The organism is Corynebacterium sp. HMSC064H12, assembly GCF_001809925.1.
In the GTDB taxonomy this organism is placed as follows: domain Bacteria; phylum Actinomycetota; class Actinomycetes; order Mycobacteriales; family Mycobacteriaceae; genus Corynebacterium; species Corynebacterium jeikeium_D.
The window spans coordinates 1-109,234 of record NZ_KV799360.1; the positions used below are offsets into that span (position 1 = coordinate 1).

The following is a 109,234-nucleotide window of genomic DNA, read 5'->3' on the forward strand; positions in this document are numbered from 1 at the left end:
CGCCGAGCGGACACACTTTTTGCTACTTAACCCCCAATTTCATCGAGTCCTACCGCTCCCCCGGGTTAAGCAGGAAAAATATTGTCCGGCGGGCGTCTCGGCTGGCAGGTTTTCCAATTCGGCGAGCTTTGCTGAGCAGCTCGCTCGTCTAAATGCTATGGACGGTCAGCCCATGACAGCTCCCCGAATTTCGGTTTGGCTGGACGCCAAGCCCATCAATTGATACCCCAGCTAAATAGAAATGACCGCCCTAGGCAGTTAGCCCCAGGGCGGTCATTTCTATCCAAACTGCGAACCGAGCTCGATATTAAGCTGCGTCGCGAGCGCCAAGCTCCCGGTCGATACGCAGCAGGCCAGCACCGTTGTCGCCAACGATCTCCAGGCGACCGATGATGCCACGCACGGTGTCCTCTTCCTCAATCTGCTCAACCACGAAGCTGTCCAGCAGCGGGCGGGAGTCGAGATCACCCTCGCTATCAGCAAGCTTGCGGAGGTTACGGATAGATGCCGAAACCTTCTCTTCATGCTCGAGAGCAATGCGGAATGCATCGATTGCGGAAGTGACCTTCACCTCCGGTGCGTCGACAGCACCAATCTGCGGGTGGTTGTCGCGAGCATCGAGGTGTGCGATGAACTGATTCGCGTGATCAACTTCCTCATCCGCCTGTGCACGCATCCACTCTGCCATGCCGGAGAAATCCAGCAGGTCCAGTTCGATTGCCAGCTGGCGGTAGACGTGGGAAGCGGTGAGCTCCATAGTGATCTGGTCGTTGAATGCCTTCTCAAGAGTATCTGTTAGTCGCATGCCCCTACTATAAGTCCAATCCTTATAAATGACAACGATTATAACACTTCCCTTATAAGCCAGGCCTTGCCTATTCTGCAATCGTCGGCTTAACCTCGGCGGTATGGCTACACTCACCTCCGTAAGCCCATCGACCGACGAAATTCTGCAGTTTCTTTCTCGACCTGCGCAAACGACACATGATACAGCGGCGGCGTCTCACAACACCTCCACCGTCACGGCCATCGCCGTCACCAGCTTGGACGGACGCGGCGCCGTCGAAGGCACCTCGGGCCAGCTTGGCAACGACACCGATGCCACGGTTTTCAACACGCTTCGCGCGCTTGCCGACGTCGTTTTCGTTGGTACAGGCACCATTGCGTCCGAGGGGTACGGGCCAGTTGAGATACCGGAGTACCTAGAGGCCGTTCGACAGAAGCTAGGTCGCTCCGAGCACGTGGCGATGTCCACACTTTCGCGCTCGTTGGATCTAGATATAGAATCCGACTTTTTCGCGAATGCAGAAGTCAATCCTCCGATAATCTTCACCCCGACTGAGGACGCTTTTAATGATGAAGGAGCAAAGACCGCTCACAAGAACAAAGCTAAAAAGATGGAGTCGGCCGGGGCTCGCGTCGTTAAGCTCCCTAACCCCTCGGTAAAAGCGGCGTTAACCTGGCTGGCTGAACATGGGTATCGGGACATTGTCGTAGAGGGTGGACCGACGATGTATCGAGAAGCATTCAAAAAGGGGTGCGTCGACGAACTGTTCCTGACGTTGTCGCCGATGTGGGTGGGTAACGGTCCCCTGGCTTTCGGCGAGAACGACCCTGATGATGACGGGAACTCGACGAACCCGCAGGCTTTTGAAGTGCGGGATATCCTACGTTCCGACTCACACATCTTCCTACGCTATTCCCGCAGCTTCACCCAGTAGGGTGGAGTATTGTGAGTAAACCAAAAATCGACGTGAGCGCAAGCGCAACGGCATTAACGCAAACGTCCAAGGACACGCCAGAGACAAATTCGGTGGCTCCACGCCCTCTGTCTCGGCACGTGTCGCGAGGACTCAGCGCTTTCTTGTGGCCTATCGCAGCTGTGGTGATTTTTCACCGCACCTGGGTTTTGCCGAAAGACGTTTCTGGCACAGATGACTTTACGACCGTCTGGTCGGCAATTAATCGATTCGTATCGCAGGTACCCGTTTATTCGGAAGACTACGTAACAGCCGATCCGCACTATCTGTATTCCCCAGGCGCTACCCTACTTTTAGCCCCGATTGATTTGTTCGGCTCGCTTGAATCGGGCCGAATCTGGTTTGCGGTGTTTCAGTCAGCTGCAATCATTGCGGCAATTGTATTGCTGCTGAGGTGGCTTGGTATTGCGCGCTCTGGCCCCATCATTCCAGCGTCGATAGCACTGCTCTACCTCACGGAACCCGTTACCAACACCCTTGATTTTACGAACGTCAACGGTTCACTCTTCCTTGCATTAGTGCTGTTTTTTATTGCTCTGACCGAGCGGCGCAATATCCTGGCCGGCCTGATCATCGGTATCGCAATCACCATTAAACCTGTTTTCTTGCCAATGCTGTTCCTACCGTTCATGCGCAGGCAGTTCTCTACGGTACTGACCAGTATCGGAGTGGTAATTGCAGCCAATGTCATTGCGTGGCCGCTCATGGTCCAACCACGTGACTACCTAGATATCACCGTCCCCTACCTGGGAGTTGTCCGTGACTTTGCAAATGCTTCACTGACTGGACAGCTTGTTTGGCTAGGTGCCCATCCGACCCTGATTTTGCTGTGGCAGATCTTTTTCGGCATTTTCGTCTTGGTATCCGTCGTGCTCCTTCTTCGCTGGCTCGAAAGGGATGAGATATTCTGGATTGCTACGACTTCCGGAGTTCTCTTCACCGGCGCGTTCTTCCTTTCCAGCCTGGGCCAGCAGTACTACTCGATGACGCTCTTGCCAATGGTTCTCACCGTGCTTCGCCCATTGGTTTTGGCTCGCGACAATGAAGGAAAAATTGGTTCGACAGTCATGTTGAATTGGGGCGCAGGACTCGGAGTCGTACTCTGTTTCTTCTACGCCAATTGGTGGATTGATGAAGATGACCTCTTTTTCCCGTGGTTCACGGTTGCAATCGGCGGTATTGGATGGGCCGTTCTTATTCTCTCCATCACGGCAGCACTCATTCGAATGACGATTGTGGATGCCGTCAATGGGCGTAGCTTTGCATCCGGCTTCAGCTGGCTGAGCGACTGGAAGATAGCAGGCAGGAAGTCTAATCAGGAATCTGATCTCAAGTCTGAGGAGGCTATTCAGAATGGTTGATTCGCATAGCGAAGACTGGAATCTGAGCGAAGAAGAATGGCGCGAACGCCTCAGTGCCGCGGAGTACCAGGTTTTGCGTCAGGCAGGTACTGAACGCGCCTTCACCGGTGAGTACACCGATACCAAGACTCAAGGTGTCTACCGCTGCCGGGCCTGTGGTTACGAGCTGTTTCGGTCGAACGAGAAGTTCGACTCTCACTGCGGTTGGCCATCCTTCTTCTCTCCACTAGCTGGAGACCGGATTATTGAGCGCCGAGACACCAGCCTCGGTATGGTCCGTACCGAAGTGCTGTGCAGTCGTTGCAAGTCTCACCTCGGCCACGTCTTTGAGGGTGAGGGATACAATACTCCGACCGACCTGCGTTATTGCATCAATTCAATTTCACTCACGCTCGAACCGGACAAGACGGCTGAATAACTAGATAGAGAAGCAGCGCCGCTGGTCAAAATCCCGTCAGTTAACGGGGCTTGACCAGCGGCGCTGCTGATTCTCTCGTTGATTGCGTGAGCTACGGCAGAACGTTGATGATCTCTGCGATGTCATCGACGCGACGTCCCGTGTGGAACGGAATCTCTTCGCGGACGTGCAGACGAGCCTCGGTGTAACGCATCTTCCACATCAAGTCCACAATGCGGTCGAGCTCCGGCCCCTCGAATGCAAGGATCCACTCGTAGTCACCGAGTGCGAACGCCGGGACAGTATTGGCGCGCACATCCGGGTAGTCACGACCGGCCATACCGTGTTCAGCAAGGATGCGGCGTCGCTCGGTCGGCTCCAGCAGGTACCAGTCGTAGGAACGAACGAAGGGGTAAACCGCAATCCATCGTCCCGGCTCTTCACCCATGATGAACGACGGCAGGTGCGACTTGTTGAACTCAGCTGGACGGTGCAGCGCAGCGTTCGACCAGTGCGGAGTGGATGCCTTGCCCAGCGGAGTCTCGCGCAGGAAGGCGTTGTAGAACGCCTGCAGGTCTTCCAGCTTCTCTGCGTGGATCCAGAACATGAAGTCGGCTTCAGCACGCATGGCCGAAACATCGTAGAAACCACGGATGATCAGATCAGTGTCTTCGTAACGAGCCAGGAATTCCTTGGTCTTAGCCACTGCCTCTTCGCGGTTATCACCGAGTGCACCTGGGGTCACCTTGAAGGCAGACCACATGGTGTAGCGGATGGTGTCGTTGAGCTTCTTGAAATCGAGCTTGGTCATTAGTTGTCTCCTAGTTCGGTTGAAAGGTTTGTTTAAAAACGATGGGTCAGCGCCAGTTTCGTACTCAGCACCAATCTCGCAGCTTTATGCCAGCTCCGCAGCAATCTTGCTGGCCGCAGCCTTGGCGTTGGAGATACATTCCGGAATGCCCGGGCCACTGAGCCACGCCCCTGTTGCTGCAAGCTTAGGCACCTCGGCCAAATCCTGGCGAGCAAAATCCATCAGGCCTCCATGCCCCATATCGAAGCGTGGAATCCCCGCCCACCAACGCTGGACGAAAACCGCTGTCGGTTCGGCATCAAAGCCAGTCGCCTTAGCCAAATCTGCTTTTGCCCTGGCGATGAGGTCCTCGTCGCTACGATGCACGTGCGAGTCATCATCAAAACGGCCGAAGCTTGCCCTCACAACGGCACCGTAGCGCTCACCAATATGTGGCCACTTCCGGGACGACACTGTAAAAGCTTTCGCGGACAGGTCAGCACCAATCTCGCACAACACGCCGTTGATCTCCGGCAGTCCTTCCGACGAGTCGAAACACATACCGACCACCGCCGAGTTCGACGTGTCTACCCCACCAATGAGCTCGGCCGCCTCTGGCGCAAGATTGCTCAACAGCTCCGATGTGGTTGCAGAAGGTGCCGCCACGACAACACCGTCGACGTCGATAGTGCTAATGCTCGTGCCGCTTTCCGACGGCAGTTCCACTGTCACCTCAAAGCCGTTGTCATGCTGGCGCAGACCAGTAGCCTTCGTCGACAAGAGGAGTTCGGCTCCCGATTCGTCGACAAGCGTGTTGTAGAGAACCTCGAAGCCGTCGCGGAACGTTTGGAAGACCACCGGTCGCTTCGTCTTCGTCGAATCTGTCGCAGCCTCACTACTCAGACGCGCCTGCTGCGCCTCCTTACGTGCTTCCAGAACGCGCTGGACAGCGCCGGTGAGGCTGACATGGTCACCGACACTAGCCATTTCATCAAGCGCTGCCGCCAGCTGTGGGATGGTCGCACGCAGACCCAGATCGTATGCGGTGGTTGAGTAGACGCCCCCGAGCAGCGGGGAGACGATGCGGTCAACGACTTCCTCACCGAGCCGCGCCGCGACCAGCTGGCCGACATTCATGTCGTCACCCAGTACCCAGTGCAAGGCTGGAGTGAGCTCGGGGTTCGACTCGGCATCAATCTTGGCGAGGGTGGCCTCGCTGAGGAGGTAGCCCAACCCTTCTGAACTTCCTGGAATACCGGTGACCGTGTTACGCGGAAGGTCCTTGAGTTCACCGCCAATGTAGAGCTTGGAAGGCAGCCCCGAAGGGGCGACTAGCTGATCTGCCAACCCGAGTTCCTTGAAAAAATCGGTGGCATCGTGACGGAACGCCAGGTACGCCTCAGCGCCCGCCTCAAGAGGGCCGTTAGCTCCTGGTCGAGTCTTCAGCTTGCCGCCGACCTGTGCACTGGACTCGATGACAATTATTCTTGCGGCGGGTCCGAGCTTTTTACGCAACTCATACGCTGCGCTCAGGCCGGAGATACCGCCACCTATGACGGCAATGGTAGAAGGTTGTGCAACCACGGTATTTCGTACGCTTTCTCTATGCCCGCGCCTCGAGCGGGCACGGTCGATAAGACTTGTAGGAAATTAGCTAGTGCGTGTTTTACACGCCTGTTGCGTCGGCTTTTACGTTGCGTGAATGATCTCAACGGCGCGCGTAATCGCGTCGGCATCGGTATTCGGTAGCACCCCGTGACCCAAGTTGAAGATATGTCCACGGGCGTCACCACGCTTAATTGCACGGTCCGCCTCAGAGCAGATGCGCTGAATCTCTTGGGTCATTGCATCTTCACTGGCAAAGAGAATCGCCGGGTCAAGGTTGCCCTGCAATGCAAGGCTGTTTTCCGCCGGGTCTGCGCCTCGGTGAACGTCGGAAAGCGTGGCACGAATGCGGTTGGCAGCAACGTCCAGTGGCACGCGCCAGTCGACGCCCATGACTTCTGGGCCGGCTTCAGCCATCGCACCGAGAAGCTCGCCGGTGCCCACACCGAAGTGGATGCGCGGAATGCCGGCGTCGGCGACAGCCTGGAAGATTTCCTTCGAGTACGGCAACACAAAGCGGCGGTAATCACGCTCGGTGAGATAGCCAGCCCAGGAGTCGAAGAGCTGAATAGCGTCCACACCAGCGCCAATCTGCGCGCGCAGGAAAGCAATCACCATCGGAGTGATTTTCTGCATCAGGTGATCCCACAATTCAGGGTCCGAGTGCATCAGCGCCTTAGTGCGCTCGTGATTGCGGGATGGACCGCCTTCAATCAGGTACGACGCCAAGGTGAACGGTGCACCGGCGAAACCAATGAGTGCCTGGGTATCATTCAGCTCTTGCAGAATGAGGCCGATACCCTCGGCCACCGGAGCGAGTTGCTCTTCCGTGACTTCCGGTAGAGCCTTGATGTCTGCTTCCGAGCGCACCGGAGTATCCATTACTGGACCGCGGCCAGGAACAATATCCAGGTTGACACCCGCAGCCTTCAGCGGCACGACGATATCGGAAAAAAGAATCGCAGCATCAACGTCGTGCCTACGTACCGGCTGCATAGTAATCTCAGCGAGCAGTTCCGGGCGGAAGCAAGAGTCCAACATACCGATGTCCTTGCGCACCTCACGGTACTCAGGCAGTGAACGACCAGCTTGCCGCATAAACCACACCGGGCGGCGCGAAGGAGTTCGACCGTAAGCTGCATCAAGAATCGGGGCATCAGTCAAAGTGCGACGATTGTTCATACGGACAATCATGCCCCACTTACCTTAGAAATTGATATGTGGGGTACTAAGAACAGGAAATTCTCTCGCCCTGCTGTGCGTTTTCGACGAACCGCTTGGTCGCTTCCCACTCTTTTCGGCGCGCCTCCCACTAACGCAAGCGTCATATGGCTAAGTTCAGGCGCGTGAATGGAACCGATTCAATGCCACAGAACTTCCGCGCCGCGGTCCAGTCAATGCACTCTGCTGAACTGCGACCTGAGATTGCTCTGGGCACCGTTCGGCCACCGCAGAAGCTGGCACCGTTTAGCCACGCTGTCTCGCTTGAGGTCACGCAGCCCGAAGCTGATATCGTCCCCGAGTCCTCGGACGACGATGCCTTTGGTCGTTTAATTTTGCTCCATGACCCCCGCAGTGAGGAAACCTGGGACGGTGACATGCGCTTGGTTGCATACATCCAGGCGGATATGGATGCCTCCCTCGCGGAAGATCCGTTGCTTCCCCAGGTTGCCTGGCAATGGCTCACTGAGGCTCTGGCTGAGAACAACGCCGAACTGTCGAACTTGGGTGGCACGGTGACTACTACGAACTCTGTCCGCTATGGCGAGATCGGCGGCAAGCCACAGGCCTTTCAATTAGAAATGCGCGCATCGTGGACTGCTCGTGGCACCGACCTGCGCACCCACGTTGAATCCTTCGCTCAGGTACTAGCGAACGTCGCTGGTCTGCCACCCGTCGGCGTTTCCCTGCTGGGCTGATACCGGCGACTGCTGATACCGACGACCGAAGAGGCGTGCGATGAGCTCCGACGTGGAAACTAGTCCCGACGTAGAAGTAAGACTTGCCCCAGCCGAGGGAACTCCACGCGTGCTTTCTGCCATCGACGACATTATTGACGCCGGTGAGCAGCTGGCCAAAGGACACGGTTGGCTCGCAGTCGATACTGAACGAGCTTCGGCATATCGCTACGACGACCGCGCCTTCTTGCTTCAATTTCGCCGCCGTGGAGCGGGCACCTTTCTCATCGATCCCGAAGATGGTCGCAAGGCGATGGCCGTTTTCGGTTCCTCAGTCAACGACCTGACCTGGATTATTCACGCCGCTCATTCTGACCTTCCCTGCCTCGCAGCTCTGGGTCTCTACCCCACCAAAGTCATTGACACTGAGCTGGCCGGCCGCCTTCTCGGCCTGGAGCGAGTCAACTTAGCAGCTCTGACAGAGCGACTCCTCGGAGTTGGACTTGCCAAGGGGCACGGTCGAGAGGATTGGTCTACTCGTCCACTGCCAGCAGATTGGCTGGACTACGCAGCCTTGGATGTCGAGCTGCTCATCGAACTCGCCGAGGTTCTTTGTCAGGCGCTGACTGAGCTCGACCGTTTGGAATGGCTGGAACAGGAATGCGAACGCGAACTCGCTCTAAACCGTAAATACCTCGATGGTCTGCACGTCGTACACTCGTGGCAGGGGCTCAAAGGGATTGGGAAGCTGCGCACTCCCGAACAACTTAACGTCGCCCGTGCACTGTGGACTGAGCGTGACGAAATCGCGCAGCGCCGTGATGTCTCCCCAACACACGTCATGGGTCACAGCGTTCTACGTACAATCGCAGAACAACTCCCCGGTACGCAGCGTGAACTAACTGCAATCCGTGGATTTCCACGTCGCCGTCGCGGTGCCGCGGACGCTTGGTTGAAGGTCGTTAATGAAGCCCGTCAGGAACCCAGGTCGTCATGGCCGAAGCCCCAGAAGCAGGCTCCCAACCAGATGCCCCACTTTCGACGTTGGGCTGAGCATGCCCCACAAGCCGCCGAAATTTTCGAAACCACGCGAGACTGCATCGACAACGTCTGTGCCCAAATCCACCTGCGCAAAGACACACTCATTACCTCCGCGCAGACACGTGAACTGGTGTGGTGGATTCACAGCCGCGCAGTCGGCTCATTCGTTTTCCGCCACCACGACAACTACGCTGGCGGCCTGCCAGCCGTTACCGAAATCTCCGCTCACCTCAGCGAACAGGGTTTCCGCCCATGGCAGGCACATTTGCTTGCCGACGTGATCGGCGCCAACGTTCTTGCGCCCATGCGGCAGCCACTCTAGCTACAGCTGCTCCAGCACTGCGATGGTTTCAAAGTGATGCGTTAGACCAAATGCGTCCACGACCTCGAGGTGTTTGAACGCGTAGCCGTAGTCAGCCCAGTACCGGGCATCGCGGGCAAAAGTCGCCGGATCGCAACCGAAATGTACAACCACGCGTGGCTTTGCCTCAGCAATAGCGGCAATGGCATCCTTACCAGCACCGGAGCGCGGAGGGTCGAGAACAACGATATCCGGGTTTGGAGTTTCCTCATTAGCAACTTCGCGGCGCACTACTTCGGCGACATCCCCAGTAACGAACCGGACTGGTGCCGCAGGCGACGCATTCGCACTGTGGTCAGCTGCAGTGAAGGCCTTGCGCCCCGCCGTCGCTGCCGCTGCAAAACCCTCGACAGAGAGAATTGAGCCCTCTGCGTCAACAAGCTTGCGAAGTGCCGCCGACAGAACGCCTGCGCCACCGTAAAGATCCCAACCACAGGAGAAAGACTGACCGGCCAACAGGTCAATGATGCGCGATCCATAGAACTCAGGGGCATGGCAATGGGCTTGCCAAAAACCGGTAGTCGGCACATCGAAAGTGATTCCGTGAACAGTGTGCTGTGTGGTTGGCTCGCCTTCAATCACCGTTTGCTTGCGGTTCCTGCCGCTGCCGGAAACGTACACAGCACTTCGGTTACCCTCCGTGTCCATGGCCACATGGAGTTCTCCTGGCTTCGGCTTCTTGCTCCCGCGACCGCGAGCAGGCTTAGCGGCGGGGATGGTTCCGGCCGTCGAAAAGCCAGCGATGAGATTGGGAACTGTTTGGACGCACTCGGAGCCGATGACGAGCTCGTGGGAACGGGAACGCCGTAATCCCGCTCGTCCCTGGGAATCCACACCCAGCCGCACGCGCGTGCGCCAACGGGAGGTCGGAGCCAGTGGAAGAACATCGATAGCTGGCAGCTCGTCGGCGGTGAAACGTCCAAGACGGCGCAGGCAATCGGTCAAGACATCAGCCTTGAGACGCGCCGCGTGCTCAGGATCAATAAAACCCCAGTCGCAACAGCCCGCGCCCTGCTGAGCTGCTTCGCAACGCTGCGTAATTCGATGCTCTGAGGCATCCAGAACCTCAACGACATTGCCGCGCCACAGCTTGGCATCAGGTTTGGCAATTTCGACAACAACGCGTTCGCCGGGGATACCGCCGGTGACGAAACCGATTCGTCCGTCGTAGCTGGCAATGAATTCTCCGCCGGCAGCGGGACGGTCAATAGTCACTTCGATGTTCACGCAGTGTGATACTACCCGCTGACAAGAGAAAAGCCGCTGTCGGGTGACGGCGGCGGGCAGTGCACAGTCGCGCCTGCAGATCCTTTTCTAACTGGTCAAGCAGCTAGCTTCTCTCTGCTGGCGGGTTGACCAAACTAATTGGTGGAGCCATCTGGGTTGATACCAGTAGCGCCTGGCACCTGCCCGGGTTCACCTTCAGCTTGGGCAGCCTGGGTCTGCTGCTGGTATGCCTGACGAATCTGCTCGGCCATCTGGGACGGCAGCGTAACCGGAAGCGGCTGACCTGCTGGCATCGGGTTCTCACCGCGAGAGACGAAGCTACGGGCAAGGAGACCGCGGGCGAGGTCCGCGAGTTCCTCCGCCCGATTAGCTGGACCGGAGGCCGTCATGCGAAGCATCCAACGCGGGCCGTCGGCGCCGATGATTCGCATTTCCATGTCGGAGGTGCGACCTACGACCTCAGAACCCCACGGCCCCTGCTCGACATGGACATCGAGGCCATCGGACTCAAGACCGTCCTTGATTTCCTGAGCGGACTCCTCCCAGAGACCGCCCGACGTCGGAGCAGCGAATGCTACAGGAGTTACGCGGCCATTCTCAGTGGCGACGTGCAGCATGGTTGGACCTGTCGGCCCCATCTCCACCTGAATATCACCAACGTGAGGAATAGGCAGCAGCATCGAACCGAGGTTCAGGCTGGCCTTCGCGAAGTCCGAAAAATCAAACTGCGTCGGGCTAGCGCTGTTGATATCGAAGGGGCCGTTTGCTGGTGCGTTCTCCGCGGCGGTTTCCGACGCGTCGTCATGCACGGTTGCGGTAGCCTCCTCAGAAGCTGGCGCCGCAGAGTCGGTGGTAACGGCCTCTGCCTCAGCAGCTGGTTCTTCTGGCTGGTTCTTCTTTCCAAATGGCCACATGGTGGTTTATTGACACCTCGCTAAAACGAAATCTTTGTATACGCCTTTGTAAACACTTTATTGAGCTCTTCACGCATTGAACCACACTTAGTAGGATCCCCGCGCTATCAGAGGTGTTTTAAAGCGTCGTGGACACTCCGGTTGACCCGTGACCGCCCGCACCGCGTTCAGTTTCATCGAGTTCATCGACTTCCACCATCGGGCTGAGCTCGACCTTCTGCACAACCAATTGGGCAATTCGATCGCCCTTGGCGATCTCCACCGCATTGGTCGGGTCCAAGTTGATCAGGCAGACTTTAAGCTCACCACGGTAACCGGCATCGATAGTGCCGGGTGCGTTGACGATGGACAGCCCCTTTTTGAAAGCCAATCCGGAGCGAGGATGAACCAATCCCACTGTGCCCGCCGGCAAAGCAATGGCAATACCGGTTCCCACGAGCGCCCGCTGCCCTGGTGCTAGGATGACATCCTCCACTGAGCTCAAATCCACACCGGCATCATCGGCATGCGCACGCTGGGGAATCACAGCGTCTTTAGCGAGCTTTTTCACTTGCACCGGGGCATAAGTCATCTCTTTGTATATCCTTCGCTGTCGCGTCTTTTAAGAACCGCACTTCGGCCTTGTCAGTACCGAGCATAGCCGTGCCCTAGAATGGATAACCGTGAGTGGAAAAGATAACCTGCAGCCTCGTCGCGACGACAGCTCAGCATCCGTCTCTGAAGGTGCGGCAATAGCAATGAGCTCGAGCGGAGATTCATCGATTGTCTATTCCGAAAAGCTCTGGGTTCCCTGGTGGTTCTGGGTACTCGGCGCTGCTGCCGTTTTTGTATGCACGGCCCAGATTGGCTTTAACCGTTCACCGATTTGGCTTGTCATCGGCGGCATTATTTGTCTGGCCGTGGGCGTGTGGGTGCTGTTGACTATGTCGAAGACCACGGTGTCCGTGGAAGTGGACAGCACTGGTGAACGCTGGCTTCACGCTGGCACGGCAGTTTTGCCAGCATCGGTTGTTGCCAAATCCCTGGTGGTCCCGAAGTCCGCGCAGCGCAATGCGTTGGGCCGTCAGCTCGATCCAGCAGCGTTCCTGGTTACACACACGTGGATTCCCACGATGGTGCTGCTAGTCCTCGACGATCCGGACGACCCCACCCCCTATTGGCTGGTCTCCACCCGCCACCCCGAGGCACTGCTTGACAGTCTCTTCGACCGCTAGGTCAAATCTCTCACCGCCGCTACACGCTTGCCGACGGCCCCAGCGCCGCCAGAACCGTGGTAGTGGCGGTTTTCCTTTTTCCTAGGAAGCTATCCCGGCTGTGCGGGGATTAGGCACAGTCCTGACAGATGGGGAATCCATCGCCGTTATCGATTGCGATCATTGAGCGGTGCATCACCATGAAGCAGGAGCCACAGGTGAATTCATCCTCCCCCTTCGGGGCAACATCCATATCGAATTCTTCACCCGCGATGTCGGCAACCGGCAACTCGAACGGCTCAACAATTTCGCCGTCGTCAGTGTCGTCGATTTCCTTCTCAGCAGATGCAGCCTGAAGGCCCTCGAGGGAATCGGTCTCCAGCTCTTCGGTTTCACGAGTACGCGGGGCATCGTAGTTTACAGCCATGTCCCAAACCTTCTTTCTGGACCTTTGCTAGACATTGTGAACTGACTTTTTCTCGGAGAATACAACGCGTTGAGACGATTGACACCCTGTACTCTCCAGCGCCTTTCTCAGCGGATATTAAGGCAATTCACGCAATCTGTCATCTCTGCAGGTCAAAATAGGTTTCTATGCCAATAAGCCGAGGAGAGGATAACATGATGGCTATGAGTTCAGGCCCCGCGAGCACTTCGAGCACGTCACATCGACGAAAAATTGTTCCCTACGTGGTGGTTTCCGTCGTTGCTGTAGTGATTGCCGCTACGTTGTGGGTGTTGGCATTCCGCAGCCAACCGGCAAGTTATCCGGTGTCCTGTTCCCTCCCCGCGGCTGGGCCCCCTGTTTCCTCCACCACGCTAATCGGAGAGCACGTCGTTCCACCGTCGGATGTTCATGTGCGCGTTTATAATGCCAACGGCAAAGTCGGCCAGGCTACAACCGTCGCCGAGCAATTGCGGCAGCTCGATTTTGTCCTCGATGAGCAGGTTCCCTACGGCAACGACCCTATTGTGGAAAACCAAGACCTCGGTTGCTTCGGCCAGCTGCGTTATGGCGAGGACTTCAATGGCCACGCCGCAGCGCTTCACGCTCTTTTCCCCTGCTTTGAGCTCATCCACGATGGTCGGCCGGATGCAACCGTCGATGTGTCCTTGGGTAAGGGGTTTAAGGATCTCGAAGTAGCCAGCCAGGTTGAGGAAACGATGTCCGCATTGAACCGTGGCGAACAAGCCGACCTAGAGGGGTTGAGCTCGTTAGGCTCGAGCACCTGCTCCTAGACCGACGCACTAATTCCTAGCCTGCGCGACAGCACCATCCAATGCCTCGAAGAACGCATCGGCAACTTCAGAGTTCGCCGCACCGACACCAAAGTCGAGCGGGTCTCCCTCCGGCCGGCCAGTAACGTTGGCACACTGAGTGAATTCCGGGACCCTAATCCTTGCGCCTGCTTCAGCCGCAATCAGAGCACCAGCTGCATAATCCCAAATCTTGATGTCGTGTTCGTAATACGCATCAACACGGCCGTGCGCCACCATGCACAAATCCAGCGCCGCCGATCCCATGCGCCGAATATCTCGACACTCCCCCAGCAACTGCGACGCTATCCGGCCCTGCACCTGCCGGAGACTAGCGGAATAGCTGAATCCCGTTGCCACAAGTGTCTTTTCCAGCTCGGCCGTTGGGGAACAACTAAGCGTCTGCACAGTGCCGTCCCGCCGAGAAACCTGAGCGCCCTCTCCCTTAGCTGCACTGTAAATCTCTCCCGAGGACACATTTGCCACTGCACCCGCCACTACCTCATCGCCTACGGCGCAAGCGATACTCACGGCACAATTGGGCAGGCCGTAAAGGAAATTCACCGTGCCATCAATGGGGTCTACAATCCAGGTCACCGCTTCGCCCTCGTTGGCAGCCTGCGCTGGGGAACTCGCGCCGTCGTCAAGCCCGCCTTCTTCGCCCAAAATGCGGTCAGAGCTGCTAAACGTCTTGATAAGCGAACGAATGAGCTCCTCAGATTCACGGTCGACGACGGTGACGGGGTCAACAGCTGAGGACTTCGTTTCGGAACTTGCTAAAACGCCATCGGAGCCGAGTTCGACCCGACGACTGGCGATGTGCGCCGCGGCTGCGCGGGCGATAAGTACCGCGCGGTCACGCAATTCCCCGACGCTGGGCCGCACGGACCCGGGGCTATTCGGTGCAGCAGACCCCCTATTATCCGCGCTGTTAGCGAGTTGTTCGGTGCCATGCGAGTTATTGCTCATGCCCCCATTGTGTCTGTTTCGTACAATTTGAGCTATGGGACAACGAATTGGATTTGGCATCGACGTGGGAGGCTCTGGAATCAAGGGTGGCCGCGTAGACCTTGAAACTGGGCAGCTTATTGGCGACCGCATTAAAATTTTCACGCCACAGCCGGCAACTCCGGAAGCGGTTGCGGAGACCATTGCAGAAATTGTGGACATTGCGAAGTGGGATTCCGATGTCGGCATCACGATTCCGTCCGTCGTACAGAATCAGATTGCCTTGCTGGCCGCCAATATTGACGGTTCTTGGGTTAATACGAACTGCCAAGAGCTCTTCGCTAAATACCTGCCCAACAACAAGGCACACGTGCTTAACGACGCTGACGCTGCCGGCCTCGCTGAAGTCCAGTTTGGCGATCCGGGCAATAAGACAGGCGCCGTGTTGTTGCTAACTTTTGGTACAGGCATCGGCTCGGCGCTTATTCATGACGGACTGCTCTACCCCAATTCGGAGTTAGGCCACCTCATCATTGATGGCATGGAGGCCGAACACTTTGCATCCGCGAGAGTTAAGGATGTGGAGGGGCTCGGCTTCGAAGAGTGGGCTGAGCGCGTGAGCAAGGTGCTTAAGACCTACGAGGCGCTGTTTTGGCCGTCACGGATCATCGTCGGCGGCGGAATCAGTCGCGAACACGAAAAGTGGATTCCGCTGTTGACATGTAAGACTCCAGTTGTCCCCGCAAGTTTGGATAATAATGCGGGTATTGCTGGCGCCGCCTTTGCAGCTGACCAGGGACTTTACCCTTAACCACTTTCATTTCTTATATGGGGATTGGTAGCTACGTGTCGGGCGTGACACGTGCTTGAAGCCATGCCCCGTGGCGGCGATTTTAAGAATTGGTTTACAATAAGAAGTTGACTCACGGCAAGGTTGAATAATCAACAGGCTCGAGGAGGATTGGGAAAATCGAATTCCAGCGCACTGCTTCGATGAGGATTTTCACCGATTACTTCTTCGCTAGGAGCCAGAAAGCAACACTGATGACCGTGGCACGAAAAGGTCAGCTCTGAATGTTTTCCATTCGGCTAGTTGGCTATAGACGAAGTAAAGGCGCACCACTGGCGCGTTGAGCTTCTCTTCGACCGAGAGAAGCTGGCGGCGGCTTTGGCGGCGCACACAACGTACATCGTGAAAGGGCGTTCGTGGCAGGCAACGAACTGGGGCAAGTTCAGGACCAATCCACCGGGAGTGGCACCGGTTCAGCTACTCCTGCAAAGAAGGCTGTAAAGAAGGCCATCAAGAAGGCAGTGAAGAAGACCGTGGCAAAGAAGACTGCCGCGAAGAAGACTGCTGCCAAAAAGACGGCTGCTACCAAAACTGCGGCGAAGAAGACGACCGCTAAGAAGGCAGCGGCCAAGAAGACCGTGAAGAAGGCGGCCAAGAAGTCCGTCGCTAAGAAAACCACGCGTAAGGCCGCCGCCAAGAAGGCAACTAAGCGGACAACGGCTGCGAAGGCCACCGCGGCCAAGGCTGCTGCAGCGAAGGCGAAGGACGCGCAAGCTCTCGACGCAACTGAGAACGAAGAGCTCGAGGACGAGGAACTCGACCACGACTTGGAGCAGGAGCAGGACTACGACCCGGATCTGGATGATGATCTCGAAGACGATGATCTTCACGACGATCTGGATGATGACGACCTCGAAGACGACGACCTCGACGATGATGAAGAAGAGGACGACGAGGACGAAGACGAGGATGAAGAGGACGAGGGCGACGAGGTCTGGAACGAGGACGAGTCCGCTCGTCTGCGTCAGGCCCGCAAAGATGCTGCCCTCACCGCCTCCGCCGACTCTGTCCGCGCCTACCTCAAGCAGATTGGTAAGGTCGCGCTGCTGACTGCCGAGGAAGAAGTCAGTCTGGCAAAGCGCATCGAGGCCGGTCTGTATGCGCAGTACAAGATTGACGAGGCCAAGGAAGCCGGCGAGCGCATCGCTTACGCTCAAAAGCGCGACTTGCGCGAGATTTCTCGTGACGGTCAGCGCGCCAAGAATCACCTGCTCGAAGCCAACCTCCGTCTTGTGGTGTCCCTGGCAAAGCGCTACACCGGCCGTGGCATGGCTTTCCTCGACTTGATTCAGGAGGGCAACCTCGGCCTGATTCGCGCCGTCGAGAAGTTCGACTACACCAAGGGCTACAAGTTCTCCACGTACGCAACCTGGTGGATTCGCCAGGCAATTACTCGTGCAATGGCCGACCAGGCTCGAACCATTCGTATTCCGGTTCACATGGTTGAGGTCATTAATAAGCTCGGCCGTATCCAGCGCGAGTTGCTCCAGGATTTGGGCCGCGAGCCCACTCCGGAAGAGCTCGCTAAGGAGATGGACATCACCGAGGAAAAGGTTCTCGAGATTCAGCAGTACGCTCGTGAACCCATTTCGCTGGACCAGACCATCGGTGACGAGGGCGACTCCCAGCTCGGTGACTTCATTGAGGACTCAGAGGCAGTCATCGCTGTGGACGCCGTCAGCTTCACGCTCCTCCAGGACCAGCTTGGCGACGTTCTGGAGACTCTCTCCGAACGTGAAGCCGGTGTCGTCCGCCTGCGCTTCGGCCTTACCGACGGCATGCCGCGTACGCTTGACGAGATTGGCCAGGTCTACGGTGTGACACGCGAGCGCATCCGTCAGATCGAGTCCAAGACGATGTCCAAGCTGCGTCACCCATCGCGTTCGCAGGTGCTGCGCGACTACTTGGAGTAAAGCTTTAACCTGGAGTTGTTCAGGGGCTAACTGCTTGACTAGAAAAATCGGGCTTGAATGAGGTTTCACACCTTATTCAAGCCCGATTCTTCTTTTGGTGTCAGCGCTAGTGAGTTACTGACTGCGTTTATGTCAAAAATAGCCTGAAAAATGGCCTGAAAGCGTCATAAACTCACACAGTTTCACATTTGCAGCCAAAAGCCCCGGACCACCGAAGTGGAACGGGGCGAAGGAGTATCTGAGCAACGCTAGGCGAAGCAGTCCGGTGGCGGTTCAGCGCGCTGCCCCACCATCCACTACGGGCTACTACATACCCAGCTAGTACACGACGCCGAATACCCACTGCAGCAGCGTCAGCGATGCCACAGAAATCACGATCAGTGCGACGACGTTCAGCCAAACACCGGCCTTGACCATGTTGTCCATGCTGACGTAGCCGGAGCCGTAGGCGATGGCGTTCGGCGGTGTTGCAACCGGCATCATGAAGGCCGAAGTAGCTGCCAGTGCAACTGGAACGGCGAAAATCATCTGGTCGTGGCCCAGACCGATTGCCATCGCACCAACCAGCGGCAGGAAGGTCGCGGCCGTCGCGGTGTTAGAGGTGAACTCGGTCAGGAACAGCACAACGGCGCCGACGACAACCACGAGTGCAGCCACTGGCATCCAGCCGAGAGTAGACAGCTGCTCGCCAATCCAGTCCGACAGCCCAGAGGCACCGAACTGCGAGGACAGTGCGAGGCCACCACCGAACAGCAGCAGCACGCCCCACGGCAGCTCTAACGCATTTTCCCAACGCATAAGCTTAACGCCATCAGGACCGCCCGGAATAATGAACAGCGCAATACCCACGGTCATTGCGATAACCGCATCGGCAATCTTGGTGTCGGGCAGCAGCACCGGAACAAAGACCCACGCCAGTGCCGCCGCGATAAACACCAGGAGCACCCGGCGCTCTCCAGTCGACATACGGCCAAGGCGCTTCAACTCGTCACGCATGAGTTCGCGCCCACCTGGAATATGCGTAATCTCCGGCTTAAACAGAACATTTGTCAGCAGGAACCATGCACAGAGCATGAGCACAACCGCCACCGGGACACCGAGCAGCATCCACTGGCCAAACCCAATATTGACTCCCTGCTCCGCCATGTAGGCCGCCAGCATAGCGTTCGGAGGAGTACCAATAATGGTGCCCAGCGAACCAATCGATGCCGCGTAAGCGATACCCAGCATCAGCGCGATACCGAAGTTTGACTTTGGCATCGGGTCATAGCTTGACGACGACTCCTCGGCCTCCTCCAGCGCATCCCCACCGGGGGTTTCAGCGACGGATTCACTCGCAGAGCCCGTATCCTCTGCAGCAACCTTTTCATCGTGCAGCATTCGGACAATGAGGCTCAGGACGGACACACCGATTGGCAGCATCATCACGGCCGTGGCCGTGTTGGAGACCCACATCGACAGGAAGCCAGTAGCCACCATGAAGCCGAGAATCAGCATCTTTGGTGACGACCCCATGAGCACCAGAACCCACAATGCGACGCGCTTGTGGAGGTTCCAACGCTGCATCGCCAGCGCCAACAGGAAGCCGCCCATAAAGAGGAAGATGGTCGGGTCTGTGTACTTGCCCGAGAAATCCTTAATCTCCGCGAGGTTGAGAATCGGGAATAGAGCCAGCGGCAGCAGAGCCGTAACGGCAATCGGGATAGCCTCGGACATCCACCACACGGCCATAAGCACTGCTACACCTGCGGTTGCACGCAGGTTGTGATCGAGCTCAGCCGGCATAAAGAAGTACACGAGCAGGGCCAGGATGATACCGAGTCCTAGACCGGTGCGCTTACGGAAAAGCTCTCGGCTGAGGTATCCACGGTCTTGTTGGCCAGGTGACAGTTCCGGGGAGTTATCGCGCGTAGATGTCGCTGCCACGATTCACGCTCCTATTTAATAATCAGCAGACATCCTGTATTGCACGCATGTTCAAACGTTTACCGCATGTAGGGGATGCCAAATGTGGGTACTTTCTGACACCAATATCATTACCAACACTCGGCCAAATATGAGATTTCACTAAGAAACCCCCGGCCGAAACTGCAGGCAGTTGGGCTTCGGGGGTGGATTACGGGGTTAGCTCATTTCCTGATTGCGTATCTGGCGTTGACCGAAAACTCCGGGCACAAAGTAAGACCGCCATTGATGTCGCTTCCGAACTCACTCCGATTGCTTCTTTGGCTGATCAGTACCCATCTGCTTAGAGATGCACTCGGCATACTCTCCAGAGGTGCGCTCGAACTTCTCGCACTTCGACATCGCATCTGATGTCGACGAATACAGCATCAGCGACACCACGGCGGCTGCAATACCCGTCACAATGCCGACCACGCCCAATCCGAACGAACCGCTGATGACCGCGTCTCCCCCGGCTGCCTGCACGCGTTTCTTGGCACTCATTGCCTTCGCCATCGCGATGATGCCCAGAACAATGCCAAAGACACCGAGGATGCCACCAACAATCATCCAGGACATCAAGAGTCCGCCGACGCCAAAGATCAGTGCCAGCACGCCAATAGTCCGACCGTCATTGCCTGGTACAGCTGACAAACCACCGCCGGTCAATTCTGACGGCCTCGACTTATCACTGCTTGCCGACATTCTTCTCTCCACCATAGATTGCTCAGTTCGTTTGAAACCCTACCAATTACGCAGGTAGCTGATGCGATCACGCAACTGTTCCTCCGTACATAGCGCAGTCGGCGGGCCACCACAGGCGCGCCGAACCTCGTTATGCACTTGACCATGTGGCTTACCGGTTCGCGCCGCTGTCATCGACACCAGCGTATTGAGCTCCTTCCGCAACTTCGGCAACACCTCACTGGCCACCTTCTGCGGCCTTGGGTACGCCGATCCCTCAATCCGGTGCACCGCGCCCCCTTCGCCCCCGCTTGACGACGATTCCCTCGCCTCCTCGCGGGCTTCCTTCTCTCGGGCACTGGCGGCTTTAAGCTGTTCATCCTGCCGCTGACGCAGCAAGAGTCGCATCTGATCGGCGTCGAGAAGCCCTGGCAAACCCAGATAATCGGCCTCTTCGGCGGAACCGGCAACGGTTGCGGTGCCGTAGGAGGAGCCGTCGTAGATGAGGTAGTCAAGTTCAGCATCCGCGCCAATGGATTCGTAGGCCGGCAGCAATTCGTCGGGCTCATCCTTGCGGCGATTGGCCTCAGCGACCAAGTCATCTTCCCAGCCTTCCGAAGGCCGATCCGGCTTGCCGAGCACGTGGTTGCGCTGCACCTCCATCTGCGAGGCCAAGTCGAGCAGCACCGGGATCGACGGCAAGAAGACCGAAGCAGTCTCCCCTGGCATGCGGCTTCGCACGAATCGTCCGATAGCCTGCGCGAAGAATAGTGGAGTCGAGGAACTGGTCGCGTACACGCCGACCGCCAGCCTCGGCACGTCCACGCCTTCGGAGACCATGCGCACGGCCACCATCCACTCATCGGTGGACTCGGAGAAAGTCTTGATTCGTTCCGACGAGCCCGGTTCATCCGAGAGCACCAACGCCACCGGCGTAGAGGCAATCTGCTCGAGAATGCGTTTGTACGCACGAGCAGTTGCCGCATCGGAGGCGATGACCAGACCACCCGCGTCCGGGATATGCTGCCTCATCTGCGAGAGACGGGTGTGCGCTGCCCGCAGCACAGATGGCATCCACTCGCCCTTTGGGTCAAGCGCGGTGCGCCAAGCACGCGTGGTCTCCTCTGGGCTCATCACGGTGCCCAGTCGCGCAGCGAACTCATCACCCGCGCTATCACGCCAGCGAGCTTCACCGGAATAAGCCAAAAAGACCACTGGGCGCACGACGCCGTCGGCAAGCGCATTGGAATAGCCGTACGTGTAATCGGCGACGGAACGCGAGTAACCATCGCCGTCCGGCGAGTAGCGAACAAACGGAATCGCCGCGTCATCGGAGCGGAACGGCGTACCAGTTAGGCACAGGCGGCGTTCGACATCGCCGTAAGCTTCGGAAATACCGTCGCCCCAGCTCTTGGCATCGCCGCCATGGTGCACCTCGTCCAGAATCACCAATGTCGGCCGAGCGGTGGCTACGGCATGGTGCTTAAACGGATGCACTGCGACTTGGGCGTAGGTCACAACAATTCCCTGGTAGGAGGGGTTTACCACACCCTTGGCGTTGGTGAATTTGGGATCCAACGCAATCCCCGAACGAGCAGCGGAAGCAGCCCACTGCACTTTCAGGTGCTCAGTGGGAACCACGACGATGATGCGCTCGACGATCCGGCGCGACAGCAACTCACTGGCGATACGCAAGGCGAAGGTCGTCTTACCTGCGCCCGGTGTCGCCACTGCAAGGAAGTCCTTGGGGTTAGTCGCCAGGTATTTGTCGAGGGCCTCCTGCTGCCATTTACGAAGCCCGCTCACTTGCGACGCAGGGACTTGTAAATCCGCTCGCAGTCAGGGCATACCGGTGAACCCGGCTTCGCTGACTTCTTCACAGGGAAGGTTTCACCGCACAGAGCAACGACGTAGGAGCCGTTGACCGCGGAGTTCACGATCTGGTCCTTCTTGACGTAATGGAAGAACTTCGGGGTATCGTCCCTCGTCGACTCATCGACGCGGGTATCGGTGCGTTCAATCGTCTTTGTCGTCTTCAATGGAGTGCTCACAGATTCCAATTGTGCCCCATCGGTCAAATTATGCCCAGTGCCCCAGGTGCTGGCCGCTGCTGACTGCTGCCTTCCACAGCCATCCACAACATCGCTACGACTACGCGAGCATGCGGCTGCAACGGACATAGCTAGTTGAGACGACCCCACGCCACAGGCGTATGCTAGACAACCATGGCGCGAATCAATGACCGTCGCGACTCCGCGCTGCCGAAACGCGGAAGTTCCCGGCGACGCAAGAAAGACGCGGCGTTGATTACCGACGCCCGCGGCTCTCGGATTCGCAACTATGACCACCGCCGCCACGTCTACGCGGCTCTGCAATGGTCTCGCATTCCGCTGCTGCTTCTTTCCGGCGCTTTTTATCTGTGGTGGGATGTGCCGTGGATTGCAGCGATTCTCATGGTCGTCTCCGTACCCATGCCGTGGATCGCGGTTGTTATCGCCAATGGCGTTGGAGAACCCGCTGACAAGCGTAAGCCGCGCGTCTACAAGCCTGGAGTTGTACGCGAGCAAAACCGCAAATGGGAGGAGCAGCAACGCCAGCGCGCCCTCAAGGAAGCAGAGATGCGCGCGCTCGGTTCTGCCGCCAGTACCGAAGACACCGACGCACCGACGCAGTCCGGTAACGAGACCACCTCAAATCCCTTCGATGACGCAAATGTCATCGATATGCCGGAAGACGACGATTCGTCGTCAAGCTCCCCTAACTAGCCCCTCCGCCCCGCTTTACGACGAAGGTAGTGCCTACGATGACCTTTTCCCCCTCCACCTTCACCCCACCGACTGATCAGCAGCTTCGTGATTTTGTCGACTGTGCGGAGGAATTTGCCACCGCGCTCAGGCGCCTTGAGTTTTCCAGCGAGTCACTGCGTCGAGTCCTAGGCGCCGAGGGACTGGCCGCGCTGGACCGCGGTGAGCCCGGCGTTGTCGATGTTCTACTTACCGAAACTGAGGGCGTTTCTGCGGACACTGTGACCGCGTTGCGTCTTTTCATCCTGGGCGATTTCGCCGACGCACAGCAGCTATTTGGGGCTGAGCTGACAGCCAAGTTACTGGGCAGCGGCATACTTGCCGGCACCGCCACCAACGCACAGGTGTGTATCGATGTGCGCCCGGTCGAGATTGCGGGAGTCGACCGTATTGTCTTTTCCGACCGCGATGCCTCTATGAGCGATCACGTTCCTGGACCCAATCATGTCTTGGGCGTAGGGCGGGCTTCCCGCTCCCTCCTCGATATTTCGCCGACCTCGGCGGTGGAATCCGTACTCGACCTCGGTGCCGGTTGTGGCGTCCAGAGCCTTGCCCAGCCTGATGCAAAGTCGATTGTCGCGACGGACATTCACCCCCGGGCGCTGTTTTTTGCCCGCGCTACTTTCGCAGCAAATGGCTTCGCCCAGGCGCAGGCCGTCGAAGGCTCGTGGTTTGAACCGGTTGCAGGCAAGAAGTTTGACCGCATTGTGGCGAACCCGCCGTTCGTCGTAGGGCTGCCAAGTGTGGAACATGTTTACCGTGACTCAGGATTGAATCTGGACGGTGCCACCGAACTTATGATCCGCGGTCTGGCCGACCATCTCACCGACGGCGGCACGGCGCATCTGCTCGGTGCTTGGGCCCATATCGAAGGCGAAAGTTGGCAACAGCGCATCGCCTCTTGGCTCCCTGCTGAAGGCCTAGAAGTGTGGGTAACACAACGAGATGTCGCCACGCCGGCGGAATACATCGGCACCTGGCTTCGAGACGAGTCCATCGACCCCCGCAGCCCAGAAGGCTGCGAGCGCTCCCGTGCCTGGCTGGAGCACTTCCGCAACAGCGGCGTGACAGGCATCGGGTTCGGCTACATCACGGTTCAGCGCATCGACGGCCCGACTTCCGCTGTGTGTGAAGAAATGCCTCAGCCTTTGGCCGCTCCCTTCGCCGCCGAAGCCGAGGAGTATCTCGGCCGCGCCGAATGGCTTCGTACACAAACTGCTGACACCATCCTCGAAGCTGCCTTTACTGTGCGACCCGGCGTCGCCTTAGAACGCGTTTCGCTTGCCGACGTCGACAGCGGCCAGGGCTTCACTGAGTTCGATACGCGCATCTCACGCACCGACGGCCCCGCCTGGACACACTCAATCGATGAGTCCGTCGCAACCATCCTGGGTGCACTGCATCCCGAAGCTGCCCTGGGCTCCGTCATCGACATCATGGCAATGTTTGGAGCCTTTGATGAGTCCGAAGTCCCTGCAATCAAGGACGCCCTAGTTCCCATCGTCGTTGACCTGGTTCGCCATGGTCTGATTCTCCCCACCGAGCTCTTGGAGGATAAACAGTAAATGAAAGCCGTTCTCACCCGAGTTAAATCCGCGTCAGTCACTGTCGACGGCTCCGTTGTTGGCCACGTTGACGGAGGCGATACCGGCGCCATTTTGGCGCTCGTAGGTGTTGGCCGCGAGGACACTGCCGATGCTTGGGAAACGATGGCCCGCAAGATCGCGGAGCTGCGCATTCTGGATGGCGAGCTCAGCGCTGTCGACGCTGGCGCCCCGGTGCTCGTTGTTAGCCAATTCACGTTGATGGGGGCGACAAAGAAGGGACGGCGGCCGTCGTGGGTAGACGCGGCTCCGGGCCCAGAGGCCGAACCCGTCATAGAAAAAATTGTCGAGAACTTGCGCAATCGTGGCTTGACGGTCGCAACGGGACAATTTGGAGCGATGATGGAGGTCACATCCGTCAATGATGGCCCCTTTACAGTTCTCGTAGAATGCTAGTCGCGGCAGTTTTTCTTAACATTATATTTGCATGGCAAAATTACCCTATTGACATTCATCAACTTTCACGGGAACATTTCCGTAACTCCGTGCGTTGTAGTTATTGAGTCCACTCAAAAATCCAGGAGGCAGATTCATGAAGAGTGCCGATATTCAAAATGACGAACTGGAAGGTCAGCCACGGGACAAGGGGCGCCGCACTGGCAATAACTCCAATCCGTCCGCCGATTTGGTTCGTGTGTATTTGAACGGCATCGGAAAGACTGCTCTTCTCAGCGCTGAAGAAGAGGTGGAACTTTCTAAGCGCATTGAAGCCGGTGTATACGCCGAGCATTTGCTGCAGACCGGCGCGAAAATGACCCGCGCAAAGAAGCGTGATGTCAAGATTTTGGCAAAGGAAGGTAAGGCTGCACGCGCCCACCTACTCGAAGCCAATCTCCGTCTTGTGGTCTCGCTGGCGAAGCGCTACACCAACCGCGGTATGCCTCTGCTGGATCTAATCCAGGAGGGCAACTTGGGCCTCATCCGCGCCATGGAAAAGTTCGACTACACCAAGGGCTTCAAGTTCTCCACTTACGCAACGTGGTGGATTCGCCAAGCTATTACCCGCGGTATGGCTGATCAGTCGCGCACCATTCGCCTCCCTGTTCATTTGGTTGAGCAGGTCAACAAGATTTCTCGTATCAAGCGTGAGCTCTACCAGCAGCTCGGCCGTGAGGCTACGAATGAGGAATTGGCAGAGGAATCCGGCATTCCAGAGGCCAAGATTGAGATGCTGCTGCGTCAGTCCCGCGACCCGGTGAGCTTGGACATGCCGGTGGGCACTGATGAGGAAGCTCCTCTGGGAGACTTCATTGAGGATTCAGAGGCAACTGATGCCGAGGAGGCAGTTGTCGCTTCCCTGCGTCACCACGATGTCCGCAAGGTTCTGTCCACTCTCGAGATTCGAGAGCAGGAAGTTATTAAGCTCCGCTACGGTCTCGACGATGGCCTGCCCCGCACGCTGGATCAGATTGGCCGCCACTTTGGCCTGTCTCGAGAGCGCGTCCGCCAGATTGAGCGGGAAGTTATGTCCAAGCTCCGCGAGGGTGACCGTGCTGACAAGCTGCGTGAGTACGCAAACTAACGCCACATGGCGGTGACATCGATAGGGTTCCTAATTTCAGCCCTGAGATAGAGCTGGACTTCAATGCCGACCCCGTGCCGGAGTTTCATCCACACTGGCGGTCGGCGTTTTCGTCTGCACGTCGAACTTTCGACATCGCGTACGCTCCCTTCCGTCTCAGCAGCGCCCACCGAACCAAGCTTTTCGCTGCCTAATCAGCACCAAAGCCACTAGATTTGCGAGCCCTAACATCTTTCTTGCGCAAGTGTGGTTATCCTAATACTTGAGTGAAAACTTTTAAGACTGTGTTATCGGAGGAAAACCGTGAGGGATTTGGTTGACACCACGGAAATGTACTTACGTACGATTTTCGAACTCGAAGAAGAGGGCATCATTCCTTTGCGTGCTCGCATTGCCGAACGCCTTGAGCAGTCGGGGCCGACCGTTAGCCAAACCGTTGCGCGCATGGAGCGCGATGGCCTTCTCGTAGTTGCCCCAGATCGCAGCTTGCAGCTTTCCGACGAGGGCCGCAGGCTGGCCACGGCTGTCATGCGTAAGCACCGCCTAGCTGAGCGCCTACTTACGGATGTCATTGGCCTCGAATGGGACAAGGTTCACGACGAAGCCTGCCGCTGGGAGCACGTAATGAGTGACGAGGTCGAGCGCAAACTTCTCGACGTGCTTGACTCTTACACACGCTCCCCATTCGGCAATCCGATTCCCGGTTTGGGAGACCTCGGTGGGACTCAGTCACCAGAGTCGTTAGAGAACGTTCGCCGACTGTCCGATCTAAACCCCGGCGAGTACACCGTTGAGATCGTCCAGATTAACGAAATCCTGCAGGTCGAGCAGAGCTACATGAAGCGTCTCCACAAGGCTGGAATTATGCCGGGTACTGAGGCACTTGCCGAGGTTGCCGCCGGCCGCGTGACTCTCGCCCGTGGTGATCATTCTCTTGACATTCCGGATACTCTGTCTCACGCAATCATGGTGATTATCAAATGAAACTCCTCGTCACTGGTGGTGCCGGCTACGTCGGTAGCGTGTGCTCGGCAGTATTGATTTCTCTTGGCCACGACGTCACCATTCTGGACAACTTCTCTGTTGGCAACCGTGATGCGGTGCCAGAGGGCGCGACCCTAGTCGAAGGCGATGTGGCGGACAAGGCCTACGAGGTTCTGTCCTCCGACAGCTTCGACGGCGTCGTTCATTTCGCTGCGAAATCGCTTGTTGGCGAGTCTGTCGAAGTTCCTTCCGACTACTGGCACAACAATGTGGGCCAAACCCTGAAGCTACTCGACGCGATGCGTGATACCGGTACGAATAACCTGGTGTTCTCTTCGACAGCTGCAACCTACGGCGAGCCAGAGAAGACACCAATTACCGAAGACATGCCAACCGCGCCGACCAACCCTTACGGTGCCACCAAGCTGGCCATGGACTACGCCATCGCCTCTTACGCCAAGGCATACAACATCGGCGCTACCAGCTTGCGTTATTTCAATGTGGCGGGTGCCTGGGGCGGTTTTGGAGAAAACCGTGAGGTGGAAACTCACCTCATCCCACTGGTACTGCAGGTTGCGCTCGGTCACCGCGACAAGATTATGGTCTTTGGCAATGACTGGCCGACTCCGGACGGCACCGCGGTGCGTGACTACATCCACATCAAAGACCTCGCCGATGCGCATGTCTTGGCACTAGAGTCCAACACGCCGGGAACCCACCGTATCTTTAACCTCGGTTCCGGCGACGGCTTTTCAGTTCGCCAGGTCATTGAAACCTGCCGTAAGGTCACCGGTCACCCGATTCCCGCTGAGGATGCACCGCGTAGAGCCGGTGATCCGGCAACCCTTATTGCCTCTTCTCAGCGTGCCATGGACGAGCTCGGATGGAAGCCCAACCAGACGGAGCTTGAAACCATCGTCGCCGATGCATGGGAGTACACCAAGAACCTCGGCGACCGAGCCCACTCGGCGCACCGCTAGGTACTGCAGTACAGCTTGCAGGGTCGCTAATCAATACGCGGCATTTTCACCTTGTATACCCTGCGCAGTACCTCTTGTGCTGCTCCAAGAATTGTGCCGACGCACCTCGGCACAATTTGATTGGCGACCGCAATTTCCAGCAACTGAGTCAGTGAATGATTCGGTTGCTCCCCCGCTGCCTCATCGAGAGCTGTTTGCGCAAAGTTCTCCAGCCCAGCCGCGAACTTTGCGATGGCAAAACACGCTAAAGCGTTAGCACGCAGGCTGCCGCGGTGGACGATTGCGGCCTCGCGCCAGATTTCTCCCATTGATTGCGCCAACTGCGTAGTAATGAAAATCATGGACATATCGCGCAAGGTGACGTTGGTCAGTGCTGCTGCAATGGCATATCCTGCGTTTTCATCGCGCACCGCCTCATGTGCATCCATCACACCATCGGCCACGTTTTCCACGGCGGTTTTGAGCATGTCGAAGTGCTCAATGAGCGCGGGATTGTCCGAACCAATTTTGAGCTTCCTCGGCTGCTCAACGGCTGTCGCTCGTTCCCGGAGGCGTTCAATCAGAGCCCTGTCTTTACTGTCGTGGAATTGGCCACCTCGAAAATAGCTGCGGTACTCCTCATAGTTTTTGAAAATCTGCTCTCCCTGCCGGGAGATTAGATTTGCATTGTCGGTCATCAGACTGTCACCGACAATGCCGACGATCTCTCCCTGCTCGTCCGTGACAACTTCCCCCGCAGCAATAGTGGCAACGCCCGCCAAACGCACCTCATGCAGGCCGCCTTCTCGCAGCCAGCCTGTAATAGGTGTGGAGTCCTTTTCAATCCCCCAGGATTCGTCGATGATAAACACATCTGCGTGAGTGCATCCTTCATCGAGCAGGAAGTCCGCGGCTGCCCGCACCAAGTCAGGATTGTTCTCCATCGAGGCCACATCCTTAATCAGCATCGGGCCAGCATGCGCTGTCGGATCAAACTCGACCTTGCCATCGATGAGATCTTCGACCTGCTGACGATACAACGCCGCAATCACTACCTGCCCCCGCGGATAGAATCCAACGATTCCCGGCAGGTTCGTCAGAAAAACACTCGGCTCAATTTCAGGCTTTTGTCCTGCACCGAAGTTCTGTTTGTTTCCCATTAATTCCTTACCCCTTTTCCCCCATTGGAATAGCTCGACAGCGGACAATCCTCTCGCCATCTGGTGGCTCTCATTGTTATCGAATCCGCAACAGCCTTGCTTGTGCGCGACCGGAAAAATCGGCCCATCTGTGGACTACTTTCTACTTGTGGATAACTGGAATAGTTTCTGCGGTATCGTGGTTGTTTACTTCAAATGACGAAAAATGTGATGCAGGAGGTAGTCGTACGTGAGTGATCCGACCGACAAGCCTCAGGGCAATATGTACGAGGTAGTTTTTCCGGTTCCTGACGTAACGGGAAGCGAGGGCCATCTGACCCTGGTCATTGCACTTAGCGGTTATGCGGATGCCGGTAATGCCGTCTCGGAATCAGCTAGTTTCCTCTTGGATGCTCTCGAGCACCGTCCATTGGTGAACTTTTCTATCGACGAGCTGATTGATTATCGTTCTCGCCGTCCCTCTGTGACGATGAACCACGACCAGATTGTGGATGTATCCGATTTGAACCTGTCACTCAATGTGGTTCGCGACAACGTCGGTAAGCCGTTCTTGCTGCTTTCTGGCCCTGAGCCAGACATGCGGTGGGAGGCTTTCTCGACTGCCGTTGCAGAGTTGGCGGAGCGCTACGATGTCGGTCGGACTGTGTCGCTGTACTCGGCTCCGATGACGGTTCCGCACACCCGACCACTGGGCATCATCGCCCATGGCACAGATAAGCGGAAACTCGGTGATATGCATACCTGGGGAAACCGCGTCACAGTTCCGGGTGCTGCGAGCCTGAACATTGAGTACGAGCTCGCAAGCCGCGGTTGTGATGCCTTTGGTTTCACCGCACAGGTGCCACACTATGTCGCGGCCTCTGAGTATCCGCTGGCGTCACTGCGGCTGTTGCAGGAGGTAGCAAAACTAGCCAAGCTCGAGCTCCCGCTTGAGGCGTTGGAGAAGGAATCCGCGCGGGTGGCGGAGCTGCTCAATACGCAGACGAATGATTCCGGCGAGGTCTCTCAGCTGGTCAATCTTCTCGAGGAACAGTACGACCAGGAAGTTCAACGTCGTCAAGAGCTGGAGACTTCTCCCCTGCTTGGACCTAACGGCGAGATGCCTTCGGCCGACGAGATTGGCGCTGAGTTCGAAAGGTTCCTCGCTTCTCAACCGCTGCGCCCAGTAGAGGATTCTTCCTCGCTTGACGACGAGGCGGAGACCCCGGCCAGCTCGGATTCCTCGGCAACTACATCAGAGGACACTGACGCACACTCGGAAGAATCCGAGTCGGCCTCGGCGGATGATAGGTCTGCGGAGTTTTCTGCAGACGGCACTGCCGAACAGCCTGAGTCAGAACAGCCTCGGGAAGAGCAGGCGGAAAGCGAAGAATCCGGTGAACCGGAACAACCTCGCCGTCGGCGCGGCTGGAAGCCCTGGTTCCGCTTCTAATCCGGGGTTACCGCTAGGGTGGGAAGCGTGTCACTATCTGAAATGCTTCCCGACCTAGCTGAGGTTCCAGAGTCCCTTTTCGACGATGCGATTATGGACTCGTTCATTGCCTGGACCAGGGATCAGGGCATCACGCTCTACCCGGCCCAGGAGGAGGCCGCTATTGGTCTCGCTGGTGGCGACCACGTCATCCTTGCCACTCCGACAGGTTCGGGCAAGTCCATGGTGGCTATTGCTGCCCACTTCTGCGCCCTCGCTCGTGGCCAGCGCAGCTTTTACACAGCGCCTATTAAGGCCTTGGTCAGCGAGAAGTTCTTTGCCCTCTGCGAGGTCTTTGGCGCTGAGAACGTCGGTATGATGACCGGCGATGCCACCGTCAACGGTGGTGCACCCATCATCTGCGCAACTGCGGAAATTGTCGCCAATATCGCCCTGCGCGACGGGGCCGACGCCGATATTGACCAGGTGGTAATGGATGAATTCCACTTCTATGCGGATCCCGATCGCGGGTGGGCATGGCAAGTGCCCTTGCTCGAGCTTTCCCGTTGCCAATTCCTGTTGATGTCCGCCACTCTCGGCGATACTCAAAAGTTTGAGACGGATTTGAAGGAACGCACGGGACTCGACGTCAACCTCGTTACAGGTACGACGCGCCCGGTACCGCTGGATTTCCACTATGTCTACACACCAGTTCATGACACGCTGGCGGAGTTGCTGGAATCCGGCAAAGCCCCAATCTACATCGTCTTTTTCTCCCAGCGCCAAGCAGCTGAACAGGCTCAGGCACTGACCGGTCTGAAGCTGCTGACGAAGGAGGAGAAGGAGCGGATTCGCGAAGAGATTGGCGATTTCCGGTTTACCACGGCCTTTGGTCGAGTTCTTTCCAAGTTGGTGCGCCAGGGCATTGGCGTCCACCATGCGGGAATGCTGCCGAAGTACCGTCGTTTGGTTGAGCGTCTCTCTCAGACTGGTCTGCTGAAGGTCATCTGTGGCACGGATACCCTCGGCGTCGGCATTAACGTGCCTATTCGCACGGTGCTGATTACCGGTTTGGCCAAGTTCGATGGCCGTCGTAGCCGTATTCTCAAGTCACGCGAGTTCCACCAGATCGCTGGACGCGCCGGCCGTGCTGGCTACGACACCGAGGGCACCGTAGTTGTCGAAGCACCTGAACACGAAATCGAAAACGCCAAGCTGCGGCGCCGTGCCGGCCAGGATGAGGCCAAACTGAAGAAGTTGCGGCTGAAGTCCGTTCCCAAGGGCGAAGTGACATGGTCGGAGAAGACCTTCGACAAAATCGTTTCTCAGCCACCGGAGCCGCTGACCAGCCGCTTTGCAGTTACCAACGGTATGTTGCTCAACGTCATTGCACGTGGTGGCGATACCTACGAACACATGCGTCATCTGCTGCGCACCAATCACGACACCCGCCACCAGCAAAACGAGGCTATTCTGACCGCAATTGAGCTCTACCGCGGTCTGGTCAACGCGGGAATCGTCGTCACGCATGGCGAGGGCGATGACTGCCGCCCCGAGCTGACAATGGAGCTGCAGCGTGACTTCGCGCTCAACCAACCACTGTCGCCTTTCGCCATCGCCGCGCTCGAACTGCTGGATAAGGACAGCCCGAACTACGCACTCGATGTCATCAGTGTGTTTGAGTCAATTCTGGAAGACCCTCGCCCGCTGCTCATCGCGCAGCAGAAAAAGGCACGCGGTGAAGAAATTGCCGCGCTCAAGGCCGAAGGCGTTGATTACACCGAACGTATGAACATCGTCGAAGACATCACATGGCCGATGCCGCTTGCCGACGAGCTGGAGGGCGCATTCGACACCTATGCCCAAGGTCACCCGTGGGTGCGTGAGTTTTCGCTGTCGCCCAAATCTGTGGTGCGCGAGATGGTGGAAAAGGCCATGACTTTTTCGGACGTGGTATCTGAGTACGGAATCGCCCGCTCCGAAGGTATTTTCTTGCGCTACCTCACCGATGCCTGGCGCACTTTGCGACACACTCTCCCACCGGAAGCTGCTAACGAGGAGCTCCGGGACATTGTGGAATGGCTCGGCGAGCTCGTTGTGCAGGTGGATAACTCCCTGGTAGATGAATGGGCGCAGATGGCCGATCCGGACAAGCCATTGGACGAAGAAACTCTCAAGGAAGCGGCTTTTGGCACCGACGAGTCTCGGCCTCTTACCGGCAATGAGCGTGCATTTACCCGTATGGTGCGCAATCTCATGTTCCGCCACGTGCAGCTCTTTGCCTTTGAAAAGGAGGAGGAGCTGGCCGACCTGGACAACTACCTCGACGACGCACCAGATTGGCCTGCCGCGATGGATGACTACTTCGATGAATACGATGACCTAGGCATCGATGCAAAGGCACGCGGCGGCGATATGATTTCGATTGACCGCAAGGCTGGTGAGGGCCTATGGCATGTGATCCAGATACTCGATGATCCTGAGGGTGACCACGGTTGGCGCTTTGAAGCGAACGTTGATTTGGCTGCATCTGATGAATACGGCGAAGTCAGGTTGGCATCGCTGCGAATTATTCAGGGATAAACGCCAAACCGGGCTGGAACTGCCAGCCCGGTTTGGCTTACTTCGTACGCTACTGCAACATAAGCCAAGAGAGCTTTAGGCAATAGCGTCTATGTATGCCTGCCGTACCAGTTCGGCAATTCGATTGAACTCGCCGCCGCGTACCGATGATGCGCGGTGAACCAGCCCAATGGTGCGTCCCGGCCGTGCCGGACCTTCGAATCGCGCAACAGCCAGGCCGGGACGGTCCGCCTCAATCTTGACAGCCGATTCCGGCACAAGCGACTGCCCCAACCCACCGGCAACACACTGCACGACGGTCGATAGAGAAGCCGCCCGTGTTTCCAAGCTGGAGGTCTCGCCGTGAACAGCATCGACCTTGCGACAGATATCCAACACCTGGTCGCGCAGGCAATGACCGTCGTCAAGCAGGAGCAAGTCCATGTCCCTGATTGCCTCAAGCTTTACGTCTTCCTTACCTGCCAGCGGATGATCGTCTGGCACGACGATGTAGAACTCTTCGTCGTAGAGGTAAATCTCTTCAAAGGAAGGCACATCGGACGGCAGTGCCATGATGGCTGCATCAATAGTGCCAGAACGAAGTGATTCGATGAGACGCTCGGTCGGCTCCTCGACGATCCTAGGCTTTAGATCTGGCAGCTCGTCACGAACCAACTGGAGGAAGTTGGGCAGCACGTATGGAGCAACCGTAGGGATAACACCAATGGATAGTGGTCCGGACAAATCATCTGTACGGCCAGATGCGCGAGCAACGATCTCGTCAACGATTTCAGATGCTTGGCGTGCATAAGGAATCAGACCGCGACCGAGTGGCGTCACCAGCACTCGGCGAGTCGAACGCTCTACAAGCTGCGCCCCCAGTCCCTGCTCAAGGGTGGAAAGCGCTTGTGACAGGCTGGGCTGTGAAATGCCGAGGCGGGCAGCGGCTTGACCGAAGTGACCGGTATCGGCAATCGCGACAAAGGCACGTAACTGAGGCAAAGTGGGCCGATAATCTCTATTACGCATACCTATAAGCCTACACGAGCTTATTAACTTTTTCCTCTTGACGGTTTGGGAATCCATAGGCATAATGGCGTGTGACCCCAGAAGGAATACATTCAGGAGGATTCCATGGCAATTTTGACTGTTGGCGACAAGTTCCCCGAGTTTTCTCTAACCGCTCTCAAGGGCGGCAACCTGCGTGATGCAAACGCTTCTTCTCCGGATGACTACTTCGAGCAGGTAACCAATGAGTCCTACGAGGGTAAGTGGAAAGTCGTCTTCTTCTACCCGAAGGACTTCACCTTTGTCTGCCCGACTGAGATTGCTGCATTCGGCAAGCTGAACGAGGAATTCGAAGACCGCGACACCGTTATTCTCGGCGGCTCTGGCGACAACGAGTTCTCCCACTTCAACTGGCGTGCAACCCACGAGGAACTGCTGGACATCCCGTTCCCGATGTTCTCCGACATCCGCCACGACCTGATGCGTGCACTCGGCGTCGAGAACGCTGACGGTGTTGCAGACCGCGCAACCTTCATCATTGACCCGGACGGCATCATTCAGTTCGTCTCCGTTACCCCGGACGCTGTCGGTCGTAACGTTGACGAAGTTCTGCGTGTTCTCGACGCTCTTCAGTCTGAAGAGGTCTGCGCATGTAACTGGCAGAAGAATGACCCGACCAAGAACATCGACAAGATGGATGTTCTGAAGCAGGAGCTGAAGTAACTCATATGAGCATCGATAACCTTCGTTCCGGCCTACCGGAGTACGCCAAGGACATGAAGCTGAACCTTGGCACTCTCACCCGTTCTACGGAACTCTCCGAGCAGCAGCTGTGGGGTACCCTGCTTGCATCTGCTGCTGCCACCCGCAACGAGACCGTTTTCTCCGAGATTGCTGAGGAAGCCAAGGAGCACCTGTCTGACGAGGCTTTCGAGTCTGCGCTTGGTGCGGCCACCGTTATGGGCATGAACAACGTCGCTTACCGCACTCGCCACATGCTCGGTGATGACTACGCGCAGGTCAAGTTCGGTCTGCGCATGAACATCATCTCCAATCCGGGTGCCGAGAAGGAAGACTTCGAGCTGTGGTCTCTGGCAGTTTCTGCCATCAACGGCTGTGAAGCATGCGTGACCTCCCACGCAAAGGTCGTCCGCGATGCTGGTCTGACCAAGGAGCAGGTCTGGGAAGCTGTGAAGATTGCAGGCACCGTCTCTGGTATTGCACAGGCTGTCTTCGCTGAGGCTACCCGCTAAATATTAGGAGGATACGTTCGGCTTTGATAGTCGAACGCTCCCCCGCAGGATTTCCTGCTGATCAAATAACGCCCAAGGAACCAGTTTGTACCGGTTCCTTGGGCGCTTTTTCTTATTCGTTTCGGCTACTGTTCATTTCGGCTAGTGCTGCGGAGGGTAATAGCCCGGATTTTCCTGCGCGTCATTAATAACTCGCCGGCCACCGATGAGCTGGCGGTAGATGTGCACCTGAACCAGCATAGCCAGCGGCATTGTGTACAGGATGCCAATATAGAAGAGCATCGCACCTGCGGAAGAAACAATCGACGTCAGAATGAATGCAACAAGCATCGTCCAATATTGGGGCTTTACCAGGCGCCAAGCGACAACCGGCGCCTCAAGCGCAGTTGCTCGACCATCGAAAACAAGTAGTGGCATAGTCGCTGTAATTGGCATGATGAAAATCGACGTCAACAACAAAACCAAGTAGCCCAGTGGAATCATCGCCGCGGCAGCTTCACTGCCATTGGCGGACAGGGATGCTCCAGCGATGAAGAGCACCATCCCCGGCAGCATGGCGAGCAGTCCCACCAGGAACGTGACAATGTAGACACCGATAAGAGACCCCCACCTGTTTACACGGAAGAAAGTACCGTAGTTCGGCACTCGCCCATCGACAGCGTCGAATGCACCGCGCAACATAAATGCCTGCATCGCGAACATGCCCACGGCAAATAGGAGTGCCATCGCGCCGACAGTCGCGAACATTGACCCTAGATCCTCAAACGGAACATCGCCTGGATAGTTCGGCTCAAATTCCGGATCGAAGTCACCAGAGGCAAAGAGAATTGCCGCTGCGCCAACAATCAGGGCGACTAGTACGGCGAAGAACGTCAGCATGACGCCAAGCCAAGAAGCAAAATTGCTATTTAGACTACGAAACGCCGCGGAAAAGGCACTTCCAATGTCGACCTTCGTCGGCCCTTGTGCCACAGGCTTCACCGGTGGCTCATTGCCACCTGGCATGTTGACTCCGGGAGCAAGTGCACCGGCTGCAGGATTCCCCCCTGCCGGTTGCTGCCAGTAGCTTGATCCCGCACCATAGGGCTGGCCACCATAGTTCTCGCTTGGCTCACCAGTTCCGTAGGACGGAATATCGCCATAGGCCTGTTCCCTACCGTAAGCCTGATTCCACTGTGGCGAATCCTCTGGTCCACGCGAGCCATGTTGTGCGTCCGAATCGAACCCGTAAGGGTTGTAGTCCTGCGAACCATTGTTGGGAAAACCGTGGCTCTGGGAGTCATAGTTACTGGACTCATTGTCCCGGCTGCCGTCACCGTAAGGATCGTTGTTGCTGTATGGATTGTTTGGGGTATTCATGAAGCAAATTGCTCCTGCCAAATTGACGGATACATACAAATAACGCGCACAACGGACTATACGTGAGACAAGCCCTTGATGAGTTTTTAAAGGCCGAAGTATAAGTCACATTGTGCGCATGGACGTATTTAATTGGACGTTCTTACACGAGCTCCACCGCGGCGACTCCCTCGAACTCGTTCAGCGAATCACCGGCACCCAACGCGCTACCACGCACGATGATGTCATACTTGCCCGGCGCGACTCCTCCGGTCTCCCAAGTGACCTTGGCGGTGGTGTAATTACCGTCCTTGGCAAATTCAATGACAGTTGCCTGGTCCCAGTCGTCAGAAACGATCTCACCGCGGTCATTCTTGATGAGTAGGTAGCCGTCTTCCAGTCGCAAGTCGTTATTCGGGTTTGCCGCGACGAATTGGGCAACGGCCTGCTGCCCTACCGTGACGCTTGCAGTCGATTCGAGCACGTCACCAAAATTCTTGCCCATTGGTACGGAATCGATAGTCTTTCCTCCTGCTGGCGACGGCGGGATGATGCCAGTGAGATCACCTGCAGCACTGCCCGGGTCGACAGCCATGCCGTCGGCAAGCGCGTGGGCGAGATCGTGATAGATGGAGATCATCGCACTGAGCGTGTACTTGCCGAAAGCCGTTGCGCCGCCCTCGTAGTCCTGCTGATCGTATTCCTCTGGGGTAACGACGTAGTGTCCATAGCTGTTGGTGTAGCCCTGGCAGATGACAGTGTCGATTGGAACGCCGAGGACATCGGCGACGTGCTGACGCATGCGGTAACCCGACATCGTGGTGGGTTCAAGGCCGTTGGTAATCAAGGTGAAGCCACCGATGCGGGTGATGGAGAACATGTGGGTCTGCTGGAGAAGACCATCGATGTAGCCCACTGGCAGCAGGCATTCTTTCTCGCCCTGAATCTCCCCGATATTTTTCGGGAGTACGACGTTATTGAGCTGACGTACCCACGGTGTGCCTCCACGCTGGCCCTCGTTGAAACCTAGGGCTGGTTCGCCGCCGCCGTCCTCCTGGCTACTGGCTGCGAAGGCCGCACCGAGGATTGCAGGTCCAGTGCGGTGCGGCTGGCCGTCGGGCGTGAATTGGCCGTCAATGTCGACATCGCCGAGGTTGACCCACTTGTGGACGGTAGAGATTCCGCCTCCTGGCAGTGCAATGGTCTGACCCTGGGTAGCGTCAATCTGACGCTGACCGAGAATGCGGGCGGACTCTGCTTCGTCTCCGTTGCCGGGACCCGAATTTGGCACGAGCCCCATGTTCGGGCTGATGTCACCCGGGCACGACATGGTAAATGCGGCGACAAAGGGGGCATCGGCCGGCTCACGGTGGGTAACCCCGCGGTCGACCTCAACCTTCCATGCTGCATAGCCCTTGTTGTCGCCGTCGATGATGGTGTGCTCGGGGCCGAAGGTGGTCGGATGAATTCCATACCAGTTAATGAATCCGACTTCGCGACCACCGCGACTCACGTGCAGTGTATGGCTTTCCGGGTTGACTCCGTCGGGGAAAAGACGCTGTTCTTCCTCGGGGTTACGCCTGAATGCCTCCAGGGAGCGGTTAACACCCGCATCCTTGGCAATCCCCTTGGTCAGGTGGATAGTCGACGGCTGGTAATCAGCGTGTGCACGTTCAATAGCCTTGACCACACCGACGACCACAGCTTCGAAAGTGACGGGACGGAAACCGAGAGTAGTCAGGTCGACCATAAGATGGCCCGATGTACCACCCGGCGCGACATGCGTATGAGATGCGCAGATAAGCACGTTGCCCTCGTGGTAGAGGTCTCCGAAGAGAGCTCGCAGTCGCCGCAGAACTTCCATCTGGATGGACTGGAACATGAGCCCCATATCTGCGGTGACGTGGACGACACGGTTGTCGTTGTCATCACCGAAGATGAATGCACGCGCCATCTGGCGAAGACGCAGACCCGAGGTGGTCTGGTCCATGACCGCATACCCGTTCATGCCAGCGCCGAGTGGCTCGCCTGTCATGTCAGCCATTCCTCGACCGACATTCAAAGTGGTGGTCGAATTCCCCGCGGCGGCAGAAGCCCCGTTTGCAGGAGCGGCGTTTGCCTTTGATGCACCATTTACGGCAGGCATCATACTCGCAGCTGACACGGCAGTTGCTCCGACGAGGAAGCCTCGCCTGCCCACTTGGTACGGGGCGCGTGCGGTTGGTTCTGCCGAATTCGACGATGATGCCATCTGGGGATCGAGCATGTCACATCCTCTTCATATTTCTTTTTGAATATCAATATGTTGGACTTTAATCAGACAATCCCCTACGCGTGGCCTAATAAGCCAAAGTTCCCAAAATTCCCCCCGCGACAGCAGTAACCGATACGACATTCGCAAGGCAGTATCACTACCATGGACACAGTAGAATTTCGCAAGCTTTAGCGCGCTCCTCGCAGACACAACTTCAGAAAGGGCACCATGGCTCAGGCTGTCGGTTTTAACCGCGAAAAGTACATCGAAATGCAATCCGCTCATATTAAGAAGCGGCGCGCAGACATCGCAGGTGAAGGCGGCAAGCTCTATCTCGAAATGGGCGGCAAGCTATTTGATGACATGCATGCCTCGCGCGTGCTCCCCGGCTTCACGCCTGACAATAAAATCGCTATGCTCGATCGCCTCAAAGACGATCTGGAAATCATGGTGTGCATCAATGCCAAGGATTTGGAGCGCCACAAGGTCCGCGCTGACCTCGACATCACTTACGAAGACGATGTGCTGCGCCTCGTCGATGTCTTTCGTGAACGCGGGTTTCTAGTCGACAGCGTCGTCGTCACGCAGCTTTCCGACGACAACACCCTGGCAAAGAACTTCATTGAGCGCCTGCAGCGACTCGGATTGAGCGTAATCCGCCATCGCAATATCGAGGGCTACCCGACAAACACGGAGAAAATTGTCAGTGAAGCCGGCTTCGGGCTGAATGAATGGGCGCAAACGTCGCGGGACTTGGTCGTTGTTACAGCGCCGGGCCCGGGCTCTGGAAAGCTGGCGACCTGTCTATCGCAGATTTATCACGATCACAAACACGGAATTCGTTCCGGTTACGCAAAGTTTGAGACCTTCCCTATCTGGAACCTGGCACTCGAACACCCGGTAAATCTGGCCTACGAGGCGGCAACAGCTGATCTCGATGACATCAATCTCATCGACCCTTTTCATTTGGCCGCCTATGACACCAAGGTCACCAGCTATAACCGTGATGTCGAGGTCTTCCCACTGCTGCGCACTCTGTTGGAGAAGCTCGCGGGCGAGTCGCCGTACAAGTCACCGACCGACATGGGCGTCAATATGGCCGGTTACTGTATCGACGATGACGAAGTGTGCCGAGAGGCATCCAACCAGGAAATCGTTCGCCGTTACTACAAGGCTCTTGTCGACGAACACAAGAACAGCGCAGACGACGAAGTCTCACAGCGCATTGCCATGATTATGAGCAAGGCCAACGTGTCGACAGCCGCCCGCCGAGTCGTCGCACCAGCACTTGAAGTTGAGAAATCTACCGGGGCACCGGGTAGCGCAATCGAATTGCACGACGGCACAATCATCACGGGCAAGACTTCTGAACTACTCGGATGCTCAGCAGCAATGCTCCTCAACGCTCTCAAGAAGCTCGCCAATATCGACCCGGACTTGCACTTGCTCTCCCCAGCTGCCATTGAGCCAATTCAAACGCTTAAGACGCATCACCTGGGCAGCCGCAACCCCCGCTTACATACCGACGAGGTTCTTATCGCCCTTTCCGTGTCGGCGGCCACCAGCGACGATGCCCGTGCAGCCCTCGCCGAGCTGAAGAACCTTCGAAACTGCGATGTCCACACCACCACCATTCTGGGCAGCGTGGACGAAACAATTTTCCGCAACCTCGGTGTGCTAGTGACTTCGGAGCCTAAGTACCAGAAGAAGGCTCTCTATCAGAAGCACTAAGCCATACCAGCAGCTCACGCCGAAAATAGGATAACTGAGAGAGCAGACTAGAATAGTCCCCGTGAGCATCAGCAAGATTCTTCTGTACTACCAGTTCGCCCCACTGTCCGATCCGCGTGCCATCATGCTATGGCAGCGCGATCTTTGCGAGTCGTTAGGGCTCAAGGGCCGCATTCTGGTGTCCGAGCACGGCATCAATGGCACCGTCGGCGGTGATCTCGATGCCTGCAAGAAGTACATCAAGAAAACCAAGCAGTACCCCGCTTTTCACTCCATGCAGTTCAAGTGGAGCGAAGGCGGCGCTGATGACTTTCCAAAACTCTCCGTCAGGGTTCGCGACGAAATCGTCGCTTTCGGTGCTCCGGGTGAGCTGAAAGTCGATGTCGATGGTGTCATTGGCGGCGGCACACATTTGAAGCCGGAAGAGGTCAATAAACTGGTCGAGGAACGCGGCGACGATGTCATCTTCTTCGATGGCCGCAACGCAATGGAAGCCGAGATTGGCAAGTTTAAAAACGCTGTCGTCCCGGACGTAAAGACCACGCACGACTTCATCGACGAACTGGAATCCGGTAAGTACGACTGGATGAAGGACAAGCCGGTTATCTCCTACTGCACCGGCGGCATCCGCTGCGAGATCCTCTCCGCACTTATGAAGAACCGCGGTTTCGAAGAGGTCTACCAAATCGACGGCGGTATTGTGCGCTACGGCGAAAAGTTTGGCAATAAGGGGCTGTGGGAAGGCTCCCTATATGTCTTCGACAAGCGCATGCATATGGAGTTTGGCGATGGCATCGAAGACGAGGACTACGTACAGCTCGGGCACTGCGTCCACTGCGGCAAGCCCACAAACACCTTCCAGAACTGCATCAACGAAGATACCTGCCGTCGTCAGGTGCTTATTTGCGATGATTGCTGGGAGCACACCGAGACACAGCACTGTGGGCGCGAGGACTGCAAGGAAGTTGCCGAAGAGCTAGCAGCCGCAAAGTAGGACGCTCCCTGCTGCCATCGGACTATCTCGAGCACCTCTTAATCAGCACAGATGTGGGTTGTCTCCCCAGACGCGGCTAATCTAGTAGGCAACCATGAGTACTCCTAGCCGTTCTGATAAACCAGCTCCACGTGCCCAGTCGGGAAACCACCACTCCGGCCACCGCAATTCCGCCAGGCCACAGCGCTCTGGCAAACCTGCTAAGGACACGCGTAAAAAGGAGCTCTACCAGCTCGCTGATCAATTGCCGATTCGGGAGGCTCAGTCCTTCCGACGCCGGCTAAAGCGAGCATCCGCGCCGAAGGCGCTGTCTGCAATCTCTGCAGACCTCGACTTTGCGCTGGAGCGGTTAGAAGATCGTCGTAAAGCGATTCCTCGCATCACCTACCCTGCCCAGTTGCCGGTGTCCGCGCGCCGCGACGACATTGCAGAGGCAATTGAAAACAACCAGGTCGTCATTATTGCTGGTGAGACTGGCTCTGGTAAGACTACGCAGATCCCGAAGATATGCCTCGAACTGGGACGCGGCGTGCGGGGCAAGATTGGTCACACTCAGCCACGTCGTATTGCGGCGCGTTCCGTCGCGGAGCGCATCGCTCATGAGCTGGGCGAAAAGATTGGACAGCACGTCGGCTATGCAGTGCGTTTTGACGATCGCGTGGGCAAGGATACCTGCATCAAACTGATGACCGACGGTATTCTGCTGGCCGAAATTGGCCGCGACCGCCTGCTACGTGAGTACGACACCATCATCATCGACGAGGCGCACGAACGCAGCCTCAACATCGACTTCCTGCTGGGATATTTAAAGCATATTCTGCCGCAGCGCCCAGATCTGAAGATCATTATCACTTCGGCGACGATTGATCCGGAACGGTTCGCTCGTCATTTCGCGCCTGACGACGAGCACCCTGCGCCCATCATCGAGGTGTCAGGGCGCACCTACCCGGTAGAAATCCGCTATCGCCCTCTGGTGCGGACTGTTGTTGCGAAAAATGGGCAAGAAAAGGAAGTCGCCATTGAGCAGATCGATGGTGTTATCGCTGCGTGCGAGGAGCTCATGCGGCTTGGCGATGGCGATATCCTGGTGTTCTTTTCGGGTGAGCGCGAGATCCGAGAAGCAGCCGAGGCCATCGAGGGCAAGCACTGGAAGGGGGTAGAAGCCGTTCCACTATTCGGACGGTTATCTAATGCAGAGCAGCATCGGATCTTCACCCCGCATTCCGGGCGTCGCATTGTGCTGGCGACCAACATTGCGGAAACGTCGCTGACAGTACCGGGTATCGAGTACGTCGTCGATACTGGTACCGCACGCATTTCTCGCTACTCCACCCGCACGAAGGTCCAACGTCTACCAGTCGAGGACATCAGCCAGGCATCCGCGAATCAGCGCTCTGGACGCTGTGGTCGTGTAGCTGATGGCGTGGCGATTCGTCTCTACAGCGAGGAGGATTTTCTCTCGCGCCCCGAGTTTACGGATCCGGAGATTCTGCGCACCAATCTCGCTTCGGTTGTACTGCAAATGATTTCGCTGCGGCTTGGCGCGATTGAGGCCTTCCCCTTTGTCCAGCCACCAGAGCAGAAGGCAGTGCGCGATGGCATTAACCTCCTCACAGAGCTTCAGGCTATTACCACAACGTCGGGGTCTGGGAGAGGCCGTGAATCTGGCTCCGGCTCCAGTGCCGACGCCCCCGAGCTGACGGACATCGGCCGACAAATTGCCCGTATCCCAGTCGACCCGCGTCTTGCCCGCATGCTGGTCGAAGGGTACGAGAACACCACTCTTGGGGCGGTAACCGTCATTGTCGCCGCTTTGTCTCTGCAGGATGTTCGCGAACGTCCACTGGAGTTCCAAGCTCAGGCAGATCAGCTACATGCCCGTTTTAAGGACACCACCAGCGACTTCAACTCCCTACTGAAGCTCTGGGAGTACCTGGAGGAAAAGCGTCGCGAGCTTAGCGGTAACCAATTCCGCAAGATGTGCAAGCGCGAGTACCTCCACTATCTGCGCGTTCGCGAGTGGCAGGACTTGGTGCGTCAGCTCCACCAGGCAACGGCCGAGCTGGGCTGGCATCTTTCGGCCCGCAGCTCAACCAACGGTGTCGACAATCCCGACGAGGTGGCAAAGTCACTGTTACCGGGTCTGTTATCGATGATTGGTACGCGCGAGGGCGAGGGCAAGGAATTTACTGGCACCCGCAACACTAAGTTCCTCATTCACCCCTCGTCCGCGTTGGCAAAGAAGCCGCCTCGCTGGGTGATGGCTGCGGAAATCGTCGAGACCTCGCGCACTTTTGCGCGCAACGTCGGCACGATTCAGCCGCAGTGGCTAGAGAAGGTAGCCCCTCATCTGCTCAAGCACCAGTACTCAAAGCCTCACTGGTCTACTAAGCGCGGTGCAGCGATGGCTTACCAGAAGTCGACGCTCTACGGCGTGCCCGTGGTGGTTGACCGTTTGATGCCTTATCACCGAGTCAATGCCGACGCCGCCCGCTCGATCTTCATTCGCTCTGCGCTTGTCGACGGCGAATGGAACACACATCACGAGTTCTTTAAGAACAATCAAGACAAACTTGCCGAAGCCGAGAAGATCGAGGAAAAGCAGCGTTCCCGCGGCATTGTCGTCGATGACGACGTGCTCTACGCGTTCTACGACTCCAAGCTGCCCGCCTCTATCACCACGGCCACCAATTTTGACCGCTGGTGGAAGAAAACTAAGCCCAAGCAGCCAAATCTACTGGACTTTGATCCCAATAAGCTGCTCAACCCCGAAGCCGGCGACATCGACGACAACGCCTTCCCCGAAATGTGGCAGCAGGGCTCGGTCGATTTCTCTCTGTCCTATAAATTCGAACCGGGCGCCCCTGATGACGGTGTGACTCTCCGTGTCCCCGTGCCTCTTCTTGCAGGTCTGCGTGAAGATGGCTTCGACTGGCAGGTACCAGGTCTTCGCGCTGAGCTCGCGGAAGCCTACATTCGCACTCTGCCGAAGGCACTGCGGAAGTCCGTTGTCCCCGCCCCGGATTTCGCACGCCGCGCGCTGGAGACGATGACTCCGTACTCAGGCCGCTTCGTCGATGTTTTTGCCGATGCTTTACGACGACTCGGAGGCTCGGGCATCAATGGTGCAGACTTTGCCCCTTCGAAGCTGCCAGCACACTTGCGCTTTAACTACGCAGTGGTCGACCGCCATGGAAAGATCGTCGATCAGAGCCGAGATCTTGCTGCGCTTCGAGACAAGCATGCCTCGACGGTCTCAACTGCTGTGTCGAAACGTTCGAAGTCTGCAGCACGCGAAGCTGTGAAAAAGTGGACTTCAGAGAACTTGGGCGCCGTCTCATTAACGGTCAAAAGTAATGTCGACGGTCAGTCCGTCACGATGTATCCGACGCTGGTGACCACCAAGGATGGCGTGGCCATTGAGGTCAAACCAACTAAGGCTCAGGCTGAGGCGACGTTGGCGACCACAAACTTGACAATGCTATTGCGGGATTGCCCAGTAAATGGTGCACAAATGACTAAGGGGCTTCCACTCCAGCAACGTGTTGGCGTGGACGCATGGCCACATGGGGGCGCCGATGGGCTTGTCGAGGACTGCCGTGTCGCAGTGATTCGCGACCGTATGATGGCTGCCGGCGGCCCGGTCCGCGATCCGAAGGAATTCGACAAACTACTCGAACACGTTCGTTCTGGAGTCGCCTCAGAGGTGCGCCAATTGGTCGTCGGCGTTGCCCAGGCAATGCCTCGTTATGTCTCGGTGGTAAATCAGCTAAACAAGTGGGAAGGCGATGCTATTGACGATATGCGTCGCCAGCTGGAGTTCATGTTCCCTAAGGGCGCTGTGGCAAGGCACGGTTGGCAGCACCTACGACATTTGCCACGTTATCTCCAAGCGATGGAGATTCGGCTTGAGGAAATGAACCGTGACCCGGACCGTGATGCCGAACGTGAAGATGAGGTGACTGAGGCCCGCGAATACTTGGCGGCAAAGCTTCAGCAGCTGCCTAAGGCACGTTCGAATTCCGCGGAGGTACGGGATATTCAGTGGCTCATTCAAGAGCTGCGCGTCAGCCTTTTCGCACAACGGCTGGGTACCGCCCAGAGCGTATCCCTGACTCGAATAAAGAAACGTGTGGATAAACTGCGTTAGTTCTTTTTAACCTCGTTGCCATTAGCCTGCGGTCCTTTCCCCTTGCGCATGCTGGCAATCTCTTGCGCGAAATCGTCCGCGGAGGAAAAGGACTTGTACACCGAAGCGAAGCGGAGATAGCCAACTTCGTCCAGTTCTTTGAGCGGCTCAAGGATGGCAAGGCCGATATCGTTTGAGTCCACCCGGGGCGTGCCTTTCTCGCGGAGGCTCTCCTCCACTTTTTGTGCAAGTTTCTTCAGCTGAGACTCTGATACTTCGCGCCCCTGGCACGCACGTCGAACACCCTGGATAACCTTTTCGCGGTTGAATTCCTCAGGGATTCCATCCCGTTTAACGACCATCAGCTGCGAGCGTTCAATCGTAGAAAAACGTTTGCCGCAATTCAGGCATTCCCTTCGGCGACGAATCCCCATACCGTTATCTATCAACCGTGAGTCCAAGACTCGTGTCTGATCATGATGACAAAACTGGCAATACACGGTCTCCAGTCTACGTCCCACCCCAACACCGGAAACTGGAATGATTATTGCGCGGAGTAGGAAGCGTACGTAGACGTAAAGGTGCTTTCGACCGCCTCACTTTGTCCCTGTTCAAAGACCATGCTGCCGAAAACTCCGAAGAAAGCACCAAGCCCTAGAGCCCATACCGCCATCAGGCGAGTCAGGTTAGTGCCTGCGGATACATCACTACGATTGGACTGCTGCGCCCTGCTAACGGATAGAGACGGACGCCCGTAGTTGACCGAGACATGACTGGGCCGCGACCTGTCCCTCCGCATTCGCGCCGATGAAGCCCCATTTCGATTGCGCTGTGCAATACGTGCACGCTGACCGGGCCGAACGATGTGCTGTGTGCAAGACGCACTACGTTCACCCCACACCAACGGGGCTTTCCGTGTCGTCCGAGCAGGGAGCTCGGAAACTTGAGAAAAGTCAATATCAGATGTGCTGCTAACACCAAGTGCGGTTGAAACCGTAGACATCATGTTTTCTCCCTTTCCAACGTTGACTCTCCCACCGTTGCCGGCCTGGAGAGAATAAGAGTTGTACGACCGTTTCCCGACGCTGTGGAGACTATGTCCAAGGGCGGATGCGGAGAATCCGTCTAGACCCTTTCATCAAACGACTGTTCGAGTAACTTGTCATGTTCGATTTATAACACCATGTTCGAATATTGTCTACTGCTATCCGGATTTATTTTCGATTTTCGACATCATCACCGCCTCCGAGCACGGATAATGTACACGTTTTCTAAAGAATTCAAGGGCGCACAGTGTTCGATGCTCGACGATTCGAACAGTTTTGAGTTATGATTCATTCGAAAGAGTTTGAGAAGGGATGTTCCATGGCTCAAAAGAAGAAAGCGAACCCTAAAACACTCACCGATCGGCAGCGTCGGATTCTTGACGTCATTTCGGATGCCGTCGTACTTCGCGGATACCCACCGAGCATTCGAGAAATTGGGGATGCTGTGGGCTTGAATTCCACCTCGTCGGTGGCATACCAACTCAAGGAGTTGGAGAAGAAGGGCTTTCTCCGCCGCGACCCACACAAACCCCGCGCGGTAAACGTAAGGGATTCGAAGTCCTCCGCTGGCACTTTCACTCCGGTAAAGCCTGGGCCAAAGGCTACTGGCACCACCCAAACTCCCGAGATGCCAGAGGACATGCCAGAGCCAATCTTCGTTCCTATCGTTGGACAGATTGCGGCTGGCAACCCTATTTTGGCGGAGCAGCATGTGGAAAGTCACATGGCACTTCCGATGGAGATTACGGGCTCTGGTCAGCTATACCTACTCAAGGTCGTGGGTGATTCCATGGTTGACGCGGGCATTCTCGACGGAGACTGGGTGGTAGTCCGTTCCCAAGACGTGGTCGAACAGGGAGATTTCGTTGCAGCCCTGTTTGAAGATGAAGCAACAGTCAAGGAATGGCACGAAGACGCTGCTGGCAAGTGGCTCATGCCCCATAATCGCGCCTTTGACCCACTCCCCGCGGAGCACGCCAAAATCCTCGGCAAGATTGTCAGCGTCCTACGCAGCCTCTAATTTCCCACATTTTCGTTGCCCGAAACAGACATAAACGGGCATACTGGGAACAGATAGTAAAGCTGAAATTTCTTAACAGCTAAGGAGCGGGGAATGTACGCAGAGGAACGCCGCCGGAAGATTGCGTCTTTGACAGCAGTCGAAGGGCGCGTGACGGTCGCTGATCTTGCGGAAGCTTTCGATGTCACAGCAGAGACGATTCGCCGTGACCTAGCTCAGTTGGATGCAGAGGGCGCAGTTCACCGCGTACACGGTGGCGCTGTGGCTACTCGTTCTTTTCAGACTGTTGAGTTTTCAGTTGCCGCTCGAAAGAACGCGCAAAAGGACGCGAAGCTCTCTATTGCCCGCTGTGCTGCGGATTTTCTGCCTGACTCTGGTGGTGGAATTTTTCTCGATGCTGGAACTACCACCGAGGCTCTTGCAGAGCTGATGGTCCACTCCCCTGATAACCGCCGTTGGTCGGTTGTCACAAACTCTCTTCCCAACGCCATCACACTCGCAGGATCGAACCGCATTGAGCTTCAACTCCTTGGCGGCCAAGTTCGCGTCATTACTCAGGCGGTTGCTGGCGATACGGCACTCCGCACTCTCGCGGTTATGCGTGCCGATGTCGCTTTCATTGGTTCTAATGCCTTGACAATTGACCACGGTCTTTCTACTGCTGATCCGCAGGAAGCGGCGGTAAAGCGCGCGATGATTACGAATGCGCGCAAGGTCATCGTTATGGCGGACTCGACGAAACTTGGCCGCGACTTTCTCGTCAGCTTTGCAGCATTGGAAGATATCGACGTCGTGATTACAGATTCCTCTGCCCCGGAACAGTTCGTCAACGATCTCAGGGAGCAAGGTGTCGAGGTTGTGGTTGCTTCATGATCCTGACCTTGACTGTAAATCCGTCAATCGATCGACTTGCTCGACTCGATACGGAGCTCAAGCGAGGTGGCGTGTTCCGCCTACCAATGGCTGAGGACATGGCTGGTGGCAAGGGAATTAATGTGTCCAAGGCGTTGCACTACGCCGGAGAAAAGACGCTCGCGCTCTACCCGGCATCGGACTCCGGAAAATTCACGCGCCTGTTGGAAGTCTCTGGCATACCCCATGAAGCCATCAACACGACTAACGAAGCCCGCGTTAATCTCACACTCGCAGAGCCAGATGGGACGACCACCAAGCTCAATTCCCCTGGCATGACATTGACGAAAGCGCACCGTAGGCGTGTCCTGGAGAAACTTATCCACCATGCTAAACACGCCACGTGGGTAGTTTTCGCAGGTTCATTGCCCCCTGGTGTCCCCAGGGATTTTTACGTTCAATGCACCGAGGCGGTGTATTCGGTCAACCCGAATATTCGTGTTGCTATGGATACGAGCGACGGCCCACTGACTGAGGTCGTTCGCGCATTTCCAAAGGTGCGACCTTTTTTGATGAAGCCGAACGCCTACGAACTTGGTCAAATCATTGATCAGGACGGCGAAGAACTTGAGGCCGCTGCAGCCGAAGGGAACTATCTTCCCGTAGCGCAGGCTGCTCGTGCGCTGAACGAGCTTGGCGTTTCCGAAGTCCTGGCCACTCTCGGCGAAGCAGGGGCGGTGCTTTCAGTGAAGTCAGGCGGTTGTTTCGCTGCTACCTCCCCCTCGATAGTCGCTCAGTCGACGGTCGGTGCTGGAGACTGTGCTTTGGCCGGCTACGTTATGTCCCGCGAACGCGGTGATAGCTACCAAGATGCACTAACCACCGCCGTAGCTTATGGGGCGGCGGCAACCAGTCTTCCCGGTACGACCATCCCCTATCCAGAACAGGTTCACCCCGAGGCCGGCCGGTTATGGCAGCTCGACACTTAGCTTTTCGATGCCTAGATAAGGAGCATTAGAAAACCATGTCTTCTTCGGCAGATTTTTCCGCTATTGCATCAGACCTAGCCGATGAGTCGACAGTGTTCCTTGACCTAGATATCGGTCCGCAAAAGGAGAAGATCCTTAACTATCTCATCGCTAAAGCTGTAGAGACCGGCCGCGCCACCGACAGCAACGGCATCGTCGCAGCAGCCCTCGAACGCGAAGAGAAGGCCCCGACAGGTCTGTCGGGAGGGATAGCCATCCCCCACTGCCGCCATGAGGACTGGTCGAAGCCGACCCTGATGTTTGCCCGCTTAACCAGCGCTACAGAATTCACCACACCAGATGGGCCGGCGGACCTGCTCTTTTTCATTGGTGTCCCATCTAGTAACAGCGATGTCCACGTCGATATTCTGGCCGCACTCGCAAAAGCACTTCGCGATAAGGGGTTTCGCGCAGCTCTTCGCGGTGCTGAAAGCGATGAAGAGACTGCCCGGATCATTAGCGAGCACGTCACCAAAGCGCCTCGTCGGAAAGCGAAAAAACCTCCGGCGAAGACCAATATCGTCGCCATCACGGCCTGCCCCACGGGCATCGCACACACTTATTTGGCAGCCGAAGCGCTTACTGGCGCGGCAGAAAGCATGTCTGATGTCACACTAACTGTAGAGACGCAGGGCTCGGCAGGAACCCAGGAAGCCCCCGCAGAGGCAATTGTCCGGGCCGACGTGCTAGTAATCGCAGCCGATATTGGGGTTACGGGGCTTAAGCGCTTCAGCGATAAACCACAGGTCAAAGTGCCAATTCGTAAGGCAGTCAATGAACCTACTGCGGTTATTAAACAAGCGAAGGCAAAAGCAGAACAATCACGGGTTCGCGCCTACGACCGAAAGGCGCCGCAACCTAAGGATGACCACGACAAGGAGGCCGGTTCGCAAACCGGTACTACAGGCGCAGACCCTTCATCTGAGAGGGTACAAGCAACTACGAAGGTGGGGGCACATAAATCATCGTTAGGCGGTGACAAAGCCTTCGGACACTGGGTTCGTGATGCCATTATGACCGGTGTCAGCTATATGGTGCCGTTCGTGGCCGCATCGGGGTTGTTGATTGCGCTGGGATTCCTCGTCGGCGGTCATCAGGTTGGTGTAGTAGCTGACGCCGTGACTAGGGATTTGCGGCTGCCGGAGATTATCGGACTCGATGCCCCGATTGCTGTGCCGACAGAAGATCTCGGCACCGTGCTAATTGATCGTAGTGGGCTGTGGCTGTATCTCGGCTCGGCGCTTTTTGCCATTGGCAACCACGGCATGCAGGTCATTGTGGCTGTAATGAGTGCTTATATCGCCTTTGGCATGGCTGGCAGAGCCGGCATTGCACCAGGCTTTATTGGCGGTGCCATCGCGGTCACGGTTGGCGCCGGCTTCCTTGGGGGCCTGGTGACAGGCATCCTGGCGGGACTAGTTGTAGCCCTACTGTTGAGGATGAAAGTCCCGGACTGGCTGCGACCGCTGATGCCGGTTGTCGTGATTCCTATGCTCGGCGCTATGTCCGTTGGGCTCACCATGTACCTGCTGCTCGGGATGCCGCTGGCGTGGCTGATGACGGCTCTGCAGCAGTGGCTGCAATCACTGGATACGACGGCGGCGTTCCTGTTCGGTGGTCTTCTCGGCGCAATGATGTGCGTGGATATGGGCGGAATGATCAACAAGGCTGCTTATCTTTTTGCCGTCGCAAACATCGCCTCAGCAGATCCCGCATCATGGAAGGTCATGGCCGCTGTGATGGCGGCGGGCATGGTACCTCCATTGGCTACATCTCTGGCAGTTGTGCTCCGACCAAAGCTGTTCAGTTCGGCGGAGCGTCAAAACGGCAAAGCGGGCTGGGTGCTCGGTGCGGCCTTCATTTCAGAGGGAGTAATTCCCTTCGCCGCCGCAGATCCGCTACGTGTGATTCCGTCGATTGTGATTGGCGGTGCCGTCACCGGTGGCACCTCAATGGCTTTGGGTGCGGCCACACGTGTTCCGCACGGAGGTATTTTTGTGCTGTTTGCAATCGACAACCCTGTCGCATGGCTTACTGCAATCGTCTTGGGCAGCATAGTGGCAGCAATTCTCGTTGTGGCAGCTAAAAGCCTGTGGCCGCGGCAAGTCAGCACCGATAATCAAAACCTAGAAGCAGACGTTTCAGCGGAAGCGTAGTTTTTACCGCACCGGCTGGTTTATCCCAACGAGCATTTCTACGATTTTCAGCAAACATTCCCCAACCCATCCGGGCAACCTATTAAGCTCAGAAATGGCATCGAGGAAATCGAGAAGCAGAAAGGCAGGATGCCGCTCGCATGGTTACTCAACATGTCCACGTCGGCTCCAAGGTGGGTATTCATGCCCGCCCTGCAACGGTCATCGCTGAGCGTGCCTCCCGTTTTCAGGAAGAAATTCTGGTCGAGCTCCTTGACTCAGACGAGCCCGACAACGAACCGGCCGATGCTTCATCCTCGTTGATGCTCATGGCACTCGGTGCCGAATTCGGCGATGAAGTCACTGTGACCAGTAGTAACGCGGTTGCGGTAGAGAAAATCGCCGAACTCATCGCCCAAGACCTGAGCGATTAAAAAGCAAAAGAGCTTAACGACGAAACATCGTGGCAACGGTCACGGGGTCCGTCGTTAAGCATTCGTGCGAGATTCTGCCCTGGACGGGTGGCCTACGAGCGGTTCTCGCCGATGCGATTGTAGAGCCAGTTCAAAATTGGATAGCCGATAATAATGCCGACCGACCCCCAAGCAATACCCTCCAGCGTCAGCGAACCAATGTCGAGGGTGAGGTTACCGATACCCGCGATCAGCGCGGTGGCGGCAGCGGTGAGATTAACCGGGTTGTTGAAGTCGACCTTTTCGTCCATCCAGATGCGCACACCGAGCAAACCGATCAGGCCGTAGAGCACCATCGTTGCCCCACCGAGCACGCCGGTAGGAATGGTCAAGATGAGTGCGCCGAACTTTGGAATGAAAGCCAGTGCAATGGCGGTGAAAGCTGCCACCCAGTAAGCTGCGGTCGAATAGACACGGGTAGCGGCCATAACACCGATATTTTCAGCGTAGGTAGTGGTACCAGAACCACCAGCTGAACCGGCGATGGTGGTGGCTAGACCGTCTGCAATAAGAGCATCGCCAGCGATGTCATCGAGGTTTCGGCCGGTCATGGCAGCAACAGCCTTGACGTGACCGACATTCTCTGCGATGAGTACTACGATGACGGGCAGACCAATCAGCATCGCATTGAAGTGGAACTCCGGCGCGTGGAATGCGGGCAGACCAATCCAGGCGGCATTGCCGACAGTTTCTGTAGCCTCGGGCGAGAGATTTCCAGTGGCAGCGGCGAAGACCCAGCCGATTAGTACGCCGATAAGGACACCCAGACGGCTGACCATACCGCGGCCAGCGACGGTTGCGAAGACAATGGATGCCATCGTGACAAATGCGACCAACGGCTGAGTGGCGAAGTTCTCCGTGGCGGCAGGCGCCAGGTTAAGTCCGATGAGAGCGACGATGGCACCGGTTACTGCAGGTGGCATCACTGCATCGAGGACACGCTTGCCGGCGAACTTTACAACGCAGCCAACGAGCATGAGCGCGATGCCGGCGCAGAGCACGACACCGAGCTGAACACCAATACCCTGCGCCTGTGTCGCGGTCAGTGGTGCGATGAAGGCAAACGACGAGCCCAGGTAAGAGGGCAAGCGGTTTCGGGTGATTAGCAGGAAGACAATCGTGCCGATACCCGAGAACAGCAGTGTGGTATTGACTGGGAAACCAGTCAACAGCGGCACCAGAAGAGTTGCACCAAACATGGCAATGACGTGCTGTGCGCCAATGCCAATTGTACGAGGCCAATCGAGGCGTTCGTTGGGAGCCACCACGGCTCCCGGTGCAATCTTTCGACCGTCACCGTGAATATCCCAACCGAAAAGACGGCCACGTTCGGCGTTTTCAGCAGGCGGATTTGCGGAGGTTCCCTGTTGGGTCTCCGCGTCAGAAGTAGAATTCATGGTTGTAATGCTAGTGGATGCCCACCGCAGATCACGCCACGGATACCGCATTAAACCCAGGACTGCCGGAGCTCTTTGTCGCTCTCCCTATTCCAACTCCGCTCTCCCTTTTCCGACTAGGCGTCGTTGCTACTATCCTCATTCGCATCCGCCGTGAAGTGAGGATCCGCTGCAGGTTCGATGCGGTATGCCGACAGTTCATCCGCGAGGCTAGTGGGCAAACGCACATCCATCTGGGTGCCTTGCTCTGTCCATGTCTCCGACAGCACGGTCGCATCTTCGTGGAGCATGGAGACAATATTGCCCTTGTCATAGGGGATCAACATGTGGACGTGAGACTCCAGCTCATTGAGTGCAAGCTCGAGTCGGGTCTCCAGTTCACCGATCCCCTCACCCGTTCGCGCAGAGACAAAGACCGCATCATCGAGCTGGTGGCGCAGTTGCGCCAGAGTGATGCCATCGGCCTTGTCCACCTTGTTGACTACCAACAGCTCGGGCGGAATCTCGGCCTTTTCTTCCTCCGCGATTTCGTTGATGACTTTGTTGACAGCCTTAATCTGCTCCAGCGGGAATGGGTCAGAGGAGTCTACGACGTGCATGATGACGTCGGCTTCGAGCACCTCTTCCAAGGTCGAGCGAAAAGCTTCAATGAGCTGCGTCGGCAAGTGGCGAACAAATCCGACCGTATCGGTCATAATCACCGTGCGACCGTCGCGAAGCTTGGTGCGACGAGTCGTCGGATCCAGCGTCGCAAACAGCGCGTCTTCCACCAGCACACCAGCGCCTGTCAGTGCGTTGAGCAACGAAGATTTACCCGCGTTGGTGTAGCCGACAATTGCCACGCGCGGCAGGTGTCCAGCCTTACGACGTGCGCGTTTAATCTCACGCGCAGTCTTCATGCCAGCTAATTCCTTGCGGATTCGCGCCATATCTTGGCGTAGGCGCTGACGATCGGTTTCGATCTTAGTTTCACCCGGACCACGCAGACCCACGCCGCCGTTGGAGCCCGCGCGACCACCAGCCTGACGCGATAGGTTGCCGCCCCAGCCGCGCAGACGCGTGTACAGGTACTGCATTTGTGCCAGCGAGACCTGCGCCTTGCCCTCCTTGGACTTCGCGTGCTGAGCAAAGATATCCAGAATCAGCATGGTGCGGTCAATAACCTTGGCGTCAAGGCGATCCTCCAGCGCCACCAATTGACCGGGAGACAGTTCACCGTCGCAAATAACTGTATCTGCGCCGGTAGAGGCGACAATATCGCGAAGCTCGTTGAGCTTGCCGGATCCCACGTAAGTACCAGGGTCCGGCTTATCACGACGCTGCAGCACCATCTCTAAAACTTCCGAACCTGCAGTCTCTGCCAGTGCGGCGAGCTCCTCCATCGCCACTTCGGCTTCCTGAAGGGTCCCGGATGTCCAGACACCGAGCAGCACCACGCGCTCCAGTCGGAGCTGACGGTACTCGACCATCACCTCTTCGGATTCAGTATGTGCTACTGACCTGGTCAGCCGGCGCAGTGAGGAACGCGCCTCCAAATCCAAATCACCGACGGTAGGTTCCCTTTGCGTGCCGACGTTCGTTGCGAACGCATCCCCGGAGGCACTATCGGCGTTCTCGCCAGGATCATTAGCGTCGATGAAAAAATCGTCCATCTCGTGCGAGGTGCGAGCTTGCTGCGACGTTTCGTCGCTGACCTCATCAAAGTTGTTGGAAAAATTCGTCATACTAGCTGCTATTGTCACATGACAAGCCAAATTCTCCGCATTGTGTGCGGAGAATACCGAGCCGAAGCTCAAGACTTAGGCTGCAGAAGGTGGCCTGCGTGTCAGAACCAGTGCGACCGGACCACTCTTAGAACTACCACCAGTACACGTACCGCTGTCGGACATTCCGCAGTTGGAACAACCTCCGCCTGGGCACATGCCACCGAGGGATTCCCGGCGCAGTTGGCCGGTGTGTTCCATGCGGTCAAGGATGAGGTCTACCGTTGCTCGCTGCAATCCGGTGATTTCGCAAATCTTGCGTCGGGAGCTAATGCCCTGCGCAATTGCATCCTGAACGGCTTCTGAAGGCCGACGAGTAACCGTCGTATTCTTCCTGGCTCTAAAGAGTCCCACGGCGATAGCTCCTTTCCGTATCGCGATTCTTGTTGGATCTGATTTCTAGTTCGCAAGTGTGACTTAGTAGCTTTGCCGAAGCTACTAGGAATCAACGAGGCTTTACAGGAACAGCTTCAACCCTTGGAAAACAATCACGGCCAGTGCCCATGCAACGACCAGCTGCGCTAGCAAACCGAAGCCCGTCCACTTCAAGCCGATCTCTCGACGTTGTGCCGCGAGCGTAGCCACGCACGGTGTGTAAGCCAGCAGGAAGATCATGTAGGCCCAGACTGCTGCCAATCCATGTCCATCGGATGCATTGTCAAAGTCACGTCGAATATTCTCCGCGAGCGGGCTGGAGGCCTGTTCGCTCGAATCGGAGTCGGTGACGTCCTCCACTGCATAGGTCTGTGCCCAGGTAGAAATGACGGCTTCCTTGGCCACAAAGCCCGTCACCAACGGACCTGTCAGAGACCATGTACCGAAACCTGCCGGGTTAAACACAGGAGCAATAGTTTCGCTGACTGCACCGTATGCGGAGTCCTGCGGTGCCAGGTCTTCATCGGCAAAGGAGTGCCCGGAGACAACCGGGATAGACATCAGAAGCCATACGACGATGACGGTGCTGACGATGATTCCACTAGCGGTCTGCAGGAAGCCCTTCAGACGCATCCACATCACAGATAGTGCCAGCCGTGCGGTCGGAAGCTGGTAGGTTGGCAGGTCAATGACCAGCGGTTCCGACGGCATGGTGCGCCACAAGGTCTTACGCAGTGCAAGGCCGGTCAGAACGATCAGCAGAATCGAGATCACGTACATAGCGAAGACGACTGTGCCCGCGTGTTCCGGGAAGAACACCGCACCCAACATGACATACACGGTTAGACGCGCCGAGCAGGAGGTAAACGGAACCAGTAGTGCCGTCAAAATGCGGTGGCGCGGATTACTCAGCACACGTGTTGCCGAAATCGCTGGCACGTTACAACCAAAGCCAACAATCAGCGGAATAAATGCCTTACCCGGAAGACCAATTGCACGCATGACACGGTCAGCCACCACGGCTGCACGCGCCATATACCCTGAATCCTCGAGTACTGCGAGGCACAGGAACATGAGTGCCATCAGCGGAACGAAGGTCAGCACCATGCCGACACCACCGATGATGCCGTTTACAAGCAGCCCGGTGACAATCGGATGGTCCCATCCCACCGCTTCTAATCCACGAGTAACCAAATCTGCGAAATTACCGGTAATAAGGGTTTCCAAACCGTCCTGCAACGGTGCTGCTACCGTCGTCGTGATTTGGAAGACTGCCCACATAACTGCCAGGAACACAATCGGTCCGAGCACCGGGTGAAGAACCACGTTATCAATGCGGTCGGAGAAAGTCTGGCGATCTTCCACCCCGCCCGTAGATGCCGCAACCGCCGCATCAATCGCGGCAAAGCGTGCGTCGTCCAGGCGTTCAATCGATTCACCATCGACCTGGCGAATCGGTGACGACACCGAACTACATCCGTCCAGAGCCGCTGCTACCGCGTCGGCCAACCGCGCCATTCCCGCTTTACGACGGGGATCCAGCGCCACCACCGGCATCCCCATAGCTGACTGCAATGCGTCCGGATTCACATCGATGCCCTTGGCCTTGGCAACATCTAGTTTGGTCAGAGCCAGAACGATGCGCTGGGGCTGTTCCGCCAATTCCGCGGCCATGTAGAGACCACGGCCCAGTGCCGTGGCGTCGACAACGACAACGACGAGATCCGGGCGTTCTTCTTCCGGTTTCTCGATGAGCATCTCGCGAGTGAGCTCTTCGTCCGGACTCATGGCATCCAGCGAGTAGGCACCCGGGAAATCGATGACATCGTACTCAGCGGCATCGGTCTTCCACGCGCCGCGGCTGACCTCTACGGTCGTACCAGGCCAATTGCCCATCTGCGCTTTCGCACCAGTCAAACTATTGAACAGTGTTGACTTACCGGAGTTCGGTGCGCCGACTACTGCGACAACAGGTGCACCATCCTTTGCTGGTGCTCCGCCACTGCATGCATGGCAGCTGGGCGTGGATGCGAATTTTCGCGTTGAGGAATCCGTAGGTGTTGTCATTGTTTACTTTCAGGAGGGAGGTGAGAAAAGAGATGTAGGGGACCTAACCCACGACGGACATCTTGTGCAGCGTGCTGGCATCGATGGCGTAGCGCGTTGCGCCAGCATGGACGATTCGCCCACCGCCGCTGGTGCTCCGTCCCACAGTGACACTCATTCCAGGGCGAAGCCCCAGTTGCGAAAGCCTGCGGCACAGGCGCTCATCCACATGCGACGCTCCCAGAGTGACGGTTACCCCCACCGGGACGTCGGCAAGCGACTGAATGTCATCCGACTGTTTTCGAGACCGCAATCCGAGCATGAGAAACCTCGCTTATATAGATAAGAATTAAGCTAAGCAAATCGTGTTTACGGAGATGAGCTTACTCTTAGGCATGCCTAAATGGAATAAACCGGGCACACCTAAGGAAAGTTATTTATGCCACACTTAATATTTGCCTATTTAGCGTGGCAGAATTGTTAGTCCCATCCGAATAGTTGCCGCGGCGTGGAGGAATGGTTCTAGGTACCCCAGAGCACAATGTGCTCACGTGCGATTCGTTAGTTCGCAGATGAAGATATGGGAAGTATCATCGAAAAGTATGACTACTGACTTGCGAAGCATTGGCATGGACTACCCCAGCTGGCGAGACGCGATGGAAGCCGCGATTGCCAGTGACAATCTGTCGGTCATCGGCGAGGTCCGCGGTGGCCAGCTGGTCCGTTTCGAAGATTCCTCTGGTGCGCGTCTGCACATCCTGGGTGTTGAACCATTTTCTACCTACGCCGGCTTCGCGGGCAGCCCGACCGTCACTGCCCATGTATCCAGCGTGGACGATGTCTTGGCGCTCGTGGAAATCGTCGAGGATGATCCCTCCTCGGATAACTTTGACAAGGTCATCGAGGTCGCTACCTGCCTGCTGTCACAGGGGCCAATGATTGTTGATGCCGGAACTCAGACTTTTGAGCATGTCGCGCTATCAGCTCTGGCAACTGATTTCACCCTCGACGCATCCGCTGAGGAGTACGAAAAGCGCACTGGGGCAACCCCGACAACATTGGACTTCGAAGGTGCTAAGGCAATTGTCGGAGATCAGGTCGGCAAGGCATCGCCTAGCGCAACCGTCAAACTGGCTGGTGTTATCAATAACTCCCGCAAGCATGTCAATGAGCTGACCGGCAAGAAGTTCTGGGTGCTCAACCTTGCTCTTCCGACCCCCATGGACGTACTTGTCCCCGGCGGCGACGAAGCTCCCCAGCCAGGTATGGTCGTCTCCGGCACTTTCTCACTGACCGGTGAGATCATTCCGCCTCAAGGTTGCGGAGGCGGCTGTGGCGATGGCGGCTGTGGTTGTGGCGACGGTGGCTGCGGCGGACACTAGTCCGCTAACTCCCCACCGCTTCCACTACCCCGCTAGGGCTCCTGCTGCACTAGCTACCAGTCACAGGGCTTCCAGCTCAATATCGCCGAGCGTGTGAATCACGCTCGGCCCGGTCAAGGTCGCCGAGAAGTCCCCATCCGCATTGCTGGCCTTGTGGACATCCACAGTCACCACACCGCCAGGCACCTTGACTGTCACAACCCCCTCAGTCCGGCCGGCATCGGCCAGCGCGGCTATAGCTGCCGCAACCGTACCGGTGCCACACGAGCGGGTCTCACCAACTCCACGTTCAATTACTCGCATGGACACCGAATCAGAGGCATCCAGCGGGGTGACAATTTCCACATTGAGGCCGTTCGGGAACATGGCTTCGTCGGCACGCACTGGCTTCGCGACACTACCCGCCGCTTCCAATTCCAGCTCCGCCAGAGCGGCGGCATTTAGGCCAGGCATGACGCAGGCCAAATGCGGATTTCCCACGTCGACACCAATCCCGGCGAATTTCTGGGCATTGTTGCCCGAACCGATGAACGCAGTAGCGAGGCCGAGGACTTCTTGCTGGCCCATATCCACCCCAACGACCGCGTGCCTGCGGCTGAGCTCATCAATCGAAACAGCGCGCAGCCCTGCTCGAGTGCCCACCCGCAAGGTTCCGTCGACGACACTGTCCGGGCTGTGAATCGCGGCAATATAGTGTGCAAAGACGCGGACACCATTCCCGCACATCTCGGCAATAGAACCGTCACTATTGCGGTAGTCCATAAACCAATCGTCGGCTTTAACGCCCTCCGGCAATGCCGCCAAAACACCGGCATCGACGAGTTTCCCCGCACGGGCAACCCGCAGGACGCCGTCAGCGCCAAGACCTCGCTGTCGATCGCACACTGCTGCGACCAGTGATTCGGTCAAATCAATCGACACCAAATCATCTGGAAAAATCAAGAAATCGTTTTGCGTACCGTGGCCTTTGGCAAATGAAACCATGCCCTTGATGCTAGCGGGAGGTCCGAATCTCTTACAGACCAAGTGCGGAAAACGCCTGTCCCGGCACGTCACCGGCAGCGTCTAGCCACATGATCCGATGATCACGGTTGAACCAGGAGCGCTGACGTCGCACATACCTGCGCGTACCAGTAATCGTGCGTTCACAAGCCGTATCCAGGTCGTAAACCCCATCGAAGTAGTCCAGCACCTGCGCATAGCCGATCGCGCGACTAGCGGTCACACCTTCGCGCAACCCTTGCGCAATCAAACTCTCAGTTTCTTCCACCAGGCCAGCGGCAAACATGCCCCGCGTACGCTGTTCAATCCGCGGATTTAGCCATTCCGCCTGCGTGCGCAACCCCAATATGCGAGTGTTCCACCGCGGTGGCTTATCAATCGACGGCTTCGACGCTGCAAAAGGTTTGCCCGTGAGCTCGATGACCTCCAGGGCGCGGACGGTGCGCCGCGGGTCATTGGTCTCAATAATTGCCGCCGCATCCGGATCAATCTCTGCCAGCCGATCATGCAACGCCGCCGGACCGATCTCGTCCTGCACTGTCTCCCACTTCGTACGTACTTCAGGGTCCGTAGGTGGGAACTGCCAGTCGTCCACCAACGCCTGTACGTACATCATCGACCCGCCGACAAGGATGGGGACTTTCCCCCGCGCGCGAATGGCCTCAACATCCGCGACCGCCTCACGCTGATACGTCGCCACACTCGCCGGCTGCGTCACGTTCAGCACATCGAGTTGGTGGTGCGGAATCCCCCGCCGCTGGTCCACCGACAGCTTCGCTGTTCCGATATCCATTCCTCGATAGAGCTGCATCGAATCAACATTGACGACCTCACCGCCAAGCTGCTCCGCAAGCACCAGCCCCAAATCCGACTTTCCCGACGCCGTCGGCCCTACCACCGCAATCGGCACCGGCAAGCTCTCACTCTCGAAAGCCGTCACTACCCAGTTCACACTCCTGCACAAAAACTAAAAACGCGAGCTCTTACTTCGCAACACACTGCCAGCTGGCCACGTGGTAACCGATGCCGTAAGGCGCCCTGTCATAGTAAGAACGCTTTACGACGGTCATTCCAGACCCCGTCCAGCTTTCAGCAGCTTTACTCAGCTGCTGCCATAACTCGGCCGCGTACGCGCCGGGAGCTGGAAACACAATATTTTCCACGTTAATGCTTGAGCAGTCCTGACCAGCAATCAGACTGCACAGCGCATCAACCTCCGCTGCACCTTCAATTACGCCGACCGGGGAATCGTCCGCAAGGCCGAATGCGCCGTCGACAAGCACAAGCAGACGCGTGTGACCGGCAGCGAGTGCCTCAGCGATAGAGTCGAAGCACGTTGCCTGAATGACGCGGCCAGTGGGTCCTTCAGAATTCCGTCGCGCGTAGTCTTCGATAAGCCAGCGTCCCAGCAGCTCAGGTAATTCGGTTCCGCCTGACACCGTGACATCAACCCCATACGGAGAAAAACTGTCGGGTGCGCTGGTCTGGTGCGGGGACTTCGCCTGCATCCTGCCAGTGATAATAGCGACCGCGCCGGGCTCCCCGGGTTCGTCATCTGTCCACAGCGTCGCGACGGTTTCACGGGCATGACGGCGCAATTCCGTGGCGGTGGGCGCAAAACCACCCAGCTCCTCGACGATGAGGAGCGCACGCGGAACGATAACAAGCCGAGGCAAACGCGAATTCACGTCCTCAACGCTACCGTGAGGGGCTAGTCGATGCCTTATTCCGGCGGTGTTACGCGCGCTGTGCCAAAATTTTTGGGATACTCGAGCACATACCGTAAGTGTTTGATGGCAGCCGTGTCGCGCGGCAGTTCTGCATGAAGATTGGAAGAGGTTTACCCACTATGACCGGTACCAGCAATTCCCCTAAGCCAGGTCCACGCCCGGGTCCACGTCCGGGACCTCGACCAGGCTCAATGCCGGCTCATCGTAAGGCCCCTGGAGCTACTCCAGCGCCTGCGGGGTCGGCCGCTGTGGCACATGCCGTCCACAATGATCCAAAGAAGTTTGGCCGCATTGACGAAGACGGCACTGTTTGGCTGGTCACCAGCGCCGGCGAACGCAATATTGGCTCCTGGCAGGCTGGCACCGTAGAAGAGGGTTATGCCCACTACGGCAAGCGCTACGAGGATCTGGCCACCGAGGTCGAGCTACTGGAATCTCGTGTAGTCTCCCACCCGCAGGAGGCAAAGACCATTTCTCACAACGCAGTTGAACTGCGTGAGAGCCTTGCCACCGCCACGGTTCTCGGCGATATCGATGCGCTGGATAAGCGCCTTGCAGAGGTCATTGCCACCTCCCACGTCGCAGAGGAGAAAGTCGCTCACGACAAGGCAGAGCGCCGTAAGAACGCCATCGCACGTAAGGAAGAGCTCGCCGCAGAGGCCGAGGAGCTCGCAGAGAACTCCACCGAGTGGAAGGTCGCCGGCGACCGTATCCGCGAGATTCTCACGGAGTGGAAGCAGATTCGCGGCATCGACCGCAAAACTGATGATCAACTCTGGCGCCGTTACTCTCGCGCGCGTGATTCTTTCAACCGCCGCCGCGGTGCCCATTTTGCGGAACTGGACCGCAACCGTGCGGCTGCTCGCCGCGTTAAGGAGGACATCATTGAGCGAGCTGAGGCCCTGAAGACCTCCACTGATTGGGGTGGCACCGCTGCTGCCTTCCGTGACCTGATGGCTGAGTGGAAGGCCGCTGGTCGAGCCCCACGCGAGGTCGATGACAAGCTGTGGGCGCAGTTCAAGGCCGCCCAGGATGAGTTCTTTGGTGCTCGCAACGCGGTCAACGAAGCTCGAGACAAGGAGTTCGAGGAAAACGCTGCGGCCAAGGACGCACTGCTGGCTGAATACGAAGACCGCATTGATCCGTCCAAGGGCCTCGATCACGCTCGCAACGAACTGCGTCAGTTGCAGGAGAAATGGGAGGCCATCGGCTTTGTGCCGCGTGGTCGTGTGCGTGAGTATGAAAACCGCATTGGCGCACTGGAAAAGCGCGTCTCCGATGCTGCCGATTCGCAGTGGCGCCGTACCGACCCCGAAGCACAGGCTCGCGTCCAGCAGTTCGCCAACCGCGCAGCGGAGTTTGAGCAGAAGGCCGCCGAACTCGAGGCGAAGGGCAAGGCTTCTCAGGCCGCCAAGGCTCGGGAGCAGGCCGAACAGTGGCGACAGTGGGCAGAGCAGGCCGCGGAGACTCTCAAGGAGCTCTAACAGAAGCTAGTTGTGTGTCGGGGAAGCAGGTTCTCGCTCTCCGGCGTCCGCAACAGAATCCTGGCTCAGCTACGCGCTGGCAACGCGTCGATGGTTAAAAGTAAGGGGCTCTCTTCCGGAATGGAAGAGAGGGGTTAAGTGACAAAAGGGGATGCGGACGGAATCTTGGAGGATTCCATCATGAACCGCTCATACACCAAGGAGCAGCGACGCAGAGCTCTGCAGGTTTACAAGCGTACTCAATCGGTGACCAAGACCGTCCGTGAACTTGGTTATCCAGGGCGATGGACGCTGTACAAATGGTTGCGTGAACCCGCCAAACCTGGTCGACCCCGCAAACAGTCAAAAACATTGACCCGCTACCCGTTTGAGGTCAAGCTTCGTGCTGTTGAGCTCTTCAACGCTGGTTGGAGGCCAGCTGACACCGCTGTGGAATGCGAGCTGCGCTCAAAGATGAGTGTCTATTCTTGGGCACAACGCCACCGTGAAGAGGGAAAATGGGGTTTGATGTCGAAAAGAGAACGCAAAGAGCACACTCGCATGCCCACCCGAGCAGCATTCGAGAAATCATTAGCCGATGATCCTGCAGAACTGAAAAAGCAAATGGCTCAACTGCTCGTTGACAAGGCTGTTTTGGAAAAGGAGCTGGAACTTGTAAAAAAAGACGTCAGCGTCATCCCGGGGCAGCTCAGCAATAAGCACAAGGCTGAAGTGGTTGACGCGTTACGCGGCGAGTTTCCGTTATCTATGCTGCTTGCTGCTATTGATCTTGCGGCATCAAGCTTCTACTACCAACTCCAACAGCGATTTGCTCCGGATAAGCACGCGCATATCCGCGAATTGCTTCATGAGATTAGTTCTGAGTCGAATAACACCTACGGCTATCGCCGACTTTGGTGGGAACTGCGCCATCGCGGGATCGTTATCAGTGAGAAGGTCGTCCGCCGTCTCATGCACGAAGAGGGAATTCGTCCCTGGTTCCCGAAACGAAAGTGGCGTTACTCCAGCTATCAAGGGGAAATTTCTCCCGCACCACCTAACCTGGTGAACCGTAATTTTCATGCTGAGCATCCAAATCGGTTGTGGCTGACTGACATCAGTGTTTTCGCTACTAACCAAGGTCGCGTGTACCTGTCTGCCATCATTGACTGTTTTGACGGGAAGGTCGTGGCAGCAAAAACAAGTGTTCATCCCACCATGGAGTTAGCAGAAGAAACTTTGTACGCAGCAATCGCAACCGAAAAGCCGGCAATGGATGGCTCCTTGGTGATTCACTCAGACCGCGGAGCACATTATCGAGGCAGCAGCTGGCGAAGTATGACCGAGAAGTTCGGAATACTTCGCTCGATGTCGAAGAAAGGTTGTAGCCCCGACAATGCAGCATGCGAGGGGTTCTTCGGCCGAATGAAAAACGAAATGTACTACGGCAGAACCTGGCAGAACCCTCAAGAGCTCAAAGAAGCAATCGCGACATACATTGAGTTCTACAACAATCACCGAATCAAGATCAGCCTCGATGGTTTGAGCATTGCCGAATACCGAAAAGTCAATGTAGCGTGAGATTGAAACTGTCCAAAAAAAACGTCCGCATCCCCAAAAGTGTGTCTGATTTTCAGCCTATTTGCTGGTCAGGCCGCATAAAACGGGCTTATATAAGGTTCCAGACCTTATTCAGGCCCGTTTCTTGCTCAATCCACCGGAATGGCTCCTGCATGTGGTAACAGGGGCCTGGTTGTCTTTCTGGGTGACTCCAAACAGACCCCGATGCCCTATATGCGCTGGGCAAATGAAGAAAAACGGCACCACAACCAAAGGGACAACCAGGTGGCGATGCAAAAACCCTGACTGCGGATGCTCAACAACACGACACCGCCCCGATCAGACCCACACCCGGGATTTCAAAGCGTTTCACACCTACGTCACCGGCACTGCTTCTTTAACCAAGGTGGCCGACACCTTGAATGTCTCCCGGCGCACACTCGACCGCCGGTTCACCTCATTGTGGCTTATCGATGTCCCTAACACCCCCGATCCCAACCGGGTCTACGACCAAATCTTCATCGACGGCACCTACACCGACGCTGGCTGCTTACTTGTGGCAGCCAGCCACGACCACGTCATCGCATGGCACTGGACACAACGCGAAACCGCCCACGCCTACACCCAACTACTCAAAAACATCGCCCCACCACTATGCGTTGTCCTCGACGGTGGCCAAGGCGCCTACTCAGCAATCAAAACCTGCTGGCCAACCACCCGCATCCAACGCTGCCTTGTCCATGCCCAACGCGTGGTCCGTCGCTACACCACCAGCCGTCCACGCACCGACGCAGGCAAAGCTATCTACGCCCTGGCGTTGAAACTGACCCGTATCACCACACTCGACCAGGCACGGGAGTGGACGCTGCGTCTGCACGACTTCGGACAGGTATTCAAAGCATTCCTCAACGAAAAAACACCCCTCCCCAAAGAACGCCGCACCCTCAACAACCAGTGGGAATGGACCCACCTGCGAGTTCGCAAGGCATACAACTCACTGCTGCACCTATCGCGCAATAACTGGCTGTTTACCTACCTGCAGCCACCACCAGAAGCACTCGAACCACAGCGCTGGGCATCAACAACCAACAGTCTGGAAGGCGGCGTCAACGCCCAGCTCAAACGCATCGCCGACGCGCATCGCGGCAGGTCCGGGGAACGCCAACGAAAAATGCTCGAGTGGTACCTGCACTCGAAAACGCAACTGCCTGACGACCCGCTAAAGATCGCCAGGCAGTGCAATTACGGACAAGATCAACTCGCCAAAGTCAACGATCTTGTCCCAGAAGACCACAACAAAGCCGACCACGAAACAGGACGACCAGCCTTCTACGACAACGCTATCCCAACCGAATACCAACACAACATAGGAATCCGGAAAGGGCCCATGAGATAAAAAGGGCCCACCCGGCGACACACCGAGCGGACACACTTTTTGTCACTTAACCCGAAGAGAGCCCCATACTTACTGCGCTAGTTAAAAAGTCTCACTACTCGTCGCTGACCTGTTCGTCCTTTTCGCCGGTCTGCTGAGAGACATTATCCGCGCTACTGCCCTGCTGGACACGATTGCGTCGGCGAGCGCGTTCACGGCGGTCGTCGACGACCTCAACATCCGTAGTCGTATTCGGGGTCAGGCCCGCCCGCAGGTAAACCTGCTGCGCGCGCAGTACCGGATCGGTGTCAGCGTGCTTGCGACGTTTCGTCGCGATTGCGAGCTGCTCCTTACTACGTCGGAAAGCGATGAAAGTCACGGAGATGGCCAGTAGAAAACTGCAGAAAATACCGAGCATCAGGCCGAAGGAAATACCCTCGCCGGCCAGTTCCTGTGGACGAGACTGACGCATCCAACCAGCGAAGACTGAGTAGACCATCTGAATACAGGCAAAAAACCAGGTGACGAATGCGAGAATCGTCGTCCGCGTAATCAGCGTGGCAATAGCTAGCAAGACACCTACCACCACGAGAATGGAGTAAATTCGCTCCGGTCGAGTCGTGAAGTACTGATGCGCAACATCCGTATCCAGCAACACATCAAAGCCCAAAACAACGCCCGAGTGCGGAAGGAAGAAACTCGTAATGAGGCCGATGACGGCAACCATCATCGGAATCACCGCACGGCCGAGATCCAGCTCGCCAGCGGCCTTGCGCTCCTGAACCCGCAACGCCTGCGCGGATTCCACCGACTGCTCGCTAGTGGATTCCATATCACTTTCCGGCGAAGCCTTGTCACTACTCACAGCCGCATCCCTCACTTACACTCGTTTTCTCCGGGCGCCCAATCTTTGGCAAGCCCAGACCAACTCCGATCGGCGCGGTCGTCGGAGTCTGGCCGACCTCTACATTATCCCCCGCCTTAGTGCGGCGGTGTGTGAGCACACCGGAGTCAGCAATGAGGAAGTGCGGTGCGGAGTCGGTCACGCGTACTGTCACGTAATCACCTGGGCGAATCTTGCGGTCGACGATGCCTGGTTCGCTTTCCGACGGGCTGAAGTGCACCAGGCGGCCATCCCGACTACGACCAGACATGCGATGAGTCTCCGCATTCTTACGGCCATCGGACTGGCTGACCAGCAGCTCGACTTCCCGGCCGACTAGCTTAGCGTTTTCTTCCTCGGAAATACGCTCCTGAAGCGCTAGCAGCCGACCATAGCGTTCCTTCACAACCTGTGGTGGAACCTGATCCGCCATGGTTGCCGCCGGAGTTCCCGGGCGGGGCGAGTATTGGAAGGTGAACGCCGAGCTAAAACGAGCCTTTTCCACCACGTCGAGAGTTTGCTGGAAGTCCTCTTCAGTCTCGCCTGGGAAACCGACAATAATGTCAGTGGTAATGGCGGCATCCGGCATTTTTTCCCTAACCTTCTCCAGAATTCCCAGGAATTTCTTGGTGCGGTAGGAACGGCGCATGTCTTTCAGCACTCGGTCGGAACCGGACTGTAGTGGCATGTGTAGCTGATGAACCACGTTCGGTGTCTCCGCCATGGCGTCGATGACATCATCGGTGAACTCAGCTGGGTGCGGAGACGTAAAGCGCACGCGCTCCAACCCCTCAATCTGGCCGCAGGCGCGCAGCAACTTGGAAAAAGCCGAGCGGTCGCGTTCCATGTCAGGGTCGGCGAAGTTAACACCATAGGCGTTGACATTCTGTCCAAGGAGGGTGACGTCAGTAACGCCCTGCTCCACGAGTGCCTGCACCTCAGCGAGAATCTCGCCTGGACGACGATCGCGTTCCTTACCACGCAAACTGGGGACGATGCAGAAGGTGCACGTGTTGTTGCAGCCTACGGAGATACTCACCCAACCTGCGTAAGTGGATTCACGCTTGGCCGGCAGCACCGAGGGAAATTCTTCCAGTGCGTCCTTAATCTCGACTTCAGCCCGGTCATTATGAGCGGCGCGTTCCAACAGTGCTGGCAACGAACCCAAGTTATGCGTACCGAAGACAACGTCCACCCATGGGGCCTTCTTTACGACGACGTCCTTATCCTTCTGGGCCAAGCAGCCACCGACGGCAATCTGCATGCCTGGGTGAGCATCCTTGACTGGTTTGAGCTGTCCCAACGTGCCATAAAGGCGATTGTCCGCATTCTCTCGAACGGCACAGGTGTTGAAAACGACCAGATCAGGATTATCGCCTTCTGCAGCCGCTACATAACCGTTTTCTTCCAGCAAGCCAGACAGTCGTTCCGAGTCATGGACGTTCATCTGACAACCGAACGTACGTACCTCATATGTGCGAGGCGAAGACTGCTGCTGAGAGTTCAAAGAAGGGGTAGTCACGGCAGTTTAGGTTAGCTGTTTATGGCCCATTTCCCCAATCAGCGACCCCTTTAAACCTGACGGGTCCGCAGCCGGCGTGCTAATCCGGCGTGCGGTGGCACCGGCGCTAATCTGTGTCCTCTTCGAGTTCCCGGTATCGCTCTTCTAACTGATCCCGAGCAATGCTCATGGACAATTCAGAGGGGAAACCACGCCGCGCCAGCACACCGACGACTTTGCGTAAATCCTTTTGCTTGGAGTTGAAGTCAGGTGCCACTGTTTTAATAGTGGCCGCTTTCTTCGCCGCTAGCTTCCGGGCGACTTCTTCTTCCGCGTTGTGCGTAATCTGCTCCAACGCATCTGCACGAAGTGAAACATCAATGCCCTTTTCCTGCAGCTCCCGGTTCAAAACCATCTTCGACTTGCCGCGACTGGCAAAGCGCTGCCGCACCCATTCGGATGCGAAAAGCTCGTCGTTGACCAATCCACTTCGGGTCAGGTCATCAACGACTTCTTCAATCATCGAGGTTGGAAACTCCTCGACTGCCTCGAGCCTTTCTACGAGTTCCTTGCGGGAACGCATTCGCTGATCGAGCAAGCGCAGTGCCTTAGCACGAATCGGGGCCTTGGATTCCTCACGACCCGCATCGTAGAGCGAACTACCGTCAGCTTCCGCAATTTGCTGAGCAAGCTTTTCGATAGTCTCCCGCACATCGCGGCCGTTACGATCCTCCACGGTCCTCACTTTTCGTGTGTCGCGGCACTACGCCTCGAGCTAGCTAGTCTTCCAAATCATCGAAGTCGATGTCCGGCACGACATCGACAGGGGCATCGATATCGGTCTCGTCCTCGACCTCCGCGAATTCCCCGACGCCGAGCTTCTTCTTGATCTTGACTTCGATTTCCTGGGCAATTTCTGGATTCTCGCGCAGGTGCATACGAGCCTTTTCCTTGCCCTGCCCCAACTGATCGCCCTCGTAGGTAAACCACGAACCGGACTTCTTGACAATGCCGTTATCAACGCCCATGTCAATCAACGAGCCCTCACGCGAAATGCCCTCGCCGTAGATGATGTCAAACTCTGCCTGCTTGAACGGCGGCGACACCTTGTTCTTGACTACCTTCAAGCGCGTGCGGTTACCCACCGCATCCTGGCCATCCTTCAACGTCTGAATTCGGCGTACGTCACAGCGAACGGAAGCGTAGAACTTCAGTGCTTTACCACCCGTGGTGGTCTCAGGAGAGCCGAACATGACGCCAATCTTTTCACGCAGCTGGTTAATGAAGATGGCAGTGGTACCGGTGTGGGACAGCGCACCCGTCATCTTGCGCAGCGCCTGACTCATCAACCGCGCCTGCAGACCAACGTGGGAATCGCCCATTTCACCGTCGATTTCAGCCTTCGGAGTCAACGCGGCCACCGAGTCAACCACAATGATGTCAATAGCACCGGAACGCACCAACATATCTGTGATCTCAAGTGCCTGCTCACCGGTATCTGGTTGGGATACCAGAAGGTTGTCCGTATCTACTCCAAGCTTGCGCGCATAAACCGGATCCAGCGCATGCTCCGCATCAATAAATGCGGCAATACCGCCCTGCCGCTGCGCCTCTGCAATAGCATGCAGTGCGACTGTGGTCTTACCCGAGGATTCTGGACCATAGATTTCTACGATACGACCACGCGGGAACCCGCCCAGGCCCAAGGCCACGTCGATAGCGATATTGCCGGAGGGAATAACCTGAATTGGAGGACGATTGTCGTCCCCCAGGCGCATAACTGCACCCTTACCAAAGTCCTTCTCAATATTCGCCAGAGCTACATCGAGCGCCTTCAGGCGATCATTGCCCTGGTTCGAAGCCGTAGCCTTCTTACGAGCCATAGTTCGTTGTTCTTCCTCATTGTCATTGTCGCGGTCATTGTCGCGTACGGTATCGGGTTCTGGAGCCGTACTCAGAGAATGTGTCTCCCGATTTTCATCCAAAACAGAAACTTCGCTCACACTTAATTAGGCGCGAAACTAGCCGTTCCGGTTCCAAATTGGTCCGCGACACCTCTACTGCCGGTTACACCCGGAAGTTATACCGAATCAGACGGATTGACTTCATCAGCACTTTCGATAATATGCGAAACCCTGTTCGAATGGCAACGACACGCAAGAGCCGTCGGCAAGCATTCACCGTCGTCTACGCCGGAACCTATTCGTCAGGACCGTACCAGCGGTCTTCGGGAATATCGTGTTCCCTACACAGCGCCCACCAGATATCCCGAGGTTCGACCCCGTCCTCGAGCAATTCCGCGGGAGTTTTTCCATATTCCATCAGTACGTGGGAATGCAACAGCCACGGGCCGTGCTGAGGCCCAAATTCGTGGTTGACGAAGTTGTGAAAATCGGCCAATCGCATGAGACCAACGTACAAGATACCTGTCACTGATACCTACCTGGCCACCCTCTTTTCATAACCTAATCCCCGCTCCCCTGCCTGAACAGTGCTCAACCCATGGGTTTAAGATGAGAGCTGTGAATAATTCCAAGGTGTATGACCTCACTCTTATCGCTGCTTTCGCAGCACTGATCATCGTGCTCGGCGGCATTGCCATTCCCGTTGGCGGCCTCGGCGTGCCAATCGTGCTACAGAACATGGGCATCGCACTGGCCGGGATGATTCTCGGATTCAAACGCGGTGGCCTCGCCACTACCCTGTTCCTGGCTGTTGGTCTCGTGGGCGTCCCAAACATGGCGGGCTGGAAACCACTTCTCGCCGCACTTCCCGGCCCTACCGTGGGCTACATTGTCGGCTACTTAATTGCAGGTTTCGCAATCGGCGCGATTGCCCAGCAAGCACCACGGGCGAAAGTTTCACGAATCAGCGTCTTCATCGGCGCGGGCCTCGTTGGAGTTCTACTACAGTACTTCTTCGGATCTGTCGGATTGGCTTGGCGTATGGGACTTAGCTTCACCGACGCACTGATTACCAACGTCCCGTTTATCCCAGGCGACGTGGCAAAGGTTGTCGTAGCCGCGCTTATTGCTACTGCAGTACTGCAGGCTTTCCCTGATTTGCTTCCCGACGCTGCCAACCGTAAGCAAAGTCGTTTGGTTAAGGAAGCAGCCACCTCGGGCAATTAACCCCACAGAATTAGAAAGGGTCTCGAGTCGCACTATGCCCACCATCGCTTTTGACCGCGCTTCCGCAACCTATTCGGGACGCCAGATACTGAAGCCGACCACGCTAACTCTCACAGAGAAGCGCATTGGCATTATCGGCGAAAACGGTGGCGGTAAGTCCACGCTGGTGCGACTCATTAACGGCCTGGGCCCGGTCACTGGTGGCACGGTCACGTATGAGGGCATGAATGTCGCAAAGCAGGCAAAGGCAATTCGCAAGAATGTCGGCTTCATCTTTTCTGATGCGGATAATCAAATTGTGATGCCTACAGTCGCAGAGGACATTGCCTTTTCACTACGCAAGCGAAAACTACCAAAGGATGAGCGCAACCAGCTGGTGCAGGAAGCCCTCGAGCGGTTTGGGCTTGCCGATCATGCTGACGCCTCGCCACACTTGCTCTCGGGTGGACAAAAACAGCTACTGGCGCTGGCGGCAGTGTTAATTCTTAATCCCACGACCATTATTGCCGATGAGCCCACTACGCTCCTCGACTTGCGCAATCGTCTCCACATTCGGAGTATTTTCGCCCAGCTTGAGCAGCAAATTATCGTGGTCACTCATGATCTGGATTTTCTTATGGACTTCGACCGAGTTATCCGTGTAAGCGCAGGAGAAATCGTCGACGACGGTGCGCCGAAGGTAGTTATTGACCGATACGTCAGCGATATGACTCGTGCGGAAGAAGGCCGCTCATGATTCATCCAGCCGATGTCCCGTTAGGGCTTTACCTAAACCATAAGTCGCCTGTGCACAGGCTCCCGACGGCCCCCAAACTCATCATTGTCATCGCATTTTTATTGCTCACCGGGATTCTCGTGGATACCTGGCTAGGCGGGGCGATTGCCCTGGCAATTGTCACCCTCGCTTATGCGGTGGCCAAGGTGCCACCAATGGTTGCTTTCCGACAGCTCCGTGGAGCCGTAGTCATTTTGGCGCTGCTTTCGCTTCTCCTGTGGTGGCGCGCCGGGGGTGAGCAAGCGCTGACGACCTTCCTCGCGCTTCTCGCCGCAATCGCAGCGGCAATATTGCTAACGCTGACGACCCGCGTCAGCGACATCATGGATACTTTGACCACTGCGATGCAGCCGTTCGCCCGTTTCGGCCTACCAGTCGACACCATCGCGCTCGCACTATCGCTGACGCTGCGTATGATTCCGCTTCAGGTTATGGCCGCTGCCGAGGTACTGGAGGCTCGAAAAGCACGAGGGGCTGCCGGCTCAATCATTGCCTTCGGCGTACCTGTGGTCATCCGAACCATTAATCGCTCGAAGGCAATGGGTGATTCGCTAATCGCACGTGGTGAAGGTGAGTAGGAGAATTAATTGCCCTCACGCAGCTGGCGCATGCGCTCAGCAACAGCAGGGTCAACGTTGGAGGCAGCGCTTCCCTCGATGGACTTCTGAGCCTCGCCACCAGAGAGCTCGTTGCCACCGTTCATTTCTGCGCGGATTTGCTCCAGGCGAGAGTGCCCAGCAAGCTGAACGCCTGCGGCCTCTACCTCAGCCATACGCCCCTGAACCGAGTTCTGAGCTAGCTCGGCCTGACCAAGAGCGTTAGCGTAACGACGCTCAATCTTGTCACGAACCTGATCCAGATTAGGTGTAGCCCCCGAAGAAATCTGATTCATCGACTGCAGGGACTCAGAGACTTTCTCCTGCATCTTTGCTTGCTCCAGCTGGCTGAGGAGCTTTGCGCGCTCCGCGACCTTCTGCTGCAGCTGCATGGAATTACGCTCGACGGCCTTCTTAGCCTGAGCCGCCTGCTGCAGCGACTGATCGTGCAGAGCCTTCAAATCTTCTACCGACTGCTCAGCAGTAACCAACTGAGCTGCGAAAGCCTCAGCTGCGTTCTCATACTCCGTAGCCTTGGCAGTATCCCCCTCAGCACGAGCCTTGTCAGCGAGCTGCAATGCCTGACGAGTGTTCCCCTGCAGCTTCTCAATCTCAGCGAGCTGACGGTTAAGGCGCATTTCCAGCTGGCGCTGATTACCAATCACCGCCGCTGCCTGCTGCGATAGTTCCTGGTGCTGCCGCTGGGCATCCTCGATAGCCTGCTGAATCTGCACCTTCGGATCAGCGTTTTCCTCAATCTTGGAATCAAAAGCGGCCATCAAGTAATTCCACAGCTTTACAAATGGATTAGCCATAGCGTCCCATACACCTTTCTTATTGCAACTACCTCAAAGCAGGTCTGTGCTTATCGCGCACCCAATCTTAACTAAAGCCGAGCGTCTTCGGGTGCTAAGTACCGGAGCAATGGAATGAAATTCCACCGCCGCAACCAATTTCTACATCGCTGCCAATTCTGGGCTCGCCGAATGCAGGGCCATCGCTGTGGCTGCTTCCATCATCAAATCCGACACCGTCACACCAAGCGCCGCGCATACCGACGCCAGCAGCTCAGATGAGACTTCTTTCCGTCCACGCTCAAGCTCAGACAAATAACCAGGGCTAATAGCCGCATTTTCAGAAAGCTCACGCAGCGTCTGTCCACTGCGCGAACGGATATCACGCAGCGTCTCCCCCAGTGCCTCTCGCAGGAGTGGCTCACGGGATTCTCCCCGTTCCGCCAAATCCTGTGCCGTTAACTTTGCAACCGATCCAGGCTGCTCCCCTACAGCCACCCGCGCCGACGGTGCTGTGGCATCCATGGAAGCTTCGAAAGCGGCAGCGCTATCTACCTCTGGGTAGCGAATGGTCATAAGTGCAGTATTGTTGGTCATCACTTTCTCTAACGCTTTAGAAGGCCGACCTGTTCCCAATTTTCAAAAATTCTACTCACCGTCGAGATTCTGCAACAACAGTTCTAACGCCAATACCACTGCTTGACGACGAATCTCCGCGCGCGACCCCTCTTTATTCACCGGCAACCTAACAGCAGTTACCCCATCAAGGTACGAAACTCCCGGCGGTTTCAGACCACACCAGACTTCACCTACTGGGTGCCCATCCTGCATCGCTGGACCAGCAACGCCAGTTAGCGAAATCCCCCAGTCCGCCACTGCTTTATTTGCCACTCCAAGTGCCATATACCGGGCCGTCAACTCGGACACGGGGCCATATGCGGCCAAAGCATCCTTTGGCACGTCGGCAAGCAACGCCTTCGTGTCAGTGGCGTAAGTGACCACGCCACCGCGGAGAACGGCGGAGGCTCCCGGTACGGAGGCAACTGTAGCGCAGAGAAGACCTGCGGTAAGTGATTCTGCGGCTGCAAAAGTCTCGCCACGAGCCGTAAGCGTTTGGACGAGTTGAAGCGAAACGCCATCGACACCGTCAGCGTTTTCGTCGCTCTGGGCGAGGCGTTCGACTGTGTTCACAGCTTTACCCTCCACTTAATTTCTCTACGAGACCTTTCGCGCATCCACAATGTACTGGATACCAGTACCGACGGTGACGACAATGGCGGCAACCATCACAATCCAGGACGGCCAGAACAACCAGTCCACTGGCATCAGGAAGAGCCCCACTGCTACAGACTGCAGGACCGTCTTTATCTTGCCGCCCCGAGAAGCCGGAACAACACGCCCCTGACGCAGGGCGAACATACGCCAGATGGTGATGCCACCTTCGCGAATCACGATGATGACAGTCACCCACCACGGCAGAATGTCGATGATGTTCATACCAATCAGCGCAGCCAGCATTAGAGCCTTATCGGCAATCGGATCGGCAATCTTGCCAAAGTCGGTAATGAGGTTACGGCTACGTGCGAGGTGCCCGTCCAACTTGTCAGTCGCCATCAGAAGCGCGAATACGACAAACGACCACCAGCGCCAATTGGTGGCTTCGCCGCCCTCCTGAAGAAGTACCCACAGGAACACCGGTACTCCAAGGATGCGAAGCACGGTCAGGAAATTGGGCAAGTTCCAGTTGGAAACACGGCTTGTATCAGCACTTGGAGCAGTCACAGTTGTTACCTTATCTCACAATCGTGTTCGATTAACGCCCAGGCTCGTTCTTACCGGTGTGTGAACCGTTAGTTTCGCTTCCGGCCGACGTTGACCCCTCACTGACAGAAGTAGAGGAGGCGTGAGAGCCGAGGCCATCGCGGCTTCCATCATCATCGTGGTGAACACGCGGAAGGGCAATCGCACCCATGTTTTCATCACGCTTGCTCTTGAGCCACGATGCCAGGACAGTCACCACCAGAACGATGACGATGACCGCCAGCGACGCCCAGGTCGATACTTCAGGCACCGACACGTTCTCACCGCTGTTGATAAACGGCAGGTTGTTTTCATGCAGTGCGTGCAACAGCAACTTCACACCAATAAAGGCCAGGATGACACCCAGGCCATAAGCCAGGTACACCAAGCGATCCAGCAGACCGTCGAGCAGGAAGTACATCTGTCGCAACCCCATGAGAGCAAGGGCATTTGCAGTAAAGACGATATATGCCTCATCCGTCAGGCCGTAGATAGCCGGGATAGAGTCAAACGCAAACATCACATCGATAAAACCGATGGACACCAGCGCGATGGCAAGTGGAGTCAAGTAACGCTTGCCGTTTTCCTTAACGGTCAGCTTGTCCTTGTTGTAATGGTCCGAAATTGGGACGATTCGACGCAGCCATTGAATCAGCTTCATATCCGACGGATCGGGTTCCGGCTTATCGACGGCTTCGTCGTACACCGTCTTGATAGCCGTGTAAATCAGGAAGATTGCAAACAGGTAGAAAACGTCAGACCACTTGGCAATAACTGCCGCACCAGCCCAAATGAACAGGCCTCTGAATACCAGCGCCATCGCAATACCGAACAGCAAAACCTTTTGTTGGTACTGGCGCGGAATCTTGAATGCGCCGATGATGAGTGCAAAGACAAATAGATTGTCTACGCTGAGCGCCTTTTCGGTGATATAGCCCGATAGAAACTCAATGCCTCGGTGGTGATCCCATAACAACCACACCATTCCGCCGAAAATTAATGCCAAGACTACGTAGAAAGCGGTCCAGATGCCGGCTTCCTTCATAGTTGGGTTATGCGGCGTGCGAACGTGTGCATAGAAGTCAAAGGCGATAAAACCCATGACGACCACAATGGTGATAATCCATACCAATGCGGGGACATGCATATTAAAAAAAGACCTCCGGTCGTGCGAACATGAACCGGAGGTCTCTCCTGCTTCTGCCATAGTGGCAAAAGTGACGGCACCGGGATTCGATGTGCGCAAGACGAGTCTGTGCGTCCAATCCGTGCTGACGATAACCGTCACGGGCTAGCGGAAAACATCCACTTTTACCGGGGATACTCCCCTCCACGTGTGCCGACTATACACGCAATCAGAAACGGCGGTAAGGCTGGGTCGTCCTACGCCATAGACTGATTCGGATCAGCGTCGACTACGTTTACTTCTTCCTTAGGAGCATCCTCCGGGTTTGCGCCCTTGATCATCCACTTAATGGTTTCGAGCTCCTCTGGTTTGACCAGCACCTCACGTGCCTTAGATCCCTCTGACGGTCCAACCACTCCGCGAGTTTCCATCAGATCCATCAGTCGACCGGCCTTGGCGAAACCGACTCGCATCTTGCGCTGCAACATCGAGGTCGATCCGTGCTGTGCGGTGACCACCAGCTCGACTGCCTGAAGCAAATCTTCCAGGTCATCTCCGATATCGGGGTCAATGTTGCGCTCAGCCTCAGCACTCTTATCCTCCGTGACACCCTCGGTGTAATCCGGCTCGGCCTGCGCCTTAGCTGCATCGACTACTGCCTGAATCTCTTCGTCTGTGACGAAGGCCCCCTGAAGACGTCGCGGCTTGCCTGCACCCTGTGGGATGAACAGGCCATCGCCCATACCAATGAGCTTTTCAGCACCGCCCTGGTCAAGAATGACGCGGGAGTCCGTGAGCGACGAGGTAGCGAATGCCAGTCTCGATGGCACGTTCGTCTTAATCAAGCCGGTGACCACATCCACAGACGGACGCTGCGTAGCCAGCACCAAGTGGATACCGGCAGCACGGGCCTTTTGCGTGATGCGCACAATCGCATCTTCGATATCGCGGGGTGCGGTCATCATCAGGTCTGCCAACTCGTCAACGACACAGACAATGTACGGGTACGGACGGTACTCGCGCTCCGAGCCAAGTGGGGTCGTAATCTCACCGGACTTGACCTTACGGTTGAAGTCCTTGATGTGACGGACGCGGGCGGCCTTCATGTCCATGTAGCGCTGTTCCATCTCTTCAACCAGCCACTGCAGAGCCGCCGCGGCCTTCTTCGGCTGAGTGATGATTGGCGTAATCAGGTGAGGAATCCCCTCATATGGAGTCAGCTCGACCATCTTCGGGTCCACCAGAATCAGGCGGACATCCTCCGGGGTCGCACGAGTCAGCAGCGAAACCAACATCGAATTTACGAACGCGGACTTACCCGAACCGGTCGAACCGGCAACGAGAAGGTGCGGCATTTTCTGGATGGAGTGCGAGATAAACTCGCCCTCAATATCCTTACCGAGACCGATCAGCATCGGGTCATCGTTCGCAACGGTCTTGGGCGCGTTGAGTACGTCGGCAAGCCGAACCATCTCACGGTCGTTGTTCGGCACCTCGATACCAACGGCCGACTTTCCCGGAATCGGAGTCAGTAAGCGGACATTGTCGGTCGCTACCGCGTAGGCAATGTTGGACTGCAGGTTCGTGATCTTCGAGACCTTCACGCCCGGGCCAAGCTCGACCTCGTAGCGAGTCACCGTCGGACCGCGAGAGAAACCAGTCACCGCAGCATCGACCTTGAATTCTGCGAATACTTCAGTAATCGCCTCAATCATGCGGTCGTTCGTCGCCGTACGTGTCTTGGGACGCTCACCTGGAATCAACAAATTAGTCGATGGCAGGTGGTAGTCAGATTCCGGCGTGCGTGCCGACGAACCGGAAGTACCCTCGGCATCCTTTTCCAATTCAGACTTCGGAGTTGTGGCCGGAATCTTAGAGGCATCGATACCAGAACGAGCGGCAATGGCATCCATTGTGCGGCGGGTAGCCTCAGACACTGCATCCCGCGAATCATCGACAGACGACTCGCCCTGCGGCGCGCTCGCCGGCTCTACGGCCTCAGGTTGAACAGCGGGCTGTTTCGGAGCTCGGGAATCGGAAACACAATTCCGTTCGCTGTTATTAGCTGCAGCAGCCTCCTGCGTCGGGTACTCGGAGTACTCGTCATAATCCTCGTCGACAGCGTGGTAGTTCGTGCCCCCGACAGCTGGAATAGTCGATTCTGTCTCAGCGGTGTCGCGATGTACTGCATCCGACTGAGCTTCCTCCACGTACTCAGCTGCCGGAAACGCCGGCTCCACTGGGGAAACTCGATTGGAGTGCGGTGCCCCATTCCGGACATCGAACACTGTGGTCTTTGCCGAATCGTAGTCGACATCCTCAACCTGACGGGCACGTCGCGGAGCCTGTCGGTTCCTCTGCGGCTCTTCGTCCAAAAGATCGTAGAGGTTACCGTCAGTATCCGGTTCGTCGTAAGGCGCGGGTTCGGGTGCGGATATACGGCTATCCGCGCCACGGCGGGACGCTCGGTAAGCAGGGCGACCGGTCGAACGAGACGAGGAATGCTGCGTGCGGCTGCTGTGGCTTGGGCGACGCTCAATTAGCTGCGTCGGCTGGTCAAAGTCCTCATCGGCATATGCGGTATCGGAATCCCAGCTCGCACGACGTTCCAGCATGTCATCGACATTGCCGTAGGGATCGTCCGATTCCGGCTCGTCGCCGGCACGACGCGAAGACCACTCGGAAAAGTTGAAGTATTCCTTAGTGGCATCGATAAGCTGGCGCACCGTCGCGCCAGAGAGCACCAGAGCGCCGTAAAAAACGATACCCAGCAACAAAACCACGGCGACCCACGAGGTAAACCCGGCTGCTAGCGGCGAACCGATATAACCACCAATTGCGCCACCAGCTGCACGTCGCCCCTGCCAGTCCGCAGGACGACCCGAGCCGATATGCACAATTGCGAGCAGCCCCACCACGATCAGCGAAGCTCCAGTGATGGTAGGTGTCAGACGTTCACGGCGCGGCATAGCATCCAGCATCATTAATACGGAAACAACACCGAGCAGCACCGGAAGTACAAAAGCGCCGATACCAATGAGCGTGCGCACTGCCGTTTCAATGAACTCCCCCACTGGCCCTGCCAGGTGGAACCATGTCGAGCCAGCGAGCACAATCGCCAACGCCAGCACGAGTAGTGCGAGGCCATCCTTCGATCCCGGTTCGCCACCCTCATCGAAGTCTGCGTCGAACTCGTCAGCTGGCACGGAGGCCGGTGCCGGCGGTTCAATTACATCGTCATAGCCGCTAGCTGCTTTACGACGCTTCCTACGGGGCTTCGTCGAAAAATCGGCGTCTCTTTCGCGCCGCGACATATTCTCCTCTTCGTTTCGCTTATTTTTGCGACCGCTGACCCGCCGGGCAAGACCGGCCACGCCGCGGGCAGTTTCAGTCCAGGCGCTGGCCAAGCTATTGGCCACGAACGACATGGCGCTAGGAGTGCGCTCGAATTCCTCCGTGGCGCTGTGCACGGGGTATCGCCGCGTGGCATCTGTCTCCGCAGAGCGGGAAGATCCACGACGATTGTCAGTTCTGGTTCGGCTGGTCGCAGACATGACCATTACCTTACAGCTAACACCGGATCGTTTTCACATTAGTCACACGCGTGTCATTGTTTAACAGGCGTGCTGTCGCGACCGTCCAGAACTGAGAACGTGATTTTAAAGACTGTTGCGCTTGATGCCCGATTCGTCACCGTCGATGGTGACGCGTACCTCGTCACGGCCATAGAGCCACAGCACCAGTTCCCCGACGCTTCCGCGGACAGTCACAACTGGAGCACCTTTAGCACTGTTGTCGATTAGGGTCACCGCAACTCCGTCGTCACGCATTAGCACCACGGTCGAGGTCGAACCGCGCAACATCATACGGCCGGCAGTAGTGACCAGACGCCACAGGTCCGACACTCCGGAGGGCGGCAGCTGACGAACGGTCCAGCCTTCCTGGGCACGACGGACATCCTCGTGATGGACGAAGTTCTCCGCAGCGTTGACGTAGCGGTCTGCCCAGTTCATTGGATTCCATCGCGGAGCACCACTACCCCACTTCCCCACCACTTCGACGTAGGGCATTCGATTGACCTCAGCGGTAACAGCATCGAGGCGGTCCGAAAGCGCCTTGACGAACATCCCGCCCGCGGCATCCAGACGGTTTTCACGAATGTACAGGTGGTTGGCAAGATCCCGGGTCGTCCACCCCTCGCACAAGGTCGGGGCGTCGGGGCCGACGCTGAGCAGTAGATTAGCTAGGTCTTCACGTTCCCGTTCAGCAAAAGTCATAGCTCCAGCCTAGACCAGGCACGGAGAAGCCCGCATCCACACGGTTGTAGGTGGATGCGGGCTCTTACGCTAAAAGACGCTCTAGAAATTTAGATACTTTCGCGCGACTCCTGGATTTCCTCATCGGTAACCTCTTCGGCTGCCTCAGAGGACATCGGCACGATTGTCGGAACAACCATCGGGCTGCGACGCCACTTCTGGTTAATGACACGCTCGGTGCGGCGACGAACTTCCTGAGCCATACGGTACGGGTTGTTCTCGCCACTGCCAGCCAGGTCAAAGAGAGTATCGTCAACGACCTGCTCGACGGTTTCGAGCACTTCCTTGGCGTCGTCCGAGTAACCGCGAGCCTGAGCCCGTGGCTTCTCCAACGGGCGGCCAGTGCGGTTATCAATGACGGCTGTGATGGTGATAAGACCACCTTCACGCATTTCAGCACGGTCTGCCAGCACGTCAGCGTCGACGTCACCCATGGTGACGCCATCGACGTAGAGGTTACCGACCGGAACCTGGCCAACTACACGAGCGCGACCGTCAACGAGGTCGACAACCACACCGTTCTGAGCCAGGACAACGTTTTCTGGCTTCACACCAGTGGACACAGCCAGCTCCTTGTTGGCACGGAGGTGGCGCCACTCACCGTGAATCGGCATGACGTTCGACGGACGAGCTGCGTTGTAGAGGAACAGCAGCTCGCCGGCAAAGCCGTGACCGGAGGTGTGAACCTTCGCATCCTTACCGGTGATAACCGTGGCACCAATTTGGGCCAGCATGTTGATAACGCCGAAGACTGCCTCTTCGTTACCGGGTACCAGCGAAGAACTGAGGATAATCAGGTCGCCATCACGGACGGTGATCTGACGGTGCTCACGGCGGGCCATGCGAGACAGCGCAGCCATTGGCTCACCCTGCGTACCGGTAGTCACCAGCACGACCTTGTGGGGCGCCATGCGAGCGGCCTCGTTCATTTCCACAATGGTATTTTCCGGAGCGGTCAGCAGCCCCAATTCCTGCGCGATGCGCATGTTGCGAATCATAGAGCGACCGTTGAAGGCAACCTTGCGGCCAGCCTTAACAGCTGCGTCGATGACCGCCTGCACGCGGTAAACATTCGATGCGAAGGCCGCGACGATAACGCGCTGCTTGGCATCCATAATCAGACGGCGCAGAGTTGGAGCCAACTCCGCCTCGGATCCCGAGAAGCCCGGAATCGTAGCGTTGGTGGACTCACACAAGAAGAGGTCGATTCCCTCATCACCGTAGCGGCTCAGCGCCGGCAGGTCAGTCGGCTTTCCGTCCGGCGGGGTCTGGTCCATCTTCACGTCACCGGTGTGGACGACCATGCCAGCTCCGGTCTTAATGACGATGCCAAGGCACTCCGGAATCGAGTGGTTGACATTGAAGAAACGCAGATCGAACGGACCACGCTGAATGTGGCTGGTGTCGTTGACCTCGATGACCTTCGGGCGCTGACGGTGCTCCTGTGTCTTGGCCTGAATGAGTGCCAGGGTAAAGCGAGAAGCAATAATCGGGATGTCCGCGCGCTGCTTGAGCAACCAAGGGATAGCACCGATGTGGTCCTCGTGACCGTGGGTGACCACGAGAGCTTCCACGCGATCCCACTTGTCTTCCATGTAGGAGAAGTCAGGCAGGATCAGGTCAACACCCGGCTCATCCGAGCTCGGGAACAGCACGCCGCAGTCGACGATGATCAGGCGGTTCTTGTACTCCAACACGGTCATATTGCGACCGATTTCGGAAATACCGCCCAGTGCAACCACGCGCAGGCCGTCCTTGGGGGCCTTCGGCGGTGCAGGAAGACGCTGCGTCAAGTCTGCACCCTGCATCGACTGGACTACGTTACGACGGTTGCCACCGCGTCCGCCACGGCCACCCCTCGAACTATTTCCGCGGTTACCTCCACGGCCGCCGCGACCACCGCGGGAACCGCGGTTGGAAGAATTCGAAGAACCTTGGGACTTCTTAGCGTTACCGGAGTTCTTACGCTCACCGGAACGCTGCGAGGACTTCGAGCCGTTGGATTTAGCTCCACCCTTGTCGGAGCCCTTGGATGCAGAGTTATTGGACTGCTCTGCTGCAGCCACGTCGGACTCGGAAGGCGGACCAGCCTTACGAGTTACCTTGCGGGCGCGATTGCGTCCTTCAGCCACTACAGAACACCTGCCTTCCGCATAGCTTCTTCAAGCACCTCAAGCTGCTGGTCATTTGCTGCAATTTGCGGCAAGCGTGGATCTCCTATCTCAATGCCCTGCAGACGCAGAGCGGATTTAGCAAAACTTACACCGCCAAGTGCAGCCTGAGCGGCAAACAGCGGAGTCATCTTCGCGTGGGCAGCCTGCGCACCAGCAAGGTCTCCCTTGTCAAAGCAAGAGCGCACCTCAGCCAGCAGCTGCGGGGCTGCATGTCCAATAACGGAAATAAACCCGGTGGCGCCAACAGACAGCCACGGAAGGTTCAGCACATCGTCACCGGAGTACCACGCCAAATCAGTATTAGCGATAATGCCGGCGGCAGCTCCCAAATCCCCCTTGGCGTCCTTAACAGCCTGGATTCTCGGGTGCTCCGCCAACCGGTAAATGGTATCAACTTCAATCGGAATAACCGAACGCGGCGGAATGTCATACAAACACACCGGCGCCTCGGTTGCGTCAGCCACTGCCGTAAAGTGACGGTACAGCCCCTCCTGGGACGGCTTGGAGTAATACGGCGTGACGACGAGCAGCGCATCCGCGCCCGCCTCCACAGAAGCCTTTGCCAGCTCGATGGACCCGGCCGTGTCATTGGTGCCGGCACCGGCCACGAGCTTAACCTCGTCACCCATCTCTGCACGGACAGCTCGGAGAAGCTCAAGCTTTTCCTCAACCGTCGTAGTAGGCGACTCGCCGGTAGTACCGGCCAGAATGAGTGCATCGCAGCCACCGTCTACAAGATGACCAGCGAGCTGCACACCCGCCTTGACATCGAGGTTTCCGTCCTTATCAAAAGGGGTCACCATAGCTACGGCGACGGTGCCGAAAATGTCAGCACCGCGAGTTGACGCAATTCCTGTGCTCATTGTTGACTACCTTTTCTTAAAAATCTCAATCGACTATATCTTCACACTGTACGTGCGATTACCCCTCGAAGGCGTAAGGACTCGACGCGACGACCGACCCATCCTTCAGAGTGTTAATCTCAAAATCCCCAAAAGCAACAGGAGCACAGCGCTGCAGCTCCCGCAGGCAAGCCACTGCCAACTCCCGAATTTCAGCATCGGCATGCTCAGTCGCACGCATCGAAATGAAGTGGCGCCAAGACCGGAAATTACCAGTAACCACGATTCGAGTTTCGGTGGCATTGGGCAAAACCGCCCGGGCTGCCTGGCGTGCCTGCTTTCGCCGCAAGATAGCGTTGGGCTCGTCGGCCCACTTCTCTTCCAGTGCGTCTAATAACTCACCATAGGCGAAACGGGACTGATCAACCGCGCTTTCGAAAACTCGCAACAGATCCGGGTCCTCCGCAATTGCGGGAGGAACCACAACATTGTTGGAACTGGCCGGCACAAACCGCTGCGACAACTGCGAAAAGGAAAAGTGGCGGTGCCGTGTGAGTTCATGTGCACACGAGCGCGACAGCCCACGAACATAGATGCTTGCACTTGCGTGTTCAAAAAGTGAGGTGTGGCCTACCTCAAGCACATGTCGCAGATATCCCCTATTCGTCGCCGTTCGTGGATTGGGCTTGTCCCACGTTTCATAACAAGCCCTGCCGGAGAACTCAATCAATGCTTCCCCACCATCGGCATCGCTATCAAAGTCGATGTCCTCCGGCGGGAAGAAGTTGGTCGCGGCGATTAGCTGCGCCTTGAGAGTGACATTTTCAGACATTTTCAGTTAACTCCCGGCCATTAAAGTCCCAGGAACGGCTCCAGTCCCACAGTCAGGCCCGGAAAATCCTCAATCTTGCGCACACCCAGCAGAACGCCTGGTACGAAGCTGGTGCGCGAGTAGGAGTCCTGCTTGATGGTGAGCGACTGCCCTTCTGCACCGAAGATAACGGTCTCGTGAGCCACCGAACCGGTCATACGGACTGCGTGCACCGGAATGCCCTCGACCTCAGCACCGCGAGCACCATCGAGAGTTTGCTCAGTGGCGTCCGGCTGCTCCCCCATGCCGGCTTCCTTGCGAGCACGAGCAATAGCCTCAGCAGTGTGGATAGCGGTGCCCGAGGGGGCATCCTTCTTAAAAGGGTGGTGCATTTCGATAACTTCAGCGGAATCGAAGTACGGAGCGGCTAGCTCCGCCATCTTCATCGTCAGTACCGCGGAGATTGCGAAGTTCGGTGCAATAAGAACATTGGCCTCACCGTCGGCGTCGTCAAGCCAGCGCTGCACCTGATCGAGGCGCTCCTTGGTAAAGCCCGTAGTACCCACGACGGCGTTGATGCCATTCTTAATGCAGAACTCAAGATTGCCCATCACAGCGTCGGGCTGAGTAAAGTCAACAATGGTCTGCACACCAGCGGTGACAAGTTCATTCAGGTCATCGCCAGAGTCGAGACCCGCTGCCAGCTCCAAATCGTCGGCGGCTTCAACTGCCTCGCAGATGGTGGACCCTACCTTGCCCTTGGCGCCAAGTACGCCGACCTTGATATTGCTCACAGCTATTGTCCTTTCCCAACGGGTTTATCTTTCTCCCTTACCTTAGAATGTGTTGGCCAACTTGTGTGCCAATGCCCCCGTCCGCTTTGCCTTTTTGTCGACTTACGACGGGGTTTTTGTTGCGCTAAGATTCCATGTCTTCGACAATTACCTATTTCTGTACCGATATATAGAAAGAGACTTCAATTGGTTTCTGAATCTGAAGATTCCGAACTCAGCCCAAGTTCGGAAGCACCACAGGCCGATGCGCCCAAAAGTGCTTATATGGCCATTTACGTGCTACTAGCTGCGGCATTCATGGCTATCTTGAACGAGACGGTCATGAGCGTCGCAATTCCCGTCGTCAAGGCGGACCTCGGAATCAGCGCAGCTACCGCAGGCTGGCTGACAACATCGTTCCTACTGACCATGGCAGTTGTCATTCCGGTCACTGGATTTCTCATTTCGGCAGTGCCGTTCCGCATTCTTTTCGCGGTCAGTCAAGGACTATTCGTCGTGGGCACTCTCATCGGTGCTTTCGCGCCAAACTTCGCGATCGTTCTGCTCGCACGCATTGTCCAAGCGTCCGGTACCGCAGTGCTGCTGCCGCTGCTGATGACCACGGTGCTCAACGTAGTACCGGAGCATGAGCGCGGGCGCATGATGGGACGAATGAGCGTGGTCATCGCTGTCGCGCCTGCTATCGGACCGACCATCTCCGGTCTCATTCTGGAGATTGCCAATAACAATTGGCATGCGCTTTTCGACACGATGTTGCCGCTCGGCCTAATTGTGCTGGTAGTGGGCGTCATCCTCGTTCCCAATATTGAGGAAAACTCCGCGAAGCCCATCGATATCCTCTCGGTGTTCCTCAGTGCCGGCGCATTCGGCCCGCTGGTGTACGCGCTGAGCCGCGTAGGCGCAGAGTTTTCGCTTATCGACGGAATCCTGTGCGCAGTCGGCATCGTGCTGTTGGTGTTCTTCATCATGCGCCAGCGCCGTTTGGCACCGCACAACCGAGCTCTGCTGGATCTTCGAACCTTCCGCACAAAGAGCTTTAGGCTGTCCACAATCATTCTGACCATTGGTTTCATGCTGATGTTCGGTGTGATCATCATTTTGCCGCTCTACCTCAATCTGCGAGGTGTCGACGTCAAGACTATTGGTTTGATTGTGATGCCTGGTCCACTGGTTATGGGTCTGATGGGACCGGCTGTCGGCCGGCTCTTTGACAGCTATGGTCCGCGCCCACTGGCAATTCCCGGCTCCATTGTCCTTGCCCTCGGTCTTTTCGGGCTCGGCTTCATCTCAGCATCGACTCCGCTATGGTGGATTGTCGCCTGCCACATCGTCCTTGAGATTGGCCTGGGGCTGCTGTTTACTCCGCTGTTCACATTCGGTCTTGGTGATCTTCCGAAGCGCCTCTACCCGGATGGCTCAGCAATCATGAACACGCTACAGCAGGTTGCCGGCGCTGTCGGTACCGCACTGTTTGTGGCGCTGTCAGCTGTTATTGCCACTGGCCTGTCCGGCACTGGTGCAGCAGCTCCTGCCGCCGACGACTTGATTCGTGGCTATAGCATTGCGATGTTTACCGCCGCGGGATTTGCCGTGGTGCTAATCTTCCTCACCACGCTGCTCAAGCCGCAGCGGAAGAAGATTGCATTACAGTAGCCCCCCCCAAGACCGGGGGGGAATACCGCCTAAACTAGGCGGCTTGCTCCCGGCCCGGGATTTCCATTGAGGGGGCTGCACTCTTCTGCGCTGGGAAAACTATTTTCCGCCCGTTTCCGCGCGCAGTCCCATGGCAAGAGTTGTTGTCTCTCCAGCCTGAACTCGCAGCAAACCGGTACCGGAGCGTAGCGCATCCGGCGGACATGTCATTGGCTCCACCGCAATCGCATTCCCGTGCCCAGGAAATCCTTCTCGTCGTCCAGCGTCGGCAACATAGACCTGGAAGAAGCGGAATTCATCATCGGCCCAGAGCACAGCACCCTTGCCATTTGGTCCAACCAAATGTGCTTCACGACGGCACGGTGAGTGACTCCCCGCTGCCTCCGCGGCAGCAAAGAAGCAGTGATCCAGCCACAGTCCATCCAGGGATACCTCCTCTCGAAGGCTGGGAACCACTGTCTCCGCTGGCACCGCTGGGCCGGCGGGCAAGTTTCGAATTGGCTCCAGTGGCAGGTTGTTATCAACGGGCAACCGTAGTGTGCAACTGCCGAAGTCAGCGCCCAACGCGCTTAAATAGGGATGCCAGCCCAGACCAAACGGGCACTCCCTATCGCTGCGATTATGCACTGTGAACTCCGCCGATAGGCCATCTGCAGACGTGACTTGCCAGCGCACGGTCATACCGAGTTCCCAAGGCCAGCCCGGTTGCGGCTCAACTTCCACGCCCAAGGTGACGCTGCTGTCATCAGAATCGACCACAGACCAAACGCGATCTGCAACAAATCCGTGAATAGCATTCGCCCGGGACGGCTCCGAAATATCTAGTCGATGTACTTCCCCATCAAAGATGAATACTCCGTCAGCGACCCTGTTCGGCCACGGAGCCAGGAGCGTACCTGCGGACAACGGTGGATTGAACCCTTTGGGATAGTCAGTCAGCAGTGGCAGGCCACAGTACTCCAGTGATCTCGGTCCACCACCGAACTGGGAAATACTTGCGACATAGCCACCGGCCGCAATGTCGATGAATTCATGATCGTGCGCGACAAGTTGCATGCGCAAATTACCTTCCACGTGGGTTCGAAAACTAATCCCTTCGAAACCCGAGATTAACCCAAAACAAAAGCGCGGTTAGGTCAATTTGTGACCTAACCGCGCCATCGCTACACGCGTTGTTGGAGGCTACCTAAAGCACATCCTCCGTCGCCAAGCATTAATCGTCTTCGACCGGAACCAGCGAGATCTTGCCGCGGTTGTCGATATCAGCGATTTCGACCTGAATCTTGTCGCCGACATTGATGACATCCTCGACCTTCTCGATGCGCTTGTCGCCACCGAGCTTGGAGATGTGGATCAGACCGTCACGGCCCGGAGTCAGGGAGACAAAAGCACCGAAAGCGACAGTCTTCACGACAGTGCCCAGGTAGCGTTCGCCGACCTTCGGCAGCTGCGGGTTAGCAATGGCATTAATCTGCTCGATTGCAGCGTCCGCGGCCTTACCGGAAGTTGCCGAGACAAATACGGTGCCGTCGTCCTCGATAGAGATATCAGCACCGGTTTCCTCGGTGATGCCGTTGATGGTCTTGCCCTTCGGACCGATGAGCTCACCGATCTTCGAAGCCGGAACCTTAACGGTGGTGATCTTCGGAGCGAGACCACTCATCTCGTCCGGAGACTCGATGACCTCAGCCATGGTGGACAGGATGGCCAGACGTGCATCACGAGCCTGGGACAGAGCATCGGCCAGAACCTTCGACGGAATACCGTCGAGCTTGGTGTCCAGCTGCAGTGCGGTAATGAAGTCCGCAGTACCAGCGACCTTGAAGTCCATGTCACCGAATGCGTCTTCGGCACCGAGAATATCGGTCAGTGCGACGAAGCGGTTCTCACCGTCAACCTCGCCGGAAACCAGGCCCATGGCGATACCGGCAACCGGAGCCTTCAGCGGCACACCGGCGTTGTACAGCGACAGAGTCGAAGCACAGACCGAGCCCATGGAGGTCGAACCATTGGATCCAAGAGCCTCGGAGACCTGGCGAATGGTGTACGGGAATTCCTCGCGGGACGGCACGACCGGCAGCAGAGCGCGCTCAGCCAGTGCCCCGTGACCAATCTCGCGGCGCTTCGGAGAGCCAACACGACCGGTCTCGCCGGTGGAGTACGGCGGGAAGTTGTAGTGGTGGATGTAGCGCTTGGAGGTAACAGGAGTCAGCGAGTCAATCTGCTGCTCCATCTTCAGCATGTCCAAAGTGGTGACACCCAGAATCTGGGTCTCGCCGCGCTCAAACAGCGAAGAGCCGTGGGCACGCGGAATCAGCCCGACCTCAACGCCCAAGTCACGAATGTCGGTGACACCGCGACCATCGATGCGGAAGCCCTCAGCCAGAATCTTCTCACGGACAATCTGCTTCATCACTGCGTTGTATGCAGCGCGAATCTGCTTAGATGCAGCTTGCTCGTCGACATCATCGGATACGAAGCGCTCCAGCAGCTGCCCCTCGACGTCCTCCATGTACTCATTGGTGGCGTCATCTCGTTCCTGCTTACCCGGAATGGTGAGCAGCTTGGCCAGCTTCTTAGCGGACTTCTTCTCGACTGCGTTAAAAATCTCATCGCTGTATGCCGGGAACAGCGGGAACTCCTGCGTTTCCTTCGCTGCGCGCTCAGCCAGACCCTTCTGTGCCTCACACAGAACCTTGATGTGCGGCTTTGCTGCCTCGAGGCCAGCGGCGACGATGTCCTCGGTCGGCGCCGGTGCACCGTCAGCAATACGCTTGACGACGGTCTCCCCTGCTCCGGCCTCCACCATCATGATGGCGACATCTTCGACGTTCTTGCCGCGACGCTTGCGGGTGACGATACGGCCAGCGACGACCATCTCGAACAGAGCCTGCTCGTGCTGCTCCTCGGTCGGGAAAGCGACCCATGCACCCTCTGGGTGCTTGTCATCAGCAACGAGCGCGATGCGGACGCCACCGACAGCGCCGGAAACCGGCAGCCCGGAAAGCTGAGTTGCAGCTGACGCGCCGTTGATTGCGACAACGTCATAACGGTCCTTCGGATCCCAGGACATGACGGTGACGACAACCTGTACCTCGTTGCGAAGGCCCTTGACGAAGGTCGGACGCAGCGGACGGTCAATCAGACGACATGCCAGGATGGCATCGGTGGACGGGCGGCCCTCACGGCGGAAGAACGAACCCGGAATCTTGCCCGCAGCGTACATACGCTCTTCAACGTCGACGGTCAGCGGAAAGAAATCAAAGCCCTCCCGGGGCTGGTTGGAAGCGGTGACGGTGGACAGGAGCATGGTCTCCTCGTCCAAGTAGGTGGTCACCGAACCATCGGCCTGACGAGCCAGCTGGCCCGTTTCAAAGCGAATGGTGCGGGTGCCGAAATCACCATTGTCGATGGTGGCAACGGCCTCGGTAATACCGAAATCCTCATCAAAGAAAAATTCAACAGCCTTGCTGTTGGCCATAGGTTTCTTACTCCTAGAAATAGCGGCGATCATCGATGTCGCCTGTAAAAGATCGAATGAACTTCGTTTGCGTCACGCATTCTACCAGCTAACGCGGAAAGTTCTTGTATTGGACGGATCGGAGATCTCTCACTACATCTGGGTTCTTGCACCTACGCGGGGTTCCAGGAGTTTGCGGGGCGGGGGCACTTATCGATGACTTTTCTTGACTCATCGATGGTTTACCGTGTCTTATCGATGGTGCCCGGCACTTGTGCGCACGCTTTCGATCAGCCCCTCCACATGTCGATGAGGGATTCACTTGTGGCCACGCTACAGCGCATCGATGAGTGAATACCACAACGACAAGTGATCAAAAAAAGACCCGCCGTGAGCTTCCATCCAATGGAAACCCAAACGGCGGGTCTAAAAAGCTTAAAAGCCTTGAATTAACAGAGCAACTTACACCAATGAAGCTCTGTCAAACAGGACCTTAAGGAGAACCTTAGCGACGCAGCCCCAGGCGCTCGATCAGCTTACGGTAGCGCTCAACATCGTTGTCCTGCAGGTACTGCAGCAGGCCCTTGCGGCGACCGACCAGCAGCAGCAGACCACGACGGGAGTGGTGATCGTGCTTGTGGAACTTCAGGTGCTCGGTCAGCTGACGAATACGTGCGGTCAGCAGTGCAACCTGAGCCTCCGGGGAACCGGTGTCGGTCTCGTGCAGGCCGAACTCCTTGAGAATCTCAGCCTTTTCTGCAGTGTTCAAAGCCATGTAAATCTAACTCCTTGAATCAAATTATGGTCGTTTTTTCAGTCCACATTCTCGGCTTTTCCGGAACCAAACAGCGTCTGGCAGCTGGTTCCTCGCAACTGCTTGTGGACCGCAGTCACAGCCGACGTTTTACTCTAACAGCTAATCGGTCTTAGCCAAAATGGCCTCGGTGTCTGCCACGTCCTGGCTCATCCGGTCAATGAGCTCCTCGACCGAGTCGAACTTCTCCATTCCGCGAATCCGGTCGACAAACTCAACCTGCCCGGCGGTGCCGTAGAGGTCCGCATGACGGTCAATCACGTAGGCCTCGACCGTTCGATCAGTGTCTCCAAAGGTCACATTAGTGCCCACCGACACGGCCGCTGGGTAGCGCACCCCAAACTCGATATCGCCCTTCGGGTCCGGCTCCGGGCGGGCTGCCGTCGGCTGAACCGTGAACCATGCCGCGTAGACACCATCAGCCGGGATTGCTAGGCCCTCAGCGAAGTCAATATTGGCGGTCGGAAAGCCCAGCTGCACTCCCCCACGCCCCTGACCTGGAATAACATCACCATCGACACGGTAGAAGTACCCGAGACACGAGGCGGCTGCGGACACCGCACCGTCGGCAAGCAAACCGCGAATACGTGTCGACGAAACACGTTCGGTCGAGTCCGCGGCAGTGACGTCGAGAAGGTCGACGATGGTGACGTCGACCCCACACTTACGGCCGTGCTCCGGCATAGTCTCGGCGGTACCTGCGGCCTTCTGCCCATAGGTGAAGTTCTGGCCAACGAAGACGGCCTGAGCATTCAGCTTGTCGCGGACAACGGTGCGTACAAAGTCTTCTGCGGGGATGCTGGAGAAGCTCTTATCGAAAGGCACGACAAGCATGGCATCGATTCCCTCCGCTTCTGCCAGCTCGGCGCGACGGGACACGGTGGACAGTGCCGGCGGCACCTTATCCGGGGCAAACAGCGCTACGGGATTGGGATCGAAAGTCATCAACAGCGACTTCACGCCACGAGCGCGAGCGTCACTGACCGCAGCAGCTATCAGGCGCTTATGCCCAAGATGAATACCATCGAACACTCCGATGGTTACGACCGTGTCCCCCAGGTCTTCGGGTGCATTGTCCAAGCCATACCAAATCTCCACAGAGAGCCAGTGTATCTGGTCACCGTTTAACACACCGCATATAGCGCAACATAGGATTGCGTCTATGACCGACTTCGATCCGATTGCAGACTCCGGCATTGTTATCGTCGACAAGCCCCAAGGCTGGACAAGCCACGATGTAGTGGGCAAACTCCGTCGAATCTTCCGCACCAAGAAGGTCGGCCACTCCGGTACCCTCGACCCAATGGCCACCGGTGTGCTCGTCCTCGGCATCGGCCGCGGCACCCGTTTCCTGCCACATGTCCACGCCGACACGAAGTCCTACCAAGCCACCATTCGACTCGGCGCTGCCACGCTTACCGACGACGCCGAAGGCGAGTTGCTCTCCGAATCCTCGGCGGCATCGGTGACTGATGAAATGGTTCGAGCGGAAATTGCGAAGTTCACCAGCACAATCATGCAAAAACCCGCGGCGGTATCAGCGGTGAAGATTGACGGTGTCCGCGCCTACGAGCGCATCCGCCGTGGTGAGAAGGTCGATATCCCTGCGCGCCCAGTGACAATCACCCGCTATGAGGTTCTGGACATCCGCCACGACTCCGATCCTTCGCGCCCCGGGGAGTGCATCGATATCGACGTGGAGGTCGACTGCTCTGCCGGCACTTTCATCCGCGCCCTAGCTCGTGACTTGGGGGATGCACTGAGAGTCGGTGGTCATCTCACTGCTCTGCGGCGTACTGCCGCCGGCGTTTTCACTATTGATGAGGCATTGACTATCGACGAGCTCACGGCGAAAGCCGAGCAGTTCGACACCGCCCATCCAGAAATTGCGGAGATGCGACGCCCAGTCCCGGAGCGCGCCGCTTCCTTGCTGCCGATGAGTCTGGACGAGGCCTGCCTGCGTTGCTTTGATACCCGCGAAATTACTGAACAGCAGGCGACTGATTTGGCTCAGGGCAAGTGGCTGGAGCCGATCGGAAAACCTGGAGTCTATGCGGCGGTGTCACCAACGGGAAAGGTTCCGGCGCTACTCACAGAATCTGGCAAACGGGCTAAGACGGTCTTCGTGGTGCGCCCGGCCACGCTATGACTACCTCTCAAGGATTTTAAGACTGCTCGAGCCACACCGCGGTTGCAACGATGCCTGCACCGCGAGCCCAGAAGCCCTTTACTCCGCGGAAGGCGCCGGGAATCTCACGGTGAAACGTTAGCTGTAAAGGTCCGCCTGTGAGTCCTCGGGAAAAACCTCGCGCTGCTATCCGTTTCTTCCTCGGTTGCACGGAGACTTCGTCGAAGTCCAGCCACTGCCCGACTATCGGCTCCCAGAGTTTGTACATTGATTCCTTGGCGCTAAATTGCACCAGCGGGTCAAGGCGTGCTTCGTCAGTGCGCAAGACTGCCTCGATGATTCCTAACTCTAGAGTCTGCTCGACCTCGACATCGATGCCAATCCCCTGCAGCTGTTCAGCGCTCGCGGACACGGCTGCCACGGCCCCGTCGCAATGGCTAATTGACCCCACGACTCCTCGCGGCCACAGCGGCGCTCCGGTGGTCGACATGCCAATCCCATGTGGGGCAGGCTCTCCTAGCCGTTGCACCGCCTCATGCGCAGCGAGGCGCCCTCGGGTGAAATCGCGGATTCGAACAGGTGCTGCACCATCAGACAGCCTGAACTCAGCGCTACGGAGCTGCTGCAATTCCGCATCACTAAACGGACGCTCGGCATTGGAGTCAATAACTAGCCGGCTACGGGCGGGCAAATGCCTGGCCAGGTACTCCTGGACGTCGACAAGCACACTCATGCGCTGATGCCGTACCATTTCTCTCCACGGAAACGGGTAGCGACAAAGATGAGTCGCAGAATCATGAAGGCCAAGAGACCGCACCACACGCCGGTCAGCCCCCAGCCAAATGCCTGCGCCAGCCAGACCGGTGGGAGGAAACCGCACAAGACCGCGCTAACGGTGGCGTTACGGAGGAAGGCTGCGTCGCCGGCGCCGAGCAAAACGCCATCGAGCGCAAAGACGACACCGCCGATAGGAATCATTGCGACAAGAATCCACCATGGCCCTGCGGTGACTGCGTCAATCACGCCTGTGGCGTCGGTAAAAATGCGGACGATGCTGGCATTACCCACTGCGAAGACAACCGCTAGGCCGAGGGCAATGACGCTTGACCAGACAGTAACTCGCTTGCCAGTCCAGCGGGCAACAGACGTGGAGCTACCTCCCAACGCTGCACCGACGAGCGTCTGTGCAGCAATGGCTAGCGAGTCGAGCACCAACGAGATCAGGTTCCACAGTTGCAGCATGACCTGGTGTCCACCGAGCGTGGTCGGCCCAACGCGGCCAGCAACCGCTGCGGCAGAGAGGAACGCTACCTGGAAGGACAAGGAGCGAACGATGAGATCGCGGCCGAGGACCAGCTGGCTTTTGATAATGGCGCCATTCGGGCGCATGGAGAGCTTGCGGCTAGAGCACTCTTTGAAAAGACGGCGGAGGAACAGCCCGCCGGTAATCAATTCGCCGAAAAGAACGGCCATCGCAGAGCCCTCGAGACCGAAGGCGCGGACCAGCGGCACAATCACAATGGCGGCCGGAACAAGGCCTGAGAGCACATATAGCAGCGGCGCGCGGGTGTTTTGGATACCGCGCAACCAACCATTTCCAGCCTGCGCAATCAACGTCAGCGGAATGGCGAAGGCAGCAACTCGCAACCACTGCCCGGCATCATGAGCGACCTCCGGATGAGGAGCTAACCAACCGGTAAATACTGGTGCCAACCCCACGATGATGGCAAAGAGGCTAAGGCCCACAAAGATGGCGACCCACGTCGCTTGCAATCCCTCTTCAACCGCCTCGTCCACGTTGCCCCTGCCAAAGGCTCGCGCTGATCGGGCGGTCGTGCCGTAAGCCAAGAAAGTGAGCTGCGTAGTTACCACGGAAAATACCGTCGAACCAGCGGCAAGCGCCGCAAGCTGGACAGCTCCAAGCCGACCAATGACAGCCGTATCCAGCAGCACATAGAGTGCGGGCGCGGCAAGAACACCCAACGCTGGCAGCGCCAGCGAAACGATTGCGCGAAGGCTGACATCTGACTTCGCACTGTGCCCGGTTCGCTCTATGCCGGTTCGCTCTATGCCAGTTTGCTCAATCTCAGTGCGCTCCTGAGTTTCTCGCGAGTCCGACAATCCCCTAGGCCTCGCTCGTGCCTCGGCGTGCCTGGGCTGCGACATCGCTGGTGTCCAGGATGGCCTGCAGCAGCTCATCCTTGCTGCACTCCCGAGTCAGACCGGCGGCACGCTCGTGGCCACCGCCGCCAATTTCCAGGGCGACCTGGGAGACATCGACAAGCTCGCGAGAACGCAGCGAGACGGCCCACTGGTTTGGCTCATACTCCTTAAGCACGGCACAGACGTCGGCCGCATTAGTCGTACGCACAATGTCCACGACCGATTCAATCTCATCGTGGCCAACTTCGGCGGTCTGGTCGTGCTCAATGACGACGTGGATTAGGCCAGCGCCGTCGCCCCACTCGGGCACCAATGTCGCGGTGGAAAGCACCTTGCCCAGGAATGGAAGGTAGGAAAACGGATGTTCTTCCAGCAGCTGTGCACCAATCGTGCGCGGATTGAGCCCCTTATCCAGCAGGCGCGCCGCTGCAGTGTGCATGCGGGAATGGCCGAACTGGAACGATGCGGTGTCCGTCAACAGCCCTGCATAGAGAGCATGAGCCATCGGCGTGGTCAGCTTGATACCCCAGACACCAAAGAAGTCCAGGAGCACCATGGTCGAGGACTCTGCGCGTTCGTCAACCATGTTGACGGACCCAAAGCGAGTGTTGGTCGCGTGATGGTCAACATTGATAACGCGGTCGGAGGCCATCACGCGATCTTCCAGCGCACCGAGGCGCCCCGGGCTTGCGCAGTCGACAGTCACCCACGTGTCAATGTCTTCATCCAAGTCCGTGTACTCGACAAATCGCTCCCATCCGGGGATGGTCAGCAGCGACTTGGCTGGCAAATCGCTCTCACCGTAGCTGGCTACAGCCGAAATGCCACGTTGTACAAGAGCCATGACCATCGCAGATGCGGCACCAATCGCATCCGCATCGGGGTGAACATGGGCAATGACGCCGACCTTCTTGGCGTCGGCAAGCATATCCTGCATCTGCTGAATCGGCTTGGACATGCGGCGATTAATCGCCTGGGAAAGCTGGTGAGCTGCCTGCTCCTGAGCCTGCGGAGAAGTGGTCACGTGGGTGCCCCTTTCATCGATAGATGTGGCCGGTGGAGAGTTTTACTCCTCGTCGCGGTATGGGTTGGCATCGCCTGCGGGCTTTGCGTTTCTAGCCTGCTCAGCCAATTCCGCGTCGCGCGCGCGAGTCTTATCGAGCAGCTCCTCAAGGTGCGCGGAAATCTCCGGCACGGTGTCAACCTCAAAAGCCAGCGTCGGTGTGTAGCGCACACCGGTGCCACGACCGACCAGGGAACGCAGCTGCCCCTTCGCCTTTTCCAGCGCTGCTGCTGCCGACTCGTAGTCCGGTTCCTCGTCGAGCGTACGTCCGCGCACAGTGTAGAAAACTGTGGCGTCGTGCAAATCGCCGGTGACGCGGCAGTCGGTGATAGTCACAAACTCCAGCCGCCGGTCCTTAATCTCACGCTCAATTGCGCTGGCGACAATCTCCTGAATACGCTTGGACAGCCTGCGCGCGCGTGCTGGATCTGCCATTTTTGGCTACTCCCTATCTATCTCTACCTGTGCGTAACGATTCGTAGCTAGACCCCATTTAGCGTGGGGCCTGAAGTGCCCCTTCGCTGACAAAGACCCATTTGGGATCCGGCAAAACGGTTCAATACAAAGGACTGCTAATACTAACACGCAAAACACTACTCAACTTCGAACCGCATGTTTCGCGACTTCGCCCGCACCCGTTTACCGAGTGCAGCCAATTGCTTCGCCGCACGCTCGCCCTTTGTTATTAACCCATTAATCATCACGACAACACTGCCACCACCATCGATGTCATCGACGGCATGGGGAGTCGCTACTACGGAATTGCGCAGCTGAAACGCAGCCTACCCGTACGCTCTTAACGGCGCTCCACGAAGTTGTACATCGGTAACCCATTAACATGAGAGCAGTCAGGCAGTGAATCCATCACACTGTCCTGCAATGGTGTTTCTCCCTCGATGCCGAAAATCCATTTAACCGCAGCATTACCTAGCTCCAGCGGATGGAAAAGGTAACTTACCTCACCATTTTTATCCTTGGGCGCCACACTGCCATGGGTTTGTTCCCATTCAGCCACATCCGTCGGATGTAGTACCTCGACGTGTTCACCGTTAGCGAACGGTACCTCGAAATCCAACAGTCGTCCAGAGCTGAAAAACCGCTGCATGTCAAAATCATAGTCTTCGCAGCTTGCTTCTAATTCCCTGGTAGGAGTCTTGTAGTGGCAGAAATCGACAACACTATTGATGCACAGTGACCAACTTTCGCGAGGATCGTTCGCCAACGCTGGGTCCTCAATAAGGTCGTATACGTCGTCGGTCCCGAAAAGCAGCGTTGGCCCAAACGCTACCGCGTGGAAGTACCAATTATGACCATCCTCAATGGTTTCCTCGGAATCAAAGGCGAATTTCCCTGGCCAAATCTTGTCCAATTGCGCAAGAGTCTCCTCTGCGCTCGCAGGAGGATAATTCAAAATATTCGTTCGCGGCAGTTCACCTGAGAGTGCAAAGAGATTAGTTTTGAAGCCCATAACGAACACGATACGCAAAAAGGCACTCCCCGAAGGGAGCGCCTTATCAAAGTTCACGCAGTGTTTAGCTTACGTCGCTACGTGCGCGGAACCTCGACCATCTCGTAGACCTCGATAACGTCGTCCACCTGGATGTCCGGGTAGGACAGCACCATACCGCACTCGTAACCGGCTGCGACCTCGGTGGCATCGTCCTTCTCTCGCTTCAGCGACTCGATAGTCGCCGAATCCGTAATGACGTTGCCGTCACGAACCAGGCGAGCCTTCGCGTTGCGGCGGACCTTGCCGGACTCGACCATACAGCCGGCGATGAGGCCAACTGCGGAGGACTTGAAGATGGCGCGAATCTCTGCACGACCAATCTCCTTCTCCTCGTAGACCGGCTTGAGCATGCCCTTCAGAGCAGCCTCGACATCCTCGATAGCACGGTAGATCACCGTGTAGTAGCGGATGTCAACGCCCTCAGCATTGGCAACCTCGGTGGCCTTGCCCTCGGAGCGAACGTTGAAGCCGATGATGACGGCGTCAGACGCAGCAGCCAGCGTGACGTTGGTCTGCGTGACAGCACCGACACCACGGTCGATGATGTTCAGAGCGACCTCGTCGTCGACCTCGATCTTGAGCAGGGCTTCTTCCAGTGCCTCGACGGTACCGGCGTTGTCGCCCTTCAGGATCAGGTTGAGGGTGTTGGTCTCCTTCAGAATCTCGTCCAGGTTCTCCAGGGAGACGCGCTTGCGACGACGTGCTTGCAGCGCATTACGACGACGTGCGTCGCGGCGGTCTGCAATCTGGCGGGCCGTACGATCCTCGTCAACAACCAGGAGGTTGTCACCAGCACCCGGTACGGAGGTCAGGCCGAGCACCTGAACCGGACGGGAAGGACCGGCCTCATCGACGTCGTTGCCGTACTCATCGACCATGCGGCGAACACGACCATATGCGTCACCGACAACGATGGAATCACCGACGCGCAACGTACCGCGCTGAACGATAACGGTTGCCACCGGACCACGGCCACGGTCAAGGTGAGCCTCAATGGCGACACCCTGAGCGTCCATATCCGGATTGGCGCGCAGATCCAGCGAAGCATCGGCAGTCAACAGCACTGCTTCGAGAAGCTGATCGATGTTGAGACCTTGCTTAGCGGAGATATCGACGAACATAGTGTCGCCGCCCCACTCTTCGTCAGTGAGACCGTATTCAGTCAGCTGACCACGAATCTTCTGCGGATCTGCAGTTTCCTTATCAATCTTGTTGACTGCAACGACAATCGGCACATCAGCGGCCTTGGCGTGGTTAATAGCCTCAACCGTCTGCGGCATGACGCCGTCATCAGCTGCAACAACCAGAATCGCGATATCGGTCGACTTGGCACCACGAGCACGCATGGCGGTAAACGCCTCGTGACCCGGGGTATCCAAGAAGGTAACCTTGCGCTTCTCACCGTCGAGCTCCACCGGCACCTGGTAGGCACCGATGTGCTGGGTAATACCACCGGACTCGTGGCCACCGACGTTGGCCTTACGAATCGTGTCCAACAGGCGCGTCTTACCGTGGTCGACGTGACCCATCACAGTTACCACTGGCGGGCGCTGCTCCAGGTCCTCATCGTCGCCCTCGTCCTCACCGAACTGGAGGTCGAAGGACTCGAGGAGCTCGCGGTCCTCATCCTCAGGCGAGACGACCTGGACCTTGTAATCCATCTCGTCGCCGAGCAGCTGCAGGGTCTCGTCGGAGACCGATGCAGTTGCCGTCACCATTTCGCCGAGGTTGAACAACGCCTGGACCAGCGATGCTGCATCGGCGTTAATCTTCTCAGCGAAGTCAGACAGGGATGCACCACGTGCGAGGCGAATGGTCGTGCCCTTACCGTTAGGCAGCTTAACGCCGCCCACCACGGATGGTGCCTGCATTGCCTCGTACTCGTTGCGCTTCTGACGCTTCGACTTACGTCCGCGACGCGGGGCGCCTCCTGGTCGCCCGAATGCACCTGCAGTTCCACCGCGACGTCCGCCGCGGCCACCGCGCGGTCCGCCACCCGGGCCACCCGGGCCGCGACCACGGCCGCCGAAGCCACCGCCACCGCGGCTTGCCTTTGCAGGCATCTGCCCCGGGTTCGGGTGCGAAGGCATCATTGCCGGAGTCGGACGATTGCCGCTCGGCTTATTACCGCGGCCCTGTCCACCCTGCGGGCGAGGGCCACCCTGGCGTGCTCCCGGCTTCGGGCCCGGACGGCCGTTTCCGCCCTGCGGGCGAGGGCCACCCTGACGTGCTCCCGGCTTCGGGCCCGGACGGCCGTTTCCGCCCTGCGGACGCGGCATGTTGGACGGCCGCGGTGCCGGGCGGGAGGATCCGCCGGTCGAGAATGGGTTGTTCGCCACACGCGGTGCGCGTGCGCCTGGCTTCGGCCCCGGCTTCGGGCCAGCAGGCTTCGGCGGGCGTGGCATTTCCTGTCCCGGCTTCGGCGAACGGGACGGTGCAGCTGGCTTGGCACCCGGCTTTGCCGCCGCTGGTGCAGCAGGCTTAGCGCCTGGCTTAGCTGCTGGCTTGGCACCCGGCTTTGCCGCCGCTGGTGCAGCAGGCTTAGCGCCTGGTTTTGCAGCTGGCTTGGCACCCGACTTAGCAGCAGCCTTGGCAGTTGGGGCCTGGGCAGACGCGTCAGCACCTGCGCCAGCATTCTTCTCTTCGTAGACCTTCTTCATCTTCCTGACGACGGGTGGTTCCACCGTCGAAGAAGCGGTCTTAACAAACTCGCCCTGAGCCTTCAGCTCGGCGAGTAGTTCTTTGCTGGTGACCCCGAGCTGCTTAGCGAGCTCATGGACACGTAGCTTTCCGGACACTGCTCTCCTCACTAGTGGGGGCCGAGCAGTGCCCGATGGCGGATTTGTCCGCGCACCGAGAGCGCCTGCAGGGCTCCCTCTTATCTATTGCCGTTCATCGCTGATGCTTCATCGTGTGCTCATCAGTGTTCAGGTCTTTCTGTTGTCATTTTTCCTGCCTCCCTGCTTAGCGACACGCACATCGTCAGCGGGGGCGAAACCCTCCGCCGCTTCGTAGTGCGTGGCGATAAACTGTTTAACCGGAAACGCATCTACCTGCGTAGATACCTTCAGTGCGCGGCCAAATGCACGGCGCTTGTCGGCGATCTCCCAAGCCTTTAGTGTTGGGGTGATCCAGGCACCTCGCCCCTGCATCCGACGATGCGGATCAGCAACGACGGCTACTGAGCCATCTGAACGGGTGGTGGCGACAATGCGTAGCAGCTCCGAGCAATTGTGGCGCTGCTTAGTTGCAATACAGGTACGTGTGGGTGCAGGCGTATGAGTTGTCGAATTCGGGTTTAGCACCCGCGAAGTCGTCATACTCCTGACGCACCCACCTTCCTGCTAAGAAATTCAGCGCGAAAATTCGCATAGGAAAATCACGCCTTGTCGTTTGGCCACCTCCCAGCATAACCCGAAAAGGCGGAAAAGTGCCAACCCCCTAGGCACTTTCCCGCCACTTTCGCAACCGCTGGGACGCTGACGTTGTGTCTACTCCGCGTCGGAGTGGATATCGATTCGCCAGCCGGTCAGACGAGCCGCCAGACGGGCATTCTGTCCCTCCTTGCCGATAGCAAGAGAGAGCTGGTAGTCGGGCACCACAACGTGTGCACGGCGCTCGTCCATGTCCAGAATCTTGACACTAACTACCTTGGCGGGCGCCAGCGAGTTACCAACGAACTTCGCCGGATCCTCGTCGTAGTCGATGATGTCAATCTTCTCGCCCTTGAGCTCATTCATAATCGAGTTCACACGCTGACCGCGGGGCCCAATGCAGGCGCCCTTAGCGTTGAGGCCCTTGACCGTGGGGCGTACAGCAACCTTGGTGCGGTGACCGGCCTCGCGCGCAATGGAAATCAATTCCACTGCCCCATCGGCAACTTCCGGAACTTCAAGTTCGAAGAGCTTACGAATGAGCTCCGGATGCGTGCGTGACAGGTGAATCGCAACACCGCGCGGTGTCTTGTTCACACCGACGACGTAGCACTTGATGCGGTCACCGTGCTTGAGTTCCTCACCTGGCAGCTGCTCAGCCGGCATCAGAATACCGTCTCGGCCGTTGGCCTCCGAACCGATGTGGACGACGACAATGCCCTTTTCATTGGCATAGACATCGCGCTGGACCACGCCGGAAATGACCTGATTAGACAGGTCTGCGTATTCGTCGAGAACCTTATCGCTCTCCGCATCCCGCAGACGCGAAAGGATGGTCTGACGAACAGCGAATGCAGCGGTACGCTCGAAGTCCTCCGGAGTGTCGTCCCATTCGGAGATGAGATTGCCCTCGTCGTCTCGCTCCTGGGCAAAGACTATGACGTCACCGGTCTCACGGTCGATTTCGACGCGCGCATACTGTGCCGGTGCGGTGGTGTTACGGTAGCTTTCACGCAATGCTCGGGCGACCAGTCCCAGCATTTCGTCGACAGGAATACCCTTTTCCTTTTCCAAGGTTCGCAGGGCAGCTAGTTCAATCTTCACTTGTTATCCTCCAGCCTGGTCAAGGCATCGTCATAGTCTAGTCCCGCAAAATCCTTCTCGGCTGCGGGCGGATTAGAGAATTCAACTTGTACCACTGCACGGGCCACATTGGTTAATTGGACACGCTGGCCAACAGCCTTCAAACGTCCCTTTGGCCCCTTAGAGGTAACGAGAATGATGGATTCTTCATCCGGCGACAGCGCACCAATGCGGGCTGCAATCGCGGAACCGTCGGCAAGCGAAATCTCCGCAATACGACCACGGTTACGACGCCAGTGCCGAGGCTGAGTCAGCGGTGCGTCAATACCAGGAGTGGAAACTTCCAAGGTGTAGCCCTGAGCGCCGAAGTCCGCTTCACCACGTGCCTCCGCGGCATCCAGAGCCGAAGATACTTCATGCGTGGCTTGTTCCAGAACATCGAGGTCAGGACGCTCATCTGCGTCAACCAACACAATGACCTGTGACTTTGCGCCGGCGCGAACGACCTTGACATCTTCCACATCCAGGCCGATTTGTGCGAGCGCCGGGCTCACAAACTGTTCAATTTTCTCGGGTGCGGGTATCGCCATAGTCGTAGAGTCTACAGGTCAAGTACTAGGAATTGCGCACCTGGGCACTTTCCCGCACCGCGTTGACACAAAGTGCCGCCCGCCGTGGCACCATAGTGAGGTGATTGTTGAACCTCCCTCCCCCAGTTTTGCTTCCGCATCGCATCGCACTCGTACTCTCTCGCGCCGTGGCTTCCTCGCTGCTGCCCTCGCCGTGGGATCACTTCCTGCGCTTTCCGCGTGCTCGCATCTGGTGGCACCGCGCCCCGATTACGCCATTGAGGTTCTCCATGCGCTGGCGGCGCGCGATGCACAGTCGCTTAGCGACGCCAATCCTGACCTCGCAGCGGTGCGCTCCGCGCAGGTTACCGAACTGGATAAGGAAATCACACGCGCCTGCGGCACCCACAAGGACGGTAAACCTGTCGATGAATGTGGCTCGGACGTAGCAGTCCCAGGATCCCTGGTTACCGGTTCCGACGCGAAGCTACTGCTCACGGACTCGCGAAACAATCCCGTACTGACGAATGCCCTGGATTCACGCACTGCATTGCGGGAGGAGCACACTGCGCGCCTCGCCACGGCTGTCGATGGCGGTATCGTCCTCGCTCTGCGTGTTGCGGGCGCTGAGTGGGAGGAGCTTGTCCCATTGATTCCCAGTGACAGGGATGAAATCTCGGGTGCCGAAGAACAGATGATTAAGGCACTGCAAGCCGAATACATGATGATTTACGGTGTCGGCGTAGCCGCACCACGTGTCGGAGGCGATACCACTACTGCACTTTTGGCCCGTGGCGAGCGCCACCGAATTTTGCGCGATCGTGCCCGACTAATTTTGGAGGATTCCGACGTTGAGGTGCCGGAGAGCGCACCTGGCTATATGCCGGAAGGCGCTCCTTCGCCAGATACGGCACCCGTCGATTACATGATTGCATTGGAGCGCTATTGTGCCCAGGCGTGGGAAGACGTATTGCTCGCTGCTAATAACCCTCGGATGCGTATGTTCGCGCTGCAGGCAGCTGGCGTGGCTGCCGCCGGAGCGGCAGCGCTAGGTGGCAACAACTTGGAGCCGTTGCCCGGGCTCTAAGCCTTGCGAACCAGCTCCGCGACGTGAGCTGCAATGCCGTCAGCGGCGACCTCGTCGGTCTCGTTGGTCAGGCGGTTACGCAGCTCCACCTTGCCGTCCGCGTAGCCACGGCCAAAGATGACCACAAACGGCATACCCAGCAGCTCGGCGTCCTTGAACTTCACACCGGGGCTGACCTTCGGACGGTCGTCGAAAAGCACCTCAATGCCCTGCTGGCTGAGGTCTTCCGCCAGCTGTTCAGCGGCCTCAGCTGCTTCGGCGTTCTTGCCGGCCACAGCGATGTGAACCTTGTACGGTGCCGCGGCAACTGGCCACTTGAGGCCCTTTTCATCCAACTGCTGTTCCGCGAGGACAGCGACCAGGCGGGACACGCCAATGCCGTAGGACCCCATCGTCGGACGAGCACGCTTACCGTTGACATCGAGGATGTCGATTTCAAAGGCGTTGGTGTACTTGCGGCCCAACTGGAAAATGTGACCGATCTCGATTCCGCGCTCGATCTTTAGCGTGCCATGCCCCTCCGGAGCCGGGTCGCCGTCACGCACCTCTGCGACATCGCAAATACCATCAATCTGGAAGTCGCGACCAGCGACCACATCGACGATGTGCTTGCCTTCCTCGTTGGCTCCTGTAATCCAATTTGTGCCCTCCGCCACGCGGGGGTCAGCTAGGACCTTCACACCGCGATCGGCGAGCCCCTGCGGGCCGACGTAGCCCTTGATCAGGAAGTCATTGGCTGCGAAGTCCTTGTCCTCCAGCAAGCGCGCCTCACCCGGTTCAAATGCGACTTCAAGACGCTTTTCATCGACCTCACGGTCACCGGGAACCAGGATTGCGGTGAGCTGTTCCGGCAGGGCGTTGCCCTCCTTATCGACCTTCTTCGGGTCGACGGCGACGAGAACGCACTTCAAAGTATCGGCAGCAGTGACCTCGCGTCCGAGGTCCGCACCATTGGCCCAATCAACAAGTGCTGCGATTGTGGTGCAGTTCGGAGACTCGTAAACCTTCGCCTCCGGTTGTCCCTCAATCGGCTGCGGTTCAACTGCCGGAATCTTCACGGCTTCCACATTGGCGGCGTACTCACCGTCGGTGGAGACTACGAAGGAGTCTTCGCCACTTTCGCTAACAGCCAGGAACTCCTCGGAGGCCGAACCGCCCATAGCGCCGGAGGTGGCGTGGCAGATTTCGTACTTAATGCCCAGCCGGTCAAAAATTCGCTGGTAGGCACCGCGGTGCTGCTGATAAGAATTCTCCAGCCCCTCGTCGTCCATGTCGAAGGAGTAAGAGTCCTTCATCACGAACTCGCGGCCACGCAGAATACCAGCGCGCGGGCGAGCCTCGTCGCGGTACTTGGTCTGAATCTGAAACAGCGTCGTCGGGAAATCCTTGTAGGAGCTGAAAAGATCCTTGACAGCCAGCGCGAACATCTCTTCGTGCGTCGGCCCCAGCAGGTAGTCCGCGCCCTTGCGATCCTTCAGACGGAACAGCTCGGGGCCGTATTCGGTCCACCGATTCGTCGCCTCGTACGGTTCACGCGGGAGCAGTGCAGGGAATGCCAGCTCCTGTGCGCCAATGCCTTCCATCTCCTCGCGCACAACCTTCTCTACGTTGCGCAGAACCTTCAAGCCCAGTGGCAGCCAGGAGTACACACCAGGGGCAGTTCGCCGGATGTAGCCGGCACGGACGAGCAGCTTGTGGCTAGGGACCTCGGCGTCAGCTGGATCCTCGCGCAGTGTGCGCAGGAACAGCTGGGACATTCGCGTAATCATGAATGCTGATTTTACCCGTCGATCATTCTTCGCAACATGCGGGGCATTACTATGGTGCCCATGCTCGTAGTCCTACCCCCATCTGAAACCAAAGCCACTGGTGGCAGCCATCCCGCAGTGGACTTTTCCTCGCTGAGCTTCGGCTCCCTCAACCCCATCCGCGAGCGCATTGCAGCCGATCTCGTGGAGTTAAGTGCGAACAGGGAAGCTGCGATGGAAACACTGAAGCTGGGGCCACGGCTTGCTGACGAAGTCACAGCTAATGCCGCGCTCCTAGAGTCGCCGACCATGCCGGCTCTCGAGCGTTATACCGGGGTGCTCTACGACGCACTCTCCCCCAGCGATTTGCCGGAAACCGGCCGTGCTCGACTCGCCATCGGGTCAGCGCTCTTCGGTGTCATTGGCGGGGACGACCTCATCCCCCACTACCGTCTCTCTGGTACGGTCAAGCTCCCCTTGGCGGATCAGCCTGCCGACGCGGCTCCCACGATGAAGCGCCGTTGGGGCACCGCCATCACCGAGGCTCTCAATGATGTCGACTTCCTCATCGACCTTCGTTCCGGCACCTACGCCAATTTGGGCAAAGTCAAGAGCGCGACAACGATGACCGTGCTCACCGCCGAGGGCAAAATCGTCAGCCACTTCAACAAGCACTACAAGGGCCTATTTGCCCGCGCCATTGCCCTTTCCGACACGGCACCGACCTCCCCCACAGAGGCCGTCGACATCGCGCGCGCCGCAGGATACGATGTCTCGCTTGACGACGACACCCTCATCTTCCGCGTCCCGGAAAACTAAATGTCGTCGTTGTAGCGCTTCCGGCCTGCCACAATGGCGGCAATGAGCGCAATGACAGCGATGAAAATGCTGTCGTATCGCGAGCCTTCTCCGCCGAGGAGAAGGAGGCGGAAAATAATCATGGCTCCGAGGTAAAACACCAGGAAGGTCGCAGCGCCCATCCAGATAGCGCTACGCAGCTGATCGTCGGCAAGCAGTCGAGTAACAAGCCCTGCCTTTTGCTGCTCTGGCTCTGGTTTCTTCGACTTGTTGTTGCTCGACTTGTTGTTCTTACTCATCGCCCTCATCCAGGCCCGCGACTTCACCGATGACGATAACTGCGGGCGGCTTGATTGCCTCTTCGACCATTTTCTCGCCAAGCTCGCCGAGTGTGCAGCGTAGCGACCTCTGATTCGGCAGCGTGCCGTCCTGGATGACCGCAGCCGGAGTCTTCGGGCTGCGGCCGGCCTTCATCAGAGCCTCGGCAATCTTTGGCCCGTTCTTAACTCCCATAATGATGGCAATAGTGCCGTGCATCCGGCCCAGCGCATCCCAATTGACCAGCGATTTCCTGTGCCCCGGTGGGACGTGACCGGACACAACAGTGAATTCATGGTTGACGCCACGCATAGTAACTGGGATGCCAATCGTCCCCGGTACCGCCAGTGCTGAAGTAATACCCGGCACAACGCGAACCGGTACCCCAGCCTTCTGTAGCTCCTGAAGCTCTTCAAAACCGCGGCCGAAGATGTACGGATCGCCGCCCTTGAGCCGGACCACAAAGTAGCCCTCACGGGCACGATGAACTAGCAGTTCATTGATGCGCTCCTGAGCCATGGCGCGGCCGTAAGGAAGCTTGCCGGCATCAATAATCTCGACATCCGGCTCCAAGTCACCGAGCAGCGACAGTGGACCGAGGTGGTCTGCAACGACAACGTCGGCAAGCCGGAGCAGGCGACGCCCCTCAACGGTAATCAGACCGGGGTCGCCCGGGCCACCACCCACAAGCGCGACCTGACCAGCGAGATCCCCAGCGCGCGACGCGCGACGGCCGGTCAGCGCCACAGGAGTAAGCGGGCTGGAAGACCCGGTTTCATCGTCGACGAGAATACCTCGGCGGTGTCCCTCTAGAGTCACCTCACGCAGCAACGCCTCGTCGCAGCAGACCATGAGAGCCTTGCCCCAGCTCATCGCCTCGGTAAAACCGGTGCGGGTCAAAGTAATACGGCCGTCTGCAGCCCAGGCCTCAATCGCAGTTGTTACTTCCCCACCTTCACACACAGTGACATCAGCGCCAGAGTCCAACAGCCGAGGAATCACGCGCTCTGCAGCCGTGGAACCGCCAATCACCAACACACCGTAGTCTTTGAGAAGCAAACTCATAGCTAATACTTTACCCGGCGCACGAAGCGACAAAGCGACTGACGTTCCCCGGCGCACCCGCCGGATGAACATGCAGGTAACCGGCATGAATCCGCCCAGACTCGGAAACAAAGCCGTCGCGAACTGTTTCGCCTTGATATCCACGCCAACCCCAGGCTGGTTGCCACCCGGCCGCAGCAGCGACACTTGCGGTGTCATCGGTGAGGGCTGTCTTGTGGAACTCGTGACCGCGCACGCGCGTTCCTACCGGGCACAGCGCAGAATCAGTCAGCGCCACAGCCTCCCGGTACCCCAGCTTCAACCGTGCCATGTGCGCTCGCCCCGGGATGATGCCACACATACGGCGCCCACCGA

96 protein-coding genes and 1 pseudogene are annotated in these 109,234 nt (G+C 57.3%); 38 read left to right on the plus strand and 59 right to left on the minus strand.

Annotated features, from left to right (window positions below; all coding sequences use genetic code 11):
• Window positions 1-307: 307 nt before the first annotated feature.
• The gene (locus tag HMPREF2681_RS09380; protein WP_070438323.1) at window positions 308-805 is read right to left on the minus strand and encodes a ferritin; all 498 of its coding nucleotides are present in this window, start codon (window positions 803-805) and stop codon (window positions 308-310) included.
• A gap of 103 nt (window positions 806-908) precedes the next feature.
• Between HMPREF2681_RS09380 and HMPREF2681_RS09385 the strand changes: the two genes are divergently transcribed.
• The 3 genes from HMPREF2681_RS09385 to msrB all read left to right on the plus strand — a co-directional run bounded on the left by HMPREF2681_RS09385 (window position 909) and on the right by msrB (window position 3,539).
• Window positions 909-1,721, plus strand: a complete 813-nt coding sequence (locus HMPREF2681_RS09385; protein ID WP_049189727.1) for a dihydrofolate reductase family protein — start codon at window positions 909-911, stop codon at window positions 1,719-1,721.
• Window positions 1,722-1,864: 143 nt separating this feature from the next.
• The gene (locus HMPREF2681_RS09390) at window positions 1,865-3,121 is read left to right on the plus strand and encodes a glycosyltransferase family 87 protein (protein WP_246815949.1); all 1,257 of its coding nucleotides are present in this window, start codon (window positions 1,865-1,867) and stop codon (window positions 3,119-3,121) included.
• Window positions 3,114-3,539, plus strand: a complete 426-nt coding sequence (gene msrB / locus HMPREF2681_RS09395; RefSeq protein ID WP_048733231.1) for a peptide-methionine (R)-S-oxide reductase MsrB — start codon at window positions 3,114-3,116, stop codon at window positions 3,537-3,539. The genes HMPREF2681_RS09390 and msrB overlap by 8 nt, the downstream gene beginning before the upstream one ends.
• A gap of 91 nt (window positions 3,540-3,630) precedes the next feature.
• Here the strand turns inward: msrB and hemQ are convergent, their stop codons facing one another.
• The 3 genes from hemQ to hemE all read right to left on the minus strand — a co-directional run bounded on the left by hemQ (window position 3,631) and on the right by hemE (window position 7,107).
• The gene (gene hemQ / locus HMPREF2681_RS09400; RefSeq protein ID WP_049173031.1) at window positions 3,631-4,329 is read right to left on the minus strand and encodes a hydrogen peroxide-dependent heme synthase; all 699 of its coding nucleotides are present in this window, start codon (window positions 4,327-4,329) and stop codon (window positions 3,631-3,633) included.
• A gap of 84 nt (window positions 4,330-4,413) precedes the next feature.
• Entirely contained in the window at window positions 4,414-5,892 is a 1,479-nt protein-coding gene (hemG, locus tag HMPREF2681_RS09405) for a protoporphyrinogen oxidase (RefSeq protein WP_049173033.1), read from the minus strand.
• A 105-nt stretch (window positions 5,893-5,997) separates the two neighbouring features.
• Window positions 5,998-7,107, minus strand: coding sequence for a uroporphyrinogen decarboxylase (gene hemE / locus HMPREF2681_RS09410; protein WP_070546926.1), 1,110 nt, complete (start codon window positions 7,105-7,107; stop codon window positions 5,998-6,000).
• A gap of 170 nt (window positions 7,108-7,277) precedes the next feature.
• On the opposite strand from hemE, the gene HMPREF2681_RS09415 reads away from it, so the two are divergent.
• Both HMPREF2681_RS09415 and HMPREF2681_RS09420 read left to right on the plus strand, forming a co-directional pair.
• Window positions 7,278-7,832, plus strand: a complete 555-nt coding sequence (locus HMPREF2681_RS09415; RefSeq protein WP_016422661.1) for a DUF3000 domain-containing protein — start codon at window positions 7,278-7,280, stop codon at window positions 7,830-7,832.
• A gap of 40 nt (window positions 7,833-7,872) precedes the next feature.
• Window positions 7,873-9,174: an HRDC domain-containing protein gene (locus HMPREF2681_RS09420; RefSeq protein WP_069358719.1), complete on the plus strand. Its 1,302-nt coding sequence runs from the start codon at window positions 7,873-7,875 to the stop codon at window positions 9,172-9,174.
• Here HMPREF2681_RS09420 and HMPREF2681_RS09425 read toward each other — a convergent pair whose 3' ends face one another.
• The 3 genes from HMPREF2681_RS09425 to dut all read right to left on the minus strand — a co-directional run bounded on the left by HMPREF2681_RS09425 (window position 9,175) and on the right by dut (window position 11,925).
• A complete protein-coding gene (locus HMPREF2681_RS09425; RefSeq protein ID WP_070546929.1) occupies window positions 9,175-10,440 on the minus strand; it encodes a class I SAM-dependent RNA methyltransferase in 1,266 nt (421 codons plus the stop codon).
• Window positions 10,441-10,574: 134 nt separating this feature from the next.
• Window positions 10,575-11,354 carry a DUF3710 domain-containing protein gene (locus HMPREF2681_RS09430; RefSeq protein ID WP_069358721.1) on the minus strand — a complete coding sequence of 260 codons (780 nt, stop codon included), beginning with the start codon at window positions 11,352-11,354 and terminating at the stop codon, window positions 10,575-10,577.
• A gap of 118 nt (window positions 11,355-11,472) precedes the next feature.
• On the minus strand, window positions 11,473-11,925 hold the full coding sequence (gene dut, locus HMPREF2681_RS09435) for a dUTP diphosphatase (RefSeq protein WP_049173041.1): 453 nt from the start codon (window positions 11,923-11,925) through the stop codon (window positions 11,473-11,475).
• Between the two features lie 166 nt (window positions 11,926-12,091).
• Here dut and HMPREF2681_RS09440 point away from each other — a divergent pair, with 166 nt between their 5' ends.
• Complete coding sequence (locus tag HMPREF2681_RS09440) at window positions 12,092-12,568, plus strand: DUF3093 domain-containing protein (protein WP_049173043.1); 477 nt, start codon at window positions 12,092-12,094, stop codon at window positions 12,566-12,568.
• A gap of 109 nt (window positions 12,569-12,677) precedes the next feature.
• Here the strand turns inward: HMPREF2681_RS09440 and HMPREF2681_RS09445 are convergent, their stop codons facing one another.
• Window positions 12,678-12,974 carry a DUF4193 family protein gene (locus HMPREF2681_RS09445; RefSeq protein WP_016422655.1) on the minus strand — a complete coding sequence of 99 codons (297 nt, stop codon included), beginning with the start codon at window positions 12,972-12,974 and terminating at the stop codon, window positions 12,678-12,680.
• A gap of 203 nt (window positions 12,975-13,177) precedes the next feature.
• Here HMPREF2681_RS09445 and HMPREF2681_RS10985 point away from each other — a divergent pair, with 203 nt between their 5' ends.
• A complete protein-coding gene (locus HMPREF2681_RS10985; protein WP_168161654.1) occupies window positions 13,178-13,786 on the plus strand; it encodes a LytR C-terminal domain-containing protein in 609 nt (202 codons plus the stop codon).
• Between the two features lie 9 nt (window positions 13,787-13,795).
• Here the strand turns inward: HMPREF2681_RS10985 and HMPREF2681_RS09455 are convergent, their stop codons facing one another.
• Window positions 13,796-14,773 (minus strand): inositol monophosphatase family protein, encoded by a 978-nt coding sequence (locus HMPREF2681_RS09455; protein ID WP_070546932.1) that lies wholly within the window; start codon window positions 14,771-14,773, stop codon window positions 13,796-13,798.
• A gap of 34 nt (window positions 14,774-14,807) precedes the next feature.
• On the opposite strand from HMPREF2681_RS09455, the gene ppgK reads away from it, so the two are divergent.
• Window positions 14,808-15,563: a polyphosphate--glucose phosphotransferase gene (gene ppgK / locus HMPREF2681_RS09460; protein ID WP_042388657.1), complete on the plus strand. Its 756-nt coding sequence runs from the start codon at window positions 14,808-14,810 to the stop codon at window positions 15,561-15,563.
• A gap of 395 nt (window positions 15,564-15,958) precedes the next feature.
• Window positions 15,959-17,515 carry an RNA polymerase sigma factor gene (locus HMPREF2681_RS09465; RefSeq protein WP_070546935.1) on the plus strand — a complete coding sequence of 519 codons (1,557 nt, stop codon included), beginning with the start codon at window positions 15,959-15,961 and terminating at the stop codon, window positions 17,513-17,515.
• Window positions 17,516-17,833: 318 nt separating this feature from the next.
• On the opposite strand, the gene HMPREF2681_RS09470 is transcribed toward HMPREF2681_RS09465, so the two are convergent.
• The 4 genes from HMPREF2681_RS09470 to HMPREF2681_RS09485 all read right to left on the minus strand — a co-directional run bounded on the left by HMPREF2681_RS09470 (window position 17,834) and on the right by HMPREF2681_RS09485 (window position 22,194).
• Entirely contained in the window at window positions 17,834-19,441 is a 1,608-nt protein-coding gene (locus HMPREF2681_RS09470; protein ID WP_049170921.1) for an SLC13 family permease, read from the minus strand.
• Between the two features lie 282 nt (window positions 19,442-19,723).
• Complete coding sequence (locus HMPREF2681_RS09475; protein ID WP_016422649.1) at window positions 19,724-20,164, minus strand: hypothetical protein; 441 nt, start codon at window positions 20,162-20,164, stop codon at window positions 19,724-19,726.
• A gap of 39 nt (window positions 20,165-20,203) precedes the next feature.
• On the minus strand, window positions 20,204-21,949 hold the full coding sequence (locus HMPREF2681_RS09480) for a DEAD/DEAH box helicase (protein WP_048733265.1): 1,746 nt from the start codon (window positions 21,947-21,949) through the stop codon (window positions 20,204-20,206).
• Window positions 21,946-22,194, minus strand: coding sequence for a DUF3039 domain-containing protein (locus tag HMPREF2681_RS09485; protein ID WP_005509477.1), 249 nt, complete (start codon window positions 22,192-22,194; stop codon window positions 21,946-21,948). Before HMPREF2681_RS09485 ends, HMPREF2681_RS09480 begins: the two co-directional genes overlap by 4 nt.
• Window positions 22,195-22,368: 174 nt before the next feature.
• Between HMPREF2681_RS09485 and HMPREF2681_RS09490 the strand changes: the two genes are divergently transcribed.
• From HMPREF2681_RS09490 to galE, 6 genes are all read left to right on the plus strand, one after another.
• Complete coding sequence (locus tag HMPREF2681_RS09490) at window positions 22,369-22,908, plus strand: DUF3099 domain-containing protein (RefSeq protein WP_016422647.1); 540 nt, start codon at window positions 22,369-22,371, stop codon at window positions 22,906-22,908.
• A gap of 38 nt (window positions 22,909-22,946) precedes the next feature.
• Window positions 22,947-24,512 carry a DUF7782 domain-containing protein gene (locus HMPREF2681_RS09495; protein WP_070546938.1) on the plus strand — a complete coding sequence of 522 codons (1,566 nt, stop codon included), beginning with the start codon at window positions 22,947-22,949 and terminating at the stop codon, window positions 24,510-24,512.
• The gene (gene dtd / locus HMPREF2681_RS09500; RefSeq protein WP_070546941.1) at window positions 24,513-24,947 is read left to right on the plus strand and encodes a D-aminoacyl-tRNA deacylase; all 435 of its coding nucleotides are present in this window, start codon (window positions 24,513-24,515) and stop codon (window positions 24,945-24,947) included.
• A 136-nt stretch (window positions 24,948-25,083) separates the two neighbouring features.
• The gene (locus tag HMPREF2681_RS09505) at window positions 25,084-26,073 is read left to right on the plus strand and encodes a sigma-70 family RNA polymerase sigma factor (protein ID WP_016422644.1); all 990 of its coding nucleotides are present in this window, start codon (window positions 25,084-25,086) and stop codon (window positions 26,071-26,073) included.
• Between the two features lie 303 nt (window positions 26,074-26,376).
• Window positions 26,377-27,057: an iron-dependent transcriptional repressor DtxR gene (locus HMPREF2681_RS09510; protein WP_016422643.1), complete on the plus strand. Its 681-nt coding sequence runs from the start codon at window positions 26,377-26,379 to the stop codon at window positions 27,055-27,057.
• Window positions 27,054-28,037 (plus strand): UDP-glucose 4-epimerase GalE, encoded by a 984-nt coding sequence (gene galE, locus HMPREF2681_RS09515; protein WP_069358725.1) that lies wholly within the window; start codon window positions 27,054-27,056, stop codon window positions 28,035-28,037. The genes HMPREF2681_RS09510 and galE overlap by 4 nt, the downstream gene beginning before the upstream one ends.
• 26 nt (window positions 28,038-28,063) lie before the next feature.
• Here the strand turns inward: galE and HMPREF2681_RS09520 are convergent, their stop codons facing one another.
• Complete coding sequence (locus tag HMPREF2681_RS09520) at window positions 28,064-29,176, minus strand: DUF4192 domain-containing protein (protein WP_224433120.1); 1,113 nt, start codon at window positions 29,174-29,176, stop codon at window positions 28,064-28,066.
• Window positions 29,177-29,405: 229 nt separating this feature from the next.
• On the opposite strand from HMPREF2681_RS09520, the gene HMPREF2681_RS09525 reads away from it, so the two are divergent.
• Together HMPREF2681_RS09525 and HMPREF2681_RS09530 are read left to right on the plus strand one after the other, a co-directional pair.
• A complete protein-coding gene (locus HMPREF2681_RS09525) occupies window positions 29,406-30,608 on the plus strand; it encodes a PAC2 family protein (RefSeq protein WP_016422640.1) in 1,203 nt (400 codons plus the stop codon).
• A 42-nt stretch (window positions 30,609-30,650) separates the two neighbouring features.
• Window positions 30,651-33,170 (plus strand): DEAD/DEAH box helicase, encoded by a 2,520-nt coding sequence (locus HMPREF2681_RS09530; protein ID WP_141746288.1) that lies wholly within the window; start codon window positions 30,651-30,653, stop codon window positions 33,168-33,170.
• Window positions 33,171-33,245: 75 nt separating this feature from the next.
• On the opposite strand, the gene HMPREF2681_RS09535 is transcribed toward HMPREF2681_RS09530, so the two are convergent.
• Entirely contained in the window at window positions 33,246-34,178 is a 933-nt protein-coding gene (locus HMPREF2681_RS09535; protein ID WP_070546947.1) for a hydrogen peroxide-inducible genes activator, read from the minus strand.
• A gap of 105 nt (window positions 34,179-34,283) precedes the next feature.
• On the opposite strand from HMPREF2681_RS09535, the gene HMPREF2681_RS09540 reads away from it, so the two are divergent.
• Entirely contained in the window at window positions 34,284-34,880 is a 597-nt protein-coding gene (locus HMPREF2681_RS09540) for a peroxiredoxin (RefSeq protein ID WP_016422637.1), read from the plus strand.
• Window positions 34,881-34,885: 5 nt separating this feature from the next.
• Complete coding sequence (locus tag HMPREF2681_RS09545; RefSeq protein WP_038628796.1) at window positions 34,886-35,410, plus strand: alkylhydroperoxidase, AhpD family; 525 nt, start codon at window positions 34,886-34,888, stop codon at window positions 35,408-35,410.
• 141 nt (window positions 35,411-35,551) lie between these two features.
• On the opposite strand, the gene HMPREF2681_RS09550 is transcribed toward HMPREF2681_RS09545, so the two are convergent.
• Window positions 35,552-36,769: a hypothetical protein gene (locus tag HMPREF2681_RS09550; protein WP_070546949.1), complete on the minus strand. Its 1,218-nt coding sequence runs from the start codon at window positions 36,767-36,769 to the stop codon at window positions 35,552-35,554.
• 142 nt (window positions 36,770-36,911) lie between these two features.
• A complete protein-coding gene (locus tag HMPREF2681_RS09555) occupies window positions 36,912-39,014 on the minus strand; it encodes a neutral/alkaline non-lysosomal ceramidase N-terminal domain-containing protein (RefSeq protein WP_016422634.1) in 2,103 nt (700 codons plus the stop codon).
• A 216-nt stretch (window positions 39,015-39,230) separates the two neighbouring features.
• Here HMPREF2681_RS09555 and HMPREF2681_RS09560 point away from each other — a divergent pair, with 216 nt between their 5' ends.
• The 3 genes from HMPREF2681_RS09560 (at window position 39,231) to hrpA (ending at window position 45,877) form a co-directional block, all read left to right on the plus strand.
• A complete protein-coding gene (locus HMPREF2681_RS09560; protein WP_016422633.1) occupies window positions 39,231-40,733 on the plus strand; it encodes a DUF1846 domain-containing protein in 1,503 nt (500 codons plus the stop codon).
• 61 nt (window positions 40,734-40,794) lie between these two features.
• The gene (locus HMPREF2681_RS09565) at window positions 40,795-41,727 is read left to right on the plus strand and encodes an oxygen-dependent tRNA uridine(34) hydroxylase TrhO (RefSeq protein WP_016422632.1); all 933 of its coding nucleotides are present in this window, start codon (window positions 40,795-40,797) and stop codon (window positions 41,725-41,727) included.
• Window positions 41,728-41,821: 94 nt separating this feature from the next.
• A complete protein-coding gene (gene hrpA, locus HMPREF2681_RS09570) occupies window positions 41,822-45,877 on the plus strand; it encodes an ATP-dependent RNA helicase HrpA (protein ID WP_083301614.1) in 4,056 nt (1,351 codons plus the stop codon).
• Here the strand turns inward: hrpA and nrdR are convergent.
• Window positions 45,874-46,356, minus strand: a complete 483-nt coding sequence (nrdR, locus tag HMPREF2681_RS09575) for a transcriptional regulator NrdR (protein ID WP_042388651.1) — start codon at window positions 46,354-46,356, stop codon at window positions 45,874-45,876. The two genes, hrpA and nrdR, sit on opposite strands and share 4 nt — an antisense overlap.
• Window positions 46,357-47,221: 865 nt before the next feature.
• On the opposite strand from nrdR, the gene lexA reads away from it, so the two are divergent.
• From lexA to HMPREF2681_RS09600, 5 genes are all read left to right on the plus strand, one after another.
• Window positions 47,222-47,923 carry a transcriptional repressor LexA gene (lexA, locus tag HMPREF2681_RS09580; protein ID WP_016422629.1) on the plus strand — a complete coding sequence of 234 codons (702 nt, stop codon included), beginning with the start codon at window positions 47,222-47,224 and terminating at the stop codon, window positions 47,921-47,923.
• Window positions 47,924-48,016: 93 nt separating this feature from the next.
• Window positions 48,017-48,796 carry a DeoR/GlpR family DNA-binding transcription regulator gene (locus HMPREF2681_RS09585; protein WP_016422628.1) on the plus strand — a complete coding sequence of 260 codons (780 nt, stop codon included), beginning with the start codon at window positions 48,017-48,019 and terminating at the stop codon, window positions 48,794-48,796.
• Window positions 48,793-49,764, plus strand: a complete 972-nt coding sequence (locus HMPREF2681_RS09590) for a 1-phosphofructokinase family hexose kinase (RefSeq protein WP_016422627.1) — start codon at window positions 48,793-48,795, stop codon at window positions 49,762-49,764. Before HMPREF2681_RS09585 ends, HMPREF2681_RS09590 begins: the two co-directional genes overlap by 4 nt.
• Window positions 49,765-49,799: 35 nt before the next feature.
• Window positions 49,800-51,959: a PTS fructose transporter subunit IIABC gene (locus HMPREF2681_RS09595; protein ID WP_049189641.1), complete on the plus strand. Its 2,160-nt coding sequence runs from the start codon at window positions 49,800-49,802 to the stop codon at window positions 51,957-51,959.
• A gap of 140 nt (window positions 51,960-52,099) precedes the next feature.
• On the plus strand, window positions 52,100-52,372 hold the full coding sequence (locus HMPREF2681_RS09600) for an HPr family phosphocarrier protein (RefSeq protein ID WP_016422625.1): 273 nt from the start codon (window positions 52,100-52,102) through the stop codon (window positions 52,370-52,372).
• A 92-nt stretch (window positions 52,373-52,464) separates the two neighbouring features.
• On the opposite strand, the gene HMPREF2681_RS09605 is transcribed toward HMPREF2681_RS09600, so the two are convergent.
• From HMPREF2681_RS09605 to HMPREF2681_RS10990, 5 genes are all read right to left on the minus strand, one after another.
• Complete coding sequence (locus tag HMPREF2681_RS09605) at window positions 52,465-53,808, minus strand: uracil-xanthine permease family protein (RefSeq protein ID WP_224433128.1); 1,344 nt, start codon at window positions 53,806-53,808, stop codon at window positions 52,465-52,467.
• A gap of 116 nt (window positions 53,809-53,924) precedes the next feature.
• Window positions 53,925-55,532: a GTPase HflX gene (hflX, locus tag HMPREF2681_RS09610; protein ID WP_070546952.1), complete on the minus strand. Its 1,608-nt coding sequence runs from the start codon at window positions 55,530-55,532 to the stop codon at window positions 53,925-53,927.
• 75 nt (window positions 55,533-55,607) lie between these two features.
• On the minus strand, window positions 55,608-55,925 hold the full coding sequence (locus HMPREF2681_RS11070; RefSeq protein WP_016422622.1) for a FeoC-like transcriptional regulator: 318 nt from the start codon (window positions 55,923-55,925) through the stop codon (window positions 55,608-55,610).
• A gap of 102 nt (window positions 55,926-56,027) precedes the next feature.
• Window positions 56,028-58,013, minus strand: a complete 1,986-nt coding sequence (gene feoB, locus HMPREF2681_RS09615; RefSeq protein WP_069358734.1) for a ferrous iron transport protein B — start codon at window positions 58,011-58,013, stop codon at window positions 56,028-56,030.
• A 43-nt stretch (window positions 58,014-58,056) separates the two neighbouring features.
• Window positions 58,057-58,314: a FeoA family protein gene (locus HMPREF2681_RS10990; protein WP_016422620.1), complete on the minus strand. Its 258-nt coding sequence runs from the start codon at window positions 58,312-58,314 to the stop codon at window positions 58,057-58,059.
• A 280-nt stretch (window positions 58,315-58,594) separates the two neighbouring features.
• Here HMPREF2681_RS10990 and HMPREF2681_RS09620 point away from each other — a divergent pair, with 280 nt between their 5' ends.
• Window positions 58,595-59,374 carry a hypothetical protein gene (locus tag HMPREF2681_RS09620; protein WP_016422619.1) on the plus strand — a complete coding sequence of 260 codons (780 nt, stop codon included), beginning with the start codon at window positions 58,595-58,597 and terminating at the stop codon, window positions 59,372-59,374.
• Between the two features lie 60 nt (window positions 59,375-59,434).
• On the opposite strand, the gene dapF is transcribed toward HMPREF2681_RS09620, so the two are convergent.
• Genes dapF through HMPREF2681_RS09635 form a run of 3 tightly spaced genes read right to left on the minus strand, consistent with a single transcriptional unit; the run spans window position 59,435 to window position 62,064 of the window.
• Window positions 59,435-60,358: a diaminopimelate epimerase gene (gene dapF, locus HMPREF2681_RS09625; RefSeq protein ID WP_070546955.1), complete on the minus strand. Its 924-nt coding sequence runs from the start codon at window positions 60,356-60,358 to the stop codon at window positions 59,435-59,437.
• A gap of 31 nt (window positions 60,359-60,389) precedes the next feature.
• Window positions 60,390-61,316, minus strand: a complete 927-nt coding sequence (gene miaA / locus HMPREF2681_RS09630) for a tRNA (adenosine(37)-N6)-dimethylallyltransferase MiaA (RefSeq protein WP_016422617.1) — start codon at window positions 61,314-61,316, stop codon at window positions 60,390-60,392.
• Between the two features lie 43 nt (window positions 61,317-61,359).
• A complete protein-coding gene (locus HMPREF2681_RS09635) occupies window positions 61,360-62,064 on the minus strand; it encodes a hypothetical protein (protein ID WP_070546958.1) in 705 nt (234 codons plus the stop codon).
• A gap of 161 nt (window positions 62,065-62,225) precedes the next feature.
• Between HMPREF2681_RS09635 and HMPREF2681_RS09640 the strand changes: the two genes are divergently transcribed.
• From HMPREF2681_RS09640 to HMPREF2681_RS09650, 3 genes are all read left to right on the plus strand, one after another.
• The gene (locus HMPREF2681_RS09640) at window positions 62,226-63,590 is read left to right on the plus strand and encodes a DUF349 domain-containing protein (protein ID WP_070437345.1); all 1,365 of its coding nucleotides are present in this window, start codon (window positions 62,226-62,228) and stop codon (window positions 63,588-63,590) included.
• Window positions 63,591-63,770: 180 nt separating this feature from the next.
• Window positions 63,771-65,150 carry an IS3 family transposase gene (locus tag HMPREF2681_RS09645; protein WP_080969593.1) on the plus strand — a complete coding sequence of 460 codons (1,380 nt, stop codon included), beginning with the start codon at window positions 63,771-63,773 and terminating at the stop codon, window positions 65,148-65,150.
• 184 nt (window positions 65,151-65,334) lie between these two features.
• Window positions 65,335-66,525, plus strand: a complete 1,191-nt coding sequence (locus tag HMPREF2681_RS09650) for an IS1249 family transposase (protein ID WP_168163231.1) — start codon at window positions 65,335-65,337, stop codon at window positions 66,523-66,525.
• 94 nt (window positions 66,526-66,619) lie between these two features.
• Here the strand turns inward: HMPREF2681_RS09650 and HMPREF2681_RS09655 are convergent, their stop codons facing one another.
• The 5 genes from HMPREF2681_RS09655 to HMPREF2681_RS09675 form a co-directional block, all read right to left on the minus strand.
• The gene (locus HMPREF2681_RS09655; RefSeq protein WP_016422614.1) at window positions 66,620-67,369 is read right to left on the minus strand and encodes an Rv2732c family membrane protein; all 750 of its coding nucleotides are present in this window, start codon (window positions 67,367-67,369) and stop codon (window positions 66,620-66,622) included.
• Complete coding sequence (gene miaB / locus HMPREF2681_RS09660) at window positions 67,362-68,909, minus strand: tRNA (N6-isopentenyl adenosine(37)-C2)-methylthiotransferase MiaB (protein ID WP_049170866.1); 1,548 nt, start codon at window positions 68,907-68,909, stop codon at window positions 67,362-67,364. Before miaB ends, HMPREF2681_RS09655 begins: the two co-directional genes overlap by 8 nt.
• 106 nt (window positions 68,910-69,015) lie before the next feature.
• Window positions 69,016-69,624 (minus strand): regulatory protein RecX, encoded by a 609-nt coding sequence (locus HMPREF2681_RS09665; protein ID WP_049193012.1) that lies wholly within the window; start codon window positions 69,622-69,624, stop codon window positions 69,016-69,018.
• A 43-nt stretch (window positions 69,625-69,667) separates the two neighbouring features.
• Window positions 69,668-70,771, minus strand: a complete 1,104-nt coding sequence (recA, locus tag HMPREF2681_RS09670; protein WP_049170952.1) for a recombinase RecA — start codon at window positions 70,769-70,771, stop codon at window positions 69,668-69,670.
• Window positions 70,772-71,087: 316 nt separating this feature from the next.
• Window positions 71,088-71,321: a DUF3046 domain-containing protein gene (locus tag HMPREF2681_RS09675; RefSeq protein WP_005509697.1), complete on the minus strand. Its 234-nt coding sequence runs from the start codon at window positions 71,319-71,321 to the stop codon at window positions 71,088-71,090.
• Between the two features lie 80 nt (window positions 71,322-71,401).
• Here HMPREF2681_RS09675 and HMPREF2681_RS09680 point away from each other — a divergent pair, with 80 nt between their 5' ends.
• Genes HMPREF2681_RS09680 through HMPREF2681_RS09690 form a run of 3 tightly spaced genes read left to right on the plus strand, consistent with a single transcriptional unit; the run spans window position 71,402 to window position 73,372 of the window.
• A complete protein-coding gene (locus HMPREF2681_RS09680; protein ID WP_049170862.1) occupies window positions 71,402-72,019 on the plus strand; it encodes a biotin transporter BioY in 618 nt (205 codons plus the stop codon).
• A 34-nt stretch (window positions 72,020-72,053) separates the two neighbouring features.
• Window positions 72,054-72,755 carry an energy-coupling factor ABC transporter ATP-binding protein gene (locus HMPREF2681_RS09685; RefSeq protein ID WP_070546961.1) on the plus strand — a complete coding sequence of 234 codons (702 nt, stop codon included), beginning with the start codon at window positions 72,054-72,056 and terminating at the stop codon, window positions 72,753-72,755.
• The gene (locus HMPREF2681_RS09690) at window positions 72,752-73,372 is read left to right on the plus strand and encodes an energy-coupling factor transporter transmembrane component T family protein (protein ID WP_049170855.1); all 621 of its coding nucleotides are present in this window, start codon (window positions 72,752-72,754) and stop codon (window positions 73,370-73,372) included. The genes HMPREF2681_RS09685 and HMPREF2681_RS09690 overlap by 4 nt, the downstream gene beginning before the upstream one ends.
• A gap of 5 nt (window positions 73,373-73,377) precedes the next feature.
• On the opposite strand, the gene HMPREF2681_RS09695 is transcribed toward HMPREF2681_RS09690, so the two are convergent.
• The 11 genes from HMPREF2681_RS09695 to dapB form a co-directional block, all read right to left on the minus strand.
• Complete coding sequence (locus tag HMPREF2681_RS09695) at window positions 73,378-74,205, minus strand: PspA/IM30 family protein (RefSeq protein WP_005509356.1); 828 nt, start codon at window positions 74,203-74,205, stop codon at window positions 73,378-73,380.
• A gap of 141 nt (window positions 74,206-74,346) precedes the next feature.
• Window positions 74,347-74,781 (minus strand): helix-turn-helix domain-containing protein, encoded by a 435-nt coding sequence (locus HMPREF2681_RS09700; RefSeq protein ID WP_016422607.1) that lies wholly within the window; start codon window positions 74,779-74,781, stop codon window positions 74,347-74,349.
• A 51-nt stretch (window positions 74,782-74,832) separates the two neighbouring features.
• The gene (locus HMPREF2681_RS09705) at window positions 74,833-75,375 is read right to left on the minus strand and encodes a CinA family protein (RefSeq protein ID WP_016422606.1); all 543 of its coding nucleotides are present in this window, start codon (window positions 75,373-75,375) and stop codon (window positions 74,833-74,835) included.
• 24 nt (window positions 75,376-75,399) lie between these two features.
• Window positions 75,400-75,966, minus strand: coding sequence for a CDP-diacylglycerol--glycerol-3-phosphate 3-phosphatidyltransferase (gene pgsA, locus HMPREF2681_RS09710; protein WP_016422605.1), 567 nt, complete (start codon window positions 75,964-75,966; stop codon window positions 75,400-75,402).
• A gap of 31 nt (window positions 75,967-75,997) precedes the next feature.
• The gene (locus HMPREF2681_RS09715) at window positions 75,998-77,131 is read right to left on the minus strand and encodes a TerC family protein (protein WP_016422604.1); all 1,134 of its coding nucleotides are present in this window, start codon (window positions 77,129-77,131) and stop codon (window positions 75,998-76,000) included.
• Window positions 77,132-77,367: 236 nt separating this feature from the next.
• Complete coding sequence (locus HMPREF2681_RS09720) at window positions 77,368-80,664, minus strand: DNA translocase FtsK (RefSeq protein WP_049193034.1); 3,297 nt, start codon at window positions 80,662-80,664, stop codon at window positions 77,368-77,370.
• 105 nt (window positions 80,665-80,769) lie between these two features.
• Complete coding sequence (locus HMPREF2681_RS09725) at window positions 80,770-81,387, minus strand: TIGR03085 family metal-binding protein (protein ID WP_049170848.1); 618 nt, start codon at window positions 81,385-81,387, stop codon at window positions 80,770-80,772.
• Window positions 81,388-81,476: 89 nt separating this feature from the next.
• Window positions 81,477-83,558 (minus strand): ribonuclease J, encoded by a 2,082-nt coding sequence (locus HMPREF2681_RS09730; RefSeq protein WP_070546963.1) that lies wholly within the window; start codon window positions 83,556-83,558, stop codon window positions 81,477-81,479.
• A complete protein-coding gene (dapA, locus tag HMPREF2681_RS09735) occupies window positions 83,558-84,463 on the minus strand; it encodes a 4-hydroxy-tetrahydrodipicolinate synthase (RefSeq protein ID WP_016422600.1) in 906 nt (301 codons plus the stop codon). Before dapA ends, HMPREF2681_RS09730 begins: the two co-directional genes overlap by 1 nt.
• A 58-nt stretch (window positions 84,464-84,521) precedes the next feature.
• Window positions 84,522-85,274 carry an FAD-dependent thymidylate synthase gene (thyX, locus tag HMPREF2681_RS09740; RefSeq protein WP_016422599.1) on the minus strand — a complete coding sequence of 251 codons (753 nt, stop codon included), beginning with the start codon at window positions 85,272-85,274 and terminating at the stop codon, window positions 84,522-84,524.
• A 20-nt stretch (window positions 85,275-85,294) separates the two neighbouring features.
• The gene (dapB, locus tag HMPREF2681_RS09745; protein ID WP_016422598.1) at window positions 85,295-86,047 is read right to left on the minus strand and encodes a 4-hydroxy-tetrahydrodipicolinate reductase; all 753 of its coding nucleotides are present in this window, start codon (window positions 86,045-86,047) and stop codon (window positions 85,295-85,297) included.
• A 264-nt stretch (window positions 86,048-86,311) separates the two neighbouring features.
• On the opposite strand from dapB, the gene HMPREF2681_RS09750 reads away from it, so the two are divergent.
• Window positions 86,312-87,700 carry an MDR family MFS transporter gene (locus HMPREF2681_RS09750; protein WP_224433133.1) on the plus strand — a complete coding sequence of 463 codons (1,389 nt, stop codon included), beginning with the start codon at window positions 86,312-86,314 and terminating at the stop codon, window positions 87,698-87,700.
• Between the two features lie 99 nt (window positions 87,701-87,799).
• Here HMPREF2681_RS09750 and HMPREF2681_RS09755 read toward each other — a convergent pair whose 3' ends face one another.
• The 4 genes from HMPREF2681_RS09755 to HMPREF2681_RS09770 all read right to left on the minus strand — a co-directional run bounded on the left by HMPREF2681_RS09755 (window position 87,800) and on the right by HMPREF2681_RS09770 (window position 93,072).
• Window positions 87,800-88,756: an aldose 1-epimerase family protein gene (locus HMPREF2681_RS09755; protein WP_070546965.1), complete on the minus strand. Its 957-nt coding sequence runs from the start codon at window positions 88,754-88,756 to the stop codon at window positions 87,800-87,802.
• Between the two features lie 157 nt (window positions 88,757-88,913).
• Complete coding sequence (locus HMPREF2681_RS09760) at window positions 88,914-91,181, minus strand: polyribonucleotide nucleotidyltransferase (protein ID WP_048733516.1); 2,268 nt, start codon at window positions 91,179-91,181, stop codon at window positions 88,914-88,916.
• Between the two features lie 484 nt (window positions 91,182-91,665).
• Window positions 91,666-91,935 (minus strand): 30S ribosomal protein S15, encoded by a 270-nt coding sequence (gene rpsO / locus HMPREF2681_RS09765; protein ID WP_016422594.1) that lies wholly within the window; start codon window positions 91,933-91,935, stop codon window positions 91,666-91,668.
• 141 nt (window positions 91,936-92,076) lie between these two features.
• Window positions 92,077-93,072: a bifunctional riboflavin kinase/FAD synthetase gene (locus tag HMPREF2681_RS09770; RefSeq protein ID WP_070546967.1), complete on the minus strand. Its 996-nt coding sequence runs from the start codon at window positions 93,070-93,072 to the stop codon at window positions 92,077-92,079.
• 64 nt (window positions 93,073-93,136) lie between these two features.
• Between HMPREF2681_RS09770 and truB the strand changes: the two genes are divergently transcribed.
• Window positions 93,137-94,123, plus strand: coding sequence for a tRNA pseudouridine(55) synthase TruB (gene truB, locus HMPREF2681_RS09775; RefSeq protein ID WP_070546969.1), 987 nt, complete (start codon window positions 93,137-93,139; stop codon window positions 94,121-94,123).
• 16 nt (window positions 94,124-94,139) lie between these two features.
• Here truB and HMPREF2681_RS09780 read toward each other — a convergent pair whose 3' ends face one another.
• From HMPREF2681_RS09780 to rimP, 9 genes are all read right to left on the minus strand, one after another.
• Window positions 94,140-94,835 (minus strand): 4'-phosphopantetheinyl transferase family protein, encoded by a 696-nt coding sequence (locus tag HMPREF2681_RS09780; protein ID WP_083301616.1) that lies wholly within the window; start codon window positions 94,833-94,835, stop codon window positions 94,140-94,142.
• Window positions 94,832-96,223 carry an MATE family efflux transporter gene (locus HMPREF2681_RS09785; protein WP_083301617.1) on the minus strand — a complete coding sequence of 464 codons (1,392 nt, stop codon included), beginning with the start codon at window positions 96,221-96,223 and terminating at the stop codon, window positions 94,832-94,834. The genes HMPREF2681_RS09780 and HMPREF2681_RS09785 overlap by 4 nt, the downstream gene beginning before the upstream one ends.
• A gap of 4 nt (window positions 96,224-96,227) precedes the next feature.
• Complete coding sequence (locus HMPREF2681_RS09790) at window positions 96,228-97,289, minus strand: DHH family phosphoesterase (protein ID WP_016422589.1); 1,062 nt, start codon at window positions 97,287-97,289, stop codon at window positions 96,228-96,230.
• Between the two features lie 42 nt (window positions 97,290-97,331).
• Window positions 97,332-97,763, minus strand: a complete 432-nt coding sequence (rbfA, locus tag HMPREF2681_RS09795) for a 30S ribosome-binding factor RbfA (RefSeq protein ID WP_016422588.1) — start codon at window positions 97,761-97,763, stop codon at window positions 97,332-97,334.
• Window positions 97,764-98,124: 361 nt separating this feature from the next.
• Window positions 98,125-98,853 (minus strand): hypothetical protein, encoded by a 729-nt coding sequence (locus HMPREF2681_RS09800; RefSeq protein ID WP_070546972.1) that lies wholly within the window; start codon window positions 98,851-98,853, stop codon window positions 98,125-98,127.
• A 20-nt stretch (window positions 98,854-98,873) separates the two neighbouring features.
• The gene (gene infB, locus HMPREF2681_RS09805; RefSeq protein WP_070546974.1) at window positions 98,874-101,636 is read right to left on the minus strand and encodes a translation initiation factor IF-2; all 2,763 of its coding nucleotides are present in this window, start codon (window positions 101,634-101,636) and stop codon (window positions 98,874-98,876) included.
• Between the two features lie 129 nt (window positions 101,637-101,765).
• Window positions 101,766-102,158, minus strand: coding sequence for a YlxR family protein (locus tag HMPREF2681_RS09810; protein WP_016422585.1), 393 nt, complete (start codon window positions 102,156-102,158; stop codon window positions 101,766-101,768).
• Window positions 102,159-102,329: 171 nt separating this feature from the next.
• Window positions 102,330-103,316, minus strand: coding sequence for a transcription termination factor NusA (nusA, locus tag HMPREF2681_RS09815; RefSeq protein WP_016422584.1), 987 nt, complete (start codon window positions 103,314-103,316; stop codon window positions 102,330-102,332).
• Window positions 103,313-103,885 carry a ribosome maturation factor RimP gene (gene rimP, locus HMPREF2681_RS09820; protein WP_069358755.1) on the minus strand — a complete coding sequence of 191 codons (573 nt, stop codon included), beginning with the start codon at window positions 103,883-103,885 and terminating at the stop codon, window positions 103,313-103,315. The genes nusA and rimP overlap by 4 nt, the downstream gene beginning before the upstream one ends.
• A gap of 100 nt (window positions 103,886-103,985) precedes the next feature.
• Between rimP and HMPREF2681_RS09825 the strand changes: the two genes are divergently transcribed.
• Window positions 103,986-104,951, plus strand: coding sequence for a DUF4439 domain-containing protein (locus tag HMPREF2681_RS09825; protein ID WP_070546978.1), 966 nt, complete (start codon window positions 103,986-103,988; stop codon window positions 104,949-104,951).
• Here the strand turns inward: HMPREF2681_RS09825 and HMPREF2681_RS09830 are convergent.
• On the minus strand, window positions 104,948-106,720 hold the full coding sequence (locus HMPREF2681_RS09830) for a proline--tRNA ligase (RefSeq protein ID WP_016422581.1): 1,773 nt from the start codon (window positions 106,718-106,720) through the stop codon (window positions 104,948-104,950). The two genes, HMPREF2681_RS09825 and HMPREF2681_RS09830, sit on opposite strands and share 4 nt — an antisense overlap.
• Before the next feature lie 60 nt (window positions 106,721-106,780).
• On the opposite strand from HMPREF2681_RS09830, the gene HMPREF2681_RS09835 reads away from it, so the two are divergent.
• Window positions 106,781-107,518 carry a YaaA family protein gene (locus tag HMPREF2681_RS09835; RefSeq protein ID WP_070546981.1) on the plus strand — a complete coding sequence of 246 codons (738 nt, stop codon included), beginning with the start codon at window positions 106,781-106,783 and terminating at the stop codon, window positions 107,516-107,518.
• Here the strand turns inward: HMPREF2681_RS09835 and HMPREF2681_RS09840 are convergent.
• The 3 genes and pseudogenes from HMPREF2681_RS09840 to HMPREF2681_RS10995 form a co-directional block, all read right to left on the minus strand.
• Window positions 107,515-107,796 (minus strand): hypothetical protein, encoded by a 282-nt coding sequence (locus HMPREF2681_RS09840; protein WP_239271971.1) that lies wholly within the window; start codon window positions 107,794-107,796, stop codon window positions 107,515-107,517. The genes HMPREF2681_RS09835 and HMPREF2681_RS09840 overlap by 4 nt on opposite strands.
• A complete protein-coding gene (gene cobA, locus HMPREF2681_RS09845; protein WP_069358758.1) occupies window positions 107,789-108,880 on the minus strand; it encodes a uroporphyrinogen-III C-methyltransferase in 1,092 nt (363 codons plus the stop codon). Before cobA ends, HMPREF2681_RS09840 begins: the two co-directional genes overlap by 8 nt.
• A 10-nt stretch (window positions 108,881-108,890) precedes the next feature.
• Window positions 108,891-109,234, minus strand: a pseudogene (locus tag HMPREF2681_RS10995) (cobyrinate a,c-diamide synthase); the annotation flags it as partial.

Coding starts and splice junctions, on each gene's coding strand:
- HMPREF2681_RS09840 (WP_239271971.1), bottom strand. CDS start 107,796: ATGAGTAAGAACAACAAGTCGAGCAACAACAAGTCGAAGAAACCAGAG.
- HMPREF2681_RS09590 (WP_016422627.1), top strand. CDS start 48,793: ATGATCCTGACCTTGACTGTAAATCCGTCAATCGATCGACTTGCTCGA.
- HMPREF2681_RS09550 (WP_070546949.1), bottom strand. CDS start 36,769: ATGAATACCCCAAACAATCCATACAGCAACAACGATCCTTACGGTGAC.
- HMPREF2681_RS09780 (WP_083301616.1), bottom strand. CDS start 94,835: ATGAGTGTGCTTGTCGACGTCCAGGAGTACCTGGCCAGGCATTTGCCC.
- HMPREF2681_RS09715 (WP_016422604.1), bottom strand. CDS start 77,131: ATGCATGTCCCCGCATTGGTATGGATTATCACCATTGTGGTCGTCATG.
- hrpA (WP_083301614.1), top strand. CDS start 41,822: ATGAGTACTCCTAGCCGTTCTGATAAACCAGCTCCACGTGCCCAGTCG.
- HMPREF2681_RS09680 (WP_049170862.1), top strand. CDS start 71,402: ATGAGAGCTGTGAATAATTCCAAGGTGTATGACCTCACTCTTATCGCT.
- HMPREF2681_RS09600 (WP_016422625.1), top strand. CDS start 52,100: ATGGTTACTCAACATGTCCACGTCGGCTCCAAGGTGGGTATTCATGCC.
- HMPREF2681_RS09690 (WP_049170855.1), top strand. CDS start 72,752: ATGATTCATCCAGCCGATGTCCCGTTAGGGCTTTACCTAAACCATAAG.
- HMPREF2681_RS09520 (WP_224433120.1), bottom strand. CDS start 29,176: ATGGGAAACAAACAGAACTTCGGTGCAGGACAAAAGCCTGAAATTGAG.
- HMPREF2681_RS09420 (WP_069358719.1), top strand. CDS start 7,873: ATGAGCTCCGACGTGGAAACTAGTCCCGACGTAGAAGTAAGACTTGCC.
- hemQ (WP_049173031.1), bottom strand. CDS start 4,329: ATGACCAAGCTCGATTTCAAGAAGCTCAACGACACCATCCGCTACACC.
- dtd (WP_070546941.1), top strand. CDS start 24,513: ATGAAAGCCGTTCTCACCCGAGTTAAATCCGCGTCAGTCACTGTCGAC.
- HMPREF2681_RS09415 (WP_016422661.1), top strand. CDS start 7,278: ATGCCACAGAACTTCCGCGCCGCGGTCCAGTCAATGCACTCTGCTGAA.
- hemE (WP_070546926.1), bottom strand. CDS start 7,107: ATGATTGTCCGTATGAACAATCGTCGCACTTTGACTGATGCCCCGATT.
- HMPREF2681_RS09700 (WP_016422607.1), bottom strand. CDS start 74,781: ATGACCAACAATACTGCACTTATGACCATTCGCTACCCAGAGGTAGAT.
- HMPREF2681_RS09720 (WP_049193034.1), bottom strand. CDS start 80,664: ATGTCTGCGACCAGCCGAACCAGAACTGACAATCGTCGTGGATCTTCC.
- HMPREF2681_RS09640 (WP_070437345.1), top strand. CDS start 62,226: ATGACCGGTACCAGCAATTCCCCTAAGCCAGGTCCACGCCCGGGTCCA.
- HMPREF2681_RS09380 (WP_070438323.1), bottom strand. CDS start 805: ATGCGACTAACAGATACTCTTGAGAAGGCATTCAACGACCAGATCACT.
- dapF (WP_070546955.1), bottom strand. CDS start 60,358: ATGGTTTCATTTGCCAAAGGCCACGGTACGCAAAACGATTTCTTGATT.
- thyX (WP_016422599.1), bottom strand. CDS start 85,274: ATGTCTGAAAATGTCACTCTCAAGGCGCAGCTAATCGCCGCGACCAAC.
- HMPREF2681_RS09685 (WP_070546961.1), top strand. CDS start 72,054: ATGCCCACCATCGCTTTTGACCGCGCTTCCGCAACCTATTCGGGACGC.
- HMPREF2681_RS09755 (WP_070546965.1), bottom strand. CDS start 88,756: ATGCAACTTGTCGCGCACGATCATGAATTCATCGACATTGCGGCCGGT.
- HMPREF2681_RS10985 (WP_168161654.1), top strand. CDS start 13,178: ATGAGTTCAGGCCCCGCGAGCACTTCGAGCACGTCACATCGACGAAAA.
- HMPREF2681_RS09835 (WP_070546981.1), top strand. CDS start 106,781: ATGCTCGTAGTCCTACCCCCATCTGAAACCAAAGCCACTGGTGGCAGC.
- HMPREF2681_RS09585 (WP_016422628.1), top strand. CDS start 48,017: ATGTACGCAGAGGAACGCCGCCGGAAGATTGCGTCTTTGACAGCAGTC.
- hflX (WP_070546952.1), bottom strand. CDS start 55,532: ATGACGAATTTTTCCAACAACTTTGATGAGGTCAGCGACGAAACGTCG.
- HMPREF2681_RS09535 (WP_070546947.1), bottom strand. CDS start 34,178: ATGCGTAATAGAGATTATCGGCCCACTTTGCCTCAGTTACGTGCCTTT.
- HMPREF2681_RS09490 (WP_016422647.1), top strand. CDS start 22,369: ATGGCGCGAATCAATGACCGTCGCGACTCCGCGCTGCCGAAACGCGGA.
- HMPREF2681_RS09430 (WP_069358721.1), bottom strand. CDS start 11,354: ATGTGGCCATTTGGAAAGAAGAACCAGCCAGAAGAACCAGCTGCTGAG.
- recA (WP_049170952.1), bottom strand. CDS start 70,771: ATGGCTCGTAAGAAGGCTACGGCTTCGAACCAGGGCAATGATCGCCTG.
- HMPREF2681_RS09545 (WP_038628796.1), top strand. CDS start 34,886: ATGAGCATCGATAACCTTCGTTCCGGCCTACCGGAGTACGCCAAGGAC.
- HMPREF2681_RS09620 (WP_016422619.1), top strand. CDS start 58,595: ATGACTACTGACTTGCGAAGCATTGGCATGGACTACCCCAGCTGGCGA.
- HMPREF2681_RS09760 (WP_048733516.1), bottom strand. CDS start 91,181: ATGGCCAACAGCAAGGCTGTTGAATTTTTCTTTGATGAGGATTTCGGT.
- feoB (WP_069358734.1), bottom strand. CDS start 58,013: ATGACAACACCTACGGATTCCTCAACGCGAAAATTCGCATCCACGCCC.
- rimP (WP_069358755.1), bottom strand. CDS start 103,885: ATGGCGATACCCGCACCCGAGAAAATTGAACAGTTTGTGAGCCCGGCG.
- HMPREF2681_RS09810 (WP_016422585.1), bottom strand. CDS start 102,158: ATGACGACTTCGCGGGTGCTAAACCCGAATTCGACAACTCATACGCCT.
- truB (WP_070546969.1), top strand. CDS start 93,137: ATGACCGACTTCGATCCGATTGCAGACTCCGGCATTGTTATCGTCGAC.
- cobA (WP_069358758.1), bottom strand. CDS start 108,880: ATGAGTTTGCTTCTCAAAGACTACGGTGTGTTGGTGATTGGCGGTTCC.
- HMPREF2681_RS09595 (WP_049189641.1), top strand. CDS start 49,800: ATGTCTTCTTCGGCAGATTTTTCCGCTATTGCATCAGACCTAGCCGAT.
- lexA (WP_016422629.1), top strand. CDS start 47,222: ATGGCTCAAAAGAAGAAAGCGAACCCTAAAACACTCACCGATCGGCAG.
- HMPREF2681_RS09505 (WP_016422644.1), top strand. CDS start 25,084: ATGAAGAGTGCCGATATTCAAAATGACGAACTGGAAGGTCAGCCACGG.
- rpsO (WP_016422594.1), bottom strand. CDS start 91,935: ATGGCTTTGAACACTGCAGAAAAGGCTGAGATTCTCAAGGAGTTCGGC.
- dapA (WP_016422600.1), bottom strand. CDS start 84,463: ATGAGCACAGGAATTGCGTCAACTCGCGGTGCTGACATTTTCGGCACC.
- galE (WP_069358725.1), top strand. CDS start 27,054: ATGAAACTCCTCGTCACTGGTGGTGCCGGCTACGTCGGTAGCGTGTGC.
- HMPREF2681_RS09445 (WP_016422655.1), bottom strand. CDS start 12,974: ATGGCTGTAAACTACGATGCCCCGCGTACTCGTGAAACCGAAGAGCTG.
- dut (WP_049173041.1), bottom strand. CDS start 11,925: ATGACTTATGCCCCGGTGCAAGTGAAAAAGCTCGCTAAAGACGCTGTG.
- HMPREF2681_RS09560 (WP_016422633.1), top strand. CDS start 39,231: ATGGCTCAGGCTGTCGGTTTTAACCGCGAAAAGTACATCGAAATGCAA.
- HMPREF2681_RS09605 (WP_224433128.1), bottom strand. CDS start 53,808: ATGAATTCTACTTCTGACGCGGAGACCCAACAGGGAACCTCCGCAAAT.
- rbfA (WP_016422588.1), bottom strand. CDS start 97,763: ATGGCAGATCCAGCACGCGCGCGCAGGCTGTCCAAGCGTATTCAGGAG.
- HMPREF2681_RS09495 (WP_070546938.1), top strand. CDS start 22,947: ATGACCTTTTCCCCCTCCACCTTCACCCCACCGACTGATCAGCAGCTT.
- HMPREF2681_RS09530 (WP_141746288.1), top strand. CDS start 30,651: ATGCTTCCCGACCTAGCTGAGGTTCCAGAGTCCCTTTTCGACGATGCG.
- HMPREF2681_RS09695 (WP_005509356.1), bottom strand. CDS start 74,205: ATGGCTAATCCATTTGTAAAGCTGTGGAATTACTTGATGGCCGCTTTT.
- ppgK (WP_042388657.1), top strand. CDS start 14,808: ATGGGACAACGAATTGGATTTGGCATCGACGTGGGAGGCTCTGGAATC.
- HMPREF2681_RS09440 (WP_049173043.1), top strand. CDS start 12,092: ATGAGCTCGAGCGGAGATTCATCGATTGTCTATTCCGAAAAGCTCTGG.
- HMPREF2681_RS09725 (WP_049170848.1), bottom strand. CDS start 81,387: ATGACTTTTGCTGAACGGGAACGTGAAGACCTAGCTAATCTACTGCTC.
- HMPREF2681_RS10990 (WP_016422620.1), bottom strand. CDS start 58,314: ATGCTCGGATTGCGGTCTCGAAAACAGTCGGATGACATTCAGTCGCTT.
- HMPREF2681_RS09830 (WP_016422581.1), bottom strand. CDS start 106,720: ATGATTACGCGAATGTCCCAGCTGTTCCTGCGCACACTGCGCGAGGAT.
- HMPREF2681_RS09555 (WP_016422634.1), bottom strand. CDS start 39,014: ATGCTCGATCCCCAGATGGCATCATCGTCGAATTCGGCAGAACCAACC.
- HMPREF2681_RS09385 (WP_049189727.1), top strand. CDS start 909: ATGGCTACACTCACCTCCGTAAGCCCATCGACCGACGAAATTCTGCAG.
- HMPREF2681_RS09645 (WP_080969593.1), top strand. CDS start 63,771: ATGAACCGCTCATACACCAAGGAGCAGCGACGCAGAGCTCTGCAGGTT.
- msrB (WP_048733231.1), top strand. CDS start 3,114: ATGGTTGATTCGCATAGCGAAGACTGGAATCTGAGCGAAGAAGAATGG.
- HMPREF2681_RS09475 (WP_016422649.1), bottom strand. CDS start 20,164: ATGTCGGCAAGCAGTGATAAGTCGAGGCCGTCAGAATTGACCGGCGGT.
- HMPREF2681_RS09455 (WP_070546932.1), bottom strand. CDS start 14,773: ATGAGCAATAACTCGCATGGCACCGAACAACTCGCTAACAGCGCGGAT.
- HMPREF2681_RS09750 (WP_224433133.1), top strand. CDS start 86,312: ATGGCCATTTACGTGCTACTAGCTGCGGCATTCATGGCTATCTTGAAC.
- HMPREF2681_RS09540 (WP_016422637.1), top strand. CDS start 34,284: ATGGCAATTTTGACTGTTGGCGACAAGTTCCCCGAGTTTTCTCTAACC.